The sequence below is a fragment of the Stygiolobus caldivivus genome (genome assembly GCF_019704315.1).
Lineage (GTDB): Archaea > Thermoproteota > Thermoprotei_A > Sulfolobales > Sulfolobaceae > Stygiolobus > Stygiolobus caldivivus.
Genome location: NZ_AP024597.1, coordinates 2,392,501 through 2,507,843, shown reverse-complemented (window position 1 = coordinate 2,507,843; position 115,343 = coordinate 2,392,501). Strand labels below are relative to the sequence as shown.

Below are 115,343 nucleotides of genomic sequence, written 5' to 3'. Positions count from 1 at the left end.
AAGGAGATATGGCGAGGGCGACGATTTATGCCCAAGAAATATCAGATATAAGAAAGATGATTAAAATAATTTACACCGCATATTTGGCCATTGAGAAAGTAAGGCTAAAACTTGATACCGTACAAGAGCTTCAAGGAGTTTCCTTAGTCTTATTCCCGGTCATGAAAATCTTAGGCGAACTCAAAGACCAGATCAAAGGTGTCGCACCAGAAGTAGCTTTAGCTCTGGATTCGATAACCAGCAGCGTAAACAGCATAGCGATAGAAACTGGTGCGATAAGTGAAAAATCTGTAGTACCCGCGATAGTAGATGAGCAGGCTAAACAGATTTTAGATGAAGCACAGAAAATGGCTGAAGTAAAGGTGAGAGAGATCTTACCCGAGTTACCGCACCCACCATCCGAGTTGCCGAAGCCAAGAGCACAGGCTGTACAGATAAAGAGGAGCCTTACTGAGCAAATGCTATTGGATTATATTAGAAGTACGGGTGGGTTCTTGGATCTAGAGTACTTATCGAAAAATTATGGTGTAGATAAGGTTGAAGTACTTAATTTATTAAAGAGATTAGAACAGAAAGGTCTAATAGCTTTAGAGGGGTAAATTGATGTCTGCGCAGTCTATGCTAGAGGAGATGGCACGAAAGTATGCTGTGGCAGCTGTCAAAGCTGATAAAGAGGGAAATGTAGAAGAAGCTATAAATAACTACAAAAAAGCAATAGAAGTATTATCGCAATTAGTAGCTCTTTATCATGACTCAAATACTATCAAGGTATATGAACAAATGATCAATGAATACAAAAGGAGAATAGAGGTCCTTAAAGAAGTAATCCCGGCTAACGGGGAAGAACAAGTTAAGACTACGAGTGTTAGCATTGAAGATTTGATAGTCAAAGAGAAACCTAAAGTGTCGTTTAACGACATTGTAGGGCTTGATGACGTTAAGGAAGCGTTAAAGGAGTCAATAGTTTATCCAACTAAAAGACCGGATCTATTTCCACTAGGTTGGCCTAGAGGGATCCTACTATATGGCCCACCTGGTTGCGGAAAAACAATGATAGCGGCTGCCGTAGCTAACGAGATCGATTCATACTTCATTCAAGTAGACGCTGCGTCTATAATGTCTAAGTGGTTAGGTGAAGCAGAAAAAAATGTGGCAAAGATATTTACCAACGCTAGAGAACTCTCCAAAAAAGAGGACAAACCTGTAATTATATTTATTGATGAAATAGACGCGTTGTTAGGGGTATATAACAGTGAAAATGGAGGAGAAGTAAGAGTTAGGAACCAATTTCTAAAAGAAATGGATGGTTTACAAGACAAGTCAGAATCGTTTAAAGTGTACGTAGTAGGTGCAACCAATAAACCATGGAGACTAGATGAGCCATTTTTGAGAAGATTCCAGAAGAGAATATATGTAAAATTACCTGACTTCAACCAGAGATTATCGCTGCTTAAGTATTACTCTTCTAAGATTAATCTCGATAGTAGCGTTAATTTAAATCAATTAGCCGAGTTAACAGACGGTTATACTGCTAGTGATATAAAGGACATTGTACAAGCTGCACAAATAAGAGTAGTAAAGGAGATGTTTGAGAAGAATTTATCCGAGCCTAGACCGGTCAACATTAATGATTTCATTGAAGTTTTAAAAGTTAGAAAACCGAGTGTTAATCAAGAAATGATCAAAGCCTACGAGGTATGGCATGAGAAGTTTAAGGCCCTTTAGTTCCTTAATAAAGATCTCTTTTACTTTTTTCCCTAGGGAAAGTGCTAAAATCCATTTTATCACTATACTTTTATGGATGCAAAACAAGTCGTGGCTGAGTTCGTATCACCTATGTTATTACAGCACAGAGTAATAGGCATGGGCACTGGTAAGACAGTCAGGAAGTTAATTGAAGTCTTAGATAATAAAAATATGTTAAAGGACAAGATTTTTATCGCTAGCTCAATGGATACAGAGCTTGAGTTGTCAAAGAGAGGAGCACTAGTATTATCTTTAACCACAGGTATAAAGCCAGAGATTTATGTTGATAGTTTTGATGCGGTAACTAAAGATAAAATCATGGTAAAAGGTGGGGGTGCAGCTCTACTTAGAGAGAAATTACTATATTATTTTTCACAAAAGTCTGTTTTCATAGGAGAGTACACGAAACTTAACACATCAGCTAAACTAAGCGTCCCCGTAGAAGTTGTACAAACTGGGTTATCTTATGTTTTATCTGAACTAAGCTCTCTGGGATATAATGTTAAAATCAGAGAAAGTAATGGGAAAATAGGAAGTATAATAACAGACAATGGAAACGCAATTATCGATGCAGAAGTTAATTCTCGGGAGTTATGTGAATTCGAAAAGAAAGTGAAAGAAATACCGGGAGTAGTCGAAAGCGGTGTATTTTGCGGTAAAAAAGGAGTAAGGGACTATGAAATAATTTTAGGAACAGATCAAGGCCGTATAGAAGTGATGTGAGGTAAGTACGGTTCAACGATACAAAAACTTAAAACTCATGAATTAAATCTTAATAAACAAGCGGGGGTGCCCGAGCTGGTCAAAGGGGGCGGACTCAAGACGCCTCCGGGATATCCGCTGGCGTAGGCCTGCGTGGGTTCGAAGCCCACCCCCCGCACGTATTTTTACACAAAACTTGTATCACCTAAAGGTATGATAACGGTTCCTTCTTTAACTGCTCTGATCATTCTCTGCGGTACAGCCTTCCTCATCACTTCACGGATAGTATTTATTGGAAAAATTGTGAAAATTAAGTCACAATAACCTATAAAATTCATCCTTAAGGCATATTATACTAATGATCTGTACAATTACTCTAGAGTGTTATTCCACCTATCTATGACTCATAGCTTAATAATGACAGTATGTCCGCTTACGTAATTCCTTATCTTTAACATTATATACTAAAGTATTCTATACTATAGCAATAGTTTAACGGTGAATTATTCGCTTATAAGGTAAAAATTATAGGGAAGATCATAACCGCAGATATGCTAATCTGGTTATCTATTATTGATTCCATAAGAGCGTTTCTAAAAGCTTCTTTTGATTCAATTTTCTATGCGAGAGAAAAACGTATATAGATCCCCATTTTTTGTCTGTATTGCCCTCTTAGTCGTCTCGTCTAAATTTTCATAGCGGTTTCTTCCCTTTGCCCATCTCTCGCAGTGTAAATTCAGGGACTTTAATACCGCTTTATACCTTTAGACTTTAGTCTACCTACAAAACCTAAGTACAAGGTTAGCGTTATCATAATTATCCATTAAATTCATTTCAAGCTTGATAAAGAAGTAATAAAGGGTGACAGTAAGTTTACTCCAAATAAAAGAATTCTCGCGGAGACACTTTTTGTAAAGCATAAATATTTCCGTCATTATTTTACTGTTATATTAATTTCCGTCTTCTATTCTTCCTGGCTTAATAACCACTTCCACAACGGTAATGCCTTGATCCCCTTAACTTCTCCTTCGTAGTCCCAGGTTATAATTAAGGAACTATCAACTTTTAGCCTACTCTTGGCCTCAAGTATCCCTTCCGTTTCTCTTTCTTCCACCTTATCGGTAGCATAAGTTACCTGAATTAATGTGATGGGGGTAAAGTTCTTACTTACTACGAAATCTACTTCTCTCTTCCCTTTCCAGTAATATACTTCCTTGTAACCTCTCCTCAAGAGTTCTATGAATACCGCATTCTCCATAGCCCTTGATATCGAAAATTCGTAACCTAAAGCCGTTGAATATCCGGTATCTACCACATAGAGCTTCTTAGGGTTTACCTTCCTCTTACTCTCGCTCTTATCGAACTCCTCAACAAAGTAAGAAAAATAGCTCTCCTTGGCTTTTGAGAACAACTCTAGGACTGTCTCTTTCCCTATTTTAATACCGAGGCCCCTCAAATAGTTATAAACTCTGTTTATTGTTATCAGGCTCGAATAATTGGCGACCAAGTAGGTGGCAAAACTCTCAGCAATATTTGGGGTTACATTTGAAAGATCCCTTACTATGACCGAATCGAAATACGAGCGCAAAAGTTTCACTTTATCTTCCCTTTCGAGAACGACAGCAGGATAGGACCCGTAATACAGATACTCTCTAAGTAGAGAAAGTAGTATGCCCCGCTGGGGAGTGTACGCGATAAGAGGGCTGTACGCGATCCCCTTGAACCTTAAAAACTCCCTAAACGATAGTGGATAGACCTCGTAGTTTATGCTCCTTCCCCTCAACTCCTCCGCGATATTTATCGGGGTTAATTGTGACGAAGAGCCAGATAAGTAAATTTTAGCGTTAATCTTTTTCCTAAACCAGCTCCCATAGCCCCTAACGTTCTGTATCTCATCAAAGAATAAATACTTTGGCTGCTTCCCTGTTAATTCTATGAATGAAGTCAGAAGCTTATCTAGATCATCTACAGATATTCCCTTAACTCTATAGTCTTCAAAGTCCACATACAAAATCTCATCTTGAGATGCCATACCGCGTTTAATTATTTCTCGAATAGCCTGATAGAGCAGGAACGTCTTCCCGCTCCTCCTACCTCCAGTTACGGTAATTATGTAGTCCTTGTCTAAAGGCAAAGACACGTCCCTCTCTACCAAGTCTGGTAACCTTGAGGTTAACCATTCTGCAATAACACTCTTAAACCTCTCCACGGGAGTTAATCTGAAACAGGATATAAGTCCTTTTCTGACCAGTTTTAGATAGTAAGTGGTCTTTTTCTGACCAGTTTCATTTACCATCTAATTGGTTATGGAACCCCTAATTTGTACCTACACAATTTCTTAGTGTGAACCCGTTAAGTCAGCCTTTAGGACTTAACTAGTACACCCTTTATGAAAAATAGTGACGTATTTGACCTTGTCCTAATACCTTATTAGAGTGTGTAAAAACTTAGTCTAGTATTTACTCTGTATAAATATTTACCTAGAAACCTTGATGTAATACACTAGAAATAGCTTTACCTCTCAAATAAAGTATAAAAAACTAGATATTAACACGAATACACCTTATCTATTATCATTATAAACTTAAGATGAAACTTCAAAATGACACCTACTTTGTATCATTCTCTTACCTTTATCCTGCATAACCACCGAATTCTCTTTACTCTTAACCTCGTTAAGGCGTAGACTTTACGTGTAGATTTCTCTTCTAGAATGATTAACCTAACTAATTGAACATATTGGATAAAGGTACGAAATAGTTGAGGCGAACTTGTAGTATAGCTGATCCACATTCCGTCACCTTATTCAAGGTTCAACTTATTTGTGGTAGTTCTCAACCCTCTTTAGTCTTTAGATACACGTAAATTTTATACCTAATACAGTCCATGAGCCTGTCATGGTGATCAGTCCAGTGAAGGGCTATATAGTCCAATACATCATCATCTTTAAGCAATTCCTCTACATTACTTACAAAGTTGACTTTGAGTGAAGGGTCTACCTTAGGATTCTTTACTTTCCTACCCTTAATTATTTCTTCGATAAATGGGTCTGTAGACAAAATCCATTTTTGTATAACAAGTTCTATATCTTCTCTGTTCAATCCAAGTCTCTTCGCTATAACTTTTACGGGTCTATTTTCACACCTCATTTGAGCTATTTTAGCCTCAATTTGGGAATTCATAAATAGTAAAACAATAGCTAGTTTTTTATCTATTACATCCTACCTTTCGTCAAACACTGTGACTACTAAACGTTATATTTAACCAGTTTGAGCAGTGCCTCGTGATTCTAGCTTTACTTCTCGTTTTTAAGCCTTGAATTTAAGCCATAGGGGACTATGCTACCCTTTCTGCCTTTAATTGATACTCCTCTGCTTTCAGCATATTTAAAGAACCTTTCATCGAGTTCACTTTTGCTCATTTTATCTAATGCTTGCAAGAACTTTAAGAAAGACTTTTCTAGTTCCTTAGAAAAGAGGATGTCTTGCTCTACTGGTAGGTCCATATCAGAGTGGTACCACGGTATTAAATCGTCATTATAGAGAACCATAGCTGGGAACCCTTCTATAACATATGGGAAATGATCTGAAAAGGGAGTCGGCATCTCTATCCTCTTTACATTAAAAAACCGTGAAAGCTCCCAGAGATCCGGAGTTGCAGAAAATACCACGCGATTAGGGAAAAGTGCATCTAAAGAGATCATAATAAAAACATCATCTTTAGGATGCTGAAAAGAGCCGTTACAGCACCTAGGTCCTTCTTCGGATGAAAAGAAAATGAGCTTTAGACCGTGCTTCAGATTAGGAAAATTAAGAGAGGAAAGAAAGTCTATAGAGAATATATTATCATGATAGCCGCTTAACCAATGGTCTACATGGGCACCGATTATAACATAATCCTCTCCTTCTTGAAGTGTAAATTCTAGATTATATGATGTCGTCTCGATAAGACTACCTTCTGCATATATTTCGACTTTATCCCCTTGTTTTAGCGGAACTGAGCTAAATAGTGCAGGCTTCTCTCCCTTAACACCGATCCGCCTTAATTTACCTTGATCATAAAACACTGATGCTTGATAGGATTTTGAGTTTTCTTCGTGGACGGACGATACTAGGAAAGGGTGTTCCGGCATAGTACTGAAAGCTATTTCCTTACCCACCTCTCCTTTCACGTATCCGCTGGTATAAGGTAAAAGACTAGCCCTAACCTCACTACCGTTAACACGAAAGCTGAATTCTTCTATTCTCCATTCTTTTGTTTTTATCTGATATTCTTTATAGTTAGTGTACCTAGTTGAAAGGTACTCCTTTATGAGATTTAGTATTGTTTTTTCTTTCTGTGAACCATGGATTGCCTCACCTAGCTCAAAAATCCTTTTGCCTAACATACACATATATCCTTTTCAGATAGATAAAAAGGAGAAGGATAATATGAAAAAATCAGTCTTAACTTAGGAAGATTATGCCTATTCTCCCTTTATAGGCTTACCTAACACGGATGGGGGGAATTGACTGTATATTACTCCTGCAACTATTAATAAAACAACCACGATATATCCTACTGTAGCAATTTGAGATGGGGTAGGTGAAAATCCTTGGTAATTACTAGTTTCCGCTGCTGCTATGACAAATATTAGAATTAAGCCTATCAGAAATATTATTTTAAATGTCTTATCAAGCTGTTCTAACCTTTTCTCATCCGTATTAATTGCCATGGTATTTCACCCCTCACCATAGACTATTCTTGCAGTAACTAACATTCCAACCACTACAGCAATTAAGAACTCCCAGCCGCTAAGTGACATCTGCAATAATCCGCTCAATATATGTCCAGATGCACATCCGTTAGCCATCCTAGCACCGAACATCATTATTGCTGTACCTCCGAATGAGCCAAGAGCTCTTATTCCCTCATTATTTCCGAACCTTTTTTGCCAGCTTAGCGGTATGTTCTTTCTAAAAGCTGTAAACCTTCTTGTAAGAAAGGTAGCAGCAAAGAAGGAACCTAATAATGTTCCTATATCACTAAAAGGCTCCCAACCAATCCCTTTGAAGACTATCTGGCTGTACTTAAAGTCTGGCAGAAATATATAGCCTGCCATCCATGAGTAGGTGGTAGATTCTCCGAAAATCTGGTGCATAAACATTTCAGCCACTACCGTTAGGCCTACAATTCCGCCTATACTTATCATATAGAATTTTGTCACATTACTTTCTACAGCCCAATACTCGTTTAATTTCTTTGCAATTGACTTCTCGCCGTAAGGTAAACCACCGTAAGTTAGATACATTGCAGTATCAAGTCTCTTACCTTTCTCGAAATCGGTTAATGACTCTTTACTTAAAGCCGACCTTAAACAGCTATGCTGTCCTCCCTTATATCTGGGCATGAAGTAAGCTATTACGAATAATATTCCAGCGTAGAGTAGTGATATACCAAATAAGTCTAGAGATGTTAATCCACCCCATGGAATTAAATATTCTTTGCCTGCTGGATGTGTAGCACCTATAACTTGACTCCCGAAATTTAACGTGCTAACTAACCATTGCCCAGCAGGTGTTTGAAAAAGTATAGTCCATGCTGCAGCTCCTGCAAGCCCACCAAAAATAGCATAGATCGCGTCTCTTCTTCCTTCTCCTAACGCCATCCATGTTGAGCCGGGGAAGTAGCCGGATATCGCAAGACCTACTCCAAATAGAAGCCCACCCAACCCAACACCGATAAGATATAATGCCTTAGGAGACCAATGGAACCCTACTCCTGCGGCGTAAAGACCGTACATTACTGGTGTAGCAATCGCGACGCCTAATAATATACAATCTACAAACAGCCTGTCTTCCCATTTTGCCAACCTGATCAGGGTTTCTGGATTACCTATTCCCCAAGCTTCAGCTGCTGCTCCTATTATAAATCCTATTAAAATCCCAACCCATAGAGGAGCTGTAAGTGTTATCATTTCTTTTCACTGTCAAAATTTATATTCTAATTCGAAAAATATAAGTAGATTTTTTAAAATCTTGGAGATAATTAATTAACAGGGTTAAAAACTGAAATTACATAAAAAGTTAATATAAAAATATTACAATAAACTATACATGCTCGAACTGAGGAAAATCAGAATTTAGATACTTTTAGGAATTTTATGGAATTAAATTAAAAAGTATTCACTTAATAACCATTATTTCCTAATTTTCTTTTTTCAATCTATTTGGCGATATCAAACTTATTCTCTGAATTATATTTTATAACCCAGATTTGTAGAGCGGAATACCTTCTTTATAGCGGGCTAAGCTGTCTTAGAGGATCCGTTGCACTTTAGACGATTAATAAGTATATGTTATTAGGTCTCAAAGCTACTATATAATCCACAACAGACTAGGATTTGTGGTTGTAAGATAGTAAGATTGTCTACAACATACTCGAGTTTCACATGGTTTTATGGACATAGTCACCCTGAGTTAAAAATACTTTAGATACTACATACAGCAAATTTTGGAGTTTTTGTAGGAATAAGCTCTTATATCCTTTTTTAGTAGTGGATTTAATTACCGATATAAGCATGTATATTACTAATGAGTCAAGTAGATTATGTAATAAAAGCTATTGCTTTACAAATTGAAGATAACGAGCTTGTGTATGTAGGGTTAAACTCTATACCAGCTCTAATTGGGTCTTTTATGGCAAGGGATCTGTATGGTAAAAAAATAAAAATAATAGGGGTAGCAGAAGCCGATAATCCTAAGTCTGTAGAGGTAAGCCCGTCCACGGGAAACCCATTTATGGTTTCCGAAACCCCGGTAATTATCACGGCAGATGCTTTTGACTTAGCTCAAAAAGGCAAGCTTGATGTAATGTTTTTAGGACCAGTACAAATAGACAAAGAGGCTAACGTCAACCTATCAGTGATAGGAGACTACTATAACCCTAAAGTAAGATTGACAGGTGGAGCAGCGACAGCTTTTATTTTACCTCTGGTCAAGAAAGCTATCCTATGGAATCTAAAACACTCTAAAAGGTCATTAGTCGAACGAGTAGACTTTATTACGGGTACGGCGAAATATGCAAAAAATAATGTTATTATAGTTACCAACCTAGGCGTTATAAAACTCGACAGAGAAAAACAGATGTGGTTTATAGATTCGATTTATGAGAATACCACAGTAGACGATATTATTTTAAATACGGGTTTTAAAGTTGTAGCCTCGCCTAACCTCAAACAAATTAGTCTCTCCAGTAGCGAAAAAGAGTTTATCAGAAATATGGACCCACATAACTTACGGGACGCACTTCTATAGTTAAATCGGTTGTAATTCCTCTATAACCCTTTCCCAGTCCACGTCATATAGCCCGAACATACTAGTAGGCTCTGCACCTCTAGGCGAGTGGACTACAGCAGCGACATACTCCCCGTTAATCGTAGGCCTCCTACCGTAAAAGTAGTTTCTATTCACTATTTCTTCTGCAGTTATAATAGTGACCTTAGCGGCCTTAGCCTTATACTCGTCCTCATAAATGGGGCCTAAAATTTCACTATTTCCTTCTTCATCAGCTCTATGTACGTGGATCACTGCCACATCTGGGACTATTGCCTTGACCAAGATAATCTCTTCACCTGAGAAAGGGTCTCTAGATAATTTCCAATCACCTGCTTTTTCGTGGATCTTGACCAAGTCCGAGCCTATTATACCCTTTACAGGCATAAAAGAAAGCCCGAAAGCTCCAGCTCTTATCCCTGCGATAAAGGCGCCGCAAGTATCCTCTAAAAATTCCACATCTTTATTTTCTATCATTTTTCTGAAATAAGGTGGGATACCGAACCATTCTAACGTAGCCATAGCGGCTCTTACCCTACTTACTACACCGTGCTTAAGCAGTACCTCTAACCCGAACCCGGGTTCCCTGTCTATGAAATAAAGGTCTTTTTTACCGCTCCTAATGAGCTCATAAATAAACGACATAGGGTTTCTGTGAAAGGACATCCCGCTGATCGTGATAGAACTTCCATCTCGTACTAAGTTTACGGCATCCTTTAAACTCATTAGCTTACTCAAACTTGTCCACCACTTTAATTTCCGATAACGCTCTTTTAGCCTCTTCTACGCTAGCTTCATCTTCTAACGACGATATATCTCCGATATCTTTACCAGTCGCTAACGACTTTAATACCCTCCTCATTATTTTTCCAGTTCTAGTATGGGGTAATTTGTTAACAAACACTACATCTTTGACCACTGCGATAGCTCCTAGATTTCTCTTGACGCTATCGAGGATTTTTTGCTTAACTTCAACGAGGTCTTTTACTCCTTCCCTGGGTACGGCAAATATGATTGCTATCTCACCCCTTATTGTGTCCGGTACCCCTACGACTGCTACTTCTGCTACCTCAGGGATATAGGCGGCGTTTTCGATCTCTGCAACACCTATCCTATGCCCTGCGATTTTTAATACATCGTCACTCCTACCAAGTATGTATAAGTACCCGTCTTCATCTAGATATCCGTAATCACCTGTCTCATAGTATTTAAACCTAGTATAATATTTCTCATATCTCTCGTCATTCCATAACCCTATCATAAAAGCTGGGGATGGTGTTACGACTATTATATTCCCTGCTTTCCTGCTAGGTAACTCGTTTCCTCCATCATCAACTATCTTTATTTTAATTGAAGGTAAAGGTAAACCTACACTCCCGTCTTTAATCTCGACAAAACCGTAGTAAGATCCGCCTGGCGAAGCTATGTATCCTGAATTTTCTGTCTGACCCCATACTTCGAAAATCTTCTCAGCTTTTACATTATTTCTCAGCCAGTTCAGAGCTTCAATTCCTAGGCTTTCGCCAGCCGTTACAAAAATTTCTAAGCTACTCGTATCGAACTTATTTACATGTTCATCACCGTATTTCATTAACATCTTAATCAATGTAGGAGCTGTCCATACATACTCGACCCGGTATTTTTCGATTATTTCCCACATAACTCCGGGGTGAGGGTAGTCTAATACACCTTCATACCATATAGAAGTTCCGTAATTTAGCAGTACACCGTATAGACTGTAAGAATGCCCGTTAATCCATCCCAAATCGGCTGTGGTTAAAAGCTTTTTATTACCTGAAAAATCATAGAGCCATTTAACATGAGCATAGTCCCAAACTGTATAAGAACCCATTGCATGGACTATCCCTTTAGGTCTTCCCGTAGTACCTGATGTATACAAGATAAACAGAGGGTCTTCTGAGGAAGTTTTAGCGATTTCTTGCGATGTATTTATTTTACTTAGTTCACTGAAATCGATATCTCTATTCTCCTTAAAGTCTGATTTTCCTTCTCTATTTAAAACCACTACTTTTTCGACTTGTACTTGGCTCTCTTTTATTGCCTCATCTACTACCTTCTTTAGCTCTATACTCCTTCCTCTTCTGTACGTAACGTCGGCTGTAAATATTATCTTCGGCCTCGCGCTTTTAATCCTCTCAGCTAAGGCTTTTACACCGAACCCGGAGAACACTACAGTATGTATAGTACCTGCCCTGGCTGATCCTAACATCACTGCACCTGCTTCTACTACCATGGGCATGTACAATAGAACAGTATCGCGGTTAGAAGCGTACTGTCTGATAAACGAAGCGATCTTTAGAGTTAAGTCGTAAAGCTGTGAATAGGTATACTTTTTCTCCTGTTGGAATTCATTTAACCACAGGATAGCTACCTTGTCCCCTCTACCTTGTTTAACCCATCTGTCTAAAGCATTATAAGCAATATTTATTTCGCCATTAACGAACCACCTATAGTTATCCGGTGATTTATAATCAAGGACTTTAGTATATGGCTTAAACCAAATTAGCTCTTTAGCTATACTGTCCCAAAATTCCTCCGGTCTTTCTATACTTTCTCTCCATAATTTAAGGTACTCGTCTAAACTAATTTCCCTCATTGTAGATTAGATACTCAAAAGGAGTTTAATAGCTTGTAGCCAATACTACCCGTCATGAGAAAAGTTAGCTTATTTTTAGGAGTGGAGATTGTACTTATATATAAAATCTGAATATTTACCTTAGTTTCACAATTTAGCTTTATACGACTTAACTTTATTATCCTAAGTTCAAATAAACTTTCAGATGATGTAAGTCATGCCAGCGCGACCGGTGAGTTATGAAACCCTGAGGTAGCTGATTTTCTTTATTGGATCCACCCTTTTTGTATAATTTCCTTAACATATTTACCCGTTGAGGATGAGGCAGATATTTTCTTTATTATAACTGTTTCTGATAACCCGCTTCTTTCTTTCCATACTGTCAAAGACTCTCTTAACTTCTTGAGAGCGGTCTCGTGATACTTGCATAAACCGTTTGAACCGGTAGCTTCTAATCTACATACCTTACATTGGGTATATCTAACAAGTCCTAATACTCCTCCTAACTTCTCTCCTATAGGCTTTTTAACTTCCTGGTACTTATCCAAGTATTGTTCTAACATTTTAACGGTATCATCGATTACCTCTTGTTCTTTTGCTTTACCGTCTATGATCGCGTTGAGTTTCTCTTCCATTTTCTTAGTTAGCGAAATATCTGTTAGTTCATTAAAATACTGATCTAGAACTTCTGCTACCGTTATCCCTAAGTAGGTAGGAACTATATAAGTACCCTTTTTCTCTAAATATTTCCTATCGAATAGAGTTTCTATTATTCTACCCCTAGTAGCCTCGGTCCCTAGGTTAGAGCTCTCCATCCATTTCAGCAAATCAATTTTAGTTAACCTACCTTGTGAAGGTTTCGACATTTTCATAGATACTGAAACTTTTGTTATTCTCCCGATTTCCCCCTCTTTTGTATCTAAAAATTCTTCATCTGTAACTTTACGATAGGGATAAACTAGTAACCATCCCTTGAACTCAACTTTCTGGAACGAAAGTTTAGCTTTGAATTCAGTGTTTTTAAATGCGAGGACAACGTGTTGATCTTTAACTCTAGCATCCGCTGAAATACTGGCTAAGAACCTCCTTACAATTAACTCATATAATTTGTACGTTTTAAGTTGTAATCCCTTAGCTTTTTCCCCGGTAGGGTATATAGCGGGGTGTGCAGGGTCTTCCTTTTCGCCTTGTCTTACTTTAAACCCCCTTTCCTTCTTAGTAATATTTTTCACAGTTTTTACTAGGCTAGCAAAGTTATTTTTTTCTAACTCTTGGACTATTTGATCAATATTCACAGTCGCGGGTATTTTCTGGCTATTTGTCCTCGGATAACTAATTAGTCCGTCCAAGTAGAGCTCCTCTGCAAGCCTTTCAGTATAATAAGGTGAAAGGCCTAATACTCGTCCCGCTTCAACTTGAAGATCTCCGAGGTTAAAAGGGGGAGGACGAATTAGATTCCTTTCCTCATAGTTTACTTCCTTTACTATAATCTGATCAGAACGTATTTTTTCAGCGAATTTTTGTGCCTCTTCCTTACTCTCAAAAACCTTGTCTAACGTAAACTTAATTTTTCTTTTGTTAATTACTGCCTCAACGCTTATAGTATAGTAAGGAAGAGGGACATAGGTCTCTCTATCTACAGTAGTATTAACAACATGGATTAACGTGGGACTTTGAACCCTTCCTGCACTTAAAACCACTTTCTTACTCGTAACCTCTTTAATAGCGTTCATCAAAGCCCTACTTACATTTATACCCCATAACCAGTCTACCTTATGCCTTGCTATTCCAGCACTTATCATGTTATAATCTAAGGGCTCCAAGTGGGCAAACGCTCGTCTTATATCTTCTCTAGTTAGAGCAGAAAACTTCATCCTTTTGGCTTTTTTCTCATCCCCAAAGAATTTAATTATTATATAACCTATCACCGAACCTTCTATGTCGAAGTCGCAAGCATTCACAAATTCTTTTGCACTTGAAGACAGAGCTTTGAACAATTCATAATATTTCTTTGTATACCTAGAAGAACTATCGATGTACCACAGTGGCTTCCATTCCATTGAAAAAACTGGAAAACCTGAATTACCATGTAAATTAAAGAGGTGACCTGCTGCAGGTGCAATGATCAACTGATTTCTGTCATAGTTGACGACCCAATATGTTACGGAGAACTGCTTACATACTTGTGGTTTAGTCGATAAAGCTTCAGCTATTTTCTTAGCTGCCTTACTTTTTTCAGCAATGATTAATGTGTACTCTTTAGGTTTACAGACCATATCTATTCTATCTTTCTAATTGATACTAGTTCTGTCTTACCATTAGGATAAATACGCCTAATAGTAATAGGTAATACACCCTTCTTTAACTCTTCTTCTGCAATGCTGATAACATCATCATAAGGTAAGTTGGAAGTGTCAATTAAAGGTTGTGCACCCATTGCAAGTTGTAATGCCCTCGCGCTTATAATTCTCGCAATTTCATACTTTGTTAACCTTCCCTTCCAACTCTCCTCAAAAATCTTGTTAATTTTACTAATACTCATTACCATTCACACTCAATGAGTAAGAAAAAAATCTAACGCTTAATCCCAGTTTACCTCTTTAGCTAAGAACTCTGGTAACTTACATTCTGGCGGAGGGGTAAACGGGATCTCTGAGTTAAATATAGTTCCTAGAGCGTTAGCTAACTTCATAACAGCCCTATCGTCTACTACCCCTAATAAGCCGAATCTCACTATTTTCTCTTTTAACTCTCCTATTCCAGGTGAGATCTCTATCTTAAATTCCTTGAGCTTAGCCCTTAGATCCTTTATTGGAGGTGCTGCAGCTACTACAGTATTTGAAAAATTACTTTCATTACCAAACAGTGAAAAACCTAGATAACTGGCTACACTCCTTATAAAACGTGCACAAGATTCATGCCTTCTCCACCTGTTTTCAATACCTTCCATCTTCAATAACTCTGCAGCTCTTAGAGTAGCATTGAACACACCTACAGCTGGAGTAAACGGCGTTTCAAACTTATCTTGGAACTTCAAATATAATGAAATATCTAGGTAAGCTGGGACTTCTTCTTTAACAAGTTCATTTATCCCGTCCTGAGATAAAGCAACGAAGCCCAGACCAGGGACGGAGGCTAGTGCTTTTTGGCTACCGGTAGCTACAGCGTCTATTTTCCACTCATTCACGAGTAGTTTATATGCAGCAAAACCTGATACTGAATCGACAAGTAGCTTTAGACCCTTACTTTTTACCGCATGAGCAATATCTTCCATATTCCTGAATGCGATCCCAGTACTTGTCTCATTATGGACTAGAGCTACTGTCGTTGCGTCTTTATTATTATCTATTGCTTCTTTTATCTCGTCGACCGTAAAGGCTTCGCCTAAGGGTTTCTCGTAACTTACTACGTTAGCACCTCTTCTTCTTAATGAATCAAGGAGTCTGTTTCCAAATTCCCCGTATGGAAAAGTAATGACTTTCTCTCCTCTTTTTATTAGAGAGTATACCATAGCTTCTACGGCTAGAGTACCAGAACCTGTCAATAAGGCAACTCTTTTAGAGCTAAAATGTTCGTTCATTAAAATTTCTAGGTTTTTGACTATTTCTCTAAATTTATCGCTTCTATGGTTAATCACTAACGTAGATGCTTCCTTTACGCTTTTAGGAACCTCCACTGGTCCCGGAATAAGTAACATCTTATATCAACCCCAGCTCTTTCATAGCTGTCAATAAGTTTTGTAATGTCATTTCCGCAACCCTCTGTTGGGCCTCTTTAGTTTGAGCGCCTATATGAGGAGTAACTATAACTCTTTCGTGTTTCAGTAGCTCTAATTCCCATTCTTCTTTTGGTGGCTCGTTCCAAAAAACGTCTGTTGCGTATGCATAAACTTTTCCAGACTTTATGTAGTCTAGTAAAGCTTTACCGTCAACTGATACTGCCCTACTCGTGTTCACGATTATTACATTATTTTTCATTTTTTCAAATTTATCTCTATCTAATATAGGTTTTGCGTTTTTACCTACCGTAACGTGTATACTTATAACATCCGACTCTTTTACTAGCTCGTCTAGTGTTACGGCTTTAGCATTGAGCTTTTCAGCCTTTTCCTTGATATCTATCACGTCATAAGCTAAAACTCTCATTCCCATAGCATTTGCAATTAATCCTACCTTAGTTCCTATTCTACCATAACCAATTATACCTATGGTTTTACCCGCTAATTCTATGCCCTCTATCTTTTTGAATATACCTGATTTCGCAAGGTTCATCCCAGTGTGCATCTTTCTAGCCGCTGCTATCATTAGACCAATAGTTAACTCCACTGCAGAATCTGTAGATGCACCCGGTGCATAAACTACTTTAATCCCCCTTTTATCAGTTTCATCAGTGTCGATGTTATCCAATCCTATCCCAGCTCTTGCGATGATCTTCAGGTTCTTCCCTCTTTCTATTACTTCCTTATCTACTTTGGTCCTACTTCTTACTACTAATACATCATAGTTTTCAATTATACCAAGAAGTTCTTTCCTTTCTATTTCTGGTTTATAATCTACATCTGCTCCTTTCTCTTTAAGAGTTTTAATTAGTATTTCATTAATCGGATCTGTAATTAATACTTTAACGGAAGGCATAATCGTCACCCTTAGGACAATTTAAAGAATTAGCTCTTTAACATGATGATGAAGATGATGAAGAAAAAGCACAGAACACGATTGTTGTTAAATAATCTTGAATGCCTTTAGGCACATTCAAAGGACTTTTGCTTAGTTGCATTTTTACCCTCAAATTATACGTCAAATTCTTACTTTTATATTTTTTTATTTTATTTTACGAGAGTTTGAGTTTGCTTAAAAAATATAAAGAGATCAAGCAACCCTACTTGCATATTTAAAGATGATGCTAGAGCTTTTAATAAACCCTCTACCAATAAGTACCTCCTTTTACTGTCTACTTTTTTAATGTTAACATACAAATAATTATTTACAAATTTTAAGATATGTCTGTCCACTATTGCAAGATCAAAGTAACCTACATTACGGAGGAAATGGCTTGATTCTTTGTATCCTAAGCCTTTCACATTAGATACTAGAAATTCTCTCGCGCTTATTTGATCAATGTCTGCTATAGGTTTTACAATGCTTTTAAGTTTTCCATAATAAGTATCTATTGCCCGCTTAATATATATTGCCTTAAGATTATAAAATCTATATCCTGAATTCTTAAGAATAGAGGAAATTTTATCTTTACTTAATGTAGTTATATCGTATGAATATAATTCGACTAAGGCTTTATAAGAGGATATAAAAGAAGAGTTGGAGGTAAGTAAACATAAAACTAGTTCTCTAAACCAGACTTCTTCCCCAGATCTATTATTTAATAAAAATTCGTCAGCTCTTTCTAGTACTCTTGCTCTTAGCTTTTTGTCTCGAACCAGTTCTCTTACCACTCTTCTTTTTCTTGCTTTTAACTTTCTTATTAGCCTTTTTAGTAGTTGGCATTTCTTTTGTACCTTTAGGCTTAGAATTGATTTCCCCTTTAGAAACCACTTTAGTGAACCCATTTTCAAAGTCCAATATTACAAAGGGTTTGTCAAACTTCTCTGTTATATCTAGCCCTATCAACCTATAATCCTTATCAAAAAACGTTATATATTCCATAGAAACTGCGTCAGGATTTTGAGCATCTTTAGGATAACCTATCCTCAGTATCTTTAGAGGTTCGGGTAAAGTATATCTGATTGCACTTGGAGCGTTCGTAGCTTTAAACCTATCGGATGAAACGACTATTGCATAGACACTGTCTTGAGGAGAAATTTTTTCTGCTTCGTCTTCGCTTTTTATATCTATATTATCCTCTTTTTCTTTGATAACTTTGTACCCAATTAAACCCGGTATGAGTTCAATAGGTTCTATTTTATAGTAAGAGACAACTGCCTGCACTTCTAATTCCTAATATATTTATAGTCTTCTCCTAATAATAATTACTCTTTGCGGAAGAAGGTAACACCTCATCCTCACGATAAATATAAATATATGGGAAAAGGTAGTATATCGCATGAGTATTAAAGGGAGAGGAAGTACCGCTTACGGACATATAGGCTGGGTACAAGTATACTGTAGAATATGTAACAGGAAACTAAGAATGGGAACTGATATTGTGTATAAATGCCCTAAATGTGAGAAGAAATATAGGGCTTATTTCTGCGAGGCCGATGCAAGGGGGTTGAAGTATAAGTGCCCTTATTGTGGGAGTGAACTTGTCCAACCAGTTTAGAAAAATCTTGTTAGATAACAAAGAACTTGTAGTAATAGGAAATATTTTTTACGCAGATACAGAACTTATTATAAAAAACCAAGAAAATCTAAAAGTGCTACACAACGTGAATAATATAAGTTATGTAGAGCTAAACGTTGAAAATAATGATTACAAGATAGTTAGAGGTATAGTATGCAAATCAAGAATACACACATATTTATGTAATATTGTAGCGGAGTTAAAGAAGGAAATAGCAGAAGATGAACAATTAAAACAAGTTTACTTAAAAATGCTTGAGGACGTAGCCAAGGTCATTACATAACCTTGTTCTCTAAGCCTTGAGCCTATTTTAGACAATAGGTTAACTAGAGATTGAGAGTTAATAGATTGAGCCTTAATATGAATATTTAGTTGCCGCCCCTCATTAAAAGAGGTGAAAACTACGATCAATGTATCTGTCGAAGGCGCACAAAGTAGAGAAGCCCCAGCTTTTACGACATTACATACCTCTCTTAGATCTTTTTCTATCAACTCCAAGGCGTATGTACTCCTTAGAACATTAGAGGGATCGGAGGGTAGAACCACATATTCTAACTCAAACAATTACCTTCACCTACTTGAGTTTAGTGTTTACACCCTTAACTGGGATCTTCAGCTTTTCAAAGAGAGCTTTCACTTGCTCGATATACGACTGATCACCGTTCACCAGCTTAAGCTTTAACTTCCTATAATTCATTTCAGAAACGATATGTCCGTCCTTGTATACTTTTACTTTACCTCTTACTTTATTCTTAATATTTTTTATAAATACTAGGTGAATGAAAATACCCTTATCAGGTACAACTATTACGTCCTTTTCACCCACTCTATAAGTTGGTGGAAGCTTATTTTTTACCTGAAAATTCTTAAACTCAACAAGCTCGTTATTCTTTACCTCAAAGATTAGAGTCCTAATTGCATGCTTACCGGTTTTACTTTTACTATTTTCTAAGTAAACCTCCACTTTTAACAAACCTCGCTGACTCAATTATACCTTCTGGAGTTAATTTATCTTCAAGATACGCATCTATCAAAATATCATTCTTAAACAAGAATTTTAAAAGACCTTTTCTAAGGGGTAAACCGCTAGCTCTGTAAAGTGAAAGGATCTTATATTGTAGCATTACACTTTTCTCTAAAGGTCTGAGATCGGATTCCAGTTTGATGTCAAAGTGGGCTGGATCATAGTTTATAGCCTCAAAAGCTTTTATAGCTGATATCGCGGAAGGCCGAATCCCTTCACCGCTTAAGGGAAAAACTAAACCCCTAGCCTCTCCTATTCTTCCCGATTTATTTTTCACTGGTGAAATAGAAATGGGTGCACCTCTTAGATCAGTTATCTCAAAATGCCCTATCCTTTCTTTCATATAACTTAGCAACAGTTCTTTGGAATTCTTATGCTCTATAAAACCGGCCCCCACATTAAGTAGGCCTTCTTCGGCTGGGAAAACCCAATAAAACCCTGTATACTTAGTATTAAATTCGAAAATTGCCTCATCGGTGAACTTGTCTGTTTTGATAATAGCCCTAGTCGTGTATACAACATCTCTATCCATATCGTAAGGACCTTTAGAGTCTATCACAAGGTCGAACTCACTTTTTCTGAAATTGTTAACATGGTTAAATCCAAGACTTTTCCTCATTTCATTGATCCACTTCCACTTATCGATAACTAACCACTTAGTATGCTTGTATTGTACATCATATACTCTTTCTCCATCTACGTAGAAAGCAAATCTCTTTATGTTAAATTTGACTTCCCAAGGATAAGGAGGAGAAAATACATTAGGAACTATATCACCGCATGGCTTAACATAGTTACTAACTACGTCAAAAAGTTCAACTTCGTGGTTAGTTTTAGTCCTTAATAAGTATCCAAGTAGAGAACCTGATACTCCACCACCTATAATTGCAATCTTCATTTCCAACAGTTTTTAACCTCATACCTTATAAACTAGTGATATATTGGGTGAAACAATGCTAACGCAGGATGAGATTAATAAAAAGATGGAGGAATGGCCTAAACACTATGACCCTAAATCAATAGAACTTAAATGGCAAAAAATTTGGTTGAGCCAAGAATTCTGGGAAAGAGTATTTAGATTTAGAGACGAAGATGATAGCTCCCCGACATTTATTATTGATACTCCTCCCCCTTTCACAAGCGGAGAACTTCACATGGGACACGCTTACTGGGTCTCAATAGCAGATACAATAGGAAGGTTTAGGAGACTTCAAGGATATAACGTACTTTTACCTCAAGGTTGGGACACGCAAGGACTTCCTACAGAACTAAAAGTCCAATATAAGCTTGGAATACCCAAAGATAACAGGGAACTTTTTCTCAAAAAATGCATAGAATGGACTGAAGAAATGATAAAGAGAATGAAGGAAGCAATGATAAGACTTGGTTATAGACCAGAATGGGAAAGATTTGAGTATAGGACATACGAAGAAAAATACAGAAAAGTAATACAGAAAAGTTTGCTTCAAATGTTCGAGAACGGTTTAATAGAAATGAGAGAAGGCCCCGTGTATTGGTGCCCTAAGTGTGAGACGGCACTAGCTCAAAGTGAGGTAGGATATTTAGAAAAAGACGGAATCCTAGCATTTATTAAATTTCCCCTTAAAGATGGAGGAGACATAATAATCGCTACTACAAGGCCCGAATTACTGGGGGCTACACAAGCAGTAGCTGTTCACCCAGAGGATGAAAGATATAAAAATTTAGTAGGGAAAACTGTCATAGTTCCATTGTTTAATAAAGAAGTGAAAATCATAGCTGATAGAGCAGTAGAAAAAGAGTTTGGTACAGGCGCGGTCATGATCAGTACCTATGGTGACCCCCAGGATATAAAGTGGCAATTAATGTATAATTTGCCCGTAACTGAGCTAGTTGACGAGAAAGGTAGAATGAAAAACACTAATGGCCTTCTAGACGGATTAAAAGTAATGGAAGCTAGGAAAAAGATAGTAGAAATGCTGAAACAGCAAGGTTATCTAGTTAAAGTAGAAAATATTAAGCATAATGTTCTATCCCACACGGAAAGAAGCGATTGTCTCTCCCCTATTGAATTCTTAACAAAGAAACAGATATACATTAAGACATTGCAATTCAAACCCCAATTACTAGAAGAATACAAAAAGATGAAGTTTATCCCATCCAGAATGTCACATTACCTAGAGGACTGGATAAATAGCCTAGAATGGGACTGGAATATTAGTAGGCAAAGGGTATACGGTACTCCATTACCTTTTTGGTATTGCGATAACGGACACTTAGTCCCAGCTAGGGAGGAGCAACTCCCGGTAGATCCAACAAAAATAAACCCACCAACAGATAAATGTCCTAAATGCGGGTTACCCCTAAAACCTGTAACGGATGTAGCTGACGTCTGGATCGACTCTAGCGTAACCGTAGTGTATTTAACAGGCTTTTACACGGATAAAGGAAGGTTTTCAAAGACTTTTCCGGCATCAATTAGGTTACAAGGGACAGATATAATACGTACGTGGTTATTCTATACTTTTTTCAGAACCCTCATGCTAACAGGGAACGTGCCTTTCAAAGAGGTCCTGGTAAACGGACAAGTACTAGGACCTGACGGAACTAGAATGAGTAAAAGTAAAGGAAATGTAGTAAACCCCTTAGACAGAGTAGATGAATTTGGTGCTGACGCTATTAGGTTAACCCTATTAGATGCAAGGATCGGAGACGATTTCCCGTTTAAATGGGAGACAGTCAAAGCTAAGAAATTACTATTACAAAAACTATGGAACGCAGGAAGATTATCTTATGCATTTATAGGTAAGAGAAAGTTTAATAAGCCCTCGACTTTTCATCCGATAGACAAGTGGATTTTATTAGAACATAAGAAATTCGTAGAGAAAGCAATTACAGCATATAATAGTTACGACTTTTATACGGTAGTCGAATCATTATACTCATATTTCTGGGAAACCATCGCAGATGAATACTTAGAACTACTCAAACACAGACTATTTGAAGAAGACCAGTCAGCACTCTATACTCTCCAAAGAATATTCAGAGAACTACTAATAATTTTGCACCCGCTGGCACCTCATATCACCGAAGAAATGTACAGCAGACTCTTTGGAGATAAAATGAGCATTTTACTAGAAAGGATGCCTGAGGTAAACGATATAGAAGAGGATGCTGAAATCCTGAAACTAGGGGAATATATAAAGAGAACTACTTCTGCTATAAGGACGCTTAAAATACAGAATCAACTGTCAATAGTTTCTATCATAAATGTCAAACTATATGGTCCTAAAGATTACATAGAGAAAATAAGGGCTATTGAAAATGATATAAAGAAAACGTTAAAAATAGAAAATATTGAATACGCGGAAAGCGAAGAAATAAGAGCTGAGCTAATATCAGTGATCAAAAAGTAACTTTTCATTTTCTTTAAACGATAAGGTAAAATCTGATAGTGCTATACATAACCACCATGCTAAAATAAATCAGCCCATGGGAGTTTAGCTCATCTTTCGCCTACTATTTCTTTCATCAGCCTTGTTGTAAACTCGTTAATCCTTCTTACTCCTTCTCTTATATCGTTTTCGTCTACTGCAAAACTTAGTCTTAAGTAATTCTTTCCTACTTCTAAAGGGAATACCTCTCCGGGGATAGTTGTAACTCCGGCTTCTTCGATCAACTTTATCGCAAAATCTTTTACCTGAATGTTAGCCCTAGAAAGGATCTCTCCTATATAAGGGAACATATAGAAAGCTCCTTGACTTTTATGAACTTTTATCCACTTATTTTTCTTTAATTCTTCATACATTACGTCCCTTCTTCTTCTAAATAGAGATATCATATCTTTCACTTCATCGAAAGCGTCAAATGCTGCAATGGCACCTTTCTGCGCAAAACTTGTAGGGCATGTATATATATTTGCAGCGAGTTCAGCCATTTTTTTGGTGATTTTCTCTTTGGCTATAACATATCCTAATCTCCAACCGGTCATGGAGAAGGTCTTACTAAAGCCGTTAACGTAGATCGCGTAGTCACGCCAGTCGGGGTCTTCAAGAATACTTTTCATCCGCCCATCGTACACAAAATAATCATAAATTTCGTCTGAAAGTAAAATTATGCTTTTCTCTTTGGCTAATTCCATTATATTTTCTATTTCTTTCGGATCAAAGACCATACCTGTAGGGTTATGGGGGTTATTTAATACAATCATTTTAGTTTTAGACGAAATTTTATCTTCTAATTCACTTACGTTTAACGAGAAACCTGTCTCTTCCGCCCATTTCATCTTAACATAAACCGGCTTTCCACCTAGCATTTTAACTACTTCTGCATACGAATAAAATGAAGGGTCAAATATTATTACTTCATCTCCAGGGTTAACGTAAAGGAGAAAAGCTAAATACAGAGCTGTTTTAGCACCGGGTGTTATTATAACCTCTTCTTTCTTAACTGGCTTCCCGTTAGGATATAGTGTATTAACATGAGAAGCAATTTTTTCACGTAATTCATCTATACCATAAGCTGAAGTATACCCTGTAAAACCTTCGTCAAGAGCCTTTATTGCAGCGTTCCTAATTTTTCTAAAGGTAGGTAAATCCGGTTGTCCTATTCCGAAATTTATAACCCTTATGCCTTTCTCTCTCTGAACCTTCCTTGCAACCTCTTGATATACTAGAGTAGATTCGCCACTTATAGCCATTGATGCCTCAGAAAAATTGTCTAACATAAAATATACACCTATACTAACTCCTTTATTTTATTCGGATCTTGCATCAGTGTAGTTCCTATTAGAAATGCGTCAGCTCCAGCTTCTTTCAATTGCTGTATATCGTCTCTAGATCTTATTCCACTCTCAGCTATTTTCAATCTATCAGATGGAATTAATTTCAGCAACCTCTTCGTCTTTTCTAAACTTAGATCCAGAGACGCTAAGTCACGTGAATTAACACCTATTATATCAAAGTTATTTCTTACTGCTATTTCTATTTCCTCTTCATTAGTAACTTCCACTATGACGTCTAGGTGGTAACTCTTAGCATACTTATAGAGACTAACTAGCTCTCTTTCGGTAAGAACTCTGACTATTAATAATATTACGTCTGCGCCTAAGCTGTATGCTGAATTTACCTGCTTTTCAGTCACTATAAAGTCCTTCATTAAGACCGGTATACGTACGGCCCTTGTTACAGCTTCTAGGTCTTTGTAGCTCCCGCCGAAAAATTTTTCCTCCGTTAAAACACTTATCCCGGCAACACCATTAGACTCCATAAATTTAACATATTCTATAATATCTCGATCCATATTAAAACCGGAGGGAGATTTCCTCTTATATTCCGCGATAATAGGGTTCTTACCGTGACCCTTGATATGAAGTATACTTTGCCTAAGAGAATAGATCGGCCTCTGCCTAACCTTATAGATTTCTGGTCTTTGCTGTGAAAACCTCACTACATCACCTAACCAACCTTGTAAAAATCTAGGCATCTGATTAGACTTTATTAATGAAATTATAAAGTATTCTTTTACCAAAAGGTGTACCTACACTCTCGGGATGAAATTGAACACCATAAACCTTGTATTCCGAATGGTGAACACCCATTATTTCATTGTCTTCGACAGAATAGGCGTCAATAATTAAGGGATCTTTTACGTCATCAATTACTAGACTGTGGTATCTGGTAGCCTCAAACTGTTTAGGAATTCCATCGTATATAATAACAGAAGAATTATGGATTATTCTACTTATTTTTCCATGAAAAATCTTTTTAGCTCTCCTTATTTTAGCACCATAAGCATACCCTATAGCTTGATGACCTAAGCAGATACCTAGGATAGGGATCCTCTTCCCCAACTGTTTTATCACATCAATCACTATCCCTATATCCTCCTTTTTATCCGGGGATCCGGGTCCAGGTGAGATTATAATCCTATCAGGGTTTATTCTTTCTACTCCTCTTAAACTAATTTCATCATTCCTGATTACTATAGGAATTGTCCCTAACTCTCCTACTATCTGAGCAATATTATATACGAAACTGTCATAATTATCTATTATTAACGTAACGTCTGTCATCTCTCTACCCCCATAGCGACCTTCAATGCCTTCATTTTATGTTCAGTTTCATAATATTCCATTTCAGGAATTGAGTCATATACTATCCCTGCTCCTGCTTGTATTCTGAACAGGTCATTATTTACAAAAGCACTTCTAATTGTAATGGCAAATTCTGAATCACCGTTAGACGAGAAGAACCCTACACCACCTGCATAAGGTCCTCTCTTATATGGCTCAAGCATTTCAATGATATTCATAGCCATGGGCTTAGGGGCACCGCTTACAGTCCCAGCTGGGAACGTAGCTTTAAGCACATCAAATGACGTATTATTTCTCTTCAGGGTCCCAACGACCTTACTTACAATATGTTGTACATGACTGTACTTTTCTACATACATTAATTCTGGGACCTTAACAGAACCCATGTAGCATACTTTACCTATATCATTTCTAGCTAAGTCAACTAACATTAGATGTTCTGCTCTTTCCTTTTCAGACGCTAGCATCTCCCTCTCTAACTCTAAGTCTTCTTCAACAGTTCTACCTCTCGGTCTCGAACCAGCTATCGGATATGTTTCCACTATGCCATCTTGGACACTGAATAGGGTTTCTGGGCTTGAACCTATTATTTCTCGGTTGCCAAACTTTAAATAGAACATGTACGGTGATGGGTTTATCTTCCTTAATGCATTATAAAAATGCACTAAATTACCCTTAAAACTATACCTATAAAATCTAGAAATTACGACTTGGAAAGCATAGCCTCGTTTTATATAATCCAAGATCTCTGAAACACTATTTTCAAATTCCGTTTTCCCTAAAGATTCGTCATAGAATTCGAACTTTAACTGTCCTGAACTAGAACAATTGTCCTTTAGTCGCAACTCACCTTCAACATATACCTTCCCTTCAACGTGGTCATAAACTATAATATTTTCTGGTATGAAGAATTCTCCATAAGGCCAGTTTTCTATTTCTGGTTTAAGATCCTTAATTACCTCCCAGTACCTTATCGCATCGTAACTAACGTAGCCAATTATACCCCCTTTAAACTTACCTGGCAATGAAAGCAAAGGTGCTTTTTTTATAAACTCCCCTAGTACTTCTAGGGGATCATAGAATGTAGTATTGATATCTCCGTCGCTAGAATCTTTATTTAATTTTAAGTATCCTTTTCTCCCCCACGCTATTATGCTAAACCTCGATTTATGCTGTGGCCCACTTCCGCTTTCTAATAAGGCTGCTATGTCTTCTCCTTCTTTTATACATGAAAAAACCTCATTGGGTTGAGCAAATGCAGTTATCGGGTATACTTCCATTCTCTCACCTCTTTCAAAATTAAGGCCATCTTACTCGAATCCTTTTTACCTTTGTAGGTTTCGATACCGCTTGATATATCTATCCAGTAAGGATCTAGGTAAAGATACTCTCTGACATTTTGCGGGGTTATTCCTCCCCCTATCCCCGTTTTATAATATTCCTTAAGCCATTTTTCGGCAATAGATAAATCCAACCTATTTTGTGGGTTTTTATCTAGTAATATCATGTAGTTAGTCCTTGAAATAACCAGTCTAAAGTACCCTTCAAATTCTCTCGAAGCAGGAACGTACAGAATTAAATTCTTTATAGACGAGGAAAGTAACTCTTCAATTTCTATTTCGCTTAACACTCTATGTATTTGTATTATATCTGCCTCTTTTCCTTCATTTAAAATCCTTTGTATAGTACCATTTACTTTAACTATGACTACTGGCTTAGTTACGTGGTTTTTTAATATTTTTACAAATTCATGTTTAACATATCGAGGGCTGACCGTATCAGCTACTACACCTATAAAATCTGCTCCCAATTTTTCTGCAGTTATTGCATCTTGGACGTGAGATATACCGCAAAATTTAACCTTTACCAGCTTCACTCACCAGTCCTCTAAACCTTTCAATATTTCCGTTCAATTCTATTATTTTTTCTATATGACCTATAGAGCTTTCCATGAGTTGAATAGCATATTCATATCCATCCCTAAAGTCTGTCACCTTGCCCAACAGCCTAAGCCCCACACTTACATTAATTGCAATAAAGGTCTTGACGTTCTTATCTAATCCTGATAAACCCCTAATTATTTTAACCGCAGAATCATGAGTACTCTCTACTCTTAATTTTTCTATTGGAACCGGTTCCTTGATACCAAAATCCGTATAATTTACCTTATACCTCTCGATCTTACGTCTGTTCACCTCATAAATTATAGTGTCCCCTTGTGGGCTTATTTCATCTATACCAGGTTCACCGTGATAGAGGTACATCCGTTCGTAGTCGAGATCCTGAGCTGCCTCAGCTATCCTATCAATAAACTTTTCAGAAAAAACTCCCATCATTTGATACCTAGCTGAAGCGGGATTGGTAAGAGGGCCAAGGATATTAAATATCGTACGTATCCCCAGATTCTTTCTGACATTTGCAACATTCTTCATAGCCGGGTGATATAGTGGTGCGAATAAGAATACAAAATTAGATTTAGTTAAGAGTTCTATAGCCTTATCTTTTTCTACAGTTATTTTATATCCTAACTCTTCTAGTACGTCAGCACTTCCAGATTTACTACTCACGGACCTATTACCATGTTTTGCTACCGGAAAAACTTGGCTAAGGACTAGCGCGGTAGCAGTACTTACATTCAGCGTATTTAGCCCATCTCCACCAGTTCCAGCCGTGTCTAAAGTGTTAGGGAAATCTATCCTGATAGCGTTGTTTCTCATAGCTCTAGCAAATCCTCTTATTTCTTCAGAACTTTCACCCTTTGAAGCTAAAGCTACCAGAACCCCAGCGCTTTGTATTTCGGTAATTTCACCTTTCATTATAGCATTAGCTATTTCCTCAGCTTCAGTTTCGGTTAGACTGCCCTTTTCATACACTAACTTTCGTAGATAATTAGCTATATTCATCTAGGATCCCCCTAATTTCCTTTACCAGTTTTAATGCACTTTCAATTCCATTCTTTTCAATTTCTTCAATAAACGCTGTCCCGATTGCCACACCGTCAGCACCAGCACTTAGTGCCTTTCTTAAATCGTTGAAGTCGTTAAGTCCAAAACCTACAACTAGTTTATTTTGAACCAGGTTTCTTACACGTATAATTAAAGAGTCAACACTAACCGGTATAATAACCCCAGTAGTTGGTCTAACACCGTAGTAGAGGAAAAGGTCGGAAATCTTTGAAGCCTCTTGGATTAAGTTATCAGGTACTGAAGGTGCAGTGAAAAGTACGGCTTTTAACCCGTGCTTTTTGATATCATTAACGTAAGATACATAGTCGTCCACGAAATCAATTAATAGATCAGGGAATAATATACCATCGATACCTATCTCTCTTAATTTCTCTAGGAAAGAGTCCAACTGATCTACATAGTCCTCTAAATAGGTGAGAATTACTATAGGTACCGAAACTCTTTTTCTAACTTCAGCCAATACGGAGTAGTAATCTTTTAACCAGTTTGTTACAGCCTTATAGCTTTTCCTGATCACAGGACCGTCATATTTAGCGTATTTTGGAGGAACACCTATCTCAAGGATATCAGTGCCCAGTTCAACGCTCTTCTCTATGAAATTATAAAAAGGGTCTAACGAAGGGTAGCCTAAAGTCATATAAGTTACTAACATCCTCCTCATTTCTTATTCCCTATCCTCCTCTTAATTGATTCATAGTTACCTAGGTCTAGCAATCCGTGACCGCTAAAGTTAACAACTATCACCTTCTTCTCGTTATTTTTCTTAGCTTCTAATGCCTCGTCAATTACAGCCCTTAATGCATGTGAGGTTTCAGGTGCTGGTACAATACCTTGGGTTTTCATCACAAGCCTCGCTGCTTCGAATATCTGTTCCTCTTCATATTCCTTCCACTCAATCATTTTTTCCCTTACAAGTAAACTTAACGACGGTGCAACTCCATGGTACCTTAGTCCACCAGCGTAAATAGACGGAGGCACATAGTCTTTACCTAATGTTATCATCTTAACTAAGGGTAAGAGTCCAGCTGAGTCGGGGAAGTCGTATTCGTATCTACCGGTGCTAAACTTAGGGACTTCAGCTGCTCCTACAGCTATAAACTTCTTTCCCTTTTTGGCTCCTATAAAAGGATAAGCAAAACCTCCGAAGTTACTACCTCCCCCTACGCATCCTACTAATACATCTGGTTCTTCACCTAATTCCTCTAATTGGGCAATAGCCTCCATACCTATTACTGACTGGTGTAAAAGGACTACATCAAGAACACTACCTACTAAATATCTATAACCGTGGTTTAGTGCATATTCTATTGCTTCACTCATCGCGATACCTAAAGAGCCAGGGTGGTTTGGGTTTTCTTTCAGGACTTTTCTGCCGAATTCAGTAAGGTCTGTAGGACTAGCATAAACATTCCCACCGTAAAGTTCCATAATAGTCTTTCTCATTGGCTTTTGCTCATAACTTACTTTTACCATGAATATTGTGGAGTTCATATCATACATTGATGCTGCTAACGCTACTGCAGTACCCCACTGTCCTGCACCGGTCTCGGTGACAACATGTTCTACGCCTTCTTCATGAGCAAAATATGCCTGAGGTATCGCAGTATTTATCTTATGAGACCCTGTAGGAGTGGCACCTTCATACTTAAAGTAAATTTTTGCAGGAGTACCTAAATACTCTTCTAACCTTTTAGCCCTAATTAGTGGAGTTGGTCTACCTATTGCCTCGTATCTATCCCTTACCTCTTCAGGTATCTTTATAAACCTCTCTATAGTAAACTGCTGTCTTAGTACTTCTTTTGGCAATATTTTCTTTAATAGCTCTATCCTAGAAAACTCTGCTTCTGGAGGATCCCTTGGAGGAGGTAAAGGCTTAGGTAGATCTGGGACTATATTATACCAGTACTTTGGAATCAAATCAGTGTTTACCATTGGTGCAACAAAAACACCTTATACAATAAAAGCTTACCACATTTAAAAATTTTAATAGGTATCAAAAGTGTCGAACTCACCTTTATAGTCTTCAAATTTAACGTCCACTTTTTCCACTTTAGCTAAAGGAGGGCCCCGTCTTATCTGCTCTAAGAGTTTCTGCAAGGACTCCTCATGTCCTTCCCCTATAACTTCTACTGTACCGTCAGGAAGGTTTTTTGCATACCCTTTAACTCCTAACCTAACCGCATGAATTTGGACGAAACGCCTAAACCCTACTCCTTGTACCATGCCATAAACTTTAACATACATCCGCTTTAACATTTACAATCACCTCAGTGTCGCTCCACTTCTTCACCTATCTGATTTCTCCTTATCATCACAATATATTTTTATCCATATTCTCTCATTTTAAAATCAATGATTAAAGTAGCAATAGCCGGGCTAGGAAATTGTGCCTCAATGCTTATACAAGGTATAGAGTATTATAAACAGAAAGGAGAGGACTATTACGAAGGCTTAATTACACCGCTTATCGGAAACTATAGGGTAACGGACATAGAAATTGTAGCGGCTTTTGACATATCTAAGAATAAAGTCGGGAAAGACATAAGCGAAGCAATCTTTGAAAAACCAAATATAACCCCTAAGATCGTAGAGATGCCTAAAAAAGGCGTTAAAGTATCTAAAGGCCCCGTATTTGATGGAGTAGCACCTCACATGATAGATGTCTTTAATCCTACAATAGATGGAAAAATAGAGGACGTAATCCAAGAATTGAAAGATAGTGGGGCTGAGATTTTAGTAAATATGCTACCGGTTGGAAGCGAAATAGCTAGCAGAACTTACGCTAAAGCTTCATTAGAAGCTGGCACTGCCTTTGTTAACGCTATACCAGTCTTTATAGCTAGTGACCCTACTGGTGAATTCCCACGACTTTTTAAAGAAAAAGGGCTGCCCATCGCCGGAGATGATATTAAAGGGCAAATAGGAGCTACAATCTTACATAGGACTTTAACATCATTATTTAGGCTCAGAGGAGTAAAAGTAGATGAGACTTACCAGTTAAACGTTGGGGGAAACACAGATTTCCTGAACATGAAAACTGAAGAAAGACTACATTCCAAGAGAATAAGCAAAACTAAGGCTGTAACAAGTACTTTAGATAACGAGTACTTAGAAAAAGAAGGTAAAATTAGAATAGGTCCTTCTGATTATATCCCGTTTCTTGGAAACACTAAAGTAGCATATATTTACGTGAAGGGGTGTGGGTTTGCAGGGATGCCAATAAAGATTGAAGCATCACTGGAAGTTGATGATAAGTCAAATTGTGCTGCAGTCCTAGTTGACGTAATAAGAGGTGTAAAAGTAGCATTAGATAAAAAATTAAGCGGCCCTCTGGTAGAACTTTCGGCATTCTATTTTAAACATCCTCCAGTACAGGCGAAAGATGATGAAGAGGCATTTAGGTGGTTTAAGAAGTTCCTGGAAATGTGATATTTGCGAAGAAAACGCGTCTGTTTTTGTTTGTAGGATATGTAGAAGAAAGGTATGTCCAGAGGACTTCTTATTTGATAGACTAATTTGTAAAGTATGTGAGATGAGTATTTGTGAAATATGTGGAAAGAACTTATCTATAGGAAAGTGTGAAAATTGCGGCAAAATAATATGCCAAGACTGTACTGCTCATTTTGACGGGGCCAGAAGATATTGTATACAGTGCTGGGAAAAAATATCAGGAAGAAAAGGAAAATATTTAACTATCTAGGTCTATAAATTCACTCTTCTAATTTCTTTCTTAATCCTTGTAATAACATCTTCTGCTCAACAGAAGCTACCATACGTCTGGTACTTACAACCGCGTCTGGGTTCACGCTGATACTATCAATTCCCTCTTTCACTAGGAATTCCACTACTTCTTGATATACACTAGGTGCTTGCCCACAGATCGACACAGTCTTTCCGTATTTATGAGCCGTATGTATAAGCCTCCTTATAGATTCCAGGACAGCTGGATCTCTCTCGTCATAATAACCCATTCTAGCCAAGAGATCAGAGTCCCTATCCACTCCTAAAGTTAACTGAGCTAAGTCATTACTACCTATACTAAATCCGTCAACAATCTTAGAAAATTCATCGGCTAACACGATAACTGAAGGAACTTCTGCCATTATCCAGACCTTAAAGTCAGAACTTCTTCGTAGTCCTTCTTCTTCCATGATCCTAATTGCTCTATTAAGTTCCCATGTAGTCCTAACGAACGGGAACATAACCCAGACATTACTTAGCCCCATCTCCTCTCTGACTTTAAGGATAGCCTTGACCTCAAGTCTAAAAGCTGGTTCGTACTGTTTACTTATATATCTTGAAACTCCTCTCCACCCGATCATCGGATTTCTTTCGTCTGGTTCAAATTCACTACCGCCCTGAAGGCTTTTGTACTCGTTAGACTTGAAATCCGAGAACCTCACTACTACCGGTCTCGGATAAATTGCCGACGCTACCATAGAAATTCCTTCGGCAAGTTTATTAACAAATTCTTCAGGTTTTCCTATTTTTATAAGATAGAGAGGATGATACTTAATCCATTCACTAACTATAAACTCTATCCTCATTAAGCCTATCCCGTCAAATGGAAGATCGAGGTATTTTTGTATAACATCCGGCTGACCCAGATTCATATAAATCTTAGTCCCGGTAACTGGGTATAAACTAAGTAAGACATCACGTGATATCCCAGAGACTGAGGTATGAGTAGTTTGCACAGAAGAGCCTTTCTCAGCTTCTTCGTGGACTACTTTTCCTTCATAGATAACTCCTCTTGTAGCGTCCACTGTTATTTCTTGCCCATCTTGAATGACTTTAGTAGCATTACCTGTCCCAACTACGGCAGGAATTCCGAGCTCTCTAGATACTATTGCCGCGTGACTGGTCCTACCACCCTCGTCCGTTACTATAGCTGATGCTATCTTCATTACTGGAACCCAATCCGGATCTGTCATTTTAGTTACTAGAATTTCGCCTTGCTGAAAGTTTTTAGCGTCTTTAAGATCTAATAAGACCCTTGCTTTTCCGACAACGATACCGGGGCTCGCAGGAATGCCTTTTGTAAGGATCTTACCCGTAGAACTTCCTTTCTTCTCTTTCTGTTCTTCTTTACCTTTATTACTCCAGTACGTTTCTGGCCTAGCTTGAACTATGAAAACGTTATCAGGAAACTTCAAATCAGCATCTATAGCCCATTCAATATCCATAGGTCTACCGTAATGTTCTTCTATTTTTAGAGCTAGTTTAGCTAGCTCGATAGCTTCATCGTCATTTAATGACATCGTATCGGCTTCCTCTCCCGATAGGTGTATAGTTTTGTTTTGGCGAGAAGACTGGTCATAGACTATTTTTGTGGTCTTATGAGAAAGCCTCCTCTCTACGATTTTTAGGCTAGATTTTTCAATTATAACCTCGTCCGGGGTAACTCTCCCTCCTACTACAGATTCACCTAGACCCCAACTCGATTCGATTACGATGTAATTTCTATCCCCAGTAGAAGGATGTAAAGTGAACATAACTCCAGCTGATCTAGAATTTACCATTTTTTGGACGACTACTGCCATAGCTATATTTAACTGATCTATCCCTTTTGCTTTTCTATATGAAATTGCCCTTGCAGTATATAAGCTTGCCCATACTCTCTTTACCGCATCCAATAGTTCGGCACGTGAAACATTCAAATAAGTGTCTTGTTGGCCCGCAAAGCTTGCCTCGGCTATATCCTCAGCTGTAGCTGAAGACCTTACTGCTACTAAGACTTCTTTACCTACTAATTTAGATAATGAATCATAATTTCCATAAATAGTTTCCTCTAAATCTTTGGGTACGGTAGCTGATAAAATTAATGACTTAATTTTCTCACTTGCTTTTTCTTCATCCGGTTCTGTTTCCAATACGTTCTTGATTTTCTCTTTTAATTTATTATATTCTATAAAGTATTTATATGCGTTTGATGTAATAACAAAACCAGGAGGAACTCTTATACCAAATGCAATCAGTTCACCTAAATTAGCACCTTTACCTCCAGCTAGAGAAAGCATATCTTTCCTTATAGACTTAAGGTCAAGTATAAGATCCCCTTCAATAACCGAAGAAGTCACGATATTCCCCATTAAAATATTTACTTATACATTAAAAAATGTTATTGACCCTTGAAAAAATCTAATTACCAAATTTATTTCTCATTTATGATCTTCATTGGATTTTTGTGCTACAGAAGTCACGAAAGATGGGAGAGATGGGAACTTCTCTTTCATCCTCTGTTCTGCAACCATAGTAGCTTCTTCTAAAATCTTTCTTGCCTCTGGGGAAGTCGAGGTGAAGTCAACTCCAGTTCCGCTGAATTCTCCCGCTTCAATTACTATTTCTTGTAACCCTTCTTCTAAATCAGCCAGCTCAACAGAGAGCTCTGGCATAACCCCTTTCATGGCATACCTGAGTTCCCTAATAACTCCGACTACGGGCACAAGGGAATTAAATACGTCACCTAACTCAGTAACTGTTTCTAACCTTAATTGTACTTGCTCTAGTGCTACTTGAGTAGCTAATAACTGCTTAGTTATTTTCCTTATTTCAGCGATCTCATTAGCATACATAGCAGCCCTCATATTGTCCTTAGAGATCTGGGCTTCTACTACCTTTTCAAATAATGACCTATCCCTCTCTTGAAGCTTAGATATATAAACATCAAGCCTACTTATAGTAGTCTTAAGCCTATAATTAGCCATAACCAATTTATAACGTAATGGTTGTTGTGGCTTGAAAGCTGTCTTTAACTTTTCAGCTAATGTAGGCTCCTGTTTTCCGTTCCAGTTCTTAATAAAATCATTTACGCCAGCCATTTATCTCAAATTAAGACTAGTCAACAGATACTGTTAAAATAGACGGGCTTATAATACACTTTATTTATACTAAATAACCTGATGAGCGTCTTTTCGGTAAAGATAGACAGAAATAACATCGTTATAATGAACAATAGTCCTAAAAAAGTATTACTCAGACTGGTGATGGTTGACTATGAGGTAACTACGCTAACGTATGATCAAGAAAGAGTCCCCAAAGTAATCCATGACGAGGTTACAATTAATAAGGAACTTAAAGAAAACGAGAAAATCGAGGTTAAAGCCACTATTGAAAATATAAAAAAAGTTAGTATAATTTTCAAAGACTTAGAGTCCGAGGTCACTTTACGGGAAGATCATGAGATCTAAGGATCTTTTCAAGTAGAGGCCTCATTCTAATAACAACTTGTTCATCGTCTTTGACTTCCTCGGGCCATTCTCTACCAGTCTCTTCTTTAAATTTCCTTGTGGCATCAATACCGATTTTACTCCCCAAAGGAGGATTAGGGACTGTATGGTCTAAAGAATCCGTAATCACATTATCTACTATTAGGACATCCCTCTTGGGGTCTACAGTAGACGCTATGGCATACATTACTTGATTAATATCATGTACGTTCACGTCTTCATCCACAACTATTATGAATTTTAGTAAGCTCAGTTGTCCGGTTCCCCATAAAGCCATCATTGCTCTCTTACCCTGGCCAGGGTACATCTTCTTTATAGAGAAGATACCGATACCAGTATATAATCCGTACTCAGGCAAATTCATATCCACTAGTTCTGGGACTATCATTTGCAAAAAAGGAAGGAAAAGCCTCTCTACAGCTTTGCCTATCCAAGCGTCCTCCAGAGGAGGTTTACCTACAGATGTAGCGTGAAATATCGGGTTCTCTCTTAAATGTACCTTTTCGAGTTTAAAGGTAGGAAAATAGTCTTGCGGAGTATAATAACCTAAATGATCTCCAAAAGGTCCTTCTAACCTAACATCGTCTAGGTCTACATATCCTTCGATAACAGACTCCGCATTCGACGGGACTAATATCCCGTTATCCAGTTCATGGACTTCTACACCTTCACCCCTTATTATGCCCGCAAATAGGTATTTATCTAGACCCGGTGGGACAGGTGAGGAGGCTATAAACGCAATAACCGGGTCTACACCATTAACAATAGCTACCGGGATCTTCCTGACTCCTAATCTTTTATATTTCTGAGCAGCGATATTCCCCCTTTTCAACACCTGCCAATGGATTATAGCTTCTCTATCATTAACAATCTGAATTCTATACACACTTAAGTTATTGACATTAGTTTCTGGGTCCTTAGTTATCACTATAGAAAAAGTAAAATACCTGCCAGCATCCTTTGGCCAAGTTTTTAACGCAGGGAAAGTTAGTAAGTTAGCTCTACTTTCCTCCTCAAAAACTGGTTTTTTACTCTTAGGCAAGATCTTTCCGAACTTGGTAAATTCGGTTAAACTTTTAATTTTCTGAGAAAGCGATATGGGCATGTCCCCCATAAATTGTTCTATGAAATTTTTACTTATTTCTTCAAGTTTGCTCGTCCCTAATAGATCATAAAACGCATCAATAGAATAAAATACATTAGTCAATACTTTCCATCCCGGATAGCCTTTAACCTTGGTAAACAAAAGAGGAGGAAAATTCCTATAAGTAGCCTGCCTAGAGATATATGCTATTTCAAGGTCTGTAGATATTTCGTCATTAATTTCTATTATTTTCCGATTTTTTCGTAGAAAATCAATATACTCTCTAATATCCTTAAAAGCCATAATTACTCACATTTTTGATATAAGATAAAGCTTATAATTTAGTGTAATAAAGAGCTTTACCGTACAGTGGTGAGTTATTGTTGGAAACATGCAAGGCTATTTGAAATGTTTAGATTGCGGAGAGGAGTACCCAGTAAAACAAGACCTCATAACTTGCCCTAAATGCGGAGGACTACTCGAGATAATATTAGAACCCCCTAAAGGGTTTACGTTCTCTTCCCTTAGAGGCAAGGGAGTCTGGAGATATAAAGACCTAATAGCAGGTGAATACAAAAGGATAGTTACACTTAATGAAGGGAATACACCACTAATAAAGTCTAGTAACTACGAAAACGCGTATTTTAAGTTTGAAGGGGCTAACCCCACAGGTAGCTTTAAGGATAGAGGAATGACAGTAGCCATAAGCTCCGCTGTTTCTTTAGGGTATAAGGTAGTTGTTGCAGCGTCTACCGGGAATACAGCTGCGTCAGCGGCAGCTTACGCTAGCAGAGCTGGACTCAAAAGTTATATAGTGCTCCCGAAAGGAAAAGTGGCTATAGGCAAACTTGCACAATCAATTCTATATGGTGCGACAATTCTTGAGGTAGACGGGAGTTTTGATATCGCTATGTCGAGTGTCATGAAATTGTACAAAGAACTCAAAATTGTATACCCCCTCAATTCATTTAACCCTTGGAGGTTAGAAGGACAAAAGACTATAGCCTTTGAAATCTATGAGGACATAGGAGTCCCTGATAACGTTATAGTTCCAGTAGGAAATGCTGGAAATATTTATGCCATATGGAAAGGGTTTACCGAGCTAAAGAGTGCAGGCATAATAGATAGGACTCCGAGGATGATAGGAGTCCAAGCTGAAGGGGCCTCCCCAATTGCAAGGGCCTTTGAAAAAGGACTTGATAAACCGGAATTTGTAGACACACCAGAAACAGTAGCGACAGCGATAAGAATAGGAAAGCCGGTTAACTGGAAAAAAGCTATAAAAGCTATTAAAAACTCGAGAGGATTCGCCATCTCAGTCTCAGATAACGAGATCCTTGACGCCCAAAGACAGTTAGCAAGAAGAGAAGGGATCGGCGCTGAGCCCGCGTCAGCAGCTGCATATGCTGGGTTCTTAAAACTAGTTAACGAGAAAAGGTTAGATACAAATGAAAAGACTGTCATGATACTAACCGGTCATGCACTTAAAGACCCAGAGGCTATGGCGAAATCCGAAGCTAAACGTATCTTAGTTAACCCCGAGCATATTGATAAAGTAGTCCTCGGTGAGCTGTAATGAGAATTTTAAAAATAGGAGGTTCAATCCAGAAAGATGAGAAAGACTATGAACTTATTCTAGAAAAGATAAAGAAATATTCTAGTGAACCATCTTTTAGTAAAAACGTGGTAGTTACATCGGCTATAAAAAACGTTACAAACCAACTCCTATCTGTAACGACGCAGACTGATAAATCAGTGGACATAATAAGCGATATTTACGATAGACACATTAGGCTCTTATCAAAACTAGTAGACGGAATAGAATTCGAAAGAGCGTTCAAAGACCTTTCTAAACTGGCCGATGAATTATACAAAGTAGCATGGTCAATAAGAGTACTAGACGAAGTAACACCTAAAGTGAGGGACTATATACTTTCGTTCGGAGAAAGGCTCGCTGTTATAGTCTTATCCGCTTATCTAACTAACAATAAATTAAACGTGGGCTATCTATCAGACCCCCCTCTAATAACGGATGAAAATTTCGGTGAAGCAAATGTCTTATTAACAGAGTCAACAGAGTATTTGACCAGAAAGCTAGAAGAAATTAACAGACCCGTAACTGTGATCCCTGGCTTCATAGGAATAAGCAAGACCCACAAGTTTACTACAATAGGAAGAGGAGGTAGTGATTACACAGCTACACTTATAGGAAAGCTCCTTAGCGCTAAAGAAGTCAGATTAATCACGGAAGTACCCGGTATAATGACCGCGGACCCGAAAAAGATTAAAAATGCTATTACAATTCCTAGACTGTCCCTGGAAGAAGCCATAGAACTCTCTCAGCTAGGTGCAAAAAGGCTCCACCCGAGGACGTTTGACCCGCTATTCGGCTCAAACATGAAAGTTATCATAGAGGGACTTTATGAAGAAGGTGATACGACAATAGAGGGAATGTGTACCCAAAATGATTTACTAAAGGGACTAACTACAAACGATAACCTGAAGTTAATTACTATCGAGAGCACTAGAATAGTAGGAAAAATAGGTTCTGCAGCTACTATAACAACAGAAGTTAAAAATGCAAATGTGAACATCGTGGCAATATCACAGCCTGCTTCTGAGACGGTGATCCAGCTTGTAATAAACAATGAAGATAGCGATAGGCTGATGAATAGGCTTAACCAGCTTGGTTCTCTCATAAAGGAGGTAGAAGTTGAAGACGTAAGTGCAATAAGTATTGTTGGATGTGGGTTAAGAAATAAAGAAATCTCGAGCAAAGTCCTTACGAGAGCGTCAGCATATGACCCGCTTTTTATCTCCAGAGGTCTTAAAGGTGTCAGTATAACATTTATATCAAATAAGAGAGAATCAGAACAACTCGCCAAAGACTTACATGAGGTGGTACTAGAATGGTCGACAAAATAAGAGTGTCCCTACTAGGCTCAACGGGTATGGTAGGGCAAAAAATGGTTAAACTAATATCAACTCACCCTTATCTAGAATTAGTTAAAGTTAGTGCGTCTCCGTCAAAAATAGGTAAAAAGTATAAGGAGTCCGTAAGGTGGGTTGAACCGGGTGATATACCAGAGAACGTAAAAGATTTACCTATAGTATCTACCAATTATGAAGACCATAAAGATGTTGATATAGTACTTTCAGCACTCCCTAACGAGTTAGCAGAAAGCATAGAGTTAGAGTTAGTTAAGAACGGGAAGGTCGTAGTATCGAACGCAAGCCCATTCAGAATGGATCCTGATGTCCCTCTAATTAACCCAGAAGTAAACTGGGAGCATTTAGAGCTCCTAAAAGCACAGCAGTCTAAAAAAGGATGGAAAGGACTTCTAGTCAAAAACCCAAATTGTACGGCAGCCATAATGTCAATGCCGTTAAAACCTTTACTTGACATAGCGGAGAGGTCAAAAATTTTAATAACGACACTTCAAGCTGTGAGCGGGGCCGGATATAACGGGATCCCCTTTATGTCTATAGAAGGAAATATCATACCATATATTAAAGGTGAGGAAGATAAAATAGCAAAAGAACTAACAAAGCTTAACGGGAAAGTAGACCAACAACAGATAATTCCAGCTAACTTAGATACATCTGTTACTTCGATCAGAGTGCCGACAAGAATCGGACATATGGGAATAATAAACATAATGACAGACAAGAAAATAGATATAGAAGAAATAAAACAAAGACTTAAGAATTTTAAATCTCTACCCCAGATTAAGAATTTACCAACAGCACCTAAATCACCTATAATAGTAAGGGACGAAGAGGATAGGCCCCAACCACTATTAGACGTGCCTGCAGGAAATGGGATGGCAATCACAGTAGGTAGGTTAAGGTTCGAAAATAACGTACTGAGGCTTATAGCTTTAGGAGACAATTTAGTTAGGGGTGCTGCAGGTATTACTATTTTAACAGTGGAGGTTATGAAGGAGCTTGGGTATATATGATAAAGATAGACCTCCACGTCCATACTTTTTACAGCGATGGCAAGTATTCCCCAGAACTAATGATAAAAACTGCCCTCAAAAAAGGGCTGGATGGTATAGCTATAACAGACCATGATACATCTGAAGCGCATAAGAGAATTAAAGGATATCCAGTAGTACCCGGACAGGAAGTGAGTACACAGTACGGACATGTAGTTATTTTATGTAATTTTCCTCCAGACCCCCCTCGTGATATACAACAATTAATCGATTACAGTAAAGAAAATAATTGCCTAATTTTTCCTTCTCACCCTTTCGATATTTTTAGAGCAGGAATAGGAGAAAAAGTATTCAGTTACAAGTTTGATGCAATAGAAGTTTTCAACTCTAAAGCACCTAAAAGTGCAAATGAAAAAGCTTTGAAAGCTTCTCAGGCACTTGGCTTACCCGGTCTAGCTAATAGCGATTCACACGTGAGCGAGGCATTGGGTTCTGCATATAATGAATTACAAATAACGGAGTTTAGAGTTGATGATATATTAGAAGAACTAAAAAAGGGTAGGGTAAAGCCTATAGGGATAGGATTAACCGCAAAAGCTAAGTTAAAGATAGTAGAATGGAGTATATTGAGGAAACTGAAAATTGCGAAAAATACCCGCAGAACTATGTATCCGTTGTAAAGGGTATAAATACCTATGCGGTCTCCCTTCTTGTCCTATAATGGATAGGTTTAGGTCTATTACCATAGCAGTTAGCAAAGTCCATAGCTCGGAGGCAATAAAGGGTTCCACACCTCCCAGTATTATTATAGGAGAGAAAAACTATCCTAAAGTCCCGCTAATCTATAACATACCACCTGGTGTACAAGGGGATCAAGCAAAAGAATATGAAGACCCTAAAGGTTGGTGGGGTAAAAAGAGCCTTAATGAAATCCTGTCATTAAGGAGTCAAATGATCTCATCTCTACTTAAAAAAGTAGACATCAACGACCCTTTCAAACTCTACGAAAAGGAAATTTCTTTAGCTGGAGTATCTTACAAACCCGTAGACTCAAATGCGGTTAGTGATAAAAAAGGCATAGAAGCTAAATTACGGTTTGATGGGGTACTTATACCTAGAGGTCCTTCACTTGAAGTTAACGATATTAAGGTCGAGGATAATCCTAAGCTTTCGCCTCACCTTGAAAAATTTATCTTTGATGACGTAAAGGCTGAAGAAGCCATACTGGAACTATATCGAAATGGTGAAGACTATTACAAGATCATAACCGGACTTTCACTCGGGCTATTCGGGCTCAAGAAAAACAGAAAATTAGTGCCTACTAGGTGGAGTATAACTGCAGTAGACCAGGCTATAGGTAAGTATTTACTCCCGCAAATTAGACGTTTCGGAGAGATAGACGAAGTCGAGGTATATTATTCCTCATATTTAGGAAACTACTTCCACATTATATTATTTCCATCTACTTACAGAAGTGTATGGGTAGAAATCTGGCACCCACTATCACTATGGGCTAACGAGCTTATTGTAAGTGACCTAAGCGAGGACTATTGGGGAAAGTATGATTTCTTAGACGGTGGTTATATGGCATCAAGGCTAGCCGTCCTTGAAAAACTGCACGAGAGAAAGAGGCAAGCCGGGGTAATTATCATAAGAGAAATAACAGCGGAGTACTATGCTCCAGTAGGTAATTGGCACATTAGAGAGACTACTAAAAGAGCATTAGAAGAAAATAAGATAGCTACGTTTGAAGGACTTAGAGACGCAATTAAGTTTGTAAATATGAGGTTGAAGGCTAAGGACAAGGTCTCCTTAGAAGATATAAAAAGTATAAAAAAGCTCCTTGTCCAAACTTCTATAGACTCTTTCTTAAATAAGAAGTGAAAATACCGACATAGCAGTATACAACCTGTTCTCCGCTTGATCCCATACAGCTGATTGAGGACCGTCTATTACTTCCGCCTCTACTTCTTCTCCTCTAACCGCGGGTAGACAGTGTAGGAAAATAGCGTCTTTACTAGCATACCTCATTAGATCTCTGCTCACCTTATATTGACTTAATTTTTTCTTTTTTTCTTCTCCTATTTTTTCTTGACCCATACTCACCCACACATCTGTATAGATAACCATGCTCCCTCTCACAGCTTCATAGGGATCCTCATAAAATTCTATTATTGCACCACTCTTTTCAGCCTCTTCCTCTATCCTTTTCCATATTTCTTGCTTAGGTTTATACTCCTTCGGAGACGCAACACGTAGCTCTAGCCCTAACTTGGCAGCGAAAGCCATGAGACTAATTAACACGTTATCGCCCCCATCGCCTACAAAAGTTACCGTCTCGTACTTACCAAACTTTTCCTTTATCGTCATATAATCGGATAAAGCTTGGAGAGGGTGGGCTATATCGCTCAACAAGTTTATTACAGGCTTCTTAGAATACTCTGACATTATTATAAGGCTTTTATGGTCAAGTACTCTAGCACCAATACCGTCTACAAACCTACCTAATACCCGTGCAGTATCTTCCACGGGCTCACCTCTACTTAACTGGAGTTCTCCTTTACTTAATACTATACTAATACCGCCCAATTTCCTTATAGCTAGCTCCGTACTGACCCTGGTCCTAGTACTAGGCTTTTCAAAAATTAGGGCTACACTCTTTCCTTCTAAAAGTTTGGGTGTGTTGCCAGTGTACACGTAGTTTTTCATCATAAAAGATACATCCATCATTTTTTCTATTTCTTGTTTAGAAAAATCCAACAGACAAAGTAGGCTTTTTCCCCTCAACATATTTTTATGTTCTGTGTGCCATTTATAAATGTGGAGATCGTAACACTACTAAATCAGGCTGTAACTCCTAAGAAGGGCAATAAGCCCAATTTTGATGAGGCTCATGTACTTTTAGCACTTGATATTATAAAGAAAGAGCAACCTATTGGGAGACATTTACTCATGAGAAAATTAGGGCTTAGCGAAGCGAGCACAAGGACTTTAATTAAGAGGTTAAGGGAATTAGGGCTAGTAAATATAGATAAAGTGGCAGGAATAATCCTTTCTGATAAGGGAAAGGAATTACTCGATTATTTTTTGCAAAGAACAGTAGTACTTGAAAGTATAAAGTTAGACACTATCAATTGGGACGCAAGTTGTCTCATATTAAGAAATTCTTCTAGCCTCATAGAAAAAATCGGGATATTAGAGCTAAGGGACCTAATAATTAGGTCTGGGGCTACTAGGACCTTAATAGGCATAGTAGACCTGGACGAAAAAATAGAACTTCCGCCAAAAACTTTTAATGAGAGCGAAGAAGTAAAGAAGTTAAAAGGGGAAATTAAGGAAAAACTAACCCATGTTATGAAGCCTTATGACTTGGTAATTTTCTTCGAACCGCGTAATAATTACTTAGCTTATAAAATATTATTATCACTACTTTAAGGTAATGACAAAAACAATTTGCCTACTTGTTAACCCAGTAGCAGGGAGCGGCGGAAGGATAGGCTATAAGGGGAGTGATAGCCTACATACATATAACCAAGAAACCCCGTTAAGGATGGCCAGGTTTTTGTCAACCGCACCCAAAGATAGCGTTATCTATGTGGTAGCCCCTCGGGAGATGGGAGAAGATTACTTCAAAAATACACAGTTGAACTACCGGGTTATTGACATAACAATACACTCCCCTACCTTGAGAGTTGATACTATAAACGCCCTTAACTATTTCCTCGAGAAAGAGTCATGTAACATAATAGTCTTTGCAGGAGGGGACGGTACAGCTAGAGACGTATATAGTGTAGTAAAAGACACCTTACCTGTCTTGGGGATCCCTACCGGAGTTAAAATGCACAGTGGGGTATTTGCAAATACTCCTGAGGGTGCAGGTATCCTTTTGCGCCACTTTGTACAAGGTAAAACCGAAGTTATTATTACAGAGATCCTCGATATAGATGAAGAAGCTTATCGGCAAGGGAAGTACAATGTGAAGCTCTTCGGTTATGCTAGAACTATTAATTACTCCAACTTAATAGTACCCAATAAAGAGGAGATAATTTCAGAAAAAGAGGAAGTTGACGAAATTGCGCAATATGTTATAGATAAAGAACTATCAAATCCAGACATAACTTACGTTATAGGACCTGGCAGCACTACAAAGAATATACTGAGAAAAATAGGGATAGAAACTAATTTCCTTTGTACTGATATTCTGCAAAATATGAAATTAATTAAGAGCTGTGCAAATTATGACGATTTGCTTAATTTAACCGGGGAGTTAAAGCTGATTTTAACACCTATAGGGAGGCAAGGGTTTTTAATAGGTAGAGGAAACCAAGAGATAGGGCCTTTATTTCTTAGAAAATTACTAAGAATAGAGAGTAATAAGGTAGAAAGAGATAACATAATAGTAGTTTCGACAAGAAGTAAACTATATACTTTTGATTGCTTAAGGATTGATTCCGGAGACCCCAAATTAGACAATTTAATGAAAGGAGTCTACAAAGTAATTGTGGGCTATGATGAATTTGTTGCAGTAAAGACTTGCGATATTACTGATTAGAAAAATGCATGGAATTACTAAGGGTAAATCTTTCCACTATTATTAATTTTAGTTTGTCAAATTTGATCTGATGAAGACTGACGATACTGACATTATAGACACTGTAAAGGTTCAAGAAAATAAGAGTATTAACCCCCGGTCGAAATTAGTAGAGGCCGTCCTAGTCCTCCTCTTAGCCAGGCCACTAAGAACATCAGAGATAGCCGTAAACTTGGGGCTTGAAACTAAGTATGTTAGTAGTTATCTTAGTTACTGGAAAAGAAAAGGATTAGTTTACCAAGAGGCAGGTAGATGGCATCTTTCGGCATTAGGAGAGGACCTAGCTAAAGAGATCTTGGAGAGTAAGAATAGTACTAAGTTTACTGAATATTTAGCTATAGCTAGAGACATATTTAATGAAAAGGTTAAGCCCTCAATAAACGACAAGAATAAGGAAAAAGATGACAAAGAGAGAAAAGAATTTTTGTTGTTTATTGAAGCAAAAACCAGTACTGCAGAAAATAAACCACAAAAGACTGATCTTATTAACTGTCTAGATGAAATTCTGAAAAAATTAGACGAAGAAGAAAAAGAGTTACTATCATATCTCCTTAACAAATATAAGCAATGGGGGTCTACTTACGTTTACATAGACCAGCTCCAAGAAGAGTTTGGTGCCGATACAGCTTGGTTACTTAGAGTTTTAAGAAAGTTACAGACCAAGAGGATTCTCTACCTGTACCATGACCCTAAATTAGGACTTAGGATAGGTTTTACACAATCATTTAAAGACAGGATAAGCGAATGTTAAGTTTTCTCTAATAGTTCATAGCTCTACCCAGGTTTCCTTTTCTCCCTTTTTCAAATTTGTGGCTCCTCTTATAGCATAAATAATTACTACTACTATAAATCGGTGCCAGGTAATATTTTACGTGAATTCTTCTTACATTATACAAATATTAATATCTATGGGATAAGCCTGCCCGTCTATTATTTGATAAGAGTAGTAGTAGTAATATATATTAGAGGAGACGCTTAAAGTTACATAATGCGGTGTTATTTATGGCAGATAGTACGAGATCTTCAAAGATCTCAGAAGAAGAGATGAACAAAGTACTAGCTAAGGCTGAGAAGGAAGCAGAAAAGAAGGACCACAAAAAACAGTGGATAGAAAAGATGATAAAAAGTGCTAAAACTTATCATAAGTTATGCCCTCATTATGATAAGAAGTCGTCTATGTGTTTCTTAACTTTAGGTGGTGCTAAATGCACCAGGGAGGGAAAATTTGAGAACTGCCCTGTATTTATTGAAGATTTGGAAAAGAAATATAACGAGATAGTGTCTAAAGGTAAAATGCTTCCTATGGACTACCTGGACTTATCCCATACAGTCTAGTCGCAGTTCAGGGGGAGCTTTTGCCTAGAAAAAAGAAAGAAGAAGATAAAGAACAAAAAGACCCTTCTGCTGAGTCACAATCAAAGACTTCAGGTAAAAAGAAGAAGTCTACAGTTGTAAAATATGTAGACCCTAACCAACTCTTAGAAGAATATTTGGATGAGGTAATAAACGCGTTAGGGCTCGCATATTTAAACTTGTCCAGAGAAGAATATAAGGAACTTATTAAGGAGCCTTTCAGCGGTGCCGTAGGCGAAGTGAAGACGAAGCCCAAGTCGAGGACCATTATTAACAGGCTCTCTGCAAATAAAGACGCTTTAATGGAGTTTTTGGCTATGAAGTTAGTCAGGATTAAGGACTTAGAAAAACTCTCGGAAGAGCAGTTAGAGTTTGTAGTATATAACACTAGAAATGCAATTAAAGACCTGGGTCCCAGGCTATACGAGGTATGTGTAAAAAGAGGGAGGAATGACCTGATAGATATCTTAAGGTCTAATTGGACACTCTACGGAATTAACTCCCCAGTCAAATGTCCTAAATGCGGGTTTAATGCTATTATGCCAGACTTATCGTGTTATATCTGTAGATATGTAATTAGTATGAAGCAGATAAAAGAGGAGCTGAACGTATTACAGATGCTTTTTGACTATTATAAAATAGACCAGGATGGTTTTAAGGAGATTATGTCTGCAGGTTATTTCTACTACTCATGGGAAGGCATTTTACCCCCCAGTAAACAGCAAAAAGATGTATTTAAATTCGAAATTATCCTTAATAAGGAGGAAAAGGAGAAGTTAAAGTCCTTTTACATCGAGCACAATACTCCCCAGACTCAATGAAAGCGTCACAAGATTTACATCGTGCAGAATTAAACAGTGATGTAGAAGCTATGAAAGTATGAAATAGTTCATAATTTTCAGCTAATTGTGTGTTGACCCATCTGAAAATTGCGTCAAATATCTCGTCGTTAAAGCTAATTTCCTTTATTTCACCGAAAGCATTAAGTTCTAAGAGAGAGATTGAGTAAAGTGGTATAAAAAATCTAGTACCATCGCTCAGCAACTTATAGCTTGTGACATAATTTATGTACGAATAGTCTTTAGTTGAGACTGAATATAATAGATAAGCGAGGAAAAAGTTAGAAGGAAAAGGTAGGATTTTCACTTTATAATCGGCTAGACTTTTCGAATACATAATAATTTTCCAGATATAATCGTTTATGTTACTGTCAGTATTAATCTCTGTTTTAATGTTTACTTTGTCTATCTGTAGTTTGCACGTATAGCAAGCCTTTCCTACAATTTGAGAGAGTATTTCTGCAAGTTGGTTAAGGTTATCTGGTACTATTATAACTACTTTATCCTTGAAACTAAACATCTTACTGTTATGTATTTCTTTTCTAACTCTCTTTACAATTTCATCCCTTGCACACGTTTCACAAAGTCTTCTCCCTCCTACAATATACTTTGCTTCTCTTTTATTACATCGTTGGCAAAGTTCCATTTATACGGTTACTTTCAAGTGCTAGAATTAAAGATTTTTTGTAAATTATCGTTTATTTTCTAGATAAAGACGTTAAAAGTCCGTTCAGATGCAAGTGAATACGCCTAAACCATAAAAAGAAAAATTTATATATAACCGCTCCTAATGAAAACCAGCTACGGTGAATCCATATGGCAGGTGCTCCGGTATTACTCCTCAAAGAAGGTACAAATAGAACAAGTGGCAGGGATGCTTTAAGGAACAATATACTTGCAGCTGTAACGTTATCGGAAATGCTAAAGAGCTCATTAGGTCCTAGAGGACTAGACAAGATGCTAATTGACAGTTTCGGAGATGTTACAATAACCAATGACGGCGCGACAATAGTAAAAGAGATGGAAATTCAACACCCAGCTGCTAAGTTACTTGTAGAAGCAGCCAAAGCACAAGATGCTGAAGTGGGAGACGGTACCACTTCAGCCGTAGTATTGGCAGGATTACTACTCGACAAAGCTGATGACCTACTAGACCAGAATATACACCCAACAATTATAATTGAAGGATATAAGAAAGCTCTTAATAAAGCACTAGAAATAATCGATCAATTAGCCTTAAAGATAGACGTAAGTGATCTTAACTCCCAAGCTACTAGAGATCAGTTAAGGAAGATAGTATACACTACAATGTCGAGTAAGTTCGTTGCTGGCGGTGAAGAGATGGACAAGATAATAAACTTAGTGTTAGATGCAGTCTCTATTGTAGCAGAGAAACAGCCAGATGGAAGTTATAGCGTACCCCTCGACCTAATCAAGATCGATAAGAAAAAGGGTGGAAGCACTGAGGACAGTATGCTAGTACGCGGGTTAGTCCTTGATAAGGAAGTGGTTCACCCTGGTATGCCAAGGAGGGTCGAAAAGGCTAAGATTGCAGTCCTTGATGCGGCACTTGAAGTAGAGAAACCAGAAATTTCTGCTAAGATTAGTATAACTAGTCCTGAACAGATCAAAGCCTTCCTTGATGAGGAAGCTAAGTACCTGAAGGAGATGGTCGATAAGCTAGCTTCAATAGGTGCTAATGTAGTCATATGTCAGAAGGGTATTGACGATATAGCACAGCACTTCTTGGCAAAGAAGGGAATATTAGCCGTAAGGAGAGTAAAGAGGAGTGATATAGAAAAGCTGGAGAAGGCTTTAGGAGCTAGGATAATAAGTAGTATAAAAGATGCGACCCCTGAAGACTTAGGTTATGCTGAGTTAGTTGAGGAAAGAAGAGTAGGAAATGATAAGATGGTATTCATTGAAGGTGCTAAGAACCCCAGGGCTGTAAACATCTTATTAAGAGGGTCAAATGATATGGCATTAGATGAAGCCGAGAGGAGTATAAATGATGCATTACACTCGTTAAGGAATGTATTATCTAAGCCTATGATTGTTGCAGGTGGAGGAGCTGTTGAGACTGAATTAGCTTTAAGACTTAGAGAATATGCAAGGAGTGTAGGAGGGAAAGAGCAACTAGCAATTGAAAAGTTCGCAGAAGCTTTAGAAGAAATTCCTATGATATTAGCAGAAACTGCGGGTATGGAACCAATTCAGACTCTAATGGACTTAAGGTCTAAACACTCTAAAGGCCTAGTTAACGCTGGAGTAGATGTATTAAACGGTAAACTCAATGATGATATGATGGCTATTAATGTAATTGAGCCGGTAAGGGTTAAGATGCAAGTACTTAAGAGTGCTGTAGAAGCTGCTACTGCAATACTAAAGATTGATGACTTAATTGCTGCCTCTCCTTTAAAGAGCGAGAAGAAAGAGGGAAGTAAGGGCGGAGAAGGCGGAGAGGAAGGGAGTAATAAGCCATCATTTGAGTAAAATTTAATAGAGCTTTTTTATTTATTTTCTATCCATTCTATTGTTTTTGTCTTCTTTTTAATTCGTTAAAACGAGTTAGTTATTTGTACATCATAACTTGGTTTGTTTCTTCTCCTGAATATCCGTCAAGTTCATCAAGCATTTTTTGGACAGCCTCTTTGATCTTTGGACTCGAGTAACTGTCCCGAGTTAGATAAAGTAGTTTCTTAGATAGGTCTACTCCTATTATTAAAACAAGGTTTATGAAATCTGGGCTTAGTAGGTAATTAGCTAATTTTTCAGGGTCTCCACCATAAGAAGAAAAACCGTATTTTGACTCCGCTTTAGCTAGTAGTTTTTGTGCTTCGTCTAATTTTTTTAGGTCCAGACTCACAGGTGTTAATACCTTACTTACTATATGCCGTAAGAAGTCAGGTTCTCCCAAATGATTCGCCTAATATAACTAATTTTAAGATGCCATATAAAAACTGTAGTTAAGTAATTATGTGGTGTTTTCATCAATACTTATAAGCAAACAGATTTTAATTATAACTTAGTGAGTGAGAGGGTTTAAGATGTCGTCCTCAAGGAGAAAAAAGAGGTCTTCTAATAAAGAAGGAGAAGAACCTTTAAACGAGGTAGAGAAAAAGTTACGTGTTCTATACTCTGATAAAGAAGTAGTTGTCATGACAGCGCCTAATGAGGAAGAATTGAAAGAAATATTGCTAGATCTACTTAGTCAAAAACCTATGAATTTAAAGGAGTTACATTCAGCACTATCAGGAATAGCAAGTGAAGACAAGATCAGGAAAGCCTTGTCAGATTTGGCCGAAAAGAACCTAGTAACCATGTCTGAAGATGGGAAATATGCTAAATTAGGTTAAGACCCTTATTGGGCAAGATTTCCAAACTTTTGAGCAAAGTTCTGCTTGTGATGACGTTAATACTCTGTCCATTATTTTACATCTTGCGACTAATCCTTTTTCTGTCCTGAAAAGTTCAAAATTAGGGCATTCACTGTCTAAGTTATTCTCAAGTATGTTAATTTTATGGTAAAATGAAATTTCTTGCTCTACTTTTTCGTCTTCAGAATATTGTTCCAGTCCTTCTCTCTTGGAGCTTTCTCCTTCCGTCCCCATATAATACCTGCAAGACTTATAATTACCTTGGCACCTTGACGGAGATGTAACTGAGTCCGATGGGCTATCTAGAACTGGAGATACACAAAATCCTCCCTTATAATGAGGGCATATATTACGTTTCTGCAACTTCCCTCACTATAATATGAACACCGAGTATGTTATCCTCATCGTTTAGAGATGACGGCAGGGTTACCCTGTTAATGATTATTTTATCTATTGTCTCGTCGTTAAATTGTCTTAATACCTCATTAATTTGTTTTTCACTTACTTTCGTAGACCCTTTTAAATCATCTACTATAAGGACTTCTACTCTTTTCATGATTCAAATATTCTGTGAGAAAAAGATATAAACACACCGGCTTATGCCATCTTGTGGATCCTATAAGAGAGGCTAAGATCGAATTCTCTAAGATCTTGTCGGAACAGTTAGGTATTAGTTATGATAAGGTATTTAAAAACATTGAATACCCTACGAGAGATGAGGTCGGAGATCTGGCTTTACCTATACCTTCAGTTTCTAAGGATAGAACGTTATTGAGTAAGGAATACGTAGACAAGGGGCAAAAACTCATAGGAGAAATTAAGAAATCAGGCATATACGTAAATGCCTTTATTGACGAGAAGAACTTGTTTAAATTTCTATTCTCGAATTTTCCTGATAATTATGGGATAGAGGAGGCTGAGAAAAAATTCAGAATAGTCGTAGAGCATACAAGTGCAAACCCTATTCATCCTTTACATATAGGACATTTACGAAACTCGATTTTAGGTGATACGATATCGAGGATGCTTAAGATAAGGGGGCATGCAGTAAACACAAGGTTCTATGTAAACGATGCAGGGAGACAAGTAGCTATCTTAGCATTAGGTTATATGCTTTTGGGGGAACCTGAACTGCCCTCTAATATTAAGGCTGACCACTGGTTTGGCATAATTTACTCAATAACTAATGTCCTAATAGAAATTAAAACTATAAGACAAGAACTCCAGTTAATAAATGACGATGAGAAATACCGTGAAAAGATTAAAAGGTTAGATGAACTAGTAGGTATAGCGGCGCAGCATCAGGAAAGATACCCAGAAATATTTAACAAATTAGCCGATGAAATTAACAGGATAGAGGATGTAGAAGCTCAGATACAGAACATAATTAGACAATATGAGAGTAAAAGTAATGATAAAGTTGTCCAGATTATAAGGAAAATAGTAAAGTACAACTTAGCAGCATTTGAACAGAGCCTCAATAAACTCCACATATCTTTCGACGACTATGATTACGAGAGTGACCTGCTGTGGAGCGGAGAGGTAAATAAGATAGTGTCTGAAGCGCTAATGAGGTCTATAGACTATAAGGGGACTAAGGCTCTAAATCTTGAATTAAGTAAAGATGAGAAAGAAGAGTTATCAATTCCTGTTGGCTTACAACTACCTCCATTAGTCCTCGTTAGGTCTGATGGTACTTCATTATATACTACTAGAGATATAGCCTACACTATTAGGAAATTTAGCAGTTTTAAAGCCGATAGGGTAATAAACGTGATAGCGGAACAGCAATCGGTTCCCCAGATGCAGTTAAGAGCGTCACTTTACTTATTAGGTTATGAGAATTATGCTAAAAACTTAATCCATTATTCTTACGGTATGGTGAATTTGCAAGGGATGAAAATGAGCGGAAGGCTTGGAAGGTTTATTTCTTTAGACGAGATAGTGGAAAGAGTAGAAGAAGTAGCTAGAAAGAAAATTCAGGAGAAAGGAGGTAAAATAGATAACATTAATGAAATAGTAAATGCTGCCATACGTTATGTGATCCTTTCTGTCTCGGCGAATAAACCCGTTACGTTTAACGTAAATAACGTGGTTGATTTCGACCAAAATAGCGGTCCTTATTTACAGTATACTTACGCTAGGGCTTATAATATCTTGTCAAAGAACTATGAGAGATTAGATATTGAAAAAGTAGACTTAAGTGATATAGAGGGCGACAAAAGGAAGATTTTAATACTAATAGCGAAATTCCCAGAGGTACTAGCAAAGGCGTCAGATGAAATGAGACCAGAGGATTTAGTAGATTTTTTGAGGAGAGTTTCGGACATTTTCAACAGGTGGTATAATAATGAAAGGGTTTTACAAGAGCAAGATCCAACTAAAAGGATGACAAGGTTGTTTCTAGTAAAAGGAGTAGAAAGAGTATTATTTAACGGGCTTAATGCGATAGGAATAAAACCTCTTGAGAAAATGTAAATACTGGACCCGTAGCTCAGCCAGGATAGAGCGCCGGCCTGCGGTAAGGTAGAGAGCCGGCGGTCCCGGGTTCAAGTCCCGGCGGGTCCGCTATCTAGTATAGGGCGATAGAGATGGGACTAAGAAGTAAAAAGACTTTTGAGATGATAATAGGTTTCTTTTATAGAAAAATCTAAAAGAATGCAATCAATGCCTCCCGGTATGTTAATAATTCTCTAGTACTATTACTGCCTTAATAGGGCTGTAAAAAGGCAACTACTATCCCTTATACTTGAACCTTGATATTTTACACAGATACTATACCTATGTGATTTTCTTTAGCTATCTTGAACGTTAGGTGAGAGGTGCGGTTTCTGGGTAGATATAGGAGTTACAGCTTATGAGGTAACTGACCTTTAGGACATGAGTATTCGTTACCTTTACACATGAAATGGGCTTTTAAATCAGTAAGACGCTAAATAAAAAGGAGACTAGGATCTGAGTGGCATTTATCTAAAAACCATTGTACATAAGTATTACCCTGAATGCTTACGTCAACACCTAACTTTATTTTACGCTAAACACTTAAGAGCCCTAACTCCTAATCGTGAAGTATGTAATGACATACATCTAATTTAGTAGAAACATGTCAACGCAAGGGGTTTTACATAAAATGCTACCTAAGAAATCCCTGCGAGCGCGTAACCTTAATTTTAAATTAAGTTTAAGAATAGAATTTCATGATGCGAATCGAGAACATGATTTCTCTTATTTTTCACCCTTCAGTCTCTACTTCTTTAGGTTTTATCGTGATTTATGCTGTATGTTGCCATGACTTATTGGATTTAGTTATCACGTTAACATTTTTCTCGTTTTTCCCTTTTTTGCTTACATTAATTTTATTGAAACTAGGAAAAGTATCGGATCTATTAGTTACTAAAAGAGAAGAGAGAGGCCTTTTGATACTCCTATCTTTTATTGGGTATTTAGCTGCCGTTTTAATTCTTTACTTAACTGGTGTAAATTTGTTTTTATATATTTCAATTTTATATATAATAAATACTTTATTAATTTTTTTAATTACTTTAGTGTACAAAATAAGTATCCATATCTCTGTGTTATCGGGCGTAGCCACCACTCTTACTTTGCTTTTCGGTATAAATTTTGCATTCTTATATATAGTAACCGTTATTGTAGCCTGGGCTAGAGTTAAAGCAAAAGAGCATACGCTAAGCCAAGTACTCTCAGCACTTATTCTGTTTTCTGTGTTAACCTTTTTAGAGATAAAGTTCTTCTTAGGTGCTTTTATGGTTTAACCGATGTCCTCATTAAACCAACTACTAAGCTTAAAATCCCTCTACTCACTGTATTTGGATGATATTTCGTAATGTAAAATAACTATTCTAAATTAATAAAATACATCCTAAAATATCTATATTAGTTATTAAGGTAAAGTTCATAATGTAGTAGCAATTGCATTAAAAAACCATTCAAACCTAACGGATATTATACTTTGCCAGGGACTATAGGGCAACCTCAATTCTCTCGTTTAATAAAGTTTTTGGCCTTACACTAATGGCACCGTTGCCCTTTATTAACCGACAGAATATGTTAACCTTGGAAATACTTTTATATTTAACTACGATTAACAATAAAAGATTTATAATGCCAGAGAATCTCCCTTTTGAAGAAAGATATTATCAGCCTCCTTATAAACAACTTTACAGAGAGTCATTAGAAGAGCCAGAAAAGTTCTGGTTAAGAATGAGTGAGGAAATAGAATGGTTTTCGCCGTTTCAGAAAGTACTAGACGAATCAAATGCCCCTTTTTACCGTTGGTTTATTGGAGGAAAAGTGAATATAACATATAACGCTTTAGACAGACATTTAAAAACTAGGGGGAATAAGGTCGCGATATATTGGGAAAACGAAAAAGGGGAAAGTAGGAGTTTAACATATTTCCAATTATATAATGAAGTTAATAGGTTTGCGAAAATTTTACAAGACTTAGGAATCCAAAAGGGAGATAGAGTCCTTATTTATCTTCCGTTAATGCCAGAGTTACCTATAGCCATGTTAGCTTGTGCTAGGATAGGCGCTATACACAGTGTAGTGTTCTCAGGATTTTCGACCCAAGCAGTAATTGATAGGATAAACGACGCTAAGGCAAAACTGGTTATAACAACATCGCATACTGTAAGAAGGGGTAAAAGAGTCGAATTAAAAAGGATAATAGACGAGGCGGTCTCTCAAGCACCTACAGTAGAAAAAGTTCTGGTAATAAAGAGAGACGAAGAGATCGAGCTAAACGAAGAAAGAGACGTACTTTACCAAGACCTAATAAAGAGAGCAGGATATAAAAAAGTAGAACCAGAAAATACAGATTCTACGGATCCCTTGTTCATCTTATATACGTCTGGGACTACTGGCAAACCAAAAGGGATCTACCATTTACACGGAGGTTACGGACTTTGGACTCACCTAACTACTAAGTGGGTCTTTGATTTAAGAGATGATGATATATTCTTTAATACCGCAGACATTGGGTGGATAACTGGGCATTCATATATCGTATACGGTCCTTTGCAAAACGGCGCTACCGTTTTAATGTATGAAGGTGTCCCGGACTATCCTAACCCAGATAGGTGGTGGGAATTGGTAGAGAAATATGGTGTAACAGTATTTTATACCTCACCTACTGCTATAAGGACGTTGATGAGATATGGCGAAGAATGGGTCAAGGCCCACGATTTATCTACTTTAAGGCTATTAGGGAGTGTAGGTGAACCAATTAACCCTGAAGCGTGGAGATGGTACTTCAAAAATGTGGGTAAGTCCCAACTACCTATAGTTGATACGTGGTGGCAGACAGAAACTGGAGGAATTATGATATCTGCAACGCCTGGACTAGGAAACTATATGCTTAAACCTAGTGCTAATGGGCTACCATTACCCGGGGTAGACGCTGAGGTCTTTGACGAGGAAGGTAAGCCAACAAAAGCGAGGGAGAAAGGGTATATAGTCATAAAGAGACCTTGGCCCGGCATACTTGCAGGAGTATGGGGAGACCCAGAGAGATATGTTAAGACTTACTTTTCGAAATTCCAAGGGGTATACTACCCAGGTGATTATGCAGTAAAAGACGAGGACGGGTTCTTCTATATCCTTGGAAGGGCTGATGAAGTATTAAAAATAGCGGGGCATAGGATAGGAACCAGAGAGATCGAAGACGTCCTAATTTCTCATCCAGCTGTAGCGGAGTCAGCAGTGATAGGTATACCAGACCCAGTTAGAGGAGAGGTAGCCGTAGCGGCTGTAGTATTAAAACAAGGATATCAGCCCTCCGACGAATTAAGAAAAAGCTTGATAGAATATGTTAAAAATACACTGGGTCCTATAGTAGTATTTAGTGGAATATACTTCGTAACTAAACTGCCCAAAACTAGGTCTGGTAAAATTATGAGGAGAGTCGTAAGGAGTGTGATTTCTGGTCAATCATTGGGTGATACGTCTACTTTGGAAGACGAGACATCAGTAGATGAACTAAAGAAAATAGTTGAAGAATTTTCCAAGGAGATTCAAAACCAGCAGAACCAGAAATAGATTTCTCTATTTTTCCCTTTTTTATCTATTTTTCTAGATAGTATTTATCTTACCGTTTTGGTATTAACCATATGGTAATACGAGGTTGATTTCTTTTATTACTTATTTAGATGTGTTCAGAGCTATAAATGATAGCTAATGCAAAAATCGCAGATCAGTGTTATCTCTCTCGCCAAATTGAAGGTCATTAAACGTTCTAATGCGATCGAGGAGTTTAAATCTGAAAAGATATTTTCTAAGCTCCCTTCATTACCAGAAGAAGTAATGGATGGGATACTAAACGATATAGCACAGAACTCAAAAGATAATGCAATAGACAGCAGGACGATATCGGATATAGTAGAGCGTAACCTGATAGAGCACTCCCTAGACCACCCAGAGCTAATAGAAGTAGCAAAACGTTATGTCCTAGCGAGGGTCTATAACCACGTTTACGGAAAGGGGAAGTGGAATAAGTTCGACGAGAAAGACTTACTCCTTACTTATAACGCACTAAAAGTCCTCGAGGCTAGATACTTACTCAAAGACCCCAACACACTCCGCTATATTGAAACACCGCAAATGATGTTCAGGAGAGTGGCCTCGTATCTTGCAGGAGTAGAGAGACAATACGGAAAGGGTGAAGAGGAGGTAAAAAGGATAGAGGAGGAGTTCTACAAGGTATTAAGCCAATTAAAGTTCCTACCCAACACACCGACCTTGATGAACAGCGGTACCAGGCTTGGGATACTTTCGGCTTGCTTCGTCATCCCTGTCAGGGACTCAATGGTCACCCCAAACGGTGAAGGGATATATGACGCATTGAGGGCTATGGCTGTAGTCCACCAACAAGGTGGGGGTACAGGCTTCGACTTCTCAGAACTGAGACCTAAAGGTGATGTAGTAGCGTCTACCGCTGGTGTAGCTTCTGGTCCTATTTCCTTCATGAGGATCTTTGACGTATCTACGGACGTAGTAAAGCAGGGTGGAAAGAGGAGGGGTGCAAACATGGGAGTAATGCACGTATGGCATTCAGACATTGAAGACTTCATTAAAGCTAAGACGGGACAGCTAAAAGACGTACAGCTACAGAACTTTAACATTTCCGTAGGTGTCTACGATTACTTTATGCAGGCGGTGGAACGCGGCGAGACAGTCCCCCTAATTAACCCTAGGAAGACCCGGATCAATGGTAAAGATTACGAGTACTATATAGTAAAAGCTAGGGGTTATATGGAAGAGGAGTGGATACAAGAGGAAATACTGAGGGAGTTGGAAGAAAGAGGAGGAAGTGTATACCTAGACGAGAGTGTAATAATAACGGTCGATGAAGCTTTAGCAATTGCAGAAAAGGAAGGTGCAATAACACGGTGGGTCAACGCCAGACAGTTATTTGATGAGATAGTGAAAGGTGCATGGGACAGCGGTGACCCGGGGCTACTCTTCATAGACGCAATAAACAGGAGACACCCGGTCTGGTACCTCGGTAAAATCCAGGCTACGAACCCATGCGGTGAAGAGCCTCTATTATCTTGGGAGAGCTGTAACCTCGGTTCAATTAACCTGGAGAAGTTTGTAGTTGAGAGGGAAGGCAGACCTACGATCGACTGGGAAGGTTTAGCTGAGACTATACGTTACGGCGTGAGGCTCCTAGACAATGTAATAGACGCGAACCGCTACCCGTTAAAACAGATAGAGGAAGCTACAAAGAAGACGAGGAAAGTCGGTCTCGGCGTTATGGGCTTAGCTAGGATGTTAATCAAGCTGGGGATCCCTTACGACAGTGTTGACGCCGTGTACTTGTCTTATCAGCTAGCTAAGTTCATCTACTACCACGCTTTAAAGGCGTCTATAGAGCTTGCAAAGGAGAAGGGCTCTTTCCCTGCATATGACTCAAGGCGGTATAAAGATGTGTGGGAGTCTGCAATGCCTTTTGATCACCTTATTTCTATAGTAGGGGTCGAGGGAAAGGTAAGCTCAGACGTTAAAAAGTTGACAGAAGTGGTAGATAGGCTAGACTTTGACCAGCTCAAAGCTGAACGGATTAAACACGGTATAAGGAATTCTACTGTAGTCTCTGTAGCACCGACTGGTACAATATCCATTATCGCTGGTACTTCTTCCTCAATTGAACCGCTATTTGCCCTAGCCTTTGTCAGGAATGTAGCAGTAGGTAAATTCATAGAAATTGACCCACTCTTCTTAGCGTATTTGAGGAAATATGAGCTTGATGACCCAGAAGTAGTTAAGAAAGTCGCTGAAACTGGTATGATAGGTGAGAACCCGTTCATGCCCAAGACAATGAGGAGGGTCTTCAGGACAGCACATGAAGTCTCCCCAGAATTCCACCTGTTACACCAAGCCTCTTGGCAACAGTGGAACGATTCCGGTACTTCAAAGACTATAAACTTGAGGAGTGAAGAACCCCCAGAGACAGTTGAGAGGGTTTACCTGTTGGCGTGGAAACTGGGGATAAAGGGCGTGACCGTATACAGGGACAAGTCGAAATCACAGCAAGTCATATACTTCGGCATAAAGAAGGAAAGAGAAGAAGTAGAAAAAAAGATGAAAGAAGAGAAGAAGATACAGTCACCCCTTCCTTCTTCGCTTAGGATATCACAGAGCAAATTCGTAGAAGTATCGGAGACTTATAGTGGAGGGTGCAAAACCTGTGAGTTATGAAATAGTAAAAGCATTAATATTTTTTAATCACGAAGATACAACTTATCCTTGAGAAAGTTTGCAACTTACGTTACCTTGTGAGTATTCAGTCAAAGAAATTTTGCCCGCTGTTAGGGCATTAATAGCTGAGAAATTAGTAGTTGAGAATAATGTTTCTATATATAGGACTGCTGAACTAATGGGTATAACGCCTGCAGCTGTAGAGAATTATATAAAGAAAAGGAGGGGTAATGCAATAAAGGACGTATTAAGAAACGATAAGAAGTTCATGGAATTAGTAGATAATTTTACTAAAGTAGTCCTAAATCAAGGTAAAAAGGCAGACTCCGTCTCTTCTTACTACTGTATGTTATGTGCAGAAGGAAAGAAGGTTTTGAGTAAACAAGGATATCAGATGTCCCATTGTATTGTAGAAACACTTTCCTCAGCCTATAATTTTTCTCTTGAGAAAACTTTCTAATAATTTTTTCACAGTAAGTCTAATATATATTATACCATTTTTTCTTATAGGTATTCTTACTCTATCGAACTCAGACTCTATTTTTTCCACCTCTATTCCTTGTCCATTAATTATATAAGCTGAAGAGATTCTTGCACTTAGCATAATGTGTGCCATCACAGGTTCGTCATTTAGATTCACTAACCCTAATGTGAGGTCATGGTCTTTATATTTTAGGAGAAAAGGTAAGACACCAGAGGGATATATTTTATACAGAGATAGTCTGAACGGTGGTTTACAGTTAAGTCGCATTACGGGAACCTTCAAGTTCCATACTAGCTCATAAGGCTTTGACTCTTTCCAATGGTTGCTTTTACTAATTATAATATCCGAATTCCCTTCAACTTTTACAAGGGTATTTTCTTTCGATAGAGTAATTTCCTGAGCGCTGGCGAAAGTTATCGTGCCTGATAATTCCAAGGAGTAGGAGTTTGATTTCCCATTGATGTGTTCACTAGAGTTCAACATAAAGGGGTTGAGATAGTAATATATCGGGTTGTAGAATTTAGTATCGAAGGAGAACGGCGGGGTTCTCTTTTCTAGTTCGTGCTCTTTAGTTCTTATACTGTCTACTGGTGTTATTTCACCGTTCTCCATAATTATTTTCTTATCATCAATCCAGTCTTTTCTTACCCAAGGTGATGGGTTGAAATAGCTTTCCCCTTCCTTACAGTTAATTAGGTCTTGGATCAACATTTCCAGATCGTGAGTATTAATCTTGAAGTCCCAACCCATCTGTATTTTTTTGATAGGTGTTCTAATATATACTATCTCATCGTCCTTTTTATTTTCGTTTATTGTAACTATAGATGTCTCGTCAGGTCCTATAATTTTAGCGTTCTCTTTCCAACTAATCCTTGAAGGGTTTAGATAGCTAATTAGTTGGGGTAACTGTTCTATCATCAGGTCTTGGTCTTCAAGTTCTACTGCAGGTATATTAGGTAAAGGGTATTCAGTGGCTACCTTTAACAAATCATCCGGTTTCATAAGCGGTCAAGCTCATCATTTAATCCGACAAATGCCTTTTCATCACAGCTCAGGATCGGGGGTAACTCTTCATTCTTTTTGAAATAATATCTGCTACTTTTTTACCTTCAGCTTTACCTCTGACTTTAGACATAACTTTACCCATTATTATATTAAATGCTTTATCTCCTTTCTCTTCAATTATTTTCTCGTTCTCATGGATAACTTGGTCTACTAATTTTTCTAGTTCTTCATCAGTAATCTTAGAGTACTTTTCTACTATCTTATTTATGTCTCCTTTACTTAGGGCGTAGTCAAGTAAGATTTCTGGTACTGAGTCCTTATTAATCTTGTCTTCATATAATAGTTTTACTATATATTCGAGAATTTCATCAGTAATTAAAGAAGTATCTGCTCCTTTTGATTTAACATATTTTAAGTTAACCTCTAATATTGAGGCTATTATGCTAGGTTGGACTTTAGGTGAATATTTGGATACTAGTTCTTCGAAGAGGTCTATTCTTGGACTGTTAAGTATAGCATTCGCCAGCTCTCTACTTAATCCATATTGAATAAGTTTCTTTAATTTCACTTCAGGATTTTCAGGCATAAATGACTTTGATAATTCCAAGATTTTAGAGTCTATTCTTCTAGGTGGTATATCCGTCTCTGGGTACATCCTTGCAGAACCAGGCTGTGGTCGCATAAATTTGGTCGTGCCGTCTTCGAGTGCTGTCCTAGTCTCTTTCGGGACGCCTTCAAGCGCATATATGATCCGATCTCTTATTGTGCTAAGAGCCAGCTCGAGCTTAGATTTATCTCCTACAACAAGTACAAATGCGTCGTCGTCTGATGTACCTAATGCCTTTTTGACTTCATCAACTTCATCCTGAGTTATTCCATAATTAGGTAATTCATCCGAATGGAATATACCTCCTAATCCGGCTAAAACCCTGACATAATCAGCTACTTCTGTTCCGAACCTCCTATTTTTCATAAGCTCCCATCCAAAAATTCCTTTAAATTTGGGTATCCTTACGCCATATACTAACGCTCCTTTTTCTAGTTCCTTTTTCACTAATCTGCTATTTGTAGACGTAAAAATTGAAGTTAGATCTGTAGGCTTAAAATTCTCTGCAATAAATTCTTTAGTTACACCTCTTTTTTGTGTTAATTCTTCTTTAATTTTTAGTAGTTCATACTGTCTTCTCGCTTCATTTCTAATTATCTCAGGTATTAACTCTAGTCTTTGAACCCCTTTAATTTCTGTCTTTACTCCTCCTCCAATAGATACATTTAGGTCTTGCCTTATAGTCCCTATACCTCTCTTAACTTTACCGGTCATCCTTAAAAGTTGCCCGATAGCAAAAGCTACTTTCTCCGCTTGTTCAGGTGTGTGGATATCGGGAGCTGTGGATATTTCTATTAGCGGGACTCCTAGTCTGTCTAAGTTATATAAAATTTCATCCTTGTTTTCACTAATTTTTCTCGAAGCATCTTCCTCTAGCGCAATTGTTTGGATACCTATTTTTTCCCCTTCTACCTCAATATAACCGCCTAAAGCGACAATTGCTGTTCTTTGAAAACCTGAGGTATTAGATCCGTCTATTACTATTTTTCTCATTACGTAAACTTCATCTACTAATGTGCTGTGGAGCGCCAACGAAATAGCTGTAACTATTCCTAATGCCTCATCGTTAATTAAGTGAGGCGGTTCCTCGTCACATTCTACTAAACAAGAGTTTTTAGGTAAATTATATATGTACTTTTTACCTTTCTGCCACTCAAACAATGCAGCTATATCTACCTCTCCTAATTCACTAAATGAAGGTCTTAAGTAACGTTCTAAAGACGCGTGAAAAGTTTCTCCTAAAGATGTGTCGCAATTGCAGAAGAGTTTATGGGATGTATTAAGTTGTTGATGAATCTCCAATCCTACTTTTAGTCCTAGTTTACTGTAATCTAATTCTGTCATGGTACCACCTTGGGTACATTTCAGGTATATGGATCGGATTAATTTCTCCTACAAAATTAGTGAGCATTAGCTCTTTAACCTTATCTAAATCTTTCTCATGGGCTAATACCCACATCAGTTTAACCAGAGCCGTTTCTGGTAACATGTCTTCTAGCGGTACGACACCGGCATCTTGTAACAGTCTACCCGTTGTATATACGTTCATATTAACTCTTCCAAAAAGGCACTGAGACGTCATCCCAACAAAAACCCCATCTTTTGTAGCCCTTCTAAATGCTTCGTAAAAGTCTGAAGATGTATGCCCCAATCCGGTTCCTTCTATTATAATTCCCTTAATCCCCTTACTTACCAGATAGTCAACTATATCTGGCGATAATCCGGGGTAGTATTTCAAAAGAAACACAGACGGTTCGAATTTTGGATCTACTTCGTTTGTTTCAGATTTCTTTAAGTAATCTTCTCTTAACATCTCTAGCTTTCTCTCCCTATAATATACTTTAGCTAAAGGTAGATCATTTATAGTCTGGAATGCGTCCCTCCTGCTCGTGTGCATTTTCCTGACCTTTACTCCCCTATGGACCAGTGTATACGTGTCAGAAGATTCTCCGTGCATATTTACTACAACTTCTGCGAAGGGCGCGTTCTTTGCAACTAATACGGCTGTGAAGAGGTTTATAGGTGCATCACTACTTGGCCTATCACTACTTCTTTGGGATCCTACTAGGACGACCGGTCCAGTTAAGCTCTTCAAGGAGAAAGCTAGGGCTGAGGCAGTATATGTCATGGTGTCTGTTCCATGAGCTATGACAATTCCTTTAGCTCCCTTATCTAGCCTTATTTTTACCTCATTGGCTATTTTTACCCAGTACTCAGGTTTCATGTTTTCGCTTAAGATAGAGAATAAAATCGTTGCGTTAATTTTGGCTATCTCGTTTATTTCAGGCATAAACTCTAGTATTTCCTCCGTAGTTAGTGCTGGTCTCACTGCCCCTGTGTCATATTCTATTTTGCTTACTATTGTTCCTCCAGTACTAATTATTGTAACTTCACTTTCTTTTTCTATCTCTTTCTTTTCTTCTTTTCTTCCTTCGTCTTTTTTCCTTCCTTTCTGAAGTACCCTAATTTCGTTTATACTATCCACGGTTATGCCAATGTTATATCCATTATCTAATTTGAGAACCAGTATATCATCTGTCGATGAGTAAGAGGGCATTATGATACCTCTTATTCTCAATCCGTTCTTTATAATTTCTATAGTATCTCCTTCTTGTAAATTATATCTTTTTAAAAAATCCAGTGCCTTACCTGCGTAAGTTTCAGACATAATTATAAGGAGAAAAAGTTAGGCTAAAAATATTATTACCTAGCTTTAACCTGCTGTGCCTTTACTACTCTTTTTTCATATTCAAGCCTATTCCTGACTCTAGGTACTTCCTTGTGTTTCTCCTTCTTAGGCATCTTGGGTGTTGCATTTCTAACCTTCCCGGCTTTTGTCAATGAACCGTGGGATGGCATATTTACAATATCGTAAAGGAAAAATTTAAACTTAAATGTTAAATAAAGAGTCTGATAATTGATGAAAATATACTTAGTAGAGCACGCGATAGGAGCCTTTGCATATGACGAGCAAGGTAAGCTAGTTGACTATGTGTTAAATTCAAAAGATTTAGGGAAAGTTGTTGAGGCTTTGATAGATAACGAAAAGGGAATGCCATTGCCTTCAGCTAAGGAACTCCTTAGTAAACTAAAGCCTGATGAGGTCGTTGTCGAAAATGAAGCCGAAATCCCAGAGCTCCAGAAGAACGGTGTAAAAGCTTCCCTGGAAATCCACAACATAGGTAGTAAGGCATTTAGGCAGTCTCTTCCTAAGATAGCATTAGAAACTAAGTTTACTTCTTCTGAGGAAGAATTATATTCGTTTCTTTATGAAGTTTCTTTTGAATACACTAGGCGTAAGTTAAGAGGCGCAGCAAGTAAGAGGGATCTTTTAGCTATCCAGGCTATACGTGCGATCGATGATATCGACAAAACGATCAACTTATTCTCTGAAAGGTTAAGGGAATGGTATAGTATTCACTTCCCAGAACTAGATAATTTGATAGAAGACCACGAGATGTATGCTAATATAGTTTCTAAGTTTGGTCATAGGGACGAGATCACTGAGGAAGGACTAAAGGAGCTAGGATTAAGTAAGGAGAAATCCCAGAGGCTACTTACTGCAGCTAAAAAGAGTATAGGAGCTGATGTAACTGATGTAGATATAAAGTCAGTAAGGATGCTGAGCGATACTATATTAGAACTTTATAGGATCAGGAGAGAACTAACTGACTATATAGAATCAGTGATGAGAGAAGTCGCACCTAATGTTACAACTCTAGTGGGTCCCACATTAGGCGCGAGGTTGTTAAGTTTAGCAGGTAGCCTAGAAGATTTAGCTAAAATGCCTGCAAGTACAATACAAGTTCTAGGTGCAGAAAAAGCGTTATTTAGAGCGTTAAGGAAAAAAGGAAGACCACCAAAACACGGCGTTATTTTCCAGTACCCAGAAATTCACACATCACCTAGGTGGCAGAGAGGAAAAATCGCTAGGGCTCTAGCTGCTAAATTAGCAATAGCTGCAAGAGTAGACGAGTTTAGTGGTAGGTTTATTGGAGATAGACTGAATGAGGAATTAAAGAAGAGGATAGAAGAGATAAAAACAAAATATGCTCAGCCTCCGCCTAAAAAAGTTCAAGAGGAGCAACCGAAACCAAAGCATAAAGGTAAAAAGGAAGAAAAAAGAAAAAGGAAAAACAAGTAAAGTGAGAAATTATGTCAGAGGTAGTAAAGGTAGAGAAAACAGAGTTTGAGAACATTTATGAATGTGTATACAATGACGGTACTACTAGGTTGTGCACTAAAAACTTAGCGCCCGGGCATAACGTTTACGGTGAAAAGTTAATCAAAATAAGTGGAATAGAATATAGAGAGTGGAATTCGTTTAGGAGCAAGCTTGCAGGAGCAATACAGAAAGGGCTTAAAAAGAACCCAATAGTCAGGAATTCAAAAGTATTATATCTAGGGGCAGCGTCTGGGACTACACCAAGTCATGTATCAGATATAGTTGAAATGCAAGGTAAAGTGTATGCAGTAGAGTTTTCTCCTAGAGTAGTGAGAGAGCTAATCTTAGTCGCTCAACATAGACCTAATCTATTTCCGATCCTAGCTGATGCTAGGTTTCCTCAATACTATAGGGCTTTGGTAGAGGATGTAGATGTACTATATGTTGATATTGCACAACCAGACGAGACAGATATTGCGATCCGTAATGCGGAGTTCTTCTTGAAAGACAATGCTTATTTGATGATGGCTATAAAGGCTAGGAGTATAGATGTAACAAAAGATCCAAAAGAAATATATAAAGCTGAAGTTAAAAAACTAGAGGAAAAAGGGTTTGATATACTAGAAGTTATACAGTTAGATCCTTATGATAAGGATCATGCTATGGTACTAGCTGAACTTAAGTGAAATTATGTTTGATAAAATTTTTGATATCGGGCTAAAAAGTGCTATTTCTTATTATCCTCAAGAGTTTGTAACCTTGAAAGAGGCATTGGACGGTAAAGACTATGTAACAGTAAACGGCGGCTTTAAACACGTTTTTAAGAAGGATGAACTTGATAAATTATCTAAAAACCTTCCTCTTTACTTATGGGATCTGGTCAAAATACCGTTTGTAATTGTTAAAACTTTAAACGTCGGTGAATATATTTTAAACGGCTCCGAGTGGGAAAATAAGGCAATATCAATTTTACTAAAGAAAGATATAAAAAGTTTCATGACAATAGGTGATGTAGAAAAGATTATAAAAGATTATAAGTCGCTTGTGTTTATTACATTAAGCCCTCTGGGTAACCTGACCGGTGGTGACGAAGACAATGGGTACTATTAATGAAATAGAAAAAGTGCTAGTGAGAGGATATTATGATTACTCTATAATCCAGTACCCAGAGAGAAATAAATCTATAGATATAATAGCAAGTAAGATTAATACAACCTTACGTCGTTCATTTATTCTAAAAGTAACTTCAACTAGGTACTCTAGTCATAATAAGTTAGCAAAAGACCTTAAAAAGATGGCCACCTTAAGTGGTGCCTTACCCATATTGATAGATGAACAAGTAGATGAAGAAGTGATAAACGATAGGGATAAGGTCTTAGTAATGAGTTCTTCTACGTTCGAGAAGGTAATAAATGGTGAAAAAATATTCTTATTAAAGACTCGTGGCGGAGTATTTGTTAAAATAGACTCTAAAGAGCTAAAGAAGAGGAGAGAGGAAAAAGGGATGAGTTTAGGTGAATTAGCAGAGAAGTTAGGTGTATCAAGGATATCTATTTATGACTATGAAAAAGAGGACTCATATGTCTCAATAGATGTGGCAGAAAAATTAGTGGATATATTTGGAGAACAAGTTTTAGGTGATATAATTAATGATTTTAAAGTCACAGAAGAAAAGGAGTACGAACCTATAGTAGGGAGAGAGAATAGTAAAGGGATTATTAATTTATTAATAAAAAAATTATCAGTTAATGGATATAAAATAGTAAAGTTTGATTTTACTACAGTAGATCTAGCCGCATCTAAAGATGATAAGAAAATGTTCTTCTGTGTAGAAACTGAGGATGTATCAACATCTTTAAAGAAATTTAATGAAGCAAATAAGCTAGTTTCTAAAGTAAATGGAGAACTCATAATTGTTGCCAAGACACCTAAGACCCTCAAAACTTATGAAAGAGAAAGCTTCGTAGTATATACGCTAGACGATATTGATAAGATCGACGATGAAATTAATTAAAATAAAAGAAGGAAAAGCCGAGATTCTAGTCCCAGACCCTAAAAGTTATGAAATAGATGGAAAATTTGACCCTAGTTGGGCCCCAGTATTTTATAATCCCAAGATGACACTAAATAGAGACCTAAGCGTAGTAGTATTAAGTGTACTAAAACCGAAAAAGATTGTTGACGCGTTATCTGCTTCGGGTATAAGGGGAATTAGATACTTTAAGGAGATAGAAGGGGTCGAAAAAGTTATATTTAATGATCTTGATAAAAACGCTGTAGAATTAATAAATAAAAATATAGAGTTAAATAAAGTTAAAGGCGAAGTATTTAACAAAGACGCAAATGCTTTGCTACACGAAATTAAGGCAGATTTTATAGACATAGATCCTTTTGGGAGCCCTGCACCATTTCTTTTATCTGCGTTCAATGCAGTCGTACGAGGAGGTTATGTTGCAATAACTTCTACTGACTTATCTGCCCTAGTTTGCTCTTCTAAATATTCAGCTAGGAGGAAATACGATATCTATTGCGAAAGATTAAGTTTCTCTAGGGAGTTAGGAGTAAGAGGATTAATAGGAAAAGCAATAAGGGAAGCGGCTATACTAGAAAAAGCTGCAATCCCTATTTTCTCCTTTTATTACGATTACTATTATAGAGTCTTTTTTAAAGTAGAAGGAGGAGCTAAGAGAGCTGATAATTTACTTTCTAAATTAGTTTATTACTATGAATGTCCTAACTGTGGATACAGAGAAAGATCTGAGTATTACGAACGTATTAAGTGTACTAAATGTGGGACTCTAATGAGAGTTTATGGCCCCGCATGGGGAGGAGAGTTATATAATACTGACCTTGTTTCTGACGTAAAGAATAAACTACAATCCAATTTTACGTATTTACCCGTATATAATCATGTGACTAGACTAGTTTCTACTGTTGAAAATGAAGCAATGTACACACAGCCATATTATAAACTTGATTTTCTATCTTCAAGGTTAAAAAAGAATGTACCGGCAAAAAACAAGGTTATAAGTTGCTTGTCCGATGCCTCAAATACACATTTTGATAATGTCGGAATTAAGACAAGTAAAAACGTTGAGGAAGTTATACAGTGTATAAAAATTAACTAGCCCCTTTTATATTCATTAAGATGAATTCGGATAAATAAGTGCATGAAGTTGGGGATATCACGCTCCCATTTCCACACTTAGTTAAGTTTTTACATGTAAAACAAGGTATTTCTGTTATACTATCAAGGTTTACTGTTATCAATGTAGGTTCTTCATTTATAAAATATTTAACTACAGTTTTACCGTTCTCTTTTACAGAATTTTTCCTGATAACCTTTTTATTCATTAATTTACGGATTGCAAGATTCGCAGTCCTGCTATCTAGACCTAATTCTTTAATGAGTTCCTTTAATGGGATTCCTCTCTCTCCGGCTTCCTTTATTTTTTGATAAATAAGGTCTTCGTATGATGAAGAGCTTGATTCCATTTTAAAATCACCGGTTACCAATAAATATATATATTCATTGGCTTATTTACTTTTCCCTCTCATAATTTTACTTCTATGTCGAAATTACTTATAATTTCTTTATACCTATTTCTTATCGTCACCTCAGTAATATTAAGCGCCTCGGCAACTTCCTTTTGGGTCCTTTTAACATCCATTAACGTGCTTATTAGGTAGACACTGGCTGCCGCAAGTGCAGTGTAACCTTTTCCGCTAGTCAAACCGTTCTTATGCATGAGGTCGACGAGTTCCGATGCTTTTGTGGAAACGTAGGGAGGTAAGTTTAGCTTTTCTATTATTTTTGGTATATACTCAGTAGGCTTTATAGTAGGTTTAAAACCCTGGACACCCTTAGCTACGCTTTGTATTCTCTCTAATGCCTTCCACAAATCAGACGAAGATATCCCATATATACTCTTTATTTCTTGCAAAGATTTAGGTATTTTGTTAACTTGGCAGGAATAGTATAATATTCCAGCAATTAAAGTATACATCTCTATTCTCTTAGCCTTTCCTTCTTCTATCAACCTTCTCGTGAGGAGGGCTGCCGTTTCCTTAACGTGATCTGGTAAGTTCAATTTAGATGCTTCACTATTGAGTACAGACAAGTAAGTCACTAATTTCCTTTCCTTGGCAGGTACTCTTAGTTTATTTTGCATTAACCTTAGCCTATGAATTTTTGCTTTATCCTTAACCCTTGAATAACCTATTTTAGTCGTGATCCCGAAATCATGTACTTTAGCAGTTATCGGGGAACCAGTCCTCTCTCTTTCCATGCGGTCTTCGGTTGTATATGCTCGCCATTCAGGTCCTTGATCGATGAGTATGTCATCTTCGAGTACAAACCCACAATTAGTACATACATTAGTTCCTCTTTCTGGGTCAAACGTTATCGTATTTGGACTGTGGCATACTGGGCATATATTAGTCATTTTCTCTTACCTCCTCTCTTTTTCTCTACTATTTCAATGAACATCTTTTCCTTGGGCTTTTCCGTTACAAGGGGTTCGACAAGAATATACGGTTTATTCACATTTCCAATGATGTCGAGTACTTTGGCTATTCTTTTCCCACTCTCGGTAACTACGATTTTTCCAATGTAATTAAATTTTGAATAATCAATATCCCTTTTCCCTTCTATAAGCCATTTACTACCTAGCGTATCCTTATAGAAATTCCCAGCTTCTACGAGTTTAACTTTAGTCATGAGATCTGAATTGATTTTTGTATATTAGATAGTATTTATAATAATACCTACGTTAGAGAACGTTAGTCAGTGTAGTGCTTAGGATATAGATTATGGGTTAAATACTTTATTAACCCATGTTTATTTACAACTAAAAATATAGCCCCTAAATTAAAGTGATAAGTGAATGTCAACAACTGAATCGTCAGAGGACGAAATTCAACAAAAGCTTTCGGCAGCATATGAGCAAATAAGAAAGTTAAAAGAAGAGAAAGCTAAGTTAATAGAAGAGATAAAAAAGTTAAAGGAAAAAAGGAGAGAAAAAATAGAAAAAATTAAGTCAATAAGACAGCAACTAACTCAAGTTAGAGAAGAATTAAAGGCTAAGGTAGAAGAAATAAGGCAATTAAAAGCACAAAAACAAAACTTAGTCCAAGTTATTAGTGAGATAAGGAAAGAATTTGAGCAGCTGAGAAACACTGAAAAAGTAAAGGAAAAATTAGACCCTATGCAAATAATGAGGAGGATAGAACAGTTAGAATGGAGACTTCAGACTTCTACGTTATCGTTAGAAGAAGAGAAAAAGATCATTTTAAGGATAGCCGAATTAGAGAGAAAGTTACAAGTAGCTAGAAAACTAGTGTCGTTGAAGGAGAAAAATACTGAAAGTAGAGCTGAGTTGTTAGCTAAGAGAGTAGAACTATCTACAATTAGACAGAAGATGCTAGAGTTAGGTAACCAGGTGGCTGAAAAAAGGAAATTACTACAACAGCTAAAAGCAGATAGGGATAAACTAAAGAAAGAACTAGATGATATTAATAATCAAATTAAGACTGTATCTGATAAATTAACTTCTATAAGAAGTGAGATAGATAATAAGTCTAAAGAAATCCAACAGCTTAAAGATGAGCTGAATAGAATCAAAGAAAATATTAAGAACGCTAAAAATGTCACTGATATTTATCAGAACCAGATAAAGCTTAGTCAAGCAAACAAAGAAATATTAGAGAATAAGAAAAAACAGGCTGAAGAGAAGCTGAAGACCAACAAGAGGCTTTCATTTGATGAACTTTTAATATTATACTACAACCAAAATGATAGTAATGGAGAAGATTCTGATAATTTACATTGATATTGACGACGATCTAGGTAGGATAGGGATCAAGACTCCCGTTATAGGAGGGTGTGAAGCCTATAAAGCCATAAAGATTGCCGAAGAGAAGATACCTACCGATTCAGACCTAAACACTATGATAGTAGCTTATAATATATTCAAAAAGATGCATGATAACGGCCAGGACGTTGAGATAGCATTTATTTCTGGATCCGAAGGAAGCTCACTAGAAAGTCAGTTAGAGTTTTCAAGAAAATTAGACGAAGTAATTAAAAAAGTGAACCCCTCAAGGGCAATAGTCGTCTATGACAGTCCAGAAGATGCAAAAGCAATCCCTATAATACAATCTAGATTACCAATAGCTGGGATAGAAAGAGTATTAGTTGAACAATACAGAGGCGTTGAGGAGACTTACGTATTATTAGGGAGATACATAAAGAAAGCATTATCAGAACCAAGGTTCTCAAGGATTTTTTTAGGAGTCCCCGGTATAATATTGTTTATTTTAGGCTTATTTTCGTTGTTAAATTTGACCGCATACGCAGGACCCATAATTATGATGGTTGTAGCTACTGCTTTAATAATTAGAGGGCTCGGAATAGATGATTTAATTGAAAACTGGTGGGAGAATTCAACAATAATGGTTATAGTATCGATTATTGCATTAATTGCTGTAATTGCGGGAATAATTAACGGATACTTCGTGTTTATAGGTTTAAAGAGTTATGATGCAGTTACAGAATTACAAGTACTACTAAGTATATCTCCGTATATTGTTTTTGCGTCTGTAGTCCTATTTGGAGGAAAAGCAGTAAATAGGATAATAGCTAAAGACGTGAAAGTATGGCACGATATATTTAGAATATTTTCCACGGTTATAATTTACTATATAATAGTTATAGTTGCTAGAAATTTAGAGGAAAATCCAGCAGAAGTAGGGCTACAAACTATTTATTCCCTATCAATCACCACATTAGTACTGATATCAATTTATATTCTGATGAATATTATAGAAAAATATAAATTTAATCCTACTTCTGCTACTTCTTAGTCTCTTCCTTCTCTTCGCTTTTTAATCCCAGTTTCTCCCTTATCTCAACCGGTAGGTCTTCCACTTTAATAGTCTTTGCGTCTCTTGGGACTCTTCTAACCCATCTATTAAGGATTAAATATGCTTCTGGCGGATTAGACTCTTCTAACCTAGACTTAAACACTCTTATTTTTATAAATTTGTCCGGACTTATTTGGACGTATTGATACTTTTGGTGTTTTAATGCCATGTTTTCACCTATCTTACAATATCTTAAAACTCTAACTCTTCTTCCTCTACTGGTTTTATACAGTCTAACTCTGCTAACCTATCGAAAATCCTCTTTACAGCCTTATGGACTTCATCTTCTCTCTTAGCTCCAGTGATTACCATCTTTCCGCTACTGAAGATTAGCAAAACGACTCTTGGTTCATCCATTCGGTATATTAGACCGGGGAATTGTTCAGGTTCATACATGTTATTTTCAAGTAGGAATGCGGCTTTATCCAGGTTTACAATAACGTGTAGATTTGCTGAGGCTACTATATTCTGGATTTGTATCTTAGGCTTTCCGGTGAGTTGCATACCGTATTTTTTAAGGGTCTTTATGATCCTTTTCACAGCTTTAATTAATTCGTCAGTGCTTTTTGCTCCAGTAACTACCATTTTTCCTGACTTGAAAATCAGTGATGTAACCTTAGGTGATTCAAGCCTAAAAATTAGACCGGGGAACTGGTCAGGGTCATATTCTACGTTGGGTACGCTTCTTTCCATCGCATATAGGTCTAATGTTTGTTCCAATGTTACGGTTGCTACTATATTCTCAATGTTGACTACCGCCTTGTAAGGGATTTCTGATATTTAGACCACCTAAAAATAGTTTATAAAGACATTTATAAATAACTTGTTTTTAAACTATCAGGTCTTTTAAAAGCCCTAATTCTGGGAACTCCATAATTCCTTGACCTTCTATAACCCCATAAGGTCTGGCTTTTTCTAAGATACCGTTTTTTCTTATAATAGGTGACATATAGTTAGTGTGGATTAGTGATATATCGTTCCCTGACTGATAAATTCCAGTAGCTGGTAAAATAATTACGGTACTATTGTTAGAAAGAGGCATTTTTAAGAAACATTGGATCTTATGAGAAAACCCCAGTTTGTCCTTTATGCTTAGTCTAGGATGTTCATGTCCTATAATATAAATAAACTCTGGTTTTACTTCTATGTCTCTATGCCCATGAAATATTACTATTTTATCGTAATTTATTTCTTCTACAAGTTCAATATTGTCAAATTTATCTGATACTGTAGATATATAATTGTCATGATTTCCCCTTACTATTTTTAACTCGATTCCTTCTTCCTTAATTTGGGTTAATATTTCAGTTAATTCTGCTTTTTCTTGCTTGCTCAGCTTACTGAAAGAATGCTTAAAATCACCGTTTACAATTAACTTATTAGTTTTGAATATTTTAAGGGCCCTTTTATATATGGTTAGAAATCTTTTTTTCTGTATTTTAGGTATAAATATTCCTTTTGTTGCCATATCTTCCTCATACCCAATGTGGACATCTGAAAGGACTACGGAATCTAAAGGTTTAATATACAACACTGGTAGATCCTCCGCAACGTAAATCTCGGGACTAATACTTATCATATCTCTCCTTATAGTGTAATACTAAATCTTAAATCTAATAAACATCTTTTTTATACGTGTCATTACTAAAGCTCATAGGTTTAGGTTTGTCCAGTAAATTTATTACTCAAAAAGCAATAGATGAGCTTTCAACTTCAGACTTCATATACCTCGATTCGTATACTTCTTTATCCTGCGATATTAATGAAGAAACTGTGTCCACTTTATTGAAAAAAGAGGTACCTATATACAGAGCTAACAGAACACTTTTAGAAAACAATTTCAAGAACATACTAAGCCTTCTGGATGAAGGTAAAAATGTTGCCATCGCTACAATAGGCGATCCAATGATCGCTACTACCCACTCAAGCCTTGTGTCAGAGGTAAAAAATAGAGGTCACGGATATATTATCGTCCCAGGTGTATCTGTCCATTGTTATATAATCTCTAAGAGTCTGCTCTCATCATACCGCTTTGGGAAGTCTGTTACAATTGTATATCCCTTTGACAATAAAGTAGACACTACACCCTATAAAACTCTAAAGGAGAACCAGGAACGTAATCTTCATACAATTTTTTATCTCGATATAAGAGATAATACCCCTATGAATGCTGTAGAAGCGATTAACCTCTTAATAAAGATGGAAGAAATAGAGAGAAAGAACGTCTTATCGTTGGATGACCCAATCATCATAGGTGAAAGATTAGGTTGTGAAGATGAAGAGGTAGTTGCAATGAAAGTACATGAAGTATTCGACTATAAATTTAAGCCTCAACCACACATTATAGTATATCCTTCTAAATCATTACATTTTATGGAACTAGAGGGATTAAAATGCTTGATGAAGAAGTAAAAAACAGGGCTGAAAAATACATTAAAGGAATGGAAGAAAGATTACGAAAAATACCTGCCACGTCAAGAGATAAATATAGAAAAGTCTATGACCTAGCTTGGCAATATACGCAAGACGCTAGATACTATCTGGAAAAAGGGGATTACGTTACAGCTTTAGTTGATATTGTGTATGCGGAAGGTCTTCTCGATTCAATATTGTTCAATGAAAATATCGATTTAGACTCACAAATAGCTAAGAGGGTTTTCGTAGCGGGGACATTTGATATAATTCACCCAGGACACATAGAGCTGTTAAAAGAAGCCTCTAAGTACGGATTAGTATATGTGGCTGTAGCTAGGGATAAAAACTCAGAGAAAATAAAGGGAAGAAAGCCAATAAATAACGAGAATCAGAGACTTGAGGTAATAAAGAGCATAAGATATGTCTATGACGCATTTCTAGGTGACGAAAACGATTTCCTAAAAAGCGTCGAAAGAGTACGCCCGAACGTCTTACTCTTGGGACCAGATCAGAATGCAGATGAGAAAAAGATCCTTGATGAATTAGCTAAGAGAGGTCTAAAAGAGGTAAAAATTGTAAGGTTTCCTCAAAGAGTGATTAAGTATGAGCATTCTAGTACTTCTTCCATAATCCAAGAAATAGTAAGGAGATATTGTAATGACAAAAAAGAATCTTAACTTCTACCTAAAATATTAGATCGTTCTAATAACTAATTTCAACTACATATACGCCTTCAGGCACTGCGATGTATATAGGTGAATTTTGTAGAAAGTTAGCCCCATAAAGTTTTACCATTTGATCGAAGTACCACTTGTAAACAGTAATGTAGTGAAAAGTATAATAGTTGCAGTAACCAAACATGAGATAAGCACTAACTGATGAGTTGTACAAATTAATATCCACTTGTATAAGGCTTATATCATACTGAGCAGGCATTAGAAGAGGGTATGAAGCTATAGGGTATTCTCCTGAGCTGACACCAATGTCCCCAATATACGAATACTGGTAAATATTACTAGAAATTCCGTACCCGTTATATAAGTATTCGCCAGCTGTATACACCTTGAGGGGATAATAAACGTATCCATCGCTATAACCGTACCTGACATCAGAAAGAGGATTTGTATAAGATGGACTGTAGACGGGAAGGTAAATTCCCACAGTATAAATACAATCGACAATAGAGGATTCGTTAGGATAATTATAAATTTTAGTAACGTACTTAGGGATTAGCGTTAAGTTTACCCATTTAGTGTTTTTAGGTGGATTAATTTCAATTATTGCGTTAGTAATAGCATACCTGAACGACAAGTTGTACTGAGACGCCCCGTTTTGGACTATAAAAGTTTTATTTATGGGGACTATTGCCAGCGGGTCTGGTGAGTTTATCCCACGAGTATAGTTCCAACAAGGTTTTGAGAACTGAATAGGGATTTTCCCTAGATAGGGTAACCCCACGTTATTCATGTGTGGTGTAATCAAAGAATCAGAATCTTGGGTAACTCCTTCTAGTGAAATATTATACCACGTACCTTTATTCGTAATTATCAGTGCCCAAGGATATGTATAAAGTACAGAGCTAACGCTAATCGGTAGAGATAGTTTCTTGTGTACCGGTGTAAAGTTATTAGGGTATATTATATAGCAGATATCTTCAGGGTTTGCAGACACTAGCATGTAGTTCCCGTTAGCCTCTACAACAGAAATAGGTGAGGTCTGTGAGTAGTAATCTAATTTTTGAATTATACTGCTAGACGCACTTCCCAGCCTCTCTTGTATTATTGCGAGCAAGAGTAATGATAGTAAAACTATTTGTATAAATATCACAGCCCCTAGTATGCTAGATATTCCTCTCTTATTCCTTCTCATACTTTCTGATATTTCTCAAAAGGTATAGTCACATTACTGAAACTTTTAGTCTAAACTGTTCCTACTGAAACAGCTCGATTATCTCGGCATAATAGGAGTCACGGATAGTGATAAATGTTTTTTGAGAAGAGTACATATACATACTGTAACTTGATCTAAGCCTAAAACAACCAAAAAGCGTAAAAATACTATAGTTTGTTATATGTTATATTCAAAAGGTTTTTAACTTTTTTATTCTTGAGGATTTGTTACTATCTATTTCTTTAGACCAACTTAGTTTATTTTCATAACTTCTTTAATACAAGCGAGGTTAAAGTAGACTTAACACCTTTGACGGATCTTATATTCTCTATAATTTGGTTTAATTCATTGGTATCTTTAGCCTCTACTTTTACAATTATATCATAATCCCCGGAGATCTCCATCACCTCTTTGACCCCCTGAACCACCGATAATCTCCTAGTTACTGCTGTAGTGTAGACATTTGAGTCACATTTAACTGATACTATTGCTTGAATATTTTCAGGAGGCCTTGGTTTTAGTATTCTTCCAGTCACGTTTTCTGCTAGCTCCAAAAGGTCTACATCACGATAAAATCTTGCGCTTGGATTAGCCTTTATCTTAGCTAGAACTTGGTCCAGTTCACTATCTGATAGTTTAACGCCTAATTTTTCAAATCTGTCCTTAAGTGCATGTTTACCAGTGTATTTATCAATTACGTAATCTCTACTCCTTCCAAACGTTTGAGGTGGCATGAATTCGTAGGTAGAGGGATCGTTTAGTATTCCAGCAACATGTATACCTGCTTTGTGTACGAAGGCATAATCTCCAGTTATTGGATAGTTAGGCGGCATAGCAATCCCGCTGTATTTTTCAACTATACTTGCAACTTCTGGTAATTTTTCTAACTTTACTACATCTATTCCAAAGTGGTATTTTAGAGCAGCTGCAACAGCTTGTAAGGGAACTATCCCTACTCTTTCACCCAACCCGTTCACAGTAGCGTGTATTATTGTAGCACCACCCTCTACGGCAGCTAGGGCATTAGCGACTGCCATACCTAGGTCATTATGTGCATGTATGTCAAATTCTACGTCTTGGAACCTTGATGTTAGATCTCTAAATAGTTCTCTAGTTTTAGGTGGATACAAAACACCTACGGTATCTGCGATACTAATACGGTCTGCACCAGCACCTCTGGCTGTCTTTATTACTTCGAGCAAATAATTATAATCGGATCTCGTAGCGTCCTCAGCTGTGAACCTAACTTTTACTCCGTGGCTCTTGGCGTAGCTCACTGTTTCAGCGATAATATTCAAAGCTTCCTCTCTGGTGGTATGGTGTTTAGCTTTAAGGTGGGTATCACTTATCCCGTAGAATATCGCTATTCTGTCGACTTCTAATTCAGCAGCTATTTCAATATCTCTTTTAACGGCCCTGCTATGCCCGAGTATTTCTGAGTTAATTATCCCCTCTTTTTTCATTTTTACGATTCTCTTTATCCCTTCGTATATGTCGGAAGAAACCGCTGGATGTCCTGCTTCAATCATTTGAACTCCGATATCAGATAACGCTTTAGCGATCTCAACTCTTTGCTCTACAGTGAATACAACTCCAGGTGTTTGTTCTCCTTCTCTAAGGGTAGAATCAAGGATTCCTACTTTCATTTGTAAAGTTTATGATAGTAATGCGGTTATAAATAAAATGGTAAAGAAAGGTTTGAAATCCGCATTATTTGAGGGAGTTTATTACGAGTTGAGAAATATTTTCAAGCCCAATTCTCTTAGAATATTTTTCCAAAACTTTTGAAAGTAATTCATAAAACTCCTTATTTTGTTTTATAGCATCCATATGGTTAGTGTAGGTAAAAATTATTGAGGAAGTCAAATTACCGCTATGCATGTAATCTTGTTCTATCTCTTCTAGTATTGCTTCTACTGTTGATAAATCTACCTTACTTCTGTACTGTCTAATTAATTTAAATTCCTCTTCGTCCATTATTGACATATTTTACACCGGAAGGATCAAGCTCCCAGTATTTATATTCCCTGATATGATATCTAAAAGTTTGTCTAAGTTTTTGAAATTGACTACTAGCACTTTTAACTTTGATCTTTCTATTATTTTAATCGCTAATGGATCTAGTAGTTCATACGTGCCAGCGTTGACAGATTGTGAAAACTCTAAAATTCTCTTTAATTCTTCTGTATTTAGTTTAGGTAATAACTTTGCCCCATTAAACTTCCTAGGGTCTTTATCGTAAACACCGTCTACGTTTGTAGCAAGGACTAGTAAATCACTATTAATAGCTTCGCTTACTAGTGAAGCTACGGTAGCAGTAGATTGGCCGGGCTGAAAACCACCTGTCACGATAACCCTCCCGGTTCCCCACTTTTCTATGAATTCCTCTAGGCTCTCTGGTACTTTAGAATATGCTAATTCGCCCAAATAGAAAGCTACCAAGTAGGCGTTTAATCTGGATGCCCATATTCCGAGCAGATCCAAATGAGCTTCTCTAATACCAGCTCTTCTGCCGATATTTATATACTTCCTAGCTGTACCTCCTCCTCCCGTTACTATGGCTACTCTGTGCTCGTTTTTAAGCAAAGATAAGACGCTCTTCTTTATAATTTCTAAGTTAGCGGAGTTTTCTTCATCAAAGAACTTACCACTTATCTTTAAGGTTATTATCATCAGAGAAAATGGTTTACATTAAAATTAAAGCTCAACTCTCTCACTCCGGCCGCTAATATAATATTAAAAATGTATTCTCTTCTATTATAAAGCGTAAAATGTGATAAATCAAACTGGATAATCGTCTGGTAATTTATGCCTAAAGTACTTACCTGTTTCGGGGTCTTTAAATAGTCCTATTTTAACACCCTTTCTCCCCTTAGGAGCTAGTACCCACGTCTTTTCTGGTGCCAATTCCATCTCTTTACCACCTGGTGTTTTCACTTTAACCTTTTTCTCAGCCATACCAATCATCATTATACTATTATAGGCAACTTTAAAAACCTTTTTACAACTCATGCAAAGGATAATACCATCAGTAAGTTAAAGATACCTTGAAGGACTCCTTTATCAGTCAAAAGCTATGAATAGGGAAAACCGTTTAGCGAGGACGGTGAATCTAGTTGCAAGTGCCCCTTCTTAGAAGATCCCCCATTTCATATCTGTAACATTCTTAGCTCGATTGGAGACTTAACGACATTTGAAGAGTGTATATATTGGGCTATTACACTCTTCAAGCCTCCAAGTAACGTGATATTATAACTTCCTTTTTATAGAGTTAGTTAGACTGTCATATTTCGAGGCGCGGTTACCAATGAGGCGACAGAGTGCTAGGTTGCTACGGTGAACTCTCTTGCATCGAGTATTAAGTCTCGGTCAAAGGGCATCGGAAGTACCTCCATCGATCTGAATAACAGAACCGGTAATATAACTTGAATAATCAGATAGTAAAAACGTAATTAAAGACCCTAATTCTTTCTCTACGTCACCAGTCCTTTTTAAGGGAGAACGGGAAACGACTTCCTTTTCCCATAACTCTTCAAAATTTATACCGACTTTCTCAGCCAATCTTCTCAAACTCCTCTTAGCCCCTTCTGTTTCGAAACTACCCATCAGGACTACATTTGCTGTGATATTAAACTTACCATAATCCTTTGAAATTATTTTAGCCAGTTGGAGGACAGGTGAGCGAGATACATCGGCTAGGACAAAAATACTCTGCGGTTGCTTAACTGTCCATGAAGATAAATAGATTATTCTACCGCTTTTTTTCCTTACCATATAAGGGATAACAAGCTTAGTTAGTTTTATTGCACTAAGTAGATACAAATTAACGGAATACGACCAGTCTTCTATAGTAGCCTCGTCAAAAGTAGATGGTTCGGAAGGAGGATTCCCGGTATTAAAAATGAGAGCGTCTATCTCTGAATTAAATTTTTCAACTGAAAATTCCACTAATTTATCTAGTGTATCCAATTTACTCAGATCTGATACAATACCATATACCTCTGGATTATACTTTTTAAGGCTTGTCACTGCTTTTTCTAATTTCTCTTCATTTCTGGAAGATATTACTAATCTGCAGCCTTCCTTAGCCAGCTTTCTAGCAATACCGAAACCTATCCCTTCGCTAGAAGCTGTGATAATAACTTTTTTTCCGTTTACGTTTACGTTCACGCTTATCTTATCTATTATCCTTTATATAAATACTATATAACGTATTCACCTTACCTGATGTAGTCACTAGGTCAATACCTATTATCTTAACTCCCTTATTTTCAAGTTCAGCAATCTTAGCTTTTAATTCTTCTGCATTTCTGACAGTAATGAATAAATCATAGACCCCTTCATATATCTTAATTGCTTCACTAATTTCTAAATTGGAGTAGATCGTAATCCTATAAGTTTTGTTACTAGGTTTTAGGGTAAATATCGTAGATAATTCTCTCCCTTGAACTTTCCCGTAGCTCTTGAAATAGTACCCAGCAATGTCTTTCACCTCTCCTTCTATTATCAGTGGATACTCTTCTAATACTCTATACTCTGATGGCTCAGAAAAAGGTACATACAACTTAGAGTTAGCAAGAAACCCTTCTAGGGACTTCCCATCTTTAGCATACCACCTTGATATCGGTATACCTCTGGATAGCCTATTGTAAAATACCAGTGTTTTATACGTCTTCTTAACCTCAATTACTGTGTCATATTCAAAATCATAAACTAGTTCCACTTCTGCTTCTTCGAAAGCCGGAGTAAATCCTTTTTCGCTTATCCTCTTACCTACATCCCGTTTTATTTCATTCTTAATACTTTCATAATAAACTAGGTCATTATTTACTATAAATTCCTCCTCTAGCCTTTTTAAGTAACGAGGTAGGTTTACTCCCAATACGAAGGTCTTATATCCTTTCTCTCTCAGAATATTCAACGCCTTTTTCTCAAATTTTTCTTTGATTTCTTTTATTCTATTTCCGCATATATAGCATTCTCTCTTTTGAAACTCTCCGCTGAAATATAAGGAAAAGAGAGGGGAAGCTTCCTCACCGATATTGTAAAAGATCTCCTTTAACTCCTCTAAGTTATTCACTTCATGCTCTTTAATCATCCTATCTAATTCCATTAGGGCGGCAAGCTTTATTGCCTTGCCCCTTTCTTCATTACTATGTCCGTAGCTGAGTCTAGCGAAGCATCTACCTAAACAGCTATCGCAAAGAGGATATTTAGAGAGCAAGCCTATTGCCTTATTTAATATCTCTCCCTTCAAAGAGTTTTGCAAGCCCTTTCTTCCTCCTCATCATTTTTAATAAATTATTTGTCATTTCGTACTGCTTTAGCAGCTCTCTTACCTCCTCAGGCGTTGTCCCAGAGCCCTTAGCAATCCTCCTTATCCTAGACTTATCGATTATATCAGGGTTATCTAGCTCTTTATAAGTCATGGAATTCATTATGTTCATAAATTTCTTGATCTTTTCCTCTCCGAGCTTTAACTGTTCTTCAGGGATCTGGGACAAGATACTATAACCGGGGATCATCTGAAGGATCTTATTTAGGGGTCCCATTTTTCTCATAGCATTCAACTGCTTGTAAACATCCCTTAATGTGAGCTTAGTTTTACCAGTTAGTACATCCTCCATTTTCTTTTCCAGTTCCTCGTATTCTTCTACTCCCTTCATTTTTTCTATTATAGCTTCAATATCTCCCATGCCTAATATACGAGAAACAAACCTTTTAGGGTTGAATACTTCTAGTTCGTCTAGTTTTTCTCCCGTCCCTATAAACTTTATAGTAGCCCCAGTAGCTGCTACGGCTGAAAGAGCCCCTCCACCCTTTGCAGTCCCGTCCATTTTAGTAATTATAATAGACCCTATCGGGCTTGCTGCATGGAACCTGGAAGCTAAGTCATAAGCCTTTTGTCCTATCGAAGCATCAATGACTAGGATCACTTCGTCAGGGTTTATACTCTCATAAATCGATTTCATCTCTTCCAGTAGTTTTACCTCCTCACCATATCCGTGTCTTCCAGCTGTATCTACGATGATCACGTCATATTTTTCTTTAAGAAATTTTTCAACGCCATTTTTAGCTATTTGTACTGCATCTTTATTTCCAGGCTCTCCATAAACCGGGACATTAATTTGATTACCAATTTGGATCAGCTGGTCATAAGCTGCCGGTCTGTAAATATCAGCAGCGACTAAACCAACCTTATACCCTTTTTTCTTATAAAATAGAGCTAATTTACCGGAGGTTGTAGTTTTTCCGCTCCCTTGTACACCTACTAGCATAATTACATAAGGCAACTTTTTAGGCATTATATCGGGTTCTTTATTCCCTCCAAAGAGGTTAGATAGTTCTTGGTAAACTATAGAAATGAACCACTCCCTTCTTTCTATTGTTGAAGGTGGTTTTTCACTTGACAGTCTATTCTTTATTTTTGTGGTGAGTTCGTTTACGAGCTTAATGTTTACATCTGCTTTTATTAGAGAAATTTGGAGATCTTTTATGAAATCATTTACAGCCTTATTGTAATCGGAGGAACCTAAAAACTTCTTTACTGCGTCTTTGAGGTTATCAAGCAAGGTTATTTAACCCTTACAATTTTTCTACGTCCCATTACATCCCAGTATTCTACTTCTGCCCCAGGCCTTATCTTATCTGAAAGTTCTGCTTCCTTAGGTCTCTCAATATCAAATGTCTCATAGCTTTCCAAATCCATTATTTGGACTGTATCACCTTTATCGGCGAGGATCTGCCCCACATGTTTCTCGATTATAGGGACTTCGACTTGCTGATCTACAGGTGCCATTATAGTCCTTTTTTGCCCAGTAAAAATTCCTATTGCCACTACGTTAGCCTTTGCGCTCCCGTGTTTCCCCGTTTTAGCTTTTGTTATGTCCACAACCCTACAAGGCTCTCCATCTATAACTACATAACTTCCAACTTTTAAATCGCCAACTGTAGTATATTGAATGCTCACGATTACTCCCATTAATCCTAAAACACATTAGGTTTTAAACTCTTTTGTCATTTTCACGAAGTTTAGAACTGAGTAAGCTCCGAGCTTTGGCCCTTCATCATAGGTCAGCTAGTCTAACCTCTTCACAGCAACTTATTTTTACTAAATAATGATATATAAGGGTATGCCGTGGAAAGTAAGGTGTAGAAACTGCAAGACAGAATGGACAATAAATATTAGTTTTGATATAAGTAAGCAACCCGCTATTTACCAGTACTGTAAAGTGTGCAGGAGAAACACTTTTAATGACATCTTAGAATACATTGAATAAGGGATGAAGAACCCCATATATTTGATCGATGAAATAACCTGTCTCGTCTGACTCTAACTGACAAAATCGCCGGTCTTAATTTTCTCAGGAATATATTGGAAAGCTAAGAACTTTAACCCCTTACTAGCCATTGCTTCTATCTCTAGCTTCGATTTCTTATCAAGAAAGATCTCGATTTCATGTTGCCACCCCTTCGTCTTAAACCAGTCATAATTCTTAATTTCTAAAGCCCTTTTAACGTCAGCATCTTTAGCCTTTATAATGTAATTCCTCCTCTCCTGCTCCGAAAGATAAGCCTTCTTGTTCCTATCCCCGAAAATATCTGTCATTGAAACACCTAAGAATTTAGCATTAGGTGTTGCCAACCTTTCGCTTTCATATGATAATGAAATAGAACCTATCCTGAACACACTATAAATATACCATCCGTAAGGGTCAGCATCAGTTAAGATGTAAACTGGGAGTTTAAGCTCCTCATTTAGCCTCCTTACAAACCTCCTTGTTGCCCTATCTGGTTGACCTGCACTAGTGATCAGAATAGCCTTGTATTGTCTCCAAAAACCGGCCCTATGGAGTTGTTGAAACACTGCGTCTTTCTCTACGACTAATACGAATTCAGCATTTACATTTACAAAATCGATTAAGTCCGGTGTCGGCTCAATAGCGTACGCTCCGTGTCCCATCTTGCTTAAGTCAATAACGTCGTTTCCGCTCCTTATCTGCATATCACCCACAACTTTTCCTTTCTCTTTGCTGAGGATCAGCATATCTTCTCTAAGTAGATTTGTAAATACCTCAATATCTACAATTACACTATCAGATTCCTTCTGTTCATCCCATGTGTTCTCCTCATAAGTTTTATTAGGTCCTTTGAGAATTATCGAGTGTTTTCCTCTGTAATAGAGATCACGTATTGTTGGGTATTCGTCGTTAATGAGTGCATCATATATTATACTAGCCATCAAGGTAGTTTGCATGAAACGCTTAGCCTCATTTAAATCTAGAAAGTTTCTCTTTAACTTGTCTTTGCCTAATATTAACAAGCCCCTCTTTTCGTCATATACAGTATTTGATAACGTCCTCTTCGGTATGTCCATTATAGGGGGTTCTCCTTTGTTTATCTGCTCCACTACTTTAAGGAAAGAGTCCCTAAGAACCTGAGAAGCCTTCTTCCTAGCTTCACGGTCTACTTTAGATGTAAGCTCCGTCATACTTCCTCAACCTTATAATTCTTAATTTCTTCTAATAACTGCTTATCCTCAATTTCAAGCCTCTTTAGTACTAACTCAAGTAGCTTCTCCCTTAACGAATTTTGGGCTTCGTTCAATTTCTCTTTATTATTAACCATAAATATGGCTAAGCTTCTACTTACTTCTGGTATATACTTTAGATAGGTAATAAGTCTTTTCTTTGCTTCTTCTTCCTTCTTTTTCTCACTTATATATATTTTAAGTTCTCTAGCCACGTCCATTACAGCTAATTTTATTTCTTTTTCTATCTCTTCTACGTCAGCTATGCTTTCTTTTCCCGCGCTCTTATATGGGACTTTAGTACTGCATAAATGAACCATAATAACTAATGGGGGTTGGTCTTCTTCTATTCCGTATCTCTTCCAGTCTATTTCCTCACTAACTACTTTCCATATTACATCTGACTTCTCGTCATATACTAATGGTATCTTATTAGCGTATCTTAGTACTACAGGCTCTGGTGAGGGCGGTATTGCACCCCCATATGCGATCCCGGCTTCTACAATAAACGGATGGCCTTGATATGCTTTAGGTTTTCTGGTAATAGCTGCAGCAAACTCTGGGTTAAAGATCTTTTTCAAGCTAAGTTCGATTATGTCCTCACCTATTACTGATAAGGCTTCAGCAGAAGGTGGTCTGAAATCTTCAAACTTTTTCATTACTTCTACTAGTCTAGAGATCTCTTCATCAGTCAAGTTGTTTACTTTTTTAGTCTTAGTAATATTTGCTAGCTCGAGAATTTTATCGGCCGTAATGTCACCTATACTCTGAAACTCATTAATTAGGAACTCTCTTACTGGGACTGGTTTCTTTAATTGATTAATGAGGTATTTAATCAGTTCAATATCGACTCCGTAAGGGTGCGGTTTAACTTCTTCAGGCGGCTTAGGTAATTTATCTGTTATCCTCTCGTAATAAACCACATTTCCGTCCGGATCTCTAAACGTAATTTCAGAATATGGTGCAACAACATAAGTCTTCTTAATATATTCGTAGACTCTACTTTTTGCCCTCTGCCAATCTGCAACTAGATATAATGTGACGGAAGTCCCATGCCACCCTTTATCGTTCGAGACCGAATACCTCTCAATAACTACCGGCTCATTTTTAGTTACGTCTATTTTGAGTTTAAAGTAGTAGATCCTTTTGGAATTTATCGGTGATGTGTAGACTTCAACAGGTTTATCCTGATACATTTGGCTATATAATACCGCAGCCTTAACACCTAGTCCGTACATCCCTCTAGTTTGCCTCAAGACGTACTTAGAACTGTAAAGGACCCTACCAAAAGCGTTAGGGACAATATGTGGGGGTATGCCTATACCGTTATCTTCTACATTGACCTTGTATACCTGCTTCTCCGGATTACTAAGCTCAATTAAGACCTTAATTGACGGTAAAATCCCATGGACATCGGTAGCGTCTAATGCGTTTTCAACCAGTTCTCTAACTGTTTGGTAAAGTGCACGCGCAGGGTTACTAAAACCTGCAAGCTCAGGGTTTCTCTTGAAAAATTCAGCAGGTGAAATACTTGTATATTTCTCAGATGACATAATTATCACACGGTTTGTATCCTTATTTACTCTGTCTATACTAATAAGGATACTGACAGTATCGGAAGAATTACAGTAGCATCTCCGTAGATTACTACGTTTTCACTTGAAGGCTTTATCTTATTCCATGATATTGCTTCTCTAGGCTTTGCACCGCTAAGACTTCCGTCGTACTCTTGAGCTGTGGTAACATAAACCGCATAGTCTAGCCCATCTTTAAACTGGTTCCACCAGATCGTATGGTGCTTACTTATCCCTCCACCTATTATTAATGCCCCTGACTTTCTGCATGAAAACACTAAGTCTTTAATCAATCTCATGTCTTCAAATAAATTGAGTTTAAGGCCGTTAAATTGAGAAGAGATAAATAGGTTAGTACCAAATGACCCGTCAACAACACCGGGGACTATAATAGGGACTTTCCTTTCATACGCCGCTCTGAGTATAGAGTTCTTATCTTCTATCCTTTTCCCAAACTCCCATAGTAGTTCGTACACTGGCCACTCTTTCTTTATTTTTATAATCTCGTCTACGTTCTTCCTAACAACATTTTCAATAACTTTACCGTAACTCTCGAACGGGACAAGCACATTCCCAAGCCTATGGATTTCCATATCCCTAAGCATTGAGTCGTCATAATCGAAGAACCCCTTGTAATACTTACCTCCGTTACTTCTAGCAATATCGTGATCAATAGTCCCTCCGGTAGTTATCACTATATTGAAGTACCCTTTACGGATGAGATCGGCAAAAAGGCCTCTAAGACCAGTAGAAACTAGGTTAGCTGTAAATGATAGGAAGCGCAAATCAGCTTCTTTTACCATATCTTGTAAAATTTTAGCCCCTCTCACGATTGCTTCTGCTGAGAAGCCGTATACTCTGTTTAGGATACTTAGTATTTTCTCTGTCCCACTAAGGTCTTCTAGTGCTATATCCTCTATCGGTTCTTTAAGTAGGTCTTCTCTTTTCATCCTTTGGTCACACCTATTGGCCTCAGCCTGGCTACGAGCTTAGCTATTTTAACCTCATGAGCTACCTTAGCAACTCTATCAACATCCTTATAAGCACCTGGTGCCTCTTCAGCAACTACTCTTTTAGTGGCAGCCCTTATTACGATCCCTTTCTGCTCTAGGTTCTGTACTACATTGTTTACTGGGTAACTCCTTACAGCAGCTTCTCTGGACATCCACCTTCCTGCACCGTGAGGTGCCGTAAACCATGTCTTCCTACCTTCTGGTATCCCTGCCATCACATAACTCGCAGTCCCCATACTCCCGGGAATGAGCACTATCTGTCCCGTGTTTCTGTGGTCAGGAGGGATTTCAGGGCTACCCGGCGGAAAAGCCCTGGTCGCACCTTTCCTGTGAACTAAAACTTTCTTCCTTTTTCCTTCAATATCATATTCTTCAATTTTAGCTATATTATGTGCAACATCATAAATTATATTTAAGTCTAATTTTTCTGGGTCTATCCTGAAAACTCTACCGAAACTCTCTCTAACCCAATGGGCTATCATCTGCCTGTTAGTCCAAGCAAAGTTAGCAGCGGAAACCATAGCATGGATATAGTCCTGGGCTTCCCTAGTGTTAAAAGGTATAGCAGCAAGCTCCCTGTCGGGGACATGTATACCATATTTTTTCATAGCCCTCTCCATTACTTGTAAGTAATCGCTGGCTACTTGATGTCCTAATCCTCTGGAGCCAGTGTGCACCATTACAGTTACTTGTCCCTCATGGGTTATACCTATAGCTTTTGCTACTTCAGGGTCGTAAATCTTATCCACAACTTGTATTTCTAAGAAATGGTTTCCGGCACCAAGTGTACCTAATTGGGTATGACCTCTCTGTTTTGCAATTGGACTAACTTTAGAGGGGTCTGCCAGATTCCAACTCCCGTGCTGCTCTATATGCTCCATATCCCTGTCCCAACCATACCCGTTCTCAACAGCCCACTTCACTCCTTCTGCTAATACATTATCTAACTGTTGTAATGTTAACTTAACTTTCCCCTCACTTCCTACTCCGCTCGGTACGTTCCTATAGATTTCTTCAACAAGGTCTTTTAGTTTATCTTTCACGTCCTTGTAGTCAAGGTTAGTCCTAAGTAACCTAACACCGCAATTAATATCATATCCTATTCCTCCAGGTGAAACTACGCCTTCTTCATCTATTGCTGAGGCCGCTATTCCACCGATTGGAAACCCATAACCCTGATGGCCATCCGGTAAGACATAAACTGACTCTTGAACTCCCTGTAAACAAGCAACGTTCATCGCTTGTTTTAGTGTTAAGTCCTGTTTCATTTTCTCGATTAATACGTCATCAGCAAATACTGTAACGGGTACTCTCATACACTCTTGCGTCCCTTTTTCAATTTTCCATTCGTAAGTGTTAACCCTTTTGGGTTGAATATTCGGCATTCCGATATGAAAATTATTTTAAACTCTAATAAAGCTGATTTAAATTGTGAAGAGTATAGCGGACACTGAGAAAAAATGATGAAGGCTGAGTAACGGATCTATATGACTTTCTTTGTTGATTCTTTTTTCTTTTCGTTAATTTCCCTGTATTTCTTTTTGAGTTCTCTAAATATCCCGGAAACTTCATCCATATCTATAGTATACAAAGCCTCTCTTAGGAACTTATATGCACAAGCCTTACTGTGAAAATAGTAATCCTCACCTTTAACCGTCAACTTAATACCTTGCCCTTCTGGAAACTTCCTTCCACATACTATACACTCTAAATTCACTTTCATACAAGAAACGGAGAATTTAAATTTTTAAAAATAGCGGTGTATTGTGCATTAAAATAACGGTGATTATTAGTGCATAGATTACACTGTAAACTGCAGTCTCTCATTAAGGAAAAAGGATGGGATGACCTAACCGCAGTTCAGAAGGAAACATTTACTCCGATAATGGAAGGAAAAAACGTCCTCGTAATAGCACCTACAGGTTACGGAAAAACGGAAGCCGCATTACTTCCAATATTTAACATTATGCTTAAGACCGAAATAAAACCTGTAGCGGTCCTTTACATTACTCCGTTAAAGGCTTTAATAAATGACATTACTTTGCGTATAGAATGGTGGACGTCAAAACTCGGCTTCTCCGTAAGCAGAAAACACGGAGAGGTCCCCCAGAAGGAGAAAAGTTTAAGGTTAAAAAAGGTCCCCCACATCTTGGTTACAACACCAGAAGGACTAGAAATAGACTTAGATTGGGCTAGTAAATTTAGAGAGAATTATAAGAATATCAAATGGATCATAATAGATGAGGTACACGAACTGGTCAATTCAAAGAGAGGAGCGCAGTTATCGGTTCTCCTTGAAAGATTAAAGGAGTTCACGAATTATGACTTTCAGAGGATAGGGCTTTCAGCTACTATCGGGAACGAACAGAAAGTAGCGCAATTAGTTTTCGGTTCTTCATTAAGGGAAAGTAAGGTCATAAAAGTAGAAGGAGCTAGGGACTTTGAGGTAAAAATAGTTAAAGTAAAGCCAAAGGACGGAGAAGACCTATGGAGTTCTACGGCAAAACTAGTCAACCAGCTAGTAGAGAAGCCTACACTACTTTTCACAAATTCTAGGTTTAGTACGGAAAGGTTATATGAAGAATTAGAAAGAAGTAAGTTAAAAAATATATTCATTCACCACTCATCAATATCTAAAGAGGAAAAAATCAGAGTCGAGAGTAGCCTTAGAGAAGGTAAAGCTGATGTCGTGATATGCACTAGGACACTAGAACTCGGAATACATATAGGCGACATAAGAAAAGTAATCATGTATAGGCCACCTCCTACCGTCTCCTCTTTCCTCCAAAGGCTAGGTAGGAGCGGGCATACGATCAACAGAGTTTCAAAAGGGGAAATCATATGTTTATATGACTACGATGTATTAGAGGCAATATCCCTTTATGAACTAGCTAAGTCCGGAATTGTTGAACCGCCTAAATATATGCCTTACATGGACGTAGTAGCTAGAGAAATAATAGGTATAACGTTACAATACGGTGAAATAGACATAGATAAATTATATTCCTTAATTAAATCTTCAACATACTATAAAGGTCTTAAGTTCGAAAAGTTCCTATCCCTTATAGACTATATGGTTCAAAGCGGTCTCCTTAAAAAAGATAAAGACAAACTGAAAATAGGTAAAACATTCTTTAAGATCTGGAGGTTTGATAAAGATAACAAAATCACATGGATGAAAGACTTCTCGGAATTCTTCTCGTTTATCAGTGCTGATGAGACATTCAGTTTACGCTATGAAAATAAGTCCATAGGTGAGATAGACGCAGTATACGTGTACAAACATTTGAGAAATAACGATATAGTAAGGATAAGCGGAAAACTCTGGAGAATAGTTAATGTCGATATAAATAAGATGCAGATCAGTGTTGCGCCCGCAAATACTGGAAACGGTGAAATACCTATTTGGAAAGGTGAAAATATATCTAAATCCAGTTTATTGCCAAAACAAATAGAAAAAGTCTTATTCAACGTAAACGATTATTTGGCTGAAGAAAAATTAATAGATGAAGAATCAAAAAATGCTATAAAGAAATTTATTGATTTCTATGTACTTCACCAATTACCGCTGCCAAATACAAAGACTATTTACATTGAAAACGAGAACGATGAAATAGTATATGCAACACTAATAAACGAAAAAATAGCGAACACATTATCACATGCCCTCTTATATTTAGCTACTAAAAGGTACTCCTTAAATGTTTCAGCAAGGTCATCCATCTACGGTTTCTCCATCAAAGGCGTTGACAAAGACCTACTACAAGACCTGATTAAAATGGATGAAAAACAACTTAAATCAGTCCTAATGAGGTCAATAAAAAGGTCACCTCTCTTCTTTGCTACACTTAAAGAAATACAATACAGCTATGGCAAAATTAATAAAATCACTAGTTCAGAAGACAAAATTGTCCTAGAAGAGGCATTAAAACAAACTGTAAATAAGTACTTCAGTATTAACGGTACCATAAAATACGTGAAAGCTATCAAGGAAGGGAAGATAAGTATTATTAACGTTAACGGGTTATCTCCTTTGGGTAAGGCGGTCTTAAGCCACTCACCTATTAAACCGTGGATCTCAGACCTCTCTGTCCGTCTTTATCAGGCCTTAAAAGGTGGTGCATATACTGTAGAAGAACTATCCGAAATGCTAGGAATATCTAAAAAGACATTAGAACTCAGGTTAAAGAAAATGAGGAAGCCGAATTCCAGGCATAGGACGTGCAGTTTTATTGATGTTGATACCCATGAGGTGAGGTGGGCATTAATGGAAGACTTGAAAGAAGTTGCTGAGTCAGATGACTATTACAACTCCTTTAACCCTATAAACCTCGATGAGTCCTATGTTATAGTCATGAGGGCTTACCAGTCAGAAGGTACTACTGAAACAGTGTTCAGAGTTAAAGACCTAGTAAATAATCCAGATGAGTTCTTAAAGCGTATACCATATGACGAAATATTAGAACTAAAGTTAAAAGACCCTAACGATTCGCTTGTGATATCGATATCCCCCAAATATTACTTTGTTAAAAAGAGTATAGCCAGATTTTTAGTCTTAAACGCTGTAAGTTATATACAGAGTCTAAAATTCGGATGATGAAGCCCTTCGATAAAGACCGGTGATTCTGGCCCGTGTTACTGATGAGGTCAGGGTTACACTTACCGTTAAACTTTGAAAGCACAGATTTATTTTTTCGGACTTAATCAACTATACGATCTCAGATGAGTGAGAAAAAACCTAACGAGATTATAGTTGGGAGGACTAAAAGTATAGAAGATTATGTCTTAGATATAATAACAATGTTCAACCAAGGTTCCCAAGAAGTAGAAGTAAAAGGGAATGGCTTTGAGATAAATAAGGTAGTAGATATATATAACCAACTCGTGGAACGACTAAAAGAAGGAGTAAAATTAGAGAAAATTGATATAGGTAGTGAAGTAAAGGACAAAAGGAGAGTTTCATATCTGCTCCTTAAGCTCAGGAGAGTTTATTAACACCCTAATACCGCTGTTAACCTCCTGGAAGAGATCCTTTATGAAAACGTCAACGTCAAGCGTTCCCTTAGATATTTTATCTATAGTATCTACCAAAAGACTAGTCCTTGACTCACTAACGAATTCAGCAAAATTATTTCTAAGCACCTCATAAGCCTTAATACCTCTCTTAGAGGCTAATAGAAAAGACCTCTTTTTAGTCTCTATTACATATCCGTGTCTTATTAATGACGTAACAGTTTTAGCATAAGTACTCGGTCTACCTATGTTTTTCTCTTTCATTAACTTAATGACCTCAGCATAACCCAGCAAAGGCACAGAAGAACCCTTCCTAATACTACTCGTCACCTCGCTTCCGTCCAGCGAGTAGACCTTAACCGGATAGACTTTTGAAAACCCGCCTTCTACAAGTATTGGCACCTCTATCAACTCCTCATCGTTACCGGTTAAAGTTACCCTGAACTTCCCGTAAATTACCTTAGCAGGTCCCATTTGGCTCGCTATAAACCTCCTGAAGATCAGGTCATAGACCTTGAAGTGAACCCACGTAAATTTAATATAATATTTGAACGGGTTTTCTTCTATATCCCTCTGCAGGTCATTCAAGTCCATCGGGTTGGTCGGGCGTATAGCCTCATGCGTACCGCTCTCTCCCCAACTCCTGCCTTGAAAATCTTGGTTAAGCCCTGACCTAATTAAGTACTCCTTAGCTATGTTAACACCTAAAGGTGATATGTGTATACTATCCGTCCTATGATAAGTGATCAACCCACTCTCAAACAGTTCTTGGGCTACCCTCATCGTTAAAGGAGCACTTATACCGAGTCTATTATAAGCGTCAATCAGTAGAGCATCAGTAGTGTATGGAGGCTGAGGATTAACAACTTCCTCTCTCTCCCCAACTTTCAGTACTTTAACGTTAAGTCTTTTTACAAAATCCTCAGCTTCAGCCTTACTTTTAAATAACCTCCTGATCACATAATTTCCTACCTTGACATAGACCATCCAACCGGTGTTCCTCTTATATTCGTTTGTCCTATCTACTATCCAACCGAGTACCGGTCCCTGAACTCTACCGCTACCGTTATTTTGATCCCCTATAATACTCTTAAGGGCACTACTAAGCTCAAACCCTATCCATCTGTCTTCAATCCTTCTCGCAAGTTGTGAGTTAACCGCATTGAGGTTAAACCACGACTTATTCCTGATAGCTTCTAATATGGCGTTTTTAGTTATTTCGTGATATGTTACCCTGAACACGTTCTTATTATATGGGCTTATAAGTGCATAGAGGTCAAAGGCAATTTTCTCGCCCTCCTGGTCAGGGTCTGTAGCGACGTAGACTTCATCTACGTCAGAACTAAGGAGCCTTATCGCATTTATAATTCTCTCTGACGAATAAACTAACGTTGAACCGCAATAAGGGCAAGAGTCAACTCTCTTAGTTATTGTCTTAAGGCAGTTGTAACACTTATATATAGGAGAATAGTTGGCCCTTATCTCGTTATCGACCTCGACCCCATAATAACCTACCTCCTCGGTCGTGAGATCGGTTACGTGTCCCTTTGAAGCCACTATATTAGCTACAATAACCGAGTTTTTGTCTACTATTATACTCTCATACACCGGAACGCCGTATAACTCCCTCCTAACCCCTCTGCTAAAAATCCTTGAAATAGTCTTAGCCTTAGTAGGGGACTCGACGACTATTAATGCTGTCTTAATGTCTAAACTCCTAGACCCGCCATTCCTACTTTCCGTTACTTCTCTCTTTATACTATCTAGGTCGAGGTCGTTAAACTTCTTAAATTCTGTATCATAAGATAACCCCTTAACTCTCTTCGCCAGGATTTCAAAGAGCTCAGGCTTATCGACTAAGACCACACTTAGCCCTAAAGTAAACCCGTTGTGTAAGATCCTGCTAGCCCTACCAGAGCCCTGTATATAAGTTATGGCGTCCGGTATGAGGATAAAATACCTCCTGCCTTCTCTTTCTACTGTGAAATTGTCTAACTTTAATACCGAGGGCTTTTTACTTTTGAGCACCTCAATTACGTTTTCTTTCAAATAGCTCAGTGATTTCCTCAACTCTTCAAGTTTACCGTTTAACGTCTCCGAGTTTCTAAGTGCAAATTTTATAGCTTGGACTTCAGAAGGGGAAAGCAATAGCACTTTTTTCCTCAGATTACCGACATCGAGCGATAAAGCATCAGCTACCCTTAACGCGGTAAACGGGTTATTTAAAGAGTCCTCTAAGGGTAACTTAGTCTTCGGGACACCGTAAAATATTACGTATTTTAACCTCTTAGGCTCGTCCAGCCCCCTTACAGCTACACCGTAATAGCTAGCCGACCCTACTAAATACCCTACTTCACCGGAAGAGAACTTATCCATGAACTTCCTCCCTGATACAGCCTGAATAGCCCTAAACCCTCTCTCGTTAAGTTCGTTAACTATCTCTTTTACCTTTGCCCTCCCGAAGTCTCTTGATACTAGTATTAAGGCCCCTTCATCACCCAGCCTATCTAATAGGTTTACTAAGTCCAGTCCGTCTTGATATGAGTCTATTATATTCCTACTATAGATCTGGACGGTGGAAGGCTCAAAACCCGCCAAAGTCCTCAGGGCAAGTTGTTTAGACCCCTTAGGTCTCAAAGTAGCGCTGGATACGACAAACTGTGTCACAGGCCTCCACGTGTATACTTGAGCTTCTAATTCCCTTACTCTCTGTGATAGTTCTCGGTCTTCCTTAAAGGACAGGATCCTCCTTAATTTAACTAACTGTACAGCCTTATCAAATACGTCCTGGGGTATCTGAAGGATTGTAGCTATCCTTTCAGTAGTCTTACCGCTCTTAAGGATCATATCGGCATCGTCCACGATCACTACTTTAGGCTTCAGGCTGGCATATTTCTCCGTATTACGGTTTATGGAATAGAAAGACGTCACGTTTATTTTACCGTCTTCTGGGTTCCCGCAGGATACATCAGGAGTGATAGCCTTTAACCTCTGGCATATTTGATCCCTCAAAGAGTTCGTAGGTACTACAAATAAGGTGGTCTCACCTCTATATATAGAATATACCATCAAAGTCGTAGTTTTACCTATCCCGGTAGGTGCAGATAGCGAAAAATTCTCGCCCCTAAGCAATTTCCTTAACCAATACTTCTGCAGAGGCCAAGGTTCTTTGCCCACTATTTTCTTGAATAGGCTTGACAACTCCTCATACATCTCAAAGTTATAATAGAGCTCAGCGTAACTTTTCAAGGTCGAGTTCTTAACCAGCAGGTCGTATATCGCTTTAATATCCAGAGCCTCGGAATAGCCCGGTAAACACGACTCACAAGGCAATCCCTTTAAAAGCCTTTCCGAATCTATTGGGCCATTACAATTAGGACATCCAAATAAGTACCTAATCTTGACCATGCTAAATGTTGCATTTATACAGTATGATTTTATAAGACATAGAAGTGAGTGATATCGTGCTATCTGGCTTATATATTTCTTAAGTGTATTTTTTCCGCTATTCTTACCTACACTACTCTCTTAGATAACTTTATTACCCTAGTAAGTATCTGTTATTGCGATTCGGGTGATATATGTGAGCACCGCCGCAACTCCAAGTAATGTAGTATTAGTAGGTAAAAAACCTGTAATGAACTATGTATTAGCAGCTCTAACTCTACTAAACCAAGGTGTAAGTGAAATAATAATAAAGGCAAGAGGAAGAGCAATCAGCAAAGCCGTAGACACAGTGGAAATAGTCAGGAACAGGTTCTTACCAGACAAGATAGAAGTTAAAGAAATAAGGATCGGGAGCCAGACTGTGACAAGCCAAGACGGTAGGCAATCAAGAGTTTCAACGATAGAGATTGCAATAAGAAAGAAGGCATAAAGGTAATAAAGCGTTTTTATCCCGCGCTTTTCTTAGACATAATTTTAATTATCACGCGTGACAACTATAGTATTGAATAATATGAGTTCCTCACAACCTTCATACAAAGTGCAATTTGAAGGAAAAGCAAAGATCGGGGAAATAATGGGAGGATTTATACCAATACAGTTAAAACCTGAGGATTTAGCAAGCCCCATATCATTTCAAATGGCTCTGAGCAGGATATACGAAGAGCTAATGAAATCATTAAACCAAGGGCCCTCAAAGAAGTATGTAGCTGAAGTCAAGTTCACAGACTCATTAGGTAACCCAGTAGTAGTAGGAGTGGACTTAGGGCAAAGTATCCCGCCTCTAAGCAACAAAGAAGTAAAAGTAAAAATTACGATCGAATTTTATGATGAAGAGTAGCCCTCCTTCTTAAATACTTAAAAGACACATCTAACATATACTCGTCCCAAGGGATTAGTTTATACCTTAACTCGCCAGTTTTTATAAGGATCCCAGTATTGTAAAAATAACGGATAACGTTCAAGCTCACTTTCTTTGAAAAATACGGTGAAAGGTACTCTAGTGCCTCACCTACATTAAACTCATTAGTACCGAACTTTTTTTGGAGCAGAAAATAGATGACTACTTCCCTCTTCTTTAACCACCTCATCTCCAACCACTCAACAGCCTAGTTAATCATCATAACTCAGACCTTACAAGTACTTTCATCAAATAACTATTTATTGATGGTATTTTAAACTTAACATAATAATGCCCTACGTAGATAAAGGGATGAAAATCTGTAGACCAGCAGAGAAAAAAACAGAAATAAAGCAAGGAGATATAATATTAGTACAACCAGCACTACTAAAGATCCGCGGGTTCATATTAGAATTCCCACCACTCTCTGTCATATCCCCCGACTGCGAAAACGAGATTGAAAGCCCAAACTGGGTAGAGGGGTACACAGTTAACGGGAAAGAAAAAGTCACATTCAAAGAAGGTAAAAGGGAAGTTGAAGGCGAAATAGAAGTAAAATGCCCCAGGTTTTTACCTGCAATTAGCCTTAAGCATGCCTTAGGTAAAGTAAAACTGGTCATAGACGATGTAGAAGGGGTCCCTATACTGGAAATTGACAATGCCCCATTATTGGCTTTAAGCGGAGAAACAGTTACAGTTGCGACATCCCAACTCAAAAATTACTTTAAACCGCTAGCCTATTCCTTATACTACTACATATCTCCGTCTGGGAACAATGAGTCTTCCTGAATTATCTCCTTCCTCTTTACAGCTTGGTACTCCTCAGCAGTCCCCTTAGTTATTAACTCGTATAACTTAGCCTTTTTACCATTACTGGGCCTCAATAGCCTACCTAGCCTCTGGATAAACTGCCTCCTAGAGCCCGTACCCGTGACAATAATCCCAACACTTGCATCCGGGATATCGAGACCTTCGTCACCGACAGTAGTCAAGACTAACACACCACTTTTCATACCCTTAAATACCGAAAGGACTTTCTCCCTTTCACTCTTGCTCATCTTCCCGGTTATCAGGAAGGCGTTTAAGGACTTAGCTATCTCCTCAGCTTGTTCAACGTACTGGGTGAAAACAAGGATCTTATTACCTTTTTCCTTTTCAACTATCTCCTTAACTTTTTCAACCTTGTTCTTAGCTAGGTTAGTGATCTTCTTCATCTCGTTATAGACTTTCATAGCCTCTACTGCTTCCTCGTCTCCTTTCTTTACAAGTTCTAACAACTGTGAAACCTTTTTACCCTTTGATAAACTCCTGAACTTACTTAACAACTTGTTATACTCAAGCTTCTCCTGTGGGGTCATATCGACTCTAACTTGGGTTATCTCATAAGGGGCAAGGAAACCCCCTTTTATCAACTCCTGTGGGGTCTTAAAATATATCAGACCGCCCATTAGCTTGAAAAGCTCCTCATGCTTACCGTCTTCTCTAACGGGTGTCGCCGATAAGGCTAACCTCCTTGAAGCAAAAGAACCTAGAGCTATGACTTTAAACTTATCAGCCGGTAAGTGGTGTGCTTCGTCGATTATTAGGACATCAAACTTATCCCCTAATTCTCCCATATGCCTATAAGCTGTATGGTAAGTGGTGATCGTTATCGGTTTAATGTTCTTTTCACCCGAATAGAAAAGCCCTATCATAGCTTTTTCAGCATCGGTAAACCTGAGTATTGAGTCCCTCCATTGCATCATCTGTTCCTTGGTAAAAGTGACCACTAGGGCTGACCTCTTAGCATGGGCTATGGCCCCTACCCCTATCACAGTCTTTCCGGCACCGGTAGGTAATGCTATAACTCCTGAGCCCTTTTCTAACCAGATATCCAGAGCTTCCTTCTGATATTCTCTCAATTCCGCTTTAAGGTTTATGTTAATATCTCTTACTTTTAACTCTAGACCTTTAACCTTAAGGCCGTTTTCCTCAAACCGGGTCTTAAGGAACTGATAATAATAAGGGTAAGTCTCGAAGACCTTTTCCCCCTTATTGTACTTTAATATCCCTTGCTCATAATAGTCTTTGACTAGGTCCATTAGGTATACGTGGGGCCTTATGATTACTTTCTCGTTCCTTAAAACAAACTCCACATCGTAGTTGGGTAACTCTTTTTCAAGTTCTTTCAACTCCTTTTCGTCCACTGTAACACCGATTTCCTGCAGTATCGCCCTTATGTCGTCCGCCTTAAGCCTGTTCTTCCTAGCCCTCTCTGTGTCGATTACAAATACTGAGCCTTTTGTGGGATCCCTAGTAATAAACCTCGAGAACGATAGTAACTTCCTAAAAGTGTCGTCATCCAACCAACGCTGTATATAAAAAGTCCTCAAGCTCACCTTTGATCACTTCTTCGTAAATAATACTCTCTGACTTTACAGTATTTATGTATTCAGACAAATTAACTATCTCGTAAATAAAAATGGTATTACCTACCCTACCTTTATATAAACAACAAAACCTCAGGTACTGGGCCTCAGACTTTTCAGGCAAAGCCAAATAAACACCCCTTATTTCTGCCCCATACGGGTCAACAAACAAGATTATCCCGTGCCCGTTAGAAAGGGTAAAACCTAAGAAATACTTTCCCAGTTCTTCCGCTTCACTTAACCCCAAGAACAGGGCCTCCTCAATTCCCTTCCACGGTGCTACCTCAAGGAAGTCCTTTATTCTCACGAGTCCTTTTAAATTTCTGAGCTTAAATTATCTTCGTGTATACTCTCCTATTTTCGACTACGAATACAATGGAAAACGCAAAGAAAATAGCTAAAACACTCGTGGACGAAAGGCTCGTGGCTTGCGTAAACATAGTCCCCTATATCAAGTCATTTTACGTCTGGGAAGGGAAAACAACAGAAGACGACGAGGTACTCTTGGTGATAAAGACCAGGAGTGAGGTAAAGGAAAAAGTAATAAAGAGGATAAAGGAACTACACACATACCAAGTCCCAGAAGTTATAGCAATCGACTTTAATTCCGGACTACCAGAATACTTATCGTGGCTAACAGAGAGTGTGAAAAAAGATGGAGATTGATGAGAAACTCCTCGAAAAATTACAGAACTTAGCCCTCATCGAAATAAAGGAAGGAGAAAAAGACAAGCTTAAAAAAGACCTGCAAAATATTTTACAGTTCTTCGATAAAATAAACCAACTAGACCTCACAAACGTGGAGCCCCTATTCCACCCCCTCTCGTCAGGAAAACTCAGAAAAGACGAACCATTAAAGACCCTCACCAGAGACGAAGCCCTGCAAAACGTAAAGAGGAAAGAAAACGGCTACATAGTAGGCCCAAGGACATACGGTGATTAAAATGATAGCCCCAGAAGAGAAAAACGCAGAAGAATACGTCGAAAAAGTGTATGAAAGAATAGGAAAAGTGGAGAATAAAGTAAGGGCATTTATAACCCTAAGACCAAAGGAAGAAGTCCTCAAGGAAGTGAAAGAGTCACTAACCAGAAAGGGAAAACTGAGAGGAGTACTCATCGCTGTAAAGGACAACATATCGACTAAAGGGCTTAGGACAACTTGCGCCTCAAAGATGTTAGAAGATTACGTCCCACCCTTTGACGCTACCGTAATCCAAAAATTAAAGGAAGAAGGAGCCGTTATCCTCGGTAAGACGAACATGGACGAATTCGCAATGGGTTCCACCACTGAGACCAGCTATTTCGGTCCCACCCGTAACCCATGGGACTTAGAAAGGACCCCTGGGGGCTCTTCAGGCGGTAGCGGGGCTTCCCTAGCTAGTGGAATAGTAGACATAGCTTTAGGTAGTGACACCGGGGGTTCAATAAGGGCACCAGCCGCATTTAACGCCGTGTTCGGGCTGAAACCGTCTTACGGTACAGTAAGTAGGTTCGGGCTAGTAGCGTATGCCAACAGCCTGGAACAGATAGGGCCTATGGCTAAAAACGCTGAAGACCTTGAACTCCTCTACTCTGTAATTTCGGGAGAAGACTGGAGGGACGCAACTACAATACCCCAGCACCCCCCTAAGGTTGAGGGAGAACTCAGCAAAACTAAGTTCGCATTGCTAAAAAACATCTTAGAAGCCTCCCAACCAGAAGTGCAAGCAGTATTTAAAAAAGCCATAGACAAGCTCTCAAGCGAAGGCGCGACTATTGAGGAAGTTGAGTTGAAATACGCGGACTACGCGCTCCCGTCTTATTACATAATAGCCATGTCAGAGGCGAGTTCCAACTTAGCCAGGTTTGACGGTGTGAGGTACGGGTACAGTAAATATTACGACGGGACATGGAAAGAGACTTTCGCCAAGAACAGAGGAGAAGGGTTCGGGCTGGAAGTAAAAAGGAGGATCTTGTTAGGTAGTTTTATACTCAGTGCAGGCTATTACGACCAGTATTATATAAGGGCGCTAAAGGTCAGACGCCTCATAAAGGACGAAATAGACAACCTCCTCAAAGAGTATGACGTAATCCTCTCCCCTACAATGCCCGTACTACCGCCTAAAATAGGTGAAGTAATTGACGACCCGGTGAAAATGTACGCGATAGACCTTAATACAGTATTAGCAAACTTGGCAGGGATACCCGCACTCTCACAGCCTGCTGGTTTCTATAACAATTTGCCAGTAGGTATACAGATGATGGGTAGGTACCTATCGGACTACTACCTCATTTCCTTATCTAAAGCGACCGAGAAAGTACTAGGCTACCGCGACCTTACAGCTAACCTTTAAAGTTTTTTACCTCACACACATACATGAGTCTAATGGAAAGTAAATCTACCTTTAGGATAGATACGCTCAGCGTGATAATGAAAGAACTAGAAAAAGAGAAATACCATATCGTAGGCAGTCACTCAGTATACAAAAAATGTCATTGGACTCACGAAGCACTTACCAGCGGGAGGTATTGTTACAAGGGCAAATTCTACGGTATTGAAAGCCACAGGTGCGTCCAAATGTCCCCTTCAGCTGCCTGGTGCTGGTTCAGGTGCGTCCACTGCTGGAGGCTTGAACCTGAGGACATAGGCCTAGACTGGGACGAGACTAAGATCCCGATAGAAGACGACCCCGACATCATAGCTGAAAAAAGCATAGAAGAACACAAGAGGGCCGTCTCAGGCTATTTCGGGAGAGAAGGAGTCCCTAAGGAAAAAGCCAAAGAGGCCACAACACCTAAACACGTCGCAATTAGCCTCACCGGAGAGCCCACTTTGTACAACAGGCTCGGAGAACTGATTGCCGAATACCACAAGAGGGGGATGACTACATTCCTAGTTACCAGTGGTGTCAGGCCCGATATCCTTGCAGGGCTTGAGGAGGAACCCACCCAACTCTTTGTCTCCCTCCAAGCACCTAACGAGAGAAAACATAAGGTGATCAACAGGCCTATAGTGGCAAACTCTTGGAACTTAGTAATGGAGACGCTGAAGATTTTGCCCAGCTTCAGTTCGCCCACCGTGATCAGGATGACCATGATAAAAGGGTTTAATATGAGTGAAGAAGACGCAAGGGAATTCGCAAAACTCATGGAACTTTCCCAGCCCACTTATATTGAAGTAAAAGCCTACATGCATGTAGGACCTTCAACTTACAGGCTGACCAAGGACGCAATGCCGAGGCACAGTGAAGTGAGAGAATTCGCGAAACTCCTTTCCGACTATACGGGCTACAAGATCCTCTCCGAACACGTGCCCAGTAGGATAGTACTCCTCAGTAAACTGGACAGACCGATACAGATCGGTAATGCGTGGACCGATAAGTGGGACTGGTCTACAAGAGACGTAGAAGACGATTTAAGTGGAGAATATAAGGAAGCCGAACAAGATTGTTCGGAGGGTGTGAGTTGAAAAGAGCTTAACCTATCATGTGAAGTAATAAGGATCTTAAAAGCGGCCCTTAATAACACTATCACTCAGCAAGATATGGCTAAACTCTTAGGTATATCACAGCAGACAGTATCAAGAAAACTGAAGGAGCTAGAAGACAACGGTATAATAACTAGGGCGATCTCCAAAGAAGGGGAGACCATAAGGCTAACAGAAGAGGGAGAAAGGGCTTTTAGGGAGTGCGTAGAAAACCTCGAAGAGATCCTAAAGATAAGTAGGATCATAAAAATAAGGGCTAAAGTCACTTCAGGTCTGGGCGAGGGGAAATTCTTCCTCTCCTTGCCCTATTATAGTGAAGCGTTCAAGAAGTTCTTAGGTTTTCAGCCATACCCCGGGACGCTCAACGCAGTAATATATGACAGGAACTCTATGGAGAACAGGCTCCTCCTCGATGCGAATAAAGGGATAGTAATTCCAGAACACAGAGAACCCGACCGCGTTTTAGGCAGTGTCAAAGCTTTCCCCGCTTCGGTGAACTCCTTGTCACCTTCGGCTATAGTCATCCCTACTAGGACTACACATCCTAAAAGCGTAATTGAAGTGATCTCACCCTATTTCCTGAGAGAAAAATTAAACCTTAAAGACGGGGATGAGATAGTAATAGAAGTATTCTTGTGAAAACTATTGGTTTTTTACTTTCACCGTGAGCGTGAACATAGTGTCGCCACTGAGCTATAAAGTCTCGATGTACCAGTTAAGACATGTTAAGTCCTTGTCCCGGTAGCCCCAAGTTAAGCTCTTTTCATGTCCAGTTTATAACTTAATAACAACACTATGACCGTAAATTACTGTCTTCCTGACAATTTACAGCTAAAATTAGTATATCGATGTGATACATAGTTTTCTTCTTGTAACAAGAACGGGGAAAACAGTTAATTTATTGTAATTTGTATTGTATTTATCTCAGTAAGTATTAAAGATCTCTCTATACATCATAATAGTAATAAATAGCATATATTCGGGAAAAAATATTACAAAAAAGTGAAATTAAAATGAAGTACGGGAAGCACACAAAGACCCGAGACGGGAAAATAGCACTCAAGGTATTTGAAGACCCTATCTTCACGTTTAAGGAAATGTCCAACGCGCCTAACGTCGAGGTCAAGGACAAAATTAAAGCTGAGATCCCCATCCGCGGGGGGCTTGTCCTTACTCCCCCTTTAATATGGTATGCAAACAAGCCCGCTTCGGAAAGAAAGGTAAAATACGTTATAGGAGTTATGGGCTTTGAAAAACCCAGGCTAGGCGAATTAGCAATCACAGCTAAGGACAGTGAGGTCTTAATAGAATTTGAAGCAGACCTACCTTTAAGCTTAGTAAATTCTACGATTTTTAAGGAGGGGATTAGACAGTTTCGCGAAAAACTTTGAAGGAAAAAGACTGGAGAGGATAAAAAAGAAAATCTAGGTCTAAAAATAAACACCCTAACGCTGATACCCGACCGAAAAAGAAGGCATTAGTGATGTTCCCAATTAACACCGCATACTCCAACTAGAGGTCCATGACCGGCTTATCAAATGATACGACGCGTCTTAAGACAGTTTTCAGTTTACAGTCCCAATAAACGCAAAAGGTAATTCACCCCTATTGGACATAGCCACATGATATAACTCCTTTACGACGCAATACAGCTTACCCCTTTCTCTTCTAGAGTTAACGACCTGTCCGCTCTTTCCCGTCCGTATACTTGACCGAGCCCTACCCCTTTTGAGGACTGAAATAAAACCTTCTATACCTACTAATTTCGCTGTCGAAAAGACTCTACACTTAGCCAAACTCTGAAAGTATACATACTACACATGATCCTAACATACCCTACACCTGTATCCCCTAGATGTCAGCCTTAATACTCAGTTAGACGCTAAAGGGTGAGCCCTTGTATTCCCCCAATTTTTACGCCTTACACCAATAACGCTATTGTCCTTTATTAACTGTGGGTATAACTCCCTCATATTGTAAAGGGCAAGGCATAAACCCTAATGTAGGTCTTATAGATCAAGTGTCTTAACAGTGCCCTTATTTTATCCCTTGGCTTTTATAGCTTGTGACATGTAATAAACGGTTAAACCCTATAAAGCCGGGTAGCCTATCCCTTTTAAACAATTTTATGACACCTAAGCCTATCGGCTAGGGCTAGTCGTCAAATATGTTTAGCCCATCATAAATGACTTTTTTGTGCTCAAGCATTTTAACGACCACCGGTTCCTTAACCTTATCTGCACTTAAGACGAGGATATCTGCAGAAAAACCCCTCTTCATGGAGTAGAGCCTTGTAGCTTCCCCGACCGGGTCTTCAACTCTCTCGAGAAAGACCATAATATCGTAGTCACTAGACTCCCAGTGATCCCCCCTAGCCCTAGACCCAAAAAGGACCACCGTAACCTTACCGGTATAATACTTGACCACTTTATCAACAAAGTCCTCAAAGCCCATCGCGTTTATATTACCTACACTGGATTTAAAGATAATGGTAGAGAAGTTCTGGTTCGAGAAGAGCAAAGAGTTCCTCGACTTAGCTAAAAAGCACTTAGAAGACGGGTATTACTGGTTCGTGTGCTTCGGGAGCCAGCAGAGTGTCGAATTCGCATTAAAAGGTATTTTAGTCAAACACAAGGGGGTTTTCCCTTTTACCCATGACCTAGGAGAACTGGCGGAGAGGGTCAGGGACGAACTATCCATAGACGTCCCCCAAAACATACTACACGACTGCGATTTCTTAACACCCCACTACGTAATGTCCCGCTATTCGCAGTTCGCTGATTATAACAGGAGGAAAGCTGAAGAGTGTTTAAAATCTGCAACGGAAGTGGTCGAGTGGTTGAAGAGAAATTTTGGACTAGGCTAGGGTAGGGGAATATACCACCTATACTTTACGCCCTATTCCTTCAGTGCCTATTAATACCAGCGTTTTCGGGACTTGTGGGGCGCGGTCGACCAGTAAGGCTTTGGATACGTGAGCGACCCCAATAACCTAAGCTAAGGGAGCTTTTCTAGTAAGGTTTTCAAGTATAGAGTTTAATACGTAGTATAACCTAGATATACTCCCGATTAAGCATTACTATGACAGTTAAGTCTGTAATAATTGCTTTTATATAAAAATTCTATTAACAAAGTAAATTACATTATACTCGGTCGAAGTTTAAAGTGCATGGTAACTTAAAACCACCGGTGTATTAAAGAGAAAACCTTAGCCCTTTGATACCTTACAAAGTATAATGGTGTTATTGTCCTTTATGAATTGGCCGAGTATAAAATTGGCCGAGTATAATAAAAGGGGGCTGTGTCGTTGATGTAGGGGGTAAAAATTTGCTAGGCAGGAGGATAAGGCCTTGCCCTTTAGTCCGTAACAAGGTATAATTATACATTGGACGTCCTCATGAGTCTAAAGGAAGAGTTAAGGGGAAAACCGGGTCAACTATAGGGTAGTCAGAGAAAAGTTTTTTGTGGAGTGCTTTATAAATATGTATTATAGATCGATGACCATGTCAGAAGAACTCTCAATCCCTTTTGAGGAATATTATAACTCTTTACAAGGAGTGAAAAATAGGAACTTCCCTGTCCAATATTTAGAGAAGATGAAGGATTATTTGATTGAGAAGTATGAGAAAAATTTGTTCGAGGTTTATGAAGGGTTATTGACGTTAGCCCTAAACCCCGAAGATGAGGATAAGTTAAGGGTATTGTCAGAAGAGACTGAAAAAATAAAGGAGGATTTTGAACTATACAACTCGCTATTAGAAAACAACACGACTATAGGGGAATACAGAGAAATGGTAATGGAGGGCTTAAGGAAACTCATTAACGGGTTAAAGGAAAACGAAGAGAAGTTTTATAACGAGGTATTAAACTCAAACAGCCCTAATTTCCTGATAACCACTTATTATTCATTATATTTACGTTTCGTGACATCGACATACCTAAAACTGCGTAAAATAAACATACCTAACCCTAACATAAAGACGAAGGACTCACAGCTTAAATACACATTCAACATGGCTAATTTCCTAGTAGGGTTTTTGGGGATGCCTATACTAATTTACATAAAGAAAAAAGAAGTATTCCCCTACATATCCGAGCTGAGCGGGGCACTACTGCATGTACTAGTAGCTGATAAGACACCCATGCCCTCAAAAGACTCCTGGGGGTATTACCTTTTTTCAAAGCTCCATGTGGTAAAAAATGAGTAAAAATAAAGCTTTTTTCTTAGATACTAATATTCTCGTAAAATGGGTATATAGGAAAATTTTGAATGAAAACCCGGCTATCGAAGGTTTTATCAACTCGTTAAGTAAGGGGCAATGCGTCGTGCTCCCTTTAAACTTATCTGAATTTGAGACTATAATTAACGACGCCTATAATATGGCCTCACATGTAATTTATGAGAAAATAATACTATCCAAGCCTAATTGGAACAAACTGGACATTGAAGAGAAATCACGAATCATCGACGATATAAGGAAGGACTTTGACCAACTCTATGAACAGATACGAAAAAGCAAATATAATGGACAAATTCTTCCTGCAGGAATAAGACAAATGCTTGCAAAGGCGTTCTTTATAAACTTGGAAGATAAGTTAATAAACTCCGATTTGGAAGCCCTTACTAATCATATAGCTTTAACAAGGAAAACTGAAGACTTAACGGCCTATATAGCTAGCGTAGAAAGTACAATCAGGGAAAAATGCACAATATTTAATGATATTAAAATACTTGTAAACATTGATATTATCAAGGAAATTCAACTAATTTATGAAAGTATTAATAAATATATAAGCAAGTTAAAATTTCAAAAATATAAGAAGACACCAAGTAGGAATGACCAGATAATATTTCAATACCTTTTCTTGTCATTACGTGGAGGACTCTATGACGAGGTCGTCTTTGTTACGGACGACAGTGATTTTCAAAGAATGTATGATACGGTATTGGAACATTTGAACGATATTATAATAGGGAGTGCAGACCCGCGAGGTAACTTCAAAGCACACGCCGAGGAAGCTTACGAAATATTAAAAAATAAGCTAGAGATCAAGGGCATTAACGAGTTAATTGCTAAGCACTAATGCCTTCTCATACCCCGTCATACTTTAAAGGACAAGACACCTGTATTTAATATCGGCGTCTATGGTCCACTGCGCCTCTCAACACTATACTCGAGACAGTATCTAATGCGTAATAAATGTAAATAACTAAATAAAGTAAAAAGTCATAAAACACGTTTATTCAGGGTTAAATCCATTTAATTACGAGAAATAAAGTAATATAAAACCAGTTTATTAGATGTGGTCGCAAATAATTTCGTAATTTATGATAACCGGGTCGCTCACGTCTCCGTTATAAATTGAAATACCATACTGTCGAATTAGTATAATTTGTGGACAAATAATACAGTATACGAAAGACTAACCTGTATAAACTAGGTTATTAACCCTTCACTTTACGCTTTTACACGTGCTATGTATTAACATTGTTAAGTGTATGTTTAATGTTATAAGCCTACCATAGTCAGGCAAATGGGAACCACAATAGATCGTGAAAGGCCCTGATAACATGGGCTAAGAGGGCTTTTCGGTGTGTTTTTGTAACAACACAGAGAGCCCAATACACAGTGTAACCTAGGTGTAACCTTAATTAAGCATTCTATGACAGTTGAGCCTGTGATACTTATTTTTCATAATGAAAATTTTGTTAATGAAGAAATTTATGTTATACCAGGTCAGCTAATAAAGGGTAACAGTGCGGTCAGTGTAAGGCCAAAAATTGTTAAGGAAGAGAATTGACGTTGCCCTTCGGTTCCTGATAAAGCATAACTTTCCGCAATATTCACTTTCACCTCTTCGACCACGCGTTTCACTCCTTCTCACACCCTTCAAAAGACGTCAAAACAGCACAGCAAGCTACATTCTTAGCCTTCTCATCTATCTCCCCTTCAAGATAAGGACTGCAATTCACCAAACAATAACCAAGACACTCTAAAGCCTCAACATCTCCACACTTAACTAACTCCTCCTTAGCCTTCTCATAAACCTCCTTACCAATATTAACCAACTCCTCGGCATTCTTCCAAGCCTCGATGTCATCGCCAGTTATAGGAGACCAAGTATACACAAACTTAGCTATATCCTTACCATACATATCCTTAACCTCCTCATAAATCACCGAGATCAAGCTACCAAAAGTAAAAGACATAGTAAAAGAGCCGTGATTCTTATTAACAGCACATTCAGCCACGTCGACAACATTCTTGTAAAAGTCTTCATTTGGGTTAGCAATTGACAAGAAACACTCATCCACATACCTTAAAGAGTCTTCAAACCCCTGCTTACTTATCTCCTCCCTAACTCTCCCCAAAACCCTTTCAGCAAAAGAAACCAACTCACCAACCCCCTTAATAGGATACCACTCGTAAACAAATTCAACAACTACATCCTCATGCTTCTCAACCCCCGGTATAGTTGAATCGACCACCTCAAGATCCACATACCCCCTCAAATACTCCACAACGTCATCAACAGTCATCTTACCGAAGTCAGCTATAGGAACCCATTTTCCATCAGACCCAGCGACTATCCCCACATCACCATAACTTGTACAATCACCGGACTGGATAACTGCACCAATTACAGGCTTAACGTCAGTATAAACCCTAGGTAACTCCCTACTAATTCTTGTAATTGTAACTCTAACAGACCTACCCTCATAATAACCGTTAACATAATTCCATTTACGTGATTTAATATGCCTCGATACGTTTTCTGTGTAAAGTGGGACGCGTAAAACATTAACCCTTCTCCCGATCAAAGGATTGACCCAATCCCCCACAATACCCATGTTAATAATGCCCAGCTCGTCATTCTTAAACGCCCTACCTACAAACCTCCCCCTCACAAACCCAGCCTGTGCAACATAAACCCCTAACCAGTTAGGGCTAACCCTCCCTATATATAACAAGTTAGAATCCTTAGTCTTGACGAGAATACCGTGACCGAAGTCATCACTCCTCTCAAGGACCGCAAAGGGAAAGGCTATAGCGGGCCTCAAAGTGACATTAGCCACCGTAAATCTCGTAGAATACCACTCCAATAACCCCTCCTTCCTCCACTTGTCTATAAAACTTGAAATACAAGGGTCTTTATTGCCAATTACCTTCAATACCCCTCCTTCATACCAAACTTCCATAACCCCACCTAGTACAGCAATATACAATCCTCGCCTCTTTATCTATATTTGAGTAGGGATCAGCGTACTCCAAAAAGCACTTGTCCAGGTACTCGTTGTTCGCCATTTCCTTAGCCCTCTCATAAATCTTCTTACCTATGTTAAAAATCCTCTCAGCCTCCCCCTTCTTACCAATAGGCAACCACCTGTAAACAAAGTCCCCGAAACCGTACTTACTATACTTCTCATAAACCTCGGTAAGGACATCACCGAATTCAAAGATGGGACTAAAGTCGACCCCCAACACGTCCTTAAAATACTCCGCGATTTCACCAGTAGTCATGCTCGAAAGGTCTGGTGTAGGGACGCCGACATAGTGGTTATCTACAATATCGACGATTAAGCCAGCGTTACCGTACCCACACCCGCCTTGAATAGGTGCACCGATCCCTACCTTGAGTATATCGAGAGGTGGACAGTTTGCGGGGAAATGTTCCATATCTTCTATAATGAAATCCGTGTTAATGACTAGTCCGTCTTTTATAATTGAGCCGTACATAAAGGGCGGATCAGATGTGCGAAAAGTGAGGTGTGAGGCAACAACTATAGGCTTCGTAGGTATCTTCTTAAGCTTACTCAACAATAAATTACCAGTATATAAAGGGATTTGTACATACGAAACTACCTTAGAACTGGCCGGGTTAACCCAATCCTTCACTATATTACCGAAGTCTATCACACCAAAAGGTTTGAAGTCCATTACACCTAGGTACTTAGCCTTCCAAAACTCGCCCCTAGCTACAACAACTCCAGTCCAGTTAGGGTCAACCCTGCCGATAAAGACTAAATGCCCATCCTTAGTCCTTATCAACACACCGTGACCGAAAAGGTCACCCTTACTCACTCCCTTATTTAAAAGGGAGAAGGGGGATATAACTGCGGGCCTTATAGTCATGTTTTGAACAGTATAATGGTTAGCGACCATATTAATGTACCTTTTTCCAGACCATTCTTTTAAAGTATTAATAACGCACTTAACTTCCCCGTTCTCAGTTTCCAAATCGTCCGGTAGGACTATAAAAACATTCCCTGCAAGCAAGCCCTTCACTCTTCTTCACCACCAAAGGCTTCATTAAACGCACAATTTACTACATTCTTAACTTGTTCATCTAGTTCACCATAAGGGTTTGCAACGGTTAATAGGCATTCCTCAACGTAGCTTAAAGCCCTATAAGACCTCGTGGCGTTTATCTCCTCCCTAGCCCTATCGTATATTTTTTGGGCTATATTTACAAGTCCTTCAGCGTCTTGTTTAGCCTCGCTCTCGTTATCCGTCACTGGTAACCATTGGTAAACGAACTCCGCAAACAAATCACCGTACTTCTTCTTGTAGTCCTCATAAATTGAAGTTAGAATAGTACCAAAGACAAAGGCTAACTTTATGATCCTTTCCGCGTTAAGTACCTCCTTAAAGTAGGACTGAATTTCGTCAAAGGTCATGTTAGAAAAGTCAGGTATAGGGATACCGATATAATTGTACTGCTTCCCCAAGTTCAAGGGCCCTATCTTACCCAACCCCATACTCAAAATACCCACACTAAGTGCAAAATTCCCGTAGTTTGAACAGCCATTAGTCCCGCACCAAAGGCTACTCTGCATAGGCGCACCGATACCCGCTTTAAGAATATCAAGGTCGGAATAAGGTACATGATAATACTCCTCTATAGAATCTGCGATAAAGTTTGCCGGGGCTACTATGGGTGAATACTTAATTATCTTTACCGCTTTTATGGTGAAAGTGCCGTACAAGGTAGGCGGGTTTTCACTAATACCGGCTAACTTGGGACCTAATACTTCTTTTGGAGGAATACTGTAAAACGAATGCTTCTTATCATATCCCCAGCTGGAAATATTAATAGACCTAAAACCCTTTAACAGTTTTCCAGTGTATAACGGTATTAGTGTAAACCTATAATTTACCAAGTACTCATTGAGGAAGTTCATTATGAAGTCCTCTATTGACCCTAAGACGTTTGGCGACTGAGTACAAGTGCTCATATTTGCCGGATTAACCCAACCTTGAGGGAAAACGTCCTTTACACTACCCAAGTCCACTACTGCTATCTCTACATCATTTATCTCCGCAGTCAAACCCATGTTATAAGTATATGAGGATAACGCGTTTACAGCCTTTTTCATATCCTCTTTCAAATAATTAGCGAAACGTACCCCTAAATACCTCGTCCTCCAAAAACCACCCTGTGCTACCACTATTTCGGCCCAATTAGGGTTAACCCTACCAATATATGCTAAATGATCACCGTCTTTACCCTTAACAGTAGTTATTATCCCGTGGCCGAAAATGTCCGGCAAACTAACGTCCTTGTCAAAAACGCCGTAGGCTGCAGAAATCGCCGGCCTAATAGTCTCATTAGGAACAGTAGGTGTCGCATCGGGTGTTAGTTCCTTTTCCTTATACCATGTTTTCAACGTATTAATTACGCACTGAATCTGCTCTTTTTCAATTAGCAGCTGAAGTTCAGCAAGTTCGCTTATTAATGATATTGTCATTCCCTCTCCTCCTATTGCTATTGCAGTTTCAGACACATGCCAATCGACTAAAAAACAGAAAATAAACCTTTTCGTAACAGTTCAAAAGATCTAAAATTACAGATTATATACGTAAAAAAGAACAAGAGAAATTTTAAATGAATTGAAATTGGCTCATAAACTCCTCCCGAAAACTCCTCCCTTACTCATACAGGGGTTAAAGGACAATGCAAATCCCCTTGCTCGGCGAATTTTGGCCCTACACTCACGTCACCGTCGCCCTTTATTAACCGACCGGGTATAACAATACTACATAACAAAAAACATTCTTGCAGTCTAAACCCAGCCAAAGCCTAAGGGACAAGCTAACTCAAGGACACTGAGTAATTGAAATATATTGAAAAGAAGACTATTCCCCCTTAACACACGACAAAGCGTCCCAAACACGTCTACCTTAAGGGAACAGCCGTCGTAGTTATTACTACTAGTAAGACCTCCCTTATATTAGCAGTTATCCTACTTTAACACGTCTTAAAGGTTTTCATCATGGTCCGTGTGTCTCCTAAACGGTTTTCAACGAACCGGAGATCCCCTCTACGCCCTTCAGGCTGAAGAGTTCCCCCTTGCTTAGCTCGCCCTTTGCAGTCCTCAGCCCCTTTCAGCCTTCACATTTTTTCCAACTAACACCAGACCTAACCATTAACACAGAGTATTTCGTATTACAAGGTAAAAGTAGGATAACTACTATAATTAGTCCTTAATGCCTCCTCCCTACTAAGTACAATAATTTTAATGGCGAAGAGTTGAAAGGGCTCGACAAGGAAAAAAGAATTACCCAACAACAATACCATCTTATTACGTCGACCAGCGAGAAAGTAGCCATAAACCCCATGTACAACAGACTATCGTGTTAAGCCCCTCGTAAAAGGGGTGCTGTACTATGTACCTACCGTGTAAACCATGTTTCCTCACAGCGGGCCACTGCAAAGGCCGGGGACGGGTAAGTTGATCTGTGACACCGCTAGTATTCCCCCGTTTAATAAACGCACTCCAAACTACACATAATACCTACCCCTGCAGTTTACTTAGATAACACAAATTAAGGCCTCACACGGCTCTAAAATACCGGGAGTTATTCTCAATTTACACGTCAATACTACTAGTCTGTCTCCACAGTTCCTCCAAACCCCAAGCCTCAAATAACGCGGTCAGTCCACCTAATTTACTTGCTAAAGTAAATACACCAGACACAAAAAGTGAGAAAATTTACTTCTACCACCCACCCCTAATAAATCTCACCGACGTCAAATTACGGCTATACTATGTTTTACCGCTAAGTAAGCTTTAAATACAGTTTTCATATAATGTATATTTCGCGGATGACCCCGCGGGAGCACAACTCCCGCCGGGGAGACTCACAATTACAAATGGAGGGGCAAGAAAGCCGGAGTCAGAACCCCTCATGGGGATAACTCCGGTCACCTTGCCTCTGACAGAGGAGAGCCAGAGGGTGGTGAAAAGCCCTCCCGCCCCGATTCCGGTTGATCCTGCCGGACCCGACCGCTATCGGGGTAGGGCTAAGCCATGGGAGTCTTACACCTCCGGGAAGGGGGTGTGGCGGACGGCTGAGTAACACGTGGCTAACCTACCCTCGGGACGGGGATAACCCCGGGAAACTGGGGATAATCCCCGATAGGGGAAGAGTCCTGGAACGGTTCTTCCCCTAAACGGTTATGGGCTGTTCCCGCTCATAACCGCCCGAGGATGGGGCCGCGGCCCATCAGGCTGTTGGCGGGGTAAAGGCCCGCCAAACCTATAACGGGTAGGGGCCGTGGGAGCGGGAGCCCCCAGTTGGGCACTGAGACAAGGGCCCAGGCCCTACGGGGCGCACCAGGCGCGAAACGTCCCCAATGCGCGAAAGC

The 115,343-nt window shown here is 38.3% G+C and carries 114 protein-coding genes, 2 tRNA genes and 1 rRNA gene (2 of these 117 only partly in view); 53 read left to right on the top strand and 64 right to left on the bottom strand.

Features of this window, described 5'->3' with window-relative positions:
- The 4 genes from cdvB to KN1_RS12455 all read left to right on the top strand — a co-directional run.
- Positions 1-599: the 3' portion of a cell division protein CdvB gene (gene cdvB, locus KN1_RS12470; RefSeq protein ID WP_221287967.1), read on the top strand. The gene continues 181 nt to the left of window position 1, outside the view; the window shows 599 of its 780 coding nt (coding positions 182-780); its start codon lies beyond the left edge, outside the window; the stop codon is at positions 597-599.
- 4 nt (positions 600-603) lie between these two features.
- A complete protein-coding gene (gene cdvC / locus KN1_RS12465; RefSeq protein ID WP_221287966.1) occupies positions 604-1,725 on the top strand; it encodes a cell division protein CdvC in 1,122 nt (373 codons plus the stop codon).
- 72 nt (positions 1,726-1,797) lie between these two features.
- Positions 1,798-2,469, top strand: coding sequence for a ribose 5-phosphate isomerase A (rpiA, locus tag KN1_RS12460; RefSeq protein WP_221287965.1), 672 nt, complete (start codon positions 1,798-1,800; stop codon positions 2,467-2,469).
- Between the two features lie 60 nt (positions 2,470-2,529).
- Positions 2,530-2,626: transfer RNA gene (locus tag KN1_RS12455), tRNA-Leu, on the top strand.
- A 786-nt stretch (positions 2,627-3,412) separates the two neighbouring features.
- Here KN1_RS12455 and KN1_RS12450 read toward each other — a convergent pair.
- The 5 genes from KN1_RS12450 to KN1_RS12430 all read right to left on the bottom strand — a co-directional run bounded on the left by KN1_RS12450 (position 3,413) and on the right by KN1_RS12430 (position 8,404).
- Positions 3,413-4,744: an ATP-binding protein gene (locus tag KN1_RS12450; protein ID WP_221287964.1), complete on the bottom strand. Its 1,332-nt coding sequence runs from the start codon at positions 4,742-4,744 to the stop codon at positions 3,413-3,415.
- Between the two features lie 538 nt (positions 4,745-5,282).
- Complete coding sequence (locus KN1_RS12445) at positions 5,283-5,630, bottom strand: hypothetical protein (RefSeq protein ID WP_221287963.1); 348 nt, start codon at positions 5,628-5,630, stop codon at positions 5,283-5,285.
- Positions 5,631-5,743: 113 nt separating this feature from the next.
- The gene (locus tag KN1_RS12440; RefSeq protein WP_221287962.1) at positions 5,744-6,835 is read right to left on the bottom strand and encodes a Zn-dependent exopeptidase M28; all 1,092 of its coding nucleotides are present in this window, start codon (positions 6,833-6,835) and stop codon (positions 5,744-5,746) included.
- Positions 6,836-6,913: 78 nt separating this feature from the next.
- Positions 6,914-7,162 (bottom strand): hypothetical protein, encoded by a 249-nt coding sequence (locus KN1_RS12435; protein WP_221287961.1) that lies wholly within the window; start codon positions 7,160-7,162, stop codon positions 6,914-6,916.
- 6 nt (positions 7,163-7,168) lie between these two features.
- Positions 7,169-8,404, bottom strand: a complete 1,236-nt coding sequence (locus tag KN1_RS12430; RefSeq protein ID WP_221287960.1) for a YeeE/YedE thiosulfate transporter family protein — start codon at positions 8,402-8,404, stop codon at positions 7,169-7,171.
- Between the two features lie 616 nt (positions 8,405-9,020).
- Here KN1_RS12430 and KN1_RS12425 point away from each other — a divergent pair.
- Entirely contained in the window at positions 9,021-9,743 is a 723-nt protein-coding gene (locus KN1_RS12425; protein WP_221287959.1) for a CoA-transferase subunit beta, read from the top strand.
- Here KN1_RS12425 and KN1_RS12420 read toward each other — a convergent pair whose 3' ends face one another.
- The 8 genes from KN1_RS12420 to KN1_RS12385 form a co-directional block, all read right to left on the bottom strand.
- Positions 9,744-10,487 carry a CoA transferase subunit A gene (locus KN1_RS12420; RefSeq protein ID WP_221290753.1) on the bottom strand — a complete coding sequence of 248 codons (744 nt, stop codon included), beginning with the start codon at positions 10,485-10,487 and terminating at the stop codon, positions 9,744-9,746. It lies immediately after the preceding gene.
- A gap of 4 nt (positions 10,488-10,491) precedes the next feature.
- Positions 10,492-12,378: an AMP-binding protein gene (locus KN1_RS12415; RefSeq protein WP_221287958.1), complete on the bottom strand. Its 1,887-nt coding sequence runs from the start codon at positions 12,376-12,378 to the stop codon at positions 10,492-10,494.
- A gap of 245 nt (positions 12,379-12,623) precedes the next feature.
- Positions 12,624-14,633 carry a DNA topoisomerase I gene (locus KN1_RS12410; protein WP_221287957.1) on the bottom strand — a complete coding sequence of 670 codons (2,010 nt, stop codon included), beginning with the start codon at positions 14,631-14,633 and terminating at the stop codon, positions 12,624-12,626.
- Between the two features lie 2 nt (positions 14,634-14,635).
- Positions 14,636-14,899 (bottom strand): DNA-directed RNA polymerase subunit K, encoded by a 264-nt coding sequence (locus tag KN1_RS12405; protein ID WP_221287956.1) that lies wholly within the window; start codon positions 14,897-14,899, stop codon positions 14,636-14,638.
- Between the two features lie 39 nt (positions 14,900-14,938).
- Positions 14,939-16,054 (bottom strand): pyridoxal-phosphate-dependent aminotransferase family protein, encoded by a 1,116-nt coding sequence (locus KN1_RS12400; protein ID WP_221287955.1) that lies wholly within the window; start codon positions 16,052-16,054, stop codon positions 14,939-14,941.
- Position 16,055: 1 nt separating this feature from the next.
- Positions 16,056-16,991 (bottom strand): NAD(P)-dependent oxidoreductase, encoded by a 936-nt coding sequence (locus tag KN1_RS12395; RefSeq protein WP_221287954.1) that lies wholly within the window; start codon positions 16,989-16,991, stop codon positions 16,056-16,058.
- Between the two features lie 191 nt (positions 16,992-17,182).
- Positions 17,183-17,806 carry an N-glycosylase/DNA lyase gene (locus tag KN1_RS12390; protein WP_221287953.1) on the bottom strand — a complete coding sequence of 208 codons (624 nt, stop codon included), beginning with the start codon at positions 17,804-17,806 and terminating at the stop codon, positions 17,183-17,185.
- The gene (locus KN1_RS12385; RefSeq protein WP_221287952.1) at positions 17,748-18,299 is read right to left on the bottom strand and encodes a hypothetical protein; all 552 of its coding nucleotides are present in this window, start codon (positions 18,297-18,299) and stop codon (positions 17,748-17,750) included. Before KN1_RS12385 ends, KN1_RS12390 begins: the two co-directional genes overlap by 59 nt.
- A gap of 115 nt (positions 18,300-18,414) precedes the next feature.
- On the opposite strand from KN1_RS12385, the gene KN1_RS12380 reads away from it, so the two are divergent.
- Positions 18,415-18,633 (top strand): hypothetical protein, encoded by a 219-nt coding sequence (locus KN1_RS12380; RefSeq protein ID WP_221287951.1) that lies wholly within the window; start codon positions 18,415-18,417, stop codon positions 18,631-18,633.
- Positions 18,605-18,937 carry a hypothetical protein gene (locus KN1_RS12375; protein ID WP_221287950.1) on the top strand — a complete coding sequence of 111 codons (333 nt, stop codon included), beginning with the start codon at positions 18,605-18,607 and terminating at the stop codon, positions 18,935-18,937. The genes KN1_RS12380 and KN1_RS12375 overlap by 29 nt, the downstream gene beginning before the upstream one ends.
- Positions 18,938-19,228: 291 nt before the next feature.
- Here the strand turns inward: KN1_RS12375 and KN1_RS12370 are convergent, their stop codons facing one another.
- Complete coding sequence (locus KN1_RS12370) at positions 19,229-19,618, bottom strand: hypothetical protein (RefSeq protein WP_221287949.1); 390 nt, start codon at positions 19,616-19,618, stop codon at positions 19,229-19,231.
- Positions 19,596-20,576, bottom strand: coding sequence for a geranylgeranyl reductase family protein (locus KN1_RS12365; protein WP_221287948.1), 981 nt, complete (start codon positions 20,574-20,576; stop codon positions 19,596-19,598). Before KN1_RS12365 ends, KN1_RS12370 begins: the two co-directional genes overlap by 23 nt.
- A 55-nt stretch (positions 20,577-20,631) precedes the next feature.
- Between KN1_RS12365 and KN1_RS12360 the strand changes: the two genes are divergently transcribed.
- Positions 20,632-23,073, top strand: coding sequence for a valine--tRNA ligase (locus KN1_RS12360; protein ID WP_221287947.1), 2,442 nt, complete (start codon positions 20,632-20,634; stop codon positions 23,071-23,073).
- An 89-nt stretch (positions 23,074-23,162) separates the two neighbouring features.
- On the opposite strand, the gene KN1_RS12355 is transcribed toward KN1_RS12360, so the two are convergent.
- From KN1_RS12355 to KN1_RS12315, 9 genes are read right to left on the bottom strand one after another with little or no spacing between them, the layout of a single operon-like run.
- Complete coding sequence (locus KN1_RS12355) at positions 23,163-24,383, bottom strand: pyridoxal phosphate-dependent aminotransferase (protein ID WP_221287946.1); 1,221 nt, start codon at positions 24,381-24,383, stop codon at positions 23,163-23,165.
- A gap of 11 nt (positions 24,384-24,394) precedes the next feature.
- Positions 24,395-25,141, bottom strand: a complete 747-nt coding sequence (trpC, locus tag KN1_RS12350) for an indole-3-glycerol phosphate synthase TrpC (protein ID WP_221287945.1) — start codon at positions 25,139-25,141, stop codon at positions 24,395-24,397.
- A 4-nt stretch (positions 25,142-25,145) separates the two neighbouring features.
- Positions 25,146-25,730 carry an anthranilate synthase component II gene (locus KN1_RS12345; RefSeq protein WP_221287944.1) on the bottom strand — a complete coding sequence of 195 codons (585 nt, stop codon included), beginning with the start codon at positions 25,728-25,730 and terminating at the stop codon, positions 25,146-25,148.
- The gene (locus tag KN1_RS12340) at positions 25,727-27,031 is read right to left on the bottom strand and encodes an anthranilate synthase component I (RefSeq protein ID WP_221287943.1); all 1,305 of its coding nucleotides are present in this window, start codon (positions 27,029-27,031) and stop codon (positions 25,727-25,729) included. Before KN1_RS12340 ends, KN1_RS12345 begins: the two co-directional genes overlap by 4 nt.
- The gene (locus tag KN1_RS12335) at positions 27,013-27,627 is read right to left on the bottom strand and encodes a phosphoribosylanthranilate isomerase (protein ID WP_225905692.1); all 615 of its coding nucleotides are present in this window, start codon (positions 27,625-27,627) and stop codon (positions 27,013-27,015) included. Before KN1_RS12335 ends, KN1_RS12340 begins: the two co-directional genes overlap by 19 nt.
- Positions 27,608-28,654, bottom strand: a complete 1,047-nt coding sequence (gene trpD, locus KN1_RS12330) for an anthranilate phosphoribosyltransferase (RefSeq protein WP_221287942.1) — start codon at positions 28,652-28,654, stop codon at positions 27,608-27,610. The genes KN1_RS12335 and trpD overlap by 20 nt, the downstream gene beginning before the upstream one ends.
- Complete coding sequence (trpA, locus tag KN1_RS12325) at positions 28,641-29,378, bottom strand: tryptophan synthase subunit alpha (RefSeq protein ID WP_221287941.1); 738 nt, start codon at positions 29,376-29,378, stop codon at positions 28,641-28,643. Before trpA ends, trpD begins: the two co-directional genes overlap by 14 nt.
- Positions 29,375-30,649: a TrpB-like pyridoxal phosphate-dependent enzyme gene (locus KN1_RS12320; protein WP_221287940.1), complete on the bottom strand. Its 1,275-nt coding sequence runs from the start codon at positions 30,647-30,649 to the stop codon at positions 29,375-29,377. The genes trpA and KN1_RS12320 overlap by 4 nt, the downstream gene beginning before the upstream one ends.
- 51 nt (positions 30,650-30,700) lie before the next feature.
- Entirely contained in the window at positions 30,701-30,973 is a 273-nt protein-coding gene (locus KN1_RS12315; RefSeq protein WP_221287939.1) for an acylphosphatase, read from the bottom strand.
- 96 nt (positions 30,974-31,069) lie between these two features.
- On the opposite strand from KN1_RS12315, the gene KN1_RS12310 reads away from it, so the two are divergent.
- The gene (locus KN1_RS12310; RefSeq protein WP_221287938.1) at positions 31,070-32,146 is read left to right on the top strand and encodes an inositol-3-phosphate synthase; all 1,077 of its coding nucleotides are present in this window, start codon (positions 31,070-31,072) and stop codon (positions 32,144-32,146) included.
- A gap of 281 nt (positions 32,147-32,427) precedes the next feature.
- On the opposite strand, the gene ppsA is transcribed toward KN1_RS12310, so the two are convergent.
- Together ppsA and cdvB1/B2 are read right to left on the bottom strand one after the other, a co-directional pair.
- Positions 32,428-34,809, bottom strand: coding sequence for a pyruvate, water dikinase (ppsA, locus tag KN1_RS12305; RefSeq protein WP_221287937.1), 2,382 nt, complete (start codon positions 34,807-34,809; stop codon positions 32,428-32,430).
- 69 nt (positions 34,810-34,878) lie between these two features.
- A complete protein-coding gene (gene cdvB1/B2, locus KN1_RS12300) occupies positions 34,879-35,538 on the bottom strand; it encodes a cell division protein CdvB1/B2 (RefSeq protein ID WP_221287936.1) in 660 nt (219 codons plus the stop codon).
- Between the two features lie 81 nt (positions 35,539-35,619).
- Here cdvB1/B2 and KN1_RS12295 point away from each other — a divergent pair, with 81 nt between their 5' ends.
- Positions 35,620-35,907, top strand: coding sequence for a hypothetical protein (locus tag KN1_RS12295; RefSeq protein ID WP_221287935.1), 288 nt, complete (start codon positions 35,620-35,622; stop codon positions 35,905-35,907).
- On the opposite strand, the gene KN1_RS12290 is transcribed toward KN1_RS12295, so the two are convergent.
- Positions 35,879-37,333 carry a UbiD family decarboxylase gene (locus tag KN1_RS12290; RefSeq protein WP_221287934.1) on the bottom strand — a complete coding sequence of 485 codons (1,455 nt, stop codon included), beginning with the start codon at positions 37,331-37,333 and terminating at the stop codon, positions 35,879-35,881. The genes KN1_RS12295 and KN1_RS12290 overlap by 29 nt on opposite strands.
- Positions 37,334-37,433: 100 nt before the next feature.
- On the opposite strand from KN1_RS12290, the gene thrC reads away from it, so the two are divergent.
- From thrC to KN1_RS12265, 5 genes are read left to right on the top strand one after another with little or no spacing between them, the layout of a single operon-like run.
- Positions 37,434-38,606 carry a threonine synthase gene (gene thrC / locus KN1_RS12285; RefSeq protein WP_221287933.1) on the top strand — a complete coding sequence of 391 codons (1,173 nt, stop codon included), beginning with the start codon at positions 37,434-37,436 and terminating at the stop codon, positions 38,604-38,606.
- A complete protein-coding gene (locus KN1_RS12280; RefSeq protein WP_221287932.1) occupies positions 38,606-39,955 on the top strand; it encodes an aspartate kinase in 1,350 nt (449 codons plus the stop codon). Before thrC ends, KN1_RS12280 begins: the two co-directional genes overlap by 1 nt.
- Positions 39,940-40,992: an aspartate-semialdehyde dehydrogenase gene (gene asd / locus KN1_RS12275; protein ID WP_221287931.1), complete on the top strand. Its 1,053-nt coding sequence runs from the start codon at positions 39,940-39,942 to the stop codon at positions 40,990-40,992. Before KN1_RS12280 ends, asd begins: the two co-directional genes overlap by 16 nt.
- Positions 40,992-41,651: a CehA/McbA family metallohydrolase gene (locus KN1_RS12270; protein ID WP_221290751.1), complete on the top strand. Its 660-nt coding sequence runs from the start codon at positions 40,992-40,994 to the stop codon at positions 41,649-41,651. The genes asd and KN1_RS12270 overlap by 1 nt, the downstream gene beginning before the upstream one ends.
- The gene (locus KN1_RS12265) at positions 41,614-42,855 is read left to right on the top strand and encodes an Nre family DNA repair protein (RefSeq protein ID WP_221287930.1); all 1,242 of its coding nucleotides are present in this window, start codon (positions 41,614-41,616) and stop codon (positions 42,853-42,855) included. The genes KN1_RS12270 and KN1_RS12265 overlap by 38 nt, the downstream gene beginning before the upstream one ends.
- On the opposite strand, the gene argF is transcribed toward KN1_RS12265, so the two are convergent.
- Positions 42,841-43,761, bottom strand: coding sequence for an ornithine carbamoyltransferase (argF, locus tag KN1_RS12260; protein WP_221287929.1), 921 nt, complete (start codon positions 43,759-43,761; stop codon positions 42,841-42,843). The two genes, KN1_RS12265 and argF, sit on opposite strands and share 15 nt — an antisense overlap.
- A 30-nt stretch (positions 43,762-43,791) precedes the next feature.
- On the opposite strand from argF, the gene KN1_RS12255 reads away from it, so the two are divergent.
- The 5 genes from KN1_RS12255 (at position 43,792) to KN1_RS12235 (ending at position 47,736) form a co-directional block, all read left to right on the top strand.
- Complete coding sequence (locus KN1_RS12255) at positions 43,792-44,406, top strand: DUF4443 domain-containing protein (protein ID WP_225905691.1); 615 nt, start codon at positions 43,792-43,794, stop codon at positions 44,404-44,406.
- 4 nt (positions 44,407-44,410) lie between these two features.
- Positions 44,411-45,523, top strand: coding sequence for an ATP-NAD kinase family protein (locus tag KN1_RS12250; RefSeq protein WP_221287927.1), 1,113 nt, complete (start codon positions 44,411-44,413; stop codon positions 45,521-45,523).
- Between the two features lie 70 nt (positions 45,524-45,593).
- Positions 45,594-46,313, top strand: a complete 720-nt coding sequence (locus KN1_RS12245; RefSeq protein ID WP_221287926.1) for a replication initiator protein WhiP — start codon at positions 45,594-45,596, stop codon at positions 46,311-46,313.
- Between the two features lie 251 nt (positions 46,314-46,564).
- Entirely contained in the window at positions 46,565-46,897 is a 333-nt protein-coding gene (locus tag KN1_RS12240) for a hypothetical protein (protein ID WP_221287925.1), read from the top strand.
- Between the two features lie 20 nt (positions 46,898-46,917).
- Positions 46,918-47,736, top strand: a complete 819-nt coding sequence (locus KN1_RS12235; protein WP_221287924.1) for a hypothetical protein — start codon at positions 46,918-46,920, stop codon at positions 47,734-47,736.
- Here KN1_RS12235 and KN1_RS12230 read toward each other — a convergent pair.
- The gene (locus KN1_RS12230) at positions 47,669-48,400 is read right to left on the bottom strand and encodes a hypothetical protein (protein ID WP_221287923.1); all 732 of its coding nucleotides are present in this window, start codon (positions 48,398-48,400) and stop codon (positions 47,669-47,671) included. The two genes, KN1_RS12235 and KN1_RS12230, sit on opposite strands and share 68 nt — an antisense overlap.
- A 170-nt stretch (positions 48,401-48,570) precedes the next feature.
- Between KN1_RS12230 and thsA the strand changes: the two genes are divergently transcribed.
- Positions 48,571-50,247: a thermosome subunit alpha gene (thsA, locus tag KN1_RS12225; RefSeq protein WP_221287922.1), complete on the top strand. Its 1,677-nt coding sequence runs from the start codon at positions 48,571-48,573 to the stop codon at positions 50,245-50,247.
- A gap of 79 nt (positions 50,248-50,326) precedes the next feature.
- On the opposite strand, the gene KN1_RS12220 is transcribed toward thsA, so the two are convergent.
- Entirely contained in the window at positions 50,327-50,671 is a 345-nt protein-coding gene (locus KN1_RS12220) for a hypothetical protein (protein ID WP_221287921.1), read from the bottom strand.
- Positions 50,672-50,801: 130 nt separating this feature from the next.
- Here KN1_RS12220 and KN1_RS12215 point away from each other — a divergent pair, with 130 nt between their 5' ends.
- Positions 50,802-51,110 carry a hypothetical protein gene (locus KN1_RS12215; protein WP_221290748.1) on the top strand — a complete coding sequence of 103 codons (309 nt, stop codon included), beginning with the start codon at positions 50,802-50,804 and terminating at the stop codon, positions 51,108-51,110.
- Here KN1_RS12215 and KN1_RS12210 read toward each other — a convergent pair.
- Positions 51,102-51,494, bottom strand: a complete 393-nt coding sequence (locus KN1_RS12210; protein WP_221287920.1) for a hypothetical protein — start codon at positions 51,492-51,494, stop codon at positions 51,102-51,104. The genes KN1_RS12215 and KN1_RS12210 overlap by 9 nt on opposite strands.
- Positions 51,481-51,687: a hypothetical protein gene (locus KN1_RS12205; RefSeq protein WP_225905690.1), complete on the bottom strand. Its 207-nt coding sequence runs from the start codon at positions 51,685-51,687 to the stop codon at positions 51,481-51,483. The genes KN1_RS12210 and KN1_RS12205 overlap by 14 nt, the downstream gene beginning before the upstream one ends.
- A gap of 53 nt (positions 51,688-51,740) precedes the next feature.
- On the opposite strand from KN1_RS12205, the gene KN1_RS12200 reads away from it, so the two are divergent.
- From KN1_RS12200 to KN1_RS12175, 6 genes are all read left to right on the top strand, one after another.
- Positions 51,741-53,609, top strand: coding sequence for an arginine--tRNA ligase (locus tag KN1_RS12200; protein ID WP_221287919.1), 1,869 nt, complete (start codon positions 51,741-51,743; stop codon positions 53,607-53,609).
- A 5-nt stretch (positions 53,610-53,614) separates the two neighbouring features.
- Positions 53,615-53,699: transfer RNA gene (locus KN1_RS12195), tRNA-Arg, on the top strand.
- 629 nt (positions 53,700-54,328) lie between these two features.
- Positions 54,329-54,904 carry a hypothetical protein gene (locus KN1_RS12190; RefSeq protein WP_221287918.1) on the top strand — a complete coding sequence of 192 codons (576 nt, stop codon included), beginning with the start codon at positions 54,329-54,331 and terminating at the stop codon, positions 54,902-54,904.
- A 349-nt stretch (positions 54,905-55,253) separates the two neighbouring features.
- Positions 55,254-57,191: an acetate--CoA ligase gene (gene acs, locus KN1_RS12185; RefSeq protein WP_221287917.1), complete on the top strand. Its 1,938-nt coding sequence runs from the start codon at positions 55,254-55,256 to the stop codon at positions 57,189-57,191.
- Between the two features lie 138 nt (positions 57,192-57,329).
- The gene (locus KN1_RS12180; protein ID WP_221287916.1) at positions 57,330-59,852 is read left to right on the top strand and encodes an adenosylcobalamin-dependent ribonucleoside-diphosphate reductase; all 2,523 of its coding nucleotides are present in this window, start codon (positions 57,330-57,332) and stop codon (positions 59,850-59,852) included.
- A 58-nt stretch (positions 59,853-59,910) separates the two neighbouring features.
- Positions 59,911-60,312, top strand: coding sequence for a transcriptional regulator (locus KN1_RS12175; RefSeq protein ID WP_221287915.1), 402 nt, complete (start codon positions 59,911-59,913; stop codon positions 60,310-60,312).
- Here the strand turns inward: KN1_RS12175 and KN1_RS12170 are convergent.
- Genes KN1_RS12170 through KN1_RS12155 form a run of 4 tightly spaced genes read right to left on the bottom strand, consistent with a single transcriptional unit; the run spans position 60,277 to position 64,807 of the window.
- Entirely contained in the window at positions 60,277-61,338 is a 1,062-nt protein-coding gene (locus tag KN1_RS12170; RefSeq protein WP_221287914.1) for a hypothetical protein, read from the bottom strand. The two genes, KN1_RS12175 and KN1_RS12170, sit on opposite strands and share 36 nt — an antisense overlap.
- Positions 61,339-61,387: 49 nt before the next feature.
- Complete coding sequence (gene gatE, locus KN1_RS12165) at positions 61,388-63,292, bottom strand: Glu-tRNA(Gln) amidotransferase subunit GatE (protein ID WP_221287913.1); 1,905 nt, start codon at positions 63,290-63,292, stop codon at positions 61,388-61,390.
- The gene (gatD, locus tag KN1_RS12160; RefSeq protein WP_221287912.1) at positions 63,270-64,616 is read right to left on the bottom strand and encodes a Glu-tRNA(Gln) amidotransferase subunit GatD; all 1,347 of its coding nucleotides are present in this window, start codon (positions 64,614-64,616) and stop codon (positions 63,270-63,272) included. Before gatD ends, gatE begins: the two co-directional genes overlap by 23 nt.
- A 35-nt stretch (positions 64,617-64,651) precedes the next feature.
- The gene (locus KN1_RS12155) at positions 64,652-64,807 is read right to left on the bottom strand and encodes a 30S ribosomal protein S30e (RefSeq protein WP_221287911.1); all 156 of its coding nucleotides are present in this window, start codon (positions 64,805-64,807) and stop codon (positions 64,652-64,654) included.
- A gap of 61 nt (positions 64,808-64,868) precedes the next feature.
- On the opposite strand from KN1_RS12155, the gene KN1_RS12150 reads away from it, so the two are divergent.
- The 5 genes from KN1_RS12150 to KN1_RS12130 are packed head-to-tail and all read left to right on the top strand — an operon-like array spanning position 64,869 to position 69,241.
- Entirely contained in the window at positions 64,869-66,092 is a 1,224-nt protein-coding gene (locus KN1_RS12150; protein ID WP_221287910.1) for a C/D box methylation guide ribonucleoprotein complex aNOP56 subunit, read from the top strand.
- 11 nt (positions 66,093-66,103) lie between these two features.
- On the top strand, positions 66,104-66,799 hold the full coding sequence (locus KN1_RS12145; RefSeq protein ID WP_221287909.1) for a fibrillarin-like rRNA/tRNA 2'-O-methyltransferase: 696 nt from the start codon (positions 66,104-66,106) through the stop codon (positions 66,797-66,799).
- A gap of 4 nt (positions 66,800-66,803) precedes the next feature.
- Positions 66,804-67,223, top strand: a complete 420-nt coding sequence (locus tag KN1_RS12140; protein ID WP_221287908.1) for a DUF61 family protein — start codon at positions 66,804-66,806, stop codon at positions 67,221-67,223.
- Positions 67,210-68,127, top strand: a complete 918-nt coding sequence (locus KN1_RS12135; RefSeq protein WP_221287907.1) for a helix-turn-helix domain-containing protein — start codon at positions 67,210-67,212, stop codon at positions 68,125-68,127. The genes KN1_RS12140 and KN1_RS12135 overlap by 14 nt, the downstream gene beginning before the upstream one ends.
- Positions 68,114-69,241, top strand: coding sequence for a tRNA (guanine(26)-N(2))-dimethyltransferase (locus tag KN1_RS12130; RefSeq protein ID WP_221287906.1), 1,128 nt, complete (start codon positions 68,114-68,116; stop codon positions 69,239-69,241). Before KN1_RS12135 ends, KN1_RS12130 begins: the two co-directional genes overlap by 14 nt.
- Here the strand turns inward: KN1_RS12130 and KN1_RS12125 are convergent.
- Genes KN1_RS12125 through KN1_RS12115 form a run of 3 tightly spaced genes read right to left on the bottom strand, consistent with a single transcriptional unit; the run spans position 69,234 to position 70,833 of the window.
- A complete protein-coding gene (locus tag KN1_RS12125) occupies positions 69,234-69,608 on the bottom strand; it encodes a winged helix-turn-helix domain-containing protein (protein WP_221287905.1) in 375 nt (124 codons plus the stop codon). The two genes, KN1_RS12130 and KN1_RS12125, sit on opposite strands and share 8 nt — an antisense overlap.
- Before the next feature lie 59 nt (positions 69,609-69,667).
- Positions 69,668-70,558, bottom strand: coding sequence for a transcription initiation factor IIB (locus tag KN1_RS12120; RefSeq protein WP_221287904.1), 891 nt, complete (start codon positions 70,556-70,558; stop codon positions 69,668-69,670).
- Complete coding sequence (locus tag KN1_RS12115) at positions 70,555-70,833, bottom strand: H/ACA ribonucleoprotein complex subunit GAR1/NAF1 (protein WP_221287903.1); 279 nt, start codon at positions 70,831-70,833, stop codon at positions 70,555-70,557. Before KN1_RS12115 ends, KN1_RS12120 begins: the two co-directional genes overlap by 4 nt.
- Positions 70,834-70,999: 166 nt before the next feature.
- Here KN1_RS12115 and KN1_RS12110 point away from each other — a divergent pair, with 166 nt between their 5' ends.
- Positions 71,000-71,944, top strand: a complete 945-nt coding sequence (locus tag KN1_RS12110) for a coiled-coil protein (protein WP_221287902.1) — start codon at positions 71,000-71,002, stop codon at positions 71,942-71,944.
- Entirely contained in the window at positions 71,916-72,977 is a 1,062-nt protein-coding gene (locus KN1_RS12105) for a DUF373 family protein (RefSeq protein ID WP_221287901.1), read from the top strand. The genes KN1_RS12110 and KN1_RS12105 overlap by 29 nt, the downstream gene beginning before the upstream one ends.
- Here KN1_RS12105 and KN1_RS12100 read toward each other — a convergent pair.
- The 3 genes from KN1_RS12100 to KN1_RS12090 all read right to left on the bottom strand — a co-directional run bounded on the left by KN1_RS12100 (position 72,967) and on the right by KN1_RS12090 (position 74,616).
- Positions 72,967-73,206, bottom strand: a complete 240-nt coding sequence (locus KN1_RS12100; RefSeq protein WP_221287900.1) for a DUF5622 domain-containing protein — start codon at positions 73,204-73,206, stop codon at positions 72,967-72,969. The two genes, KN1_RS12105 and KN1_RS12100, sit on opposite strands and share 11 nt — an antisense overlap.
- Positions 73,207-73,229: 23 nt before the next feature.
- Positions 73,230-73,775, bottom strand: a complete 546-nt coding sequence (locus KN1_RS12095; RefSeq protein ID WP_258712653.1) for a TATA-box-binding protein — start codon at positions 73,773-73,775, stop codon at positions 73,230-73,232.
- Positions 73,776-73,866: 91 nt separating this feature from the next.
- Positions 73,867-74,616, bottom strand: a complete 750-nt coding sequence (locus tag KN1_RS12090) for a metallophosphoesterase (protein WP_221287899.1) — start codon at positions 74,614-74,616, stop codon at positions 73,867-73,869.
- A gap of 56 nt (positions 74,617-74,672) precedes the next feature.
- Between KN1_RS12090 and dph5 the strand changes: the two genes are divergently transcribed.
- Together dph5 and KN1_RS12080 are read left to right on the top strand one after the other, a co-directional pair.
- Complete coding sequence (gene dph5 / locus KN1_RS12085) at positions 74,673-75,449, top strand: diphthine synthase (RefSeq protein ID WP_221287898.1); 777 nt, start codon at positions 74,673-74,675, stop codon at positions 75,447-75,449.
- Positions 75,431-76,129 carry a DUF357 domain-containing protein gene (locus tag KN1_RS12080; protein WP_221287897.1) on the top strand — a complete coding sequence of 233 codons (699 nt, stop codon included), beginning with the start codon at positions 75,431-75,433 and terminating at the stop codon, positions 76,127-76,129. The genes dph5 and KN1_RS12080 overlap by 19 nt, the downstream gene beginning before the upstream one ends.
- 25 nt (positions 76,130-76,154) lie before the next feature.
- Here the strand turns inward: KN1_RS12080 and KN1_RS12075 are convergent, their stop codons facing one another.
- The 9 genes from KN1_RS12075 to KN1_RS12035 form a co-directional block, all read right to left on the bottom strand.
- Positions 76,155-77,321, bottom strand: coding sequence for an archaellin/type IV pilin N-terminal domain-containing protein (locus tag KN1_RS12075; protein WP_221287896.1), 1,167 nt, complete (start codon positions 77,319-77,321; stop codon positions 76,155-76,157).
- Between the two features lie 284 nt (positions 77,322-77,605).
- Positions 77,606-78,988 (bottom strand): homocitrate synthase, encoded by a 1,383-nt coding sequence (gene lysS, locus KN1_RS12070; protein WP_221287895.1) that lies wholly within the window; start codon positions 78,986-78,988, stop codon positions 77,606-77,608.
- Positions 78,989-79,052: 64 nt separating this feature from the next.
- Positions 79,053-79,328, bottom strand: coding sequence for a hypothetical protein (locus KN1_RS12065; RefSeq protein WP_221287894.1), 276 nt, complete (start codon positions 79,326-79,328; stop codon positions 79,053-79,055).
- Between the two features lie 3 nt (positions 79,329-79,331).
- Positions 79,332-80,015, bottom strand: a complete 684-nt coding sequence (pyrH, locus tag KN1_RS12060) for a UMP kinase (RefSeq protein ID WP_221287893.1) — start codon at positions 80,013-80,015, stop codon at positions 79,332-79,334.
- 108 nt (positions 80,016-80,123) lie between these two features.
- Positions 80,124-80,300, bottom strand: a complete 177-nt coding sequence (locus KN1_RS12055) for a chromatin protein Cren7 (RefSeq protein ID WP_221287892.1) — start codon at positions 80,298-80,300, stop codon at positions 80,124-80,126.
- 411 nt (positions 80,301-80,711) lie between these two features.
- Positions 80,712-81,512, bottom strand: coding sequence for an SDR family oxidoreductase (locus KN1_RS12050; RefSeq protein WP_221287891.1), 801 nt, complete (start codon positions 81,510-81,512; stop codon positions 80,712-80,714).
- A gap of 7 nt (positions 81,513-81,519) precedes the next feature.
- Positions 81,520-82,611 carry a pseudouridylate synthase gene (locus KN1_RS12045; protein WP_221287890.1) on the bottom strand — a complete coding sequence of 364 codons (1,092 nt, stop codon included), beginning with the start codon at positions 82,609-82,611 and terminating at the stop codon, positions 81,520-81,522.
- Positions 82,577-83,914 (bottom strand): signal recognition particle protein Srp54, encoded by a 1,338-nt coding sequence (locus KN1_RS12040; RefSeq protein ID WP_221287889.1) that lies wholly within the window; start codon positions 83,912-83,914, stop codon positions 82,577-82,579. Before KN1_RS12040 ends, KN1_RS12045 begins: the two co-directional genes overlap by 35 nt.
- A gap of 2 nt (positions 83,915-83,916) precedes the next feature.
- Positions 83,917-84,312 carry a translation initiation factor IF-5A gene (locus KN1_RS12035; protein WP_221290745.1) on the bottom strand — a complete coding sequence of 132 codons (396 nt, stop codon included), beginning with the start codon at positions 84,310-84,312 and terminating at the stop codon, positions 83,917-83,919.
- 163 nt (positions 84,313-84,475) lie between these two features.
- Between KN1_RS12035 and KN1_RS12030 the strand changes: the two genes are divergently transcribed.
- Positions 84,476-84,622 carry a hypothetical protein gene (locus KN1_RS12030; protein ID WP_221287888.1) on the top strand — a complete coding sequence of 49 codons (147 nt, stop codon included), beginning with the start codon at positions 84,476-84,478 and terminating at the stop codon, positions 84,620-84,622.
- Positions 84,623-84,675: 53 nt separating this feature from the next.
- Here the strand turns inward: KN1_RS12030 and KN1_RS12025 are convergent, their stop codons facing one another.
- The 5 genes from KN1_RS12025 to KN1_RS12005 form a co-directional block, all read right to left on the bottom strand.
- Positions 84,676-85,833, bottom strand: a complete 1,158-nt coding sequence (locus KN1_RS12025) for a DNA topoisomerase IV subunit A (RefSeq protein WP_221287887.1) — start codon at positions 85,831-85,833, stop codon at positions 84,676-84,678.
- The gene (locus KN1_RS12020; RefSeq protein ID WP_420857147.1) at positions 85,830-87,425 is read right to left on the bottom strand and encodes a DNA topoisomerase VI subunit B; all 1,596 of its coding nucleotides are present in this window, start codon (positions 87,423-87,425) and stop codon (positions 85,830-85,832) included. The genes KN1_RS12025 and KN1_RS12020 overlap by 4 nt, the downstream gene beginning before the upstream one ends.
- A 35-nt stretch (positions 87,426-87,460) precedes the next feature.
- The gene (locus KN1_RS12015; RefSeq protein WP_221287886.1) at positions 87,461-88,396 is read right to left on the bottom strand and encodes a deoxyhypusine synthase; all 936 of its coding nucleotides are present in this window, start codon (positions 88,394-88,396) and stop codon (positions 87,461-87,463) included.
- The gene (locus tag KN1_RS12010; protein WP_221287885.1) at positions 88,393-89,844 is read right to left on the bottom strand and encodes an RtcB family protein; all 1,452 of its coding nucleotides are present in this window, start codon (positions 89,842-89,844) and stop codon (positions 88,393-88,395) included. Before KN1_RS12010 ends, KN1_RS12015 begins: the two co-directional genes overlap by 4 nt.
- A 98-nt stretch (positions 89,845-89,942) precedes the next feature.
- Positions 89,943-90,182, bottom strand: a complete 240-nt coding sequence (locus tag KN1_RS12005) for a hypothetical protein (protein WP_221287884.1) — start codon at positions 90,180-90,182, stop codon at positions 89,943-89,945.
- Between the two features lie 69 nt (positions 90,183-90,251).
- Here KN1_RS12005 and KN1_RS12000 point away from each other — a divergent pair, with 69 nt between their 5' ends.
- Positions 90,252-93,056, top strand: coding sequence for a DEAD/DEAH box helicase (locus KN1_RS12000; protein ID WP_221287883.1), 2,805 nt, complete (start codon positions 90,252-90,254; stop codon positions 93,054-93,056).
- Between the two features lie 125 nt (positions 93,057-93,181).
- Positions 93,182-93,454: a ribonuclease P subunit p25 family protein gene (locus KN1_RS11995; RefSeq protein ID WP_221287882.1), complete on the top strand. Its 273-nt coding sequence runs from the start codon at positions 93,182-93,184 to the stop codon at positions 93,452-93,454.
- On the opposite strand, the gene rgy is transcribed toward KN1_RS11995, so the two are convergent.
- The gene (gene rgy, locus KN1_RS11990) at positions 93,419-96,880 is read right to left on the bottom strand and encodes a reverse gyrase (protein WP_221287881.1); all 3,462 of its coding nucleotides are present in this window, start codon (positions 96,878-96,880) and stop codon (positions 93,419-93,421) included. The genes KN1_RS11995 and rgy overlap by 36 nt on opposite strands.
- Before the next feature lie 175 nt (positions 96,881-97,055).
- On the opposite strand from rgy, the gene albA reads away from it, so the two are divergent.
- Together albA and KN1_RS11980 are read left to right on the top strand one after the other, a co-directional pair.
- Positions 97,056-97,349 carry a DNA-binding protein Alba gene (gene albA / locus KN1_RS11985; RefSeq protein WP_156005863.1) on the top strand — a complete coding sequence of 98 codons (294 nt, stop codon included), beginning with the start codon at positions 97,056-97,058 and terminating at the stop codon, positions 97,347-97,349.
- 81 nt (positions 97,350-97,430) lie between these two features.
- Entirely contained in the window at positions 97,431-97,757 is a 327-nt protein-coding gene (locus tag KN1_RS11980) for a hypothetical protein (protein ID WP_221290742.1), read from the top strand.
- Here KN1_RS11980 and KN1_RS11975 read toward each other — a convergent pair.
- Positions 97,729-98,007 carry a hypothetical protein gene (locus KN1_RS11975; RefSeq protein ID WP_225905688.1) on the bottom strand — a complete coding sequence of 93 codons (279 nt, stop codon included), beginning with the start codon at positions 98,005-98,007 and terminating at the stop codon, positions 97,729-97,731. The two genes, KN1_RS11980 and KN1_RS11975, sit on opposite strands and share 29 nt — an antisense overlap.
- Positions 98,008-98,108: 101 nt before the next feature.
- Here KN1_RS11975 and KN1_RS11970 point away from each other — a divergent pair, with 101 nt between their 5' ends.
- Positions 98,109-98,606 (top strand): hypothetical protein, encoded by a 498-nt coding sequence (locus tag KN1_RS11970; RefSeq protein WP_221287879.1) that lies wholly within the window; start codon positions 98,109-98,111, stop codon positions 98,604-98,606.
- On the opposite strand, the gene KN1_RS11965 is transcribed toward KN1_RS11970, so the two are convergent.
- Complete coding sequence (locus KN1_RS11965; RefSeq protein ID WP_221287878.1) at positions 98,570-100,195, bottom strand: DEAD/DEAH box helicase; 1,626 nt, start codon at positions 100,193-100,195, stop codon at positions 98,570-98,572. The two genes, KN1_RS11970 and KN1_RS11965, sit on opposite strands and share 37 nt — an antisense overlap.
- Positions 100,155-100,532, bottom strand: a complete 378-nt coding sequence (locus tag KN1_RS11960; RefSeq protein WP_221287877.1) for a hypothetical protein — start codon at positions 100,530-100,532, stop codon at positions 100,155-100,157. The genes KN1_RS11965 and KN1_RS11960 overlap by 41 nt, the downstream gene beginning before the upstream one ends.
- A 35-nt stretch (positions 100,533-100,567) precedes the next feature.
- Between KN1_RS11960 and cutA the strand changes: the two genes are divergently transcribed.
- The 6 genes from cutA (at position 100,568) to KN1_RS11925 (ending at position 105,082) form a co-directional block, all read left to right on the top strand.
- A complete protein-coding gene (cutA, locus tag KN1_RS11955; RefSeq protein ID WP_225905687.1) occupies positions 100,568-100,891 on the top strand; it encodes a divalent-cation tolerance protein CutA in 324 nt (107 codons plus the stop codon).
- Positions 100,881-101,168: an Asp-tRNA(Asn) amidotransferase subunit GatC gene (gatC, locus tag KN1_RS11950; RefSeq protein ID WP_221287876.1), complete on the top strand. Its 288-nt coding sequence runs from the start codon at positions 100,881-100,883 to the stop codon at positions 101,166-101,168. The genes cutA and gatC overlap by 11 nt, the downstream gene beginning before the upstream one ends.
- A gap of 1 nt (position 101,169) precedes the next feature.
- Positions 101,170-102,558, top strand: a complete 1,389-nt coding sequence (gene gatA / locus KN1_RS11945) for an Asp-tRNA(Asn)/Glu-tRNA(Gln) amidotransferase subunit GatA (protein WP_221287875.1) — start codon at positions 101,170-101,172, stop codon at positions 102,556-102,558.
- Between the two features lie 32 nt (positions 102,559-102,590).
- Positions 102,591-103,673, top strand: a complete 1,083-nt coding sequence (gene twy1, locus KN1_RS11940; RefSeq protein WP_221287874.1) for a 4-demethylwyosine synthase TYW1 — start codon at positions 102,591-102,593, stop codon at positions 103,671-103,673.
- Between the two features lie 60 nt (positions 103,674-103,733).
- Positions 103,734-104,330: a DUF120 domain-containing protein gene (locus tag KN1_RS11930; RefSeq protein WP_338057089.1), complete on the top strand. Its 597-nt coding sequence runs from the start codon at positions 103,734-103,736 to the stop codon at positions 104,328-104,330.
- A gap of 374 nt (positions 104,331-104,704) precedes the next feature.
- A complete protein-coding gene (locus KN1_RS11925; RefSeq protein WP_221287873.1) occupies positions 104,705-105,082 on the top strand; it encodes an STK_08120 family protein in 378 nt (125 codons plus the stop codon).
- A 763-nt stretch (positions 105,083-105,845) separates the two neighbouring features.
- On the opposite strand, the gene KN1_RS11920 is transcribed toward KN1_RS11925, so the two are convergent.
- A complete protein-coding gene (locus KN1_RS11920) occupies positions 105,846-106,145 on the bottom strand; it encodes a nucleotidyltransferase domain-containing protein (protein WP_221287872.1) in 300 nt (99 codons plus the stop codon).
- 34 nt (positions 106,146-106,179) lie between these two features.
- On the opposite strand from KN1_RS11920, the gene KN1_RS11915 reads away from it, so the two are divergent.
- From KN1_RS11915 to KN1_RS11905, 3 genes are all read left to right on the top strand, one after another.
- Positions 106,180-106,557 carry a HEPN domain-containing protein gene (locus KN1_RS11915; RefSeq protein WP_221287871.1) on the top strand — a complete coding sequence of 126 codons (378 nt, stop codon included), beginning with the start codon at positions 106,180-106,182 and terminating at the stop codon, positions 106,555-106,557.
- A gap of 637 nt (positions 106,558-107,194) precedes the next feature.
- On the top strand, positions 107,195-107,899 hold the full coding sequence (locus KN1_RS11910; protein ID WP_221287870.1) for a hypothetical protein: 705 nt from the start codon (positions 107,195-107,197) through the stop codon (positions 107,897-107,899).
- Positions 107,892-108,776: a hypothetical protein gene (locus KN1_RS11905; protein ID WP_221287869.1), complete on the top strand. Its 885-nt coding sequence runs from the start codon at positions 107,892-107,894 to the stop codon at positions 108,774-108,776. The genes KN1_RS11910 and KN1_RS11905 overlap by 8 nt, the downstream gene beginning before the upstream one ends.
- Before the next feature lie 787 nt (positions 108,777-109,563).
- Here KN1_RS11905 and KN1_RS11900 read toward each other — a convergent pair.
- The 3 genes from KN1_RS11900 to KN1_RS11890 are packed head-to-tail and all read right to left on the bottom strand — an operon-like array spanning position 109,564 to position 113,478.
- Complete coding sequence (locus tag KN1_RS11900; protein ID WP_221287868.1) at positions 109,564-110,892, bottom strand: hypothetical protein; 1,329 nt, start codon at positions 110,890-110,892, stop codon at positions 109,564-109,566.
- Positions 110,876-111,979: a hypothetical protein gene (locus tag KN1_RS11895; RefSeq protein ID WP_221287867.1), complete on the bottom strand. Its 1,104-nt coding sequence runs from the start codon at positions 111,977-111,979 to the stop codon at positions 110,876-110,878. The genes KN1_RS11900 and KN1_RS11895 overlap by 17 nt, the downstream gene beginning before the upstream one ends.
- Positions 111,976-113,478, bottom strand: a complete 1,503-nt coding sequence (locus KN1_RS11890; RefSeq protein WP_221287866.1) for a hypothetical protein — start codon at positions 113,476-113,478, stop codon at positions 111,976-111,978. Before KN1_RS11890 ends, KN1_RS11895 begins: the two co-directional genes overlap by 4 nt.
- Positions 113,479-114,955: 1,477 nt before the next feature.
- Between KN1_RS11890 and KN1_RS11885 the strand changes: the two genes are divergently transcribed.
- A 16S ribosomal RNA gene (locus tag KN1_RS11885) occupies positions 114,956-115,343 on the top strand (it continues 1,105 nt past the right edge of the window).

What these genes read in the sequence shown, in the direction of transcription:
- cdvC (WP_221287966.1), top strand. Translation starts at nt 604, where the DNA reads ATGTCTGCGCAGTCTATGCTAGAGGAGATGGCACGAAAGTATGCTGTG.
- rpiA (WP_221287965.1), top strand. Translation starts at nt 1,798, where the DNA reads ATGGATGCAAAACAAGTCGTGGCTGAGTTCGTATCACCTATGTTATTA.
- KN1_RS12450 (WP_221287964.1), bottom strand. Translation starts at nt 4,744, where the DNA reads ATGGTAAATGAAACTGGTCAGAAAAAGACCACTTACTATCTAAAACTG.
- KN1_RS12445 (WP_221287963.1), bottom strand. Translation starts at nt 5,630, where the DNA reads ATGAATTCCCAAATTGAGGCTAAAATAGCTCAAATGAGGTGTGAAAAT.
- KN1_RS12440 (WP_221287962.1), bottom strand. Translation starts at nt 6,835, where the DNA reads ATGTTAGGCAAAAGGATTTTTGAGCTAGGTGAGGCAATCCATGGTTCA.
- KN1_RS12435 (WP_221287961.1), bottom strand. Translation starts at nt 7,162, where the DNA reads ATGGCAATTAATACGGATGAGAAAAGGTTAGAACAGCTTGATAAGACA.
- KN1_RS12430 (WP_221287960.1), bottom strand. Translation starts at nt 8,404, where the DNA reads ATGATAACACTTACAGCTCCTCTATGGGTTGGGATTTTAATAGGATTT.
- KN1_RS12425 (WP_221287959.1), top strand. Translation starts at nt 9,021, where the DNA reads ATGAGTCAAGTAGATTATGTAATAAAAGCTATTGCTTTACAAATTGAA.
- KN1_RS12420 (WP_221290753.1), bottom strand. Translation starts at nt 10,487, where the DNA reads ATGAGTTTAAAGGATGCCGTAAACTTAGTACGAGATGGAAGTTCTATC.
- KN1_RS12415 (WP_221287958.1), bottom strand. Translation starts at nt 12,378, where the DNA reads ATGAGGGAAATTAGTTTAGACGAGTACCTTAAATTATGGAGAGAAAGT.
- KN1_RS12410 (WP_221287957.1), bottom strand. Translation starts at nt 14,633, where the DNA reads ATGGTCTGTAAACCTAAAGAGTACACATTAATCATTGCTGAAAAAAGT.
- KN1_RS12405 (WP_221287956.1), bottom strand. Translation starts at nt 14,899, where the DNA reads ATGAGTATTAGTAAAATTAACAAGATTTTTGAGGAGAGTTGGAAGGGA.
- KN1_RS12400 (WP_221287955.1), bottom strand. Translation starts at nt 16,054, where the DNA reads ATGTTACTTATTCCGGGACCAGTGGAGGTTCCTAAAAGCGTAAAGGAA.
- KN1_RS12395 (WP_221287954.1), bottom strand. Translation starts at nt 16,991, where the DNA reads ATGCCTTCCGTTAAAGTATTAATTACAGATCCGATTAATGAAATACTA.
- KN1_RS12380 (WP_221287951.1), top strand. Translation starts at nt 18,415, where the DNA reads ATGAGTATTAAAGGGAGAGGAAGTACCGCTTACGGACATATAGGCTGG.
- KN1_RS12365 (WP_221287948.1), bottom strand. Translation starts at nt 20,576, where the DNA reads ATGAAGATTGCAATTATAGGTGGTGGAGTATCAGGTTCTCTACTTGGA.
- KN1_RS12360 (WP_221287947.1), top strand. Translation starts at nt 20,632, where the DNA reads ATGCTAACGCAGGATGAGATTAATAAAAAGATGGAGGAATGGCCTAAA.
- KN1_RS12355 (WP_221287946.1), bottom strand. Translation starts at nt 24,383, where the DNA reads ATGTTAGACAATTTTTCTGAGGCATCAATGGCTATAAGTGGCGAATCT.
- trpC (WP_221287945.1), bottom strand. Translation starts at nt 25,141, where the DNA reads ATGCCTAGATTTTTACAAGGTTGGTTAGGTGATGTAGTGAGGTTTTCA.
- KN1_RS12345 (WP_221287944.1), bottom strand. Translation starts at nt 25,730, where the DNA reads ATGACAGACGTTACGTTAATAATAGATAATTATGACAGTTTCGTATAT.
- KN1_RS12340 (WP_221287943.1), bottom strand. Translation starts at nt 27,031, where the DNA reads ATGGAAGTATACCCGATAACTGCATTTGCTCAACCCAATGAGGTTTTT.
- trpD (WP_221287942.1), bottom strand. Translation starts at nt 28,654, where the DNA reads ATGAATATAGCTAATTATCTACGAAAGTTAGTGTATGAAAAGGGCAGT.
- trpA (WP_221287941.1), bottom strand. Translation starts at nt 29,378, where the DNA reads ATGAGGAGGATGTTAGTAACTTATATGACTTTAGGCTACCCTTCGTTA.
- KN1_RS12320 (WP_221287940.1), bottom strand. Translation starts at nt 30,649, where the DNA reads ATGGTAAACACTGATTTGATTCCAAAGTACTGGTATAATATAGTCCCA.
- KN1_RS12315 (WP_221287939.1), bottom strand. Translation starts at nt 30,973, where the DNA reads ATGTTAAAGCGGATGTATGTTAAAGTTTATGGCATGGTACAAGGAGTA.
- KN1_RS12310 (WP_221287938.1), top strand. Translation starts at nt 31,070, where the DNA reads ATGATTAAAGTAGCAATAGCCGGGCTAGGAAATTGTGCCTCAATGCTT.
- ppsA (WP_221287937.1), bottom strand. Translation starts at nt 34,809, where the DNA reads ATGGGGAATATCGTGACTTCTTCGGTTATTGAAGGGGATCTTATACTT.
- cdvB1/B2 (WP_221287936.1), bottom strand. Translation starts at nt 35,538, where the DNA reads ATGGCTGGCGTAAATGATTTTATTAAGAACTGGAACGGAAAACAGGAG.
- KN1_RS12295 (WP_221287935.1), top strand. Translation starts at nt 35,620, where the DNA reads ATGAGCGTCTTTTCGGTAAAGATAGACAGAAATAACATCGTTATAATG.
- KN1_RS12290 (WP_221287934.1), bottom strand. Translation starts at nt 37,333, where the DNA reads ATGGCTTTTAAGGATATTAGAGAGTATATTGATTTTCTACGAAAAAAT.
- KN1_RS12280 (WP_221287932.1), top strand. Translation starts at nt 38,606, where the DNA reads ATGAGAATTTTAAAAATAGGAGGTTCAATCCAGAAAGATGAGAAAGAC.
- asd (WP_221287931.1), top strand. Translation starts at nt 39,940, where the DNA reads ATGGTCGACAAAATAAGAGTGTCCCTACTAGGCTCAACGGGTATGGTA.
- argF (WP_221287929.1), bottom strand. Translation starts at nt 43,761, where the DNA reads ATGTTGAGGGGAAAAAGCCTACTTTGTCTGTTGGATTTTTCTAAACAA.
- KN1_RS12250 (WP_221287927.1), top strand. Translation starts at nt 44,411, where the DNA reads ATGACAAAAACAATTTGCCTACTTGTTAACCCAGTAGCAGGGAGCGGC.
- KN1_RS12245 (WP_221287926.1), top strand. Translation starts at nt 45,594, where the DNA reads ATGAAGACTGACGATACTGACATTATAGACACTGTAAAGGTTCAAGAA.
- KN1_RS12240 (WP_221287925.1), top strand. Translation starts at nt 46,565, where the DNA reads ATGGCAGATAGTACGAGATCTTCAAAGATCTCAGAAGAAGAGATGAAC.
- KN1_RS12230 (WP_221287923.1), bottom strand. Translation starts at nt 48,400, where the DNA reads ATGGAACTTTGCCAACGATGTAATAAAAGAGAAGCAAAGTATATTGTA.
- thsA (WP_221287922.1), top strand. Translation starts at nt 48,571, where the DNA reads ATGGCAGGTGCTCCGGTATTACTCCTCAAAGAAGGTACAAATAGAACA.
- KN1_RS12215 (WP_221290748.1), top strand. Translation starts at nt 50,802, where the DNA reads ATGTCGTCCTCAAGGAGAAAAAAGAGGTCTTCTAATAAAGAAGGAGAA.
- KN1_RS12205 (WP_225905690.1), bottom strand. Translation starts at nt 51,687, where the DNA reads ATGAAAAGAGTAGAAGTCCTTATAGTAGATGATTTAAAAGGGTCTACG.
- KN1_RS12190 (WP_221287918.1), top strand. Translation starts at nt 54,329, where the DNA reads ATGATGCGAATCGAGAACATGATTTCTCTTATTTTTCACCCTTCAGTC.
- acs (WP_221287917.1), top strand. Translation starts at nt 55,254, where the DNA reads ATGCCAGAGAATCTCCCTTTTGAAGAAAGATATTATCAGCCTCCTTAT.
- KN1_RS12180 (WP_221287916.1), top strand. Translation starts at nt 57,330, where the DNA reads ATGCAAAAATCGCAGATCAGTGTTATCTCTCTCGCCAAATTGAAGGTC.
- KN1_RS12170 (WP_221287914.1), bottom strand. Translation starts at nt 61,338, where the DNA reads ATGAAACCGGATGATTTGTTAAAGGTAGCCACTGAATACCCTTTACCT.
- gatE (WP_221287913.1), bottom strand. Translation starts at nt 63,292, where the DNA reads ATGACAGAATTAGATTACAGTAAACTAGGACTAAAAGTAGGATTGGAG.
- gatD (WP_221287912.1), bottom strand. Translation starts at nt 64,616, where the DNA reads ATGTCTGAAACTTACGCAGGTAAGGCACTGGATTTTTTAAAAAGATAT.
- KN1_RS12155 (WP_221287911.1), bottom strand. Translation starts at nt 64,807, where the DNA reads ATGCCATCCCACGGTTCATTGACAAAAGCCGGGAAGGTTAGAAATGCA.
- KN1_RS12150 (WP_221287910.1), top strand. Translation starts at nt 64,869, where the DNA reads ATGAAAATATACTTAGTAGAGCACGCGATAGGAGCCTTTGCATATGAC.
- KN1_RS12145 (WP_221287909.1), top strand. Translation starts at nt 66,104, where the DNA reads ATGTCAGAGGTAGTAAAGGTAGAGAAAACAGAGTTTGAGAACATTTAT.
- KN1_RS12140 (WP_221287908.1), top strand. Translation starts at nt 66,804, where the DNA reads ATGTTTGATAAAATTTTTGATATCGGGCTAAAAAGTGCTATTTCTTAT.
- KN1_RS12135 (WP_221287907.1), top strand. Translation starts at nt 67,210, where the DNA reads ATGGGTACTATTAATGAAATAGAAAAAGTGCTAGTGAGAGGATATTAT.
- KN1_RS12130 (WP_221287906.1), top strand. Translation starts at nt 68,114, where the DNA reads ATGAAATTAATTAAAATAAAAGAAGGAAAAGCCGAGATTCTAGTCCCA.
- KN1_RS12125 (WP_221287905.1), bottom strand. Translation starts at nt 69,608, where the DNA reads ATGGAATCAAGCTCTTCATCATACGAAGACCTTATTTATCAAAAAATA.
- KN1_RS12120 (WP_221287904.1), bottom strand. Translation starts at nt 70,558, where the DNA reads ATGACTAATATATGCCCAGTATGCCACAGTCCAAATACGATAACGTTT.
- KN1_RS12115 (WP_221287903.1), bottom strand. Translation starts at nt 70,833, where the DNA reads ATGACTAAAGTTAAACTCGTAGAAGCTGGGAATTTCTATAAGGATACG.
- KN1_RS12110 (WP_221287902.1), top strand. Translation starts at nt 71,000, where the DNA reads ATGTCAACAACTGAATCGTCAGAGGACGAAATTCAACAAAAGCTTTCG.
- KN1_RS12105 (WP_221287901.1), top strand. Translation starts at nt 71,916, where the DNA reads ATGGAGAAGATTCTGATAATTTACATTGATATTGACGACGATCTAGGT.
- KN1_RS12100 (WP_221287900.1), bottom strand. Translation starts at nt 73,206, where the DNA reads ATGGCATTAAAACACCAAAAGTATCAATACGTCCAAATAAGTCCGGAC.
- KN1_RS12090 (WP_221287899.1), bottom strand. Translation starts at nt 74,616, where the DNA reads ATGATAAGTATTAGTCCCGAGATTTACGTTGCGGAGGATCTACCAGTG.
- KN1_RS12080 (WP_221287897.1), top strand. Translation starts at nt 75,431, where the DNA reads ATGCTTGATGAAGAAGTAAAAAACAGGGCTGAAAAATACATTAAAGGA.
- KN1_RS12075 (WP_221287896.1), bottom strand. Translation starts at nt 77,321, where the DNA reads ATGAGAAGGAATAAGAGAGGAATATCTAGCATACTAGGGGCTGTGATA.
- lysS (WP_221287895.1), bottom strand. Translation starts at nt 78,988, where the DNA reads ATGAAAGTAGGAATCCTTGATTCTACCCTTAGAGAAGGAGAACAAACA.
- KN1_RS12065 (WP_221287894.1), bottom strand. Translation starts at nt 79,328, where the DNA reads ATGTCAATAATGGACGAAGAGGAATTTAAATTAATTAGACAGTACAGA.
- pyrH (WP_221287893.1), bottom strand. Translation starts at nt 80,015, where the DNA reads ATGATAATAACCTTAAAGATAAGTGGTAAGTTCTTTGATGAAGAAAAC.
- KN1_RS12055 (WP_221287892.1), bottom strand. Translation starts at nt 80,300, where the DNA reads ATGGCTGAGAAAAAGGTTAAAGTGAAAACACCAGGTGGTAAAGAGATG.
- KN1_RS12030 (WP_221287888.1), top strand. Translation starts at nt 84,476, where the DNA reads ATGCCGTGGAAAGTAAGGTGTAGAAACTGCAAGACAGAATGGACAATA.
- KN1_RS12025 (WP_221287887.1), bottom strand. Translation starts at nt 85,833, where the DNA reads ATGACGGAGCTTACATCTAAAGTAGACCGTGAAGCTAGGAAGAAGGCT.
- KN1_RS12020 (WP_420857147.1), bottom strand. Translation starts at nt 87,425, where the DNA reads ATGTCATCTGAGAAATATACAAGTATTTCACCTGCTGAATTTTTCAAG.
- KN1_RS12015 (WP_221287886.1), bottom strand. Translation starts at nt 88,396, where the DNA reads ATGAAAAGAGAAGACCTACTTAAAGAACCGATAGAGGATATAGCACTA.
- KN1_RS12010 (WP_221287885.1), bottom strand. Translation starts at nt 89,844, where the DNA reads ATGCCGAATATTCAACCCAAAAGGGTTAACACTTACGAATGGAAAATT.
- KN1_RS12005 (WP_221287884.1), bottom strand. Translation starts at nt 90,182, where the DNA reads ATGAAAGTGAATTTAGAGTGTATAGTATGTGGAAGGAAGTTTCCAGAA.
- KN1_RS11995 (WP_221287882.1), top strand. Translation starts at nt 93,182, where the DNA reads ATGAGTGAGAAAAAACCTAACGAGATTATAGTTGGGAGGACTAAAAGT.
- rgy (WP_221287881.1), bottom strand. Translation starts at nt 96,880, where the DNA reads ATGGTCAAGATTAGGTACTTATTTGGATGTCCTAATTGTAATGGCCCA.
- KN1_RS11980 (WP_221290742.1), top strand. Translation starts at nt 97,431, where the DNA reads ATGAGTTCCTCACAACCTTCATACAAAGTGCAATTTGAAGGAAAAGCA.
- KN1_RS11975 (WP_225905688.1), bottom strand. Translation starts at nt 98,007, where the DNA reads ATGAGGTGGTTAAAGAAGAGGGAAGTAGTCATCTATTTTCTGCTCCAA.
- KN1_RS11970 (WP_221287879.1), top strand. Translation starts at nt 98,109, where the DNA reads ATGCCCTACGTAGATAAAGGGATGAAAATCTGTAGACCAGCAGAGAAA.
- gatC (WP_221287876.1), top strand. Translation starts at nt 100,881, where the DNA reads ATGGAGATTGATGAGAAACTCCTCGAAAAATTACAGAACTTAGCCCTC.
- gatA (WP_221287875.1), top strand. Translation starts at nt 101,170, where the DNA reads ATGATAGCCCCAGAAGAGAAAAACGCAGAAGAATACGTCGAAAAAGTG.
- twy1 (WP_221287874.1), top strand. Translation starts at nt 102,591, where the DNA reads ATGGAAAGTAAATCTACCTTTAGGATAGATACGCTCAGCGTGATAATG.
- KN1_RS11925 (WP_221287873.1), top strand. Translation starts at nt 104,705, where the DNA reads ATGAAGTACGGGAAGCACACAAAGACCCGAGACGGGAAAATAGCACTC.
- KN1_RS11920 (WP_221287872.1), bottom strand. Translation starts at nt 106,145, where the DNA reads ATGGGCTTTGAGGACTTTGTTGATAAAGTGGTCAAGTATTATACCGGT.
- KN1_RS11915 (WP_221287871.1), top strand. Translation starts at nt 106,180, where the DNA reads ATGGTAGAGAAGTTCTGGTTCGAGAAGAGCAAAGAGTTCCTCGACTTA.
- KN1_RS11910 (WP_221287870.1), top strand. Translation starts at nt 107,195, where the DNA reads ATGTCAGAAGAACTCTCAATCCCTTTTGAGGAATATTATAACTCTTTA.
- KN1_RS11905 (WP_221287869.1), top strand. Translation starts at nt 107,892, where the DNA reads ATGAGTAAAAATAAAGCTTTTTTCTTAGATACTAATATTCTCGTAAAA.
- KN1_RS11900 (WP_221287868.1), bottom strand. Translation starts at nt 110,892, where the DNA reads ATGGAAGTTTGGTATGAAGGAGGGGTATTGAAGGTAATTGGCAATAAA.